121 protein-coding genes, 1 tRNA gene and 1 pseudogene (2 of these 123 cut by a window edge) are annotated in these 110547 nt (G+C 69.6%); 38 read left to right on the top strand and 85 right to left on the bottom strand.

Annotated elements, in window-relative coordinates; genetic code table 11:
- The 3 genes from AC3IYI_RS17300 to AC3IYI_RS17290 all read right to left on the bottom strand — a co-directional run.
- Positions 1–232: the 5' portion of a helix-turn-helix domain-containing protein gene (locus AC3IYI_RS17300; RefSeq protein ID WP_489411023.1), read on the bottom strand. 242 nt of this gene lie to the left of the window's left edge; only the first 232 of its 474 coding nucleotides appear in the window; its start codon is at positions 230–232; its stop codon lies beyond the left edge, outside the window.
- Complete coding sequence (locus AC3IYI_RS17295; RefSeq protein ID WP_489411022.1) at positions 229–450, bottom strand: DUF5999 family protein; 222 nt, start codon at positions 448–450, stop codon at positions 229–231. Before AC3IYI_RS17295 ends, AC3IYI_RS17300 begins: the two co-directional genes overlap by 4 nt.
- 535 nt (positions 451–985) lie before the next feature.
- Entirely contained in the window at positions 986–1480 is a 495-nt protein-coding gene (locus AC3IYI_RS17290; protein ID WP_489411021.1) for an ATP-binding protein, read from the bottom strand.
- 318 nt (positions 1481–1798) lie between these two features.
- On the opposite strand from AC3IYI_RS17290, the gene AC3IYI_RS17285 reads away from it, so the two are divergent.
- From AC3IYI_RS17285 to AC3IYI_RS17275, 3 genes are all read left to right on the top strand, one after another.
- Positions 1799–2716 carry a helix-turn-helix domain-containing protein gene (locus AC3IYI_RS17285; protein WP_489402114.1) on the top strand — a complete coding sequence of 306 codons (918 nt, stop codon included), beginning with the start codon at positions 1799–1801 and terminating at the stop codon, positions 2714–2716.
- Positions 2716–2919, top strand: coding sequence for a DUF397 domain-containing protein (locus tag AC3IYI_RS17280; protein ID WP_489402113.1), 204 nt, complete (start codon positions 2716–2718; stop codon positions 2917–2919). Before AC3IYI_RS17285 ends, AC3IYI_RS17280 begins: the two co-directional genes overlap by 1 nt.
- A gap of 200 nt (positions 2920–3119) precedes the next feature.
- Complete coding sequence (locus AC3IYI_RS17275; RefSeq protein ID WP_489411020.1) at positions 3120–3848, top strand: glutamate racemase; 729 nt, start codon at positions 3120–3122, stop codon at positions 3846–3848.
- 42 nt (positions 3849–3890) lie between these two features.
- Here AC3IYI_RS17275 and AC3IYI_RS17270 read toward each other — a convergent pair whose 3' ends face one another.
- From AC3IYI_RS17270 to AC3IYI_RS17220, 11 genes are all read right to left on the bottom strand, one after another.
- Positions 3891–4121, bottom strand: coding sequence for a hypothetical protein (locus AC3IYI_RS17270; RefSeq protein WP_489411019.1), 231 nt, complete (start codon positions 4119–4121; stop codon positions 3891–3893).
- Between the two features lie 47 nt (positions 4122–4168).
- Positions 4169–4921 carry an N-acetylmuramoyl-L-alanine amidase gene (locus AC3IYI_RS17265; RefSeq protein WP_489411018.1) on the bottom strand — a complete coding sequence of 251 codons (753 nt, stop codon included), beginning with the start codon at positions 4919–4921 and terminating at the stop codon, positions 4169–4171.
- A 56-nt stretch (positions 4922–4977) separates the two neighbouring features.
- Positions 4978–5337 carry a hypothetical protein gene (locus AC3IYI_RS17260; protein WP_254386827.1) on the bottom strand — a complete coding sequence of 120 codons (360 nt, stop codon included), beginning with the start codon at positions 5335–5337 and terminating at the stop codon, positions 4978–4980.
- A gap of 118 nt (positions 5338–5455) precedes the next feature.
- Complete coding sequence (locus AC3IYI_RS17255; protein ID WP_489411017.1) at positions 5456–9361, bottom strand: hypothetical protein; 3906 nt, start codon at positions 9359–9361, stop codon at positions 5456–5458.
- A 1-nt stretch (position 9362) separates the two neighbouring features.
- A complete protein-coding gene (locus AC3IYI_RS17250; protein WP_489411016.1) occupies positions 9363–10451 on the bottom strand; it encodes a hypothetical protein in 1089 nt (362 codons plus the stop codon).
- A 2-nt stretch (positions 10452–10453) separates the two neighbouring features.
- A complete protein-coding gene (locus AC3IYI_RS17245) occupies positions 10454–11386 on the bottom strand; it encodes a hypothetical protein (RefSeq protein WP_489411015.1) in 933 nt (310 codons plus the stop codon).
- Positions 11387–11411: 25 nt separating this feature from the next.
- Positions 11412–12305 (bottom strand): phage tail family protein, encoded by an 894-nt coding sequence (locus tag AC3IYI_RS17240; RefSeq protein ID WP_489411014.1) that lies wholly within the window; start codon positions 12303–12305, stop codon positions 11412–11414.
- Positions 12302–17251, bottom strand: coding sequence for a phage tail tape measure protein (locus AC3IYI_RS17235; RefSeq protein WP_489411013.1), 4950 nt, complete (start codon positions 17249–17251; stop codon positions 12302–12304). Before AC3IYI_RS17235 ends, AC3IYI_RS17240 begins: the two co-directional genes overlap by 4 nt.
- 93 nt (positions 17252–17344) lie before the next feature.
- Positions 17345–17689: a hypothetical protein gene (locus tag AC3IYI_RS17230; protein ID WP_489411012.1), complete on the bottom strand. Its 345-nt coding sequence runs from the start codon at positions 17687–17689 to the stop codon at positions 17345–17347.
- 32 nt (positions 17690–17721) lie between these two features.
- Entirely contained in the window at positions 17722–18303 is a 582-nt protein-coding gene (locus AC3IYI_RS17225; RefSeq protein WP_489411011.1) for a hypothetical protein, read from the bottom strand.
- A 107-nt stretch (positions 18304–18410) separates the two neighbouring features.
- Positions 18411–18914, bottom strand: coding sequence for a phage tail tube protein (locus AC3IYI_RS17220; RefSeq protein WP_489411010.1), 504 nt, complete (start codon positions 18912–18914; stop codon positions 18411–18413).
- Between the two features lie 905 nt (positions 18915–19819).
- On the opposite strand from AC3IYI_RS17220, the gene AC3IYI_RS17215 reads away from it, so the two are divergent.
- Positions 19820–20212, top strand: a complete 393-nt coding sequence (locus AC3IYI_RS17215; RefSeq protein WP_489411009.1) for a VOC family protein — start codon at positions 19820–19822, stop codon at positions 20210–20212.
- Between the two features lie 225 nt (positions 20213–20437).
- Complete coding sequence (locus tag AC3IYI_RS17210) at positions 20438–21118, top strand: methyltransferase domain-containing protein (RefSeq protein WP_489411008.1); 681 nt, start codon at positions 20438–20440, stop codon at positions 21116–21118.
- Here the strand turns inward: AC3IYI_RS17210 and AC3IYI_RS17205 are convergent.
- From AC3IYI_RS17205 to AC3IYI_RS17195, 3 genes are all read right to left on the bottom strand, one after another.
- Positions 21091–21576 carry a hypothetical protein gene (locus tag AC3IYI_RS17205; RefSeq protein ID WP_489411007.1) on the bottom strand — a complete coding sequence of 162 codons (486 nt, stop codon included), beginning with the start codon at positions 21574–21576 and terminating at the stop codon, positions 21091–21093. The two genes, AC3IYI_RS17210 and AC3IYI_RS17205, sit on opposite strands and share 28 nt — an antisense overlap.
- Complete coding sequence (locus AC3IYI_RS17200) at positions 21573–22775, bottom strand: molybdopterin-dependent oxidoreductase (protein ID WP_489411006.1); 1203 nt, start codon at positions 22773–22775, stop codon at positions 21573–21575. Before AC3IYI_RS17200 ends, AC3IYI_RS17205 begins: the two co-directional genes overlap by 4 nt.
- Positions 22776–23444: 669 nt before the next feature.
- Positions 23445–24890: an NsdA family TPR-like regulatory protein gene (locus AC3IYI_RS17195; RefSeq protein WP_489411005.1), complete on the bottom strand. Its 1446-nt coding sequence runs from the start codon at positions 24888–24890 to the stop codon at positions 23445–23447.
- Positions 24891–25118: 228 nt separating this feature from the next.
- On the opposite strand from AC3IYI_RS17195, the gene AC3IYI_RS17190 reads away from it, so the two are divergent.
- The gene (locus tag AC3IYI_RS17190) at positions 25119–25733 is read left to right on the top strand and encodes a hypothetical protein (RefSeq protein WP_489411004.1); all 615 of its coding nucleotides are present in this window, start codon (positions 25119–25121) and stop codon (positions 25731–25733) included.
- Between the two features lie 110 nt (positions 25734–25843).
- Here AC3IYI_RS17190 and AC3IYI_RS17185 read toward each other — a convergent pair whose 3' ends face one another.
- The 4 genes from AC3IYI_RS17185 to AC3IYI_RS17170 form a co-directional block, all read right to left on the bottom strand.
- A complete protein-coding gene (locus tag AC3IYI_RS17185) occupies positions 25844–26872 on the bottom strand; it encodes an amidinotransferase (RefSeq protein ID WP_489411003.1) in 1029 nt (342 codons plus the stop codon).
- A 147-nt stretch (positions 26873–27019) separates the two neighbouring features.
- A complete protein-coding gene (locus tag AC3IYI_RS17180) occupies positions 27020–27700 on the bottom strand; it encodes a class I SAM-dependent methyltransferase (RefSeq protein ID WP_489411002.1) in 681 nt (226 codons plus the stop codon).
- Complete coding sequence (locus tag AC3IYI_RS17175; RefSeq protein ID WP_489411001.1) at positions 27697–28062, bottom strand: DF family (seleno)protein; 366 nt, start codon at positions 28060–28062, stop codon at positions 27697–27699. The genes AC3IYI_RS17180 and AC3IYI_RS17175 overlap by 4 nt, the downstream gene beginning before the upstream one ends.
- A gap of 276 nt (positions 28063–28338) precedes the next feature.
- Entirely contained in the window at positions 28339–28740 is a 402-nt protein-coding gene (locus AC3IYI_RS17170; RefSeq protein ID WP_489411000.1) for a hypothetical protein, read from the bottom strand.
- A 552-nt stretch (positions 28741–29292) separates the two neighbouring features.
- On the opposite strand from AC3IYI_RS17170, the gene AC3IYI_RS17165 reads away from it, so the two are divergent.
- Entirely contained in the window at positions 29293–31455 is a 2163-nt protein-coding gene (locus AC3IYI_RS17165; protein ID WP_489410999.1) for a SpoIIE family protein phosphatase, read from the top strand.
- 371 nt (positions 31456–31826) lie between these two features.
- On the opposite strand, the gene AC3IYI_RS17160 is transcribed toward AC3IYI_RS17165, so the two are convergent.
- The 5 genes from AC3IYI_RS17160 to hemC form a co-directional block, all read right to left on the bottom strand.
- On the bottom strand, positions 31827–32255 hold the full coding sequence (locus AC3IYI_RS17160; RefSeq protein ID WP_489410998.1) for a hypothetical protein: 429 nt from the start codon (positions 32253–32255) through the stop codon (positions 31827–31829).
- Entirely contained in the window at positions 32252–32491 is a 240-nt protein-coding gene (locus AC3IYI_RS17155; RefSeq protein WP_489410997.1) for a hypothetical protein, read from the bottom strand. The genes AC3IYI_RS17160 and AC3IYI_RS17155 overlap by 4 nt, the downstream gene beginning before the upstream one ends.
- A gap of 400 nt (positions 32492–32891) precedes the next feature.
- The gene (locus tag AC3IYI_RS17150; protein WP_489410996.1) at positions 32892–33302 is read right to left on the bottom strand and encodes a DUF6093 family protein; all 411 of its coding nucleotides are present in this window, start codon (positions 33300–33302) and stop codon (positions 32892–32894) included.
- Positions 33295–33663 carry a hypothetical protein gene (locus AC3IYI_RS17145; RefSeq protein WP_489410995.1) on the bottom strand — a complete coding sequence of 123 codons (369 nt, stop codon included), beginning with the start codon at positions 33661–33663 and terminating at the stop codon, positions 33295–33297. Before AC3IYI_RS17145 ends, AC3IYI_RS17150 begins: the two co-directional genes overlap by 8 nt.
- A gap of 232 nt (positions 33664–33895) precedes the next feature.
- Entirely contained in the window at positions 33896–34849 is a 954-nt protein-coding gene (gene hemC / locus AC3IYI_RS17140) for a hydroxymethylbilane synthase (RefSeq protein ID WP_489410994.1), read from the bottom strand.
- Positions 34850–35045: 196 nt separating this feature from the next.
- Between hemC and AC3IYI_RS17135 the strand changes: the two genes are divergently transcribed.
- Complete coding sequence (locus AC3IYI_RS17135) at positions 35046–35453, top strand: actin-binding ADF family protein (protein ID WP_489410993.1); 408 nt, start codon at positions 35046–35048, stop codon at positions 35451–35453.
- Here the strand turns inward: AC3IYI_RS17135 and AC3IYI_RS17130 are convergent.
- The 5 genes from AC3IYI_RS17130 to AC3IYI_RS17110 all read right to left on the bottom strand — a co-directional run bounded on the left by AC3IYI_RS17130 (position 35450) and on the right by AC3IYI_RS17110 (position 38288).
- Complete coding sequence (locus AC3IYI_RS17130; protein WP_489410992.1) at positions 35450–35770, bottom strand: hypothetical protein; 321 nt, start codon at positions 35768–35770, stop codon at positions 35450–35452. The genes AC3IYI_RS17135 and AC3IYI_RS17130 overlap by 4 nt on opposite strands.
- Positions 35771–35835: 65 nt before the next feature.
- Complete coding sequence (locus AC3IYI_RS17125) at positions 35836–36033, bottom strand: hypothetical protein (protein ID WP_489410991.1); 198 nt, start codon at positions 36031–36033, stop codon at positions 35836–35838.
- On the bottom strand, positions 36030–37079 hold the full coding sequence (locus tag AC3IYI_RS17120) for a major capsid protein (protein WP_254387877.1): 1050 nt from the start codon (positions 37077–37079) through the stop codon (positions 36030–36032). The genes AC3IYI_RS17125 and AC3IYI_RS17120 overlap by 4 nt, the downstream gene beginning before the upstream one ends.
- A complete protein-coding gene (locus AC3IYI_RS17115) occupies positions 37079–37477 on the bottom strand; it encodes a head decoration protein (protein ID WP_254387876.1) in 399 nt (132 codons plus the stop codon). The genes AC3IYI_RS17120 and AC3IYI_RS17115 overlap by 1 nt, the downstream gene beginning before the upstream one ends.
- A gap of 139 nt (positions 37478–37616) precedes the next feature.
- Complete coding sequence (locus tag AC3IYI_RS17110; protein ID WP_489410990.1) at positions 37617–38288, bottom strand: hypothetical protein; 672 nt, start codon at positions 38286–38288, stop codon at positions 37617–37619.
- Between the two features lie 94 nt (positions 38289–38382).
- Here AC3IYI_RS17110 and AC3IYI_RS17105 point away from each other — a divergent pair, with 94 nt between their 5' ends.
- Positions 38383–38937: a hypothetical protein gene (locus tag AC3IYI_RS17105; protein WP_489410989.1), complete on the top strand. Its 555-nt coding sequence runs from the start codon at positions 38383–38385 to the stop codon at positions 38935–38937.
- Here the strand turns inward: AC3IYI_RS17105 and AC3IYI_RS17100 are convergent.
- Complete coding sequence (locus tag AC3IYI_RS17100; protein ID WP_489410988.1) at positions 38915–40690, bottom strand: hypothetical protein; 1776 nt, start codon at positions 40688–40690, stop codon at positions 38915–38917. The two genes, AC3IYI_RS17105 and AC3IYI_RS17100, sit on opposite strands and share 23 nt — an antisense overlap.
- Positions 40691–40974: 284 nt before the next feature.
- Between AC3IYI_RS17100 and AC3IYI_RS17095 the strand changes: the two genes are divergently transcribed.
- The 7 genes from AC3IYI_RS17095 (at position 40975) to AC3IYI_RS17065 (ending at position 45095) form a co-directional block, all read left to right on the top strand.
- Entirely contained in the window at positions 40975–41316 is a 342-nt protein-coding gene (locus tag AC3IYI_RS17095) for an ArsR/SmtB family transcription factor (protein ID WP_489410987.1), read from the top strand.
- A 2-nt stretch (positions 41317–41318) separates the two neighbouring features.
- Entirely contained in the window at positions 41319–43043 is a 1725-nt protein-coding gene (locus AC3IYI_RS17090) for a SulP family inorganic anion transporter (protein ID WP_489410986.1), read from the top strand.
- Positions 43040–43462 (top strand): pyridoxamine 5'-phosphate oxidase family protein, encoded by a 423-nt coding sequence (locus tag AC3IYI_RS17085; protein WP_489410985.1) that lies wholly within the window; start codon positions 43040–43042, stop codon positions 43460–43462. Before AC3IYI_RS17090 ends, AC3IYI_RS17085 begins: the two co-directional genes overlap by 4 nt.
- Positions 43459–43884 carry an ATP-binding protein gene (locus tag AC3IYI_RS17080; protein ID WP_330294811.1) on the top strand — a complete coding sequence of 142 codons (426 nt, stop codon included), beginning with the start codon at positions 43459–43461 and terminating at the stop codon, positions 43882–43884. The genes AC3IYI_RS17085 and AC3IYI_RS17080 overlap by 4 nt, the downstream gene beginning before the upstream one ends.
- Before the next feature lie 22 nt (positions 43885–43906).
- Complete coding sequence (locus tag AC3IYI_RS17075) at positions 43907–44317, top strand: STAS domain-containing protein (protein WP_489410984.1); 411 nt, start codon at positions 43907–43909, stop codon at positions 44315–44317.
- A 44-nt stretch (positions 44318–44361) separates the two neighbouring features.
- Positions 44362–44583, top strand: a complete 222-nt coding sequence (locus AC3IYI_RS17070; protein ID WP_489410983.1) for an alkylphosphonate utilization protein — start codon at positions 44362–44364, stop codon at positions 44581–44583.
- Positions 44584–44759: 176 nt separating this feature from the next.
- Positions 44760–45095 (top strand): ArsR/SmtB family transcription factor, encoded by a 336-nt coding sequence (locus tag AC3IYI_RS17065; protein WP_330294808.1) that lies wholly within the window; start codon positions 44760–44762, stop codon positions 45093–45095.
- 107 nt (positions 45096–45202) lie between these two features.
- Here AC3IYI_RS17065 and AC3IYI_RS17060 read toward each other — a convergent pair whose 3' ends face one another.
- The 3 genes from AC3IYI_RS17060 to AC3IYI_RS17050 are packed head-to-tail and all read right to left on the bottom strand — an operon-like array spanning position 45203 to position 45965.
- The gene (locus AC3IYI_RS17060) at positions 45203–45361 is read right to left on the bottom strand and encodes a DUF6126 family protein (protein WP_489410982.1); all 159 of its coding nucleotides are present in this window, start codon (positions 45359–45361) and stop codon (positions 45203–45205) included.
- Positions 45361–45558 (bottom strand): hypothetical protein, encoded by a 198-nt coding sequence (locus AC3IYI_RS17055; protein ID WP_489410981.1) that lies wholly within the window; start codon positions 45556–45558, stop codon positions 45361–45363. The genes AC3IYI_RS17060 and AC3IYI_RS17055 overlap by 1 nt, the downstream gene beginning before the upstream one ends.
- The gene (locus AC3IYI_RS17050; RefSeq protein WP_489410980.1) at positions 45555–45965 is read right to left on the bottom strand and encodes an ATP-binding protein; all 411 of its coding nucleotides are present in this window, start codon (positions 45963–45965) and stop codon (positions 45555–45557) included. The genes AC3IYI_RS17055 and AC3IYI_RS17050 overlap by 4 nt, the downstream gene beginning before the upstream one ends.
- Here AC3IYI_RS17050 and AC3IYI_RS17045 point away from each other — a divergent pair.
- Positions 45958–46239 carry a hypothetical protein gene (locus AC3IYI_RS17045; protein ID WP_489410979.1) on the top strand — a complete coding sequence of 94 codons (282 nt, stop codon included), beginning with the start codon at positions 45958–45960 and terminating at the stop codon, positions 46237–46239. The genes AC3IYI_RS17050 and AC3IYI_RS17045 overlap by 8 nt on opposite strands.
- An 83-nt stretch (positions 46240–46322) precedes the next feature.
- Here the strand turns inward: AC3IYI_RS17045 and AC3IYI_RS17040 are convergent, their stop codons facing one another.
- The 10 genes from AC3IYI_RS17040 to AC3IYI_RS16995 all read right to left on the bottom strand — a co-directional run bounded on the left by AC3IYI_RS17040 (position 46323) and on the right by AC3IYI_RS16995 (position 56992).
- Entirely contained in the window at positions 46323–47057 is a 735-nt protein-coding gene (locus AC3IYI_RS17040; RefSeq protein WP_489410978.1) for a carbonic anhydrase, read from the bottom strand.
- Between the two features lie 136 nt (positions 47058–47193).
- Positions 47194–48732: a terminase large subunit domain-containing protein gene (locus AC3IYI_RS17035; protein WP_489410977.1), complete on the bottom strand. Its 1539-nt coding sequence runs from the start codon at positions 48730–48732 to the stop codon at positions 47194–47196.
- Positions 48719–49267, bottom strand: coding sequence for a hypothetical protein (locus AC3IYI_RS17030; protein WP_327302969.1), 549 nt, complete (start codon positions 49265–49267; stop codon positions 48719–48721). The genes AC3IYI_RS17035 and AC3IYI_RS17030 overlap by 14 nt, the downstream gene beginning before the upstream one ends.
- Before the next feature lie 125 nt (positions 49268–49392).
- Positions 49393–49608 carry a hypothetical protein gene (locus tag AC3IYI_RS17025; protein WP_489410976.1) on the bottom strand — a complete coding sequence of 72 codons (216 nt, stop codon included), beginning with the start codon at positions 49606–49608 and terminating at the stop codon, positions 49393–49395.
- A gap of 313 nt (positions 49609–49921) precedes the next feature.
- A complete protein-coding gene (locus AC3IYI_RS17020) occupies positions 49922–50449 on the bottom strand; it encodes a hypothetical protein (protein WP_489410975.1) in 528 nt (175 codons plus the stop codon).
- Between the two features lie 3 nt (positions 50450–50452).
- On the bottom strand, positions 50453–51892 hold the full coding sequence (locus tag AC3IYI_RS17015) for a methyltransferase domain-containing protein (RefSeq protein ID WP_489410974.1): 1440 nt from the start codon (positions 51890–51892) through the stop codon (positions 50453–50455).
- Positions 51889–52557, bottom strand: coding sequence for a ParB/RepB/Spo0J family partition protein (locus tag AC3IYI_RS17010; RefSeq protein WP_489410973.1), 669 nt, complete (start codon positions 52555–52557; stop codon positions 51889–51891). The genes AC3IYI_RS17015 and AC3IYI_RS17010 overlap by 4 nt, the downstream gene beginning before the upstream one ends.
- Positions 52558–53386: 829 nt before the next feature.
- Positions 53387–54454: a terpene synthase family protein gene (locus tag AC3IYI_RS17005; protein WP_489410972.1), complete on the bottom strand. Its 1068-nt coding sequence runs from the start codon at positions 54452–54454 to the stop codon at positions 53387–53389.
- A 25-nt stretch (positions 54455–54479) separates the two neighbouring features.
- Positions 54480–55523 (bottom strand): polyprenyl synthetase family protein, encoded by a 1044-nt coding sequence (locus tag AC3IYI_RS17000; RefSeq protein WP_489410971.1) that lies wholly within the window; start codon positions 55521–55523, stop codon positions 54480–54482.
- 173 nt (positions 55524–55696) lie between these two features.
- Entirely contained in the window at positions 55697–56992 is a 1296-nt protein-coding gene (locus AC3IYI_RS16995; RefSeq protein ID WP_489410970.1) for a cytochrome P450, read from the bottom strand.
- Positions 56993–57827: 835 nt separating this feature from the next.
- On the opposite strand from AC3IYI_RS16995, the gene AC3IYI_RS16990 reads away from it, so the two are divergent.
- From AC3IYI_RS16990 to AC3IYI_RS16980, 3 genes are all read left to right on the top strand, one after another.
- Entirely contained in the window at positions 57828–59156 is a 1329-nt protein-coding gene (locus tag AC3IYI_RS16990) for a hypothetical protein (protein WP_489410969.1), read from the top strand.
- 233 nt (positions 59157–59389) lie between these two features.
- Positions 59390–59704 (top strand): hypothetical protein, encoded by a 315-nt coding sequence (locus AC3IYI_RS16985; protein WP_489410968.1) that lies wholly within the window; start codon positions 59390–59392, stop codon positions 59702–59704.
- 546 nt (positions 59705–60250) lie between these two features.
- The gene (locus AC3IYI_RS16980) at positions 60251–61075 is read left to right on the top strand and encodes a hypothetical protein (RefSeq protein WP_489410967.1); all 825 of its coding nucleotides are present in this window, start codon (positions 60251–60253) and stop codon (positions 61073–61075) included.
- 231 nt (positions 61076–61306) lie between these two features.
- Here the strand turns inward: AC3IYI_RS16980 and AC3IYI_RS16975 are convergent, their stop codons facing one another.
- Both AC3IYI_RS16975 and AC3IYI_RS16970 read right to left on the bottom strand, forming a co-directional pair.
- A complete protein-coding gene (locus AC3IYI_RS16975) occupies positions 61307–63169 on the bottom strand; it encodes a TniQ family protein (protein ID WP_489410966.1) in 1863 nt (620 codons plus the stop codon).
- Between the two features lie 3 nt (positions 63170–63172).
- Positions 63173–63472: a hypothetical protein gene (locus tag AC3IYI_RS16970; protein ID WP_489410965.1), complete on the bottom strand. Its 300-nt coding sequence runs from the start codon at positions 63470–63472 to the stop codon at positions 63173–63175.
- A gap of 76 nt (positions 63473–63548) precedes the next feature.
- Here AC3IYI_RS16970 and AC3IYI_RS16965 point away from each other — a divergent pair, with 76 nt between their 5' ends.
- Positions 63549–63857: a transposase gene (locus tag AC3IYI_RS16965; RefSeq protein WP_489410964.1), complete on the top strand. Its 309-nt coding sequence runs from the start codon at positions 63549–63551 to the stop codon at positions 63855–63857.
- Positions 63854–64777: an IS3 family transposase gene (locus AC3IYI_RS16960; protein WP_489410963.1), complete on the top strand. Its 924-nt coding sequence runs from the start codon at positions 63854–63856 to the stop codon at positions 64775–64777. Before AC3IYI_RS16965 ends, AC3IYI_RS16960 begins: the two co-directional genes overlap by 4 nt.
- Here the strand turns inward: AC3IYI_RS16960 and AC3IYI_RS16955 are convergent, their stop codons facing one another.
- The 6 genes from AC3IYI_RS16955 to AC3IYI_RS16930 form a co-directional block, all read right to left on the bottom strand.
- Positions 64778–65776, bottom strand: a complete 999-nt coding sequence (locus AC3IYI_RS16955; RefSeq protein ID WP_489410962.1) for an AAA family ATPase — start codon at positions 65774–65776, stop codon at positions 64778–64780. It abuts the gene before it with no gap.
- The gene (locus tag AC3IYI_RS16950) at positions 65773–67947 is read right to left on the bottom strand and encodes a transposase (protein WP_489411565.1); all 2175 of its coding nucleotides are present in this window, start codon (positions 67945–67947) and stop codon (positions 65773–65775) included. The genes AC3IYI_RS16955 and AC3IYI_RS16950 overlap by 4 nt, the downstream gene beginning before the upstream one ends.
- A 59-nt stretch (positions 67948–68006) precedes the next feature.
- Positions 68007–68855 carry a TnsA-like heteromeric transposase endonuclease subunit gene (locus tag AC3IYI_RS16945; RefSeq protein WP_489410961.1) on the bottom strand — a complete coding sequence of 283 codons (849 nt, stop codon included), beginning with the start codon at positions 68853–68855 and terminating at the stop codon, positions 68007–68009.
- Between the two features lie 110 nt (positions 68856–68965).
- Positions 68966–69835, bottom strand: a complete 870-nt coding sequence (gene istB / locus AC3IYI_RS16940; protein WP_489410960.1) for an IS21-like element helper ATPase IstB — start codon at positions 69833–69835, stop codon at positions 68966–68968.
- On the bottom strand, positions 69835–71115 hold the full coding sequence (gene istA / locus AC3IYI_RS16935; RefSeq protein WP_489410959.1) for an IS21 family transposase: 1281 nt from the start codon (positions 71113–71115) through the stop codon (positions 69835–69837). The genes istB and istA overlap by 1 nt, the downstream gene beginning before the upstream one ends.
- A 174-nt stretch (positions 71116–71289) precedes the next feature.
- Positions 71290–71748, bottom strand: a complete 459-nt coding sequence (locus AC3IYI_RS16930; protein ID WP_489410958.1) for a phage tail protein — start codon at positions 71746–71748, stop codon at positions 71290–71292.
- A 311-nt stretch (positions 71749–72059) separates the two neighbouring features.
- On the opposite strand from AC3IYI_RS16930, the gene AC3IYI_RS16925 reads away from it, so the two are divergent.
- Entirely contained in the window at positions 72060–72464 is a 405-nt protein-coding gene (locus AC3IYI_RS16925; RefSeq protein WP_489410957.1) for an NUDIX domain-containing protein, read from the top strand.
- A 43-nt stretch (positions 72465–72507) separates the two neighbouring features.
- Here the strand turns inward: AC3IYI_RS16925 and AC3IYI_RS16920 are convergent, their stop codons facing one another.
- Both AC3IYI_RS16920 and AC3IYI_RS16915 read right to left on the bottom strand, forming a co-directional pair.
- Positions 72508–73524, bottom strand: coding sequence for an XRE family transcriptional regulator (locus AC3IYI_RS16920; RefSeq protein WP_489411564.1), 1017 nt, complete (start codon positions 73522–73524; stop codon positions 72508–72510).
- 135 nt (positions 73525–73659) lie between these two features.
- A pseudogene (locus AC3IYI_RS16915) lies at positions 73660–73797 on the bottom strand (helix-turn-helix domain-containing protein); the annotation flags it as partial.
- A 216-nt stretch (positions 73798–74013) separates the two neighbouring features.
- Between AC3IYI_RS16915 and AC3IYI_RS16910 the strand changes: the two are divergent.
- Both AC3IYI_RS16910 and AC3IYI_RS16905 read left to right on the top strand, forming a co-directional pair.
- The gene (locus tag AC3IYI_RS16910) at positions 74014–74913 is read left to right on the top strand and encodes an NAD-dependent epimerase/dehydratase family protein (protein WP_489410956.1); all 900 of its coding nucleotides are present in this window, start codon (positions 74014–74016) and stop codon (positions 74911–74913) included.
- Between the two features lie 103 nt (positions 74914–75016).
- Positions 75017–76321, top strand: a complete 1305-nt coding sequence (locus tag AC3IYI_RS16905; protein ID WP_489410955.1) for a UDP-N-acetylglucosamine 1-carboxyvinyltransferase — start codon at positions 75017–75019, stop codon at positions 76319–76321.
- Between the two features lie 240 nt (positions 76322–76561).
- Here AC3IYI_RS16905 and AC3IYI_RS16900 read toward each other — a convergent pair whose 3' ends face one another.
- The 3 genes from AC3IYI_RS16900 to AC3IYI_RS16890 all read right to left on the bottom strand — a co-directional run bounded on the left by AC3IYI_RS16900 (position 76562) and on the right by AC3IYI_RS16890 (position 78231).
- Entirely contained in the window at positions 76562–77290 is a 729-nt protein-coding gene (locus AC3IYI_RS16900) for a hypothetical protein (RefSeq protein WP_489410954.1), read from the bottom strand.
- Between the two features lie 9 nt (positions 77291–77299).
- Positions 77300–77740, bottom strand: coding sequence for a 6-carboxytetrahydropterin synthase (locus AC3IYI_RS16895; RefSeq protein WP_489410953.1), 441 nt, complete (start codon positions 77738–77740; stop codon positions 77300–77302).
- Between the two features lie 251 nt (positions 77741–77991).
- Positions 77992–78231, bottom strand: a complete 240-nt coding sequence (locus AC3IYI_RS16890; RefSeq protein ID WP_489410952.1) for a hypothetical protein — start codon at positions 78229–78231, stop codon at positions 77992–77994.
- 184 nt (positions 78232–78415) lie between these two features.
- Here AC3IYI_RS16890 and AC3IYI_RS16885 point away from each other — a divergent pair, with 184 nt between their 5' ends.
- Positions 78416–78655 carry a DUF6207 family protein gene (locus AC3IYI_RS16885; protein WP_489410951.1) on the top strand — a complete coding sequence of 80 codons (240 nt, stop codon included), beginning with the start codon at positions 78416–78418 and terminating at the stop codon, positions 78653–78655.
- 103 nt (positions 78656–78758) lie between these two features.
- On the opposite strand, the gene AC3IYI_RS16880 is transcribed toward AC3IYI_RS16885, so the two are convergent.
- From AC3IYI_RS16880 to AC3IYI_RS16825, 12 genes are all read right to left on the bottom strand, one after another.
- Complete coding sequence (locus tag AC3IYI_RS16880; protein WP_489410950.1) at positions 78759–79007, bottom strand: hypothetical protein; 249 nt, start codon at positions 79005–79007, stop codon at positions 78759–78761.
- Entirely contained in the window at positions 79007–79210 is a 204-nt protein-coding gene (locus tag AC3IYI_RS16875; protein WP_489410949.1) for a hypothetical protein, read from the bottom strand. Before AC3IYI_RS16875 ends, AC3IYI_RS16880 begins: the two co-directional genes overlap by 1 nt.
- A gap of 133 nt (positions 79211–79343) precedes the next feature.
- Positions 79344–79637: a VRR-NUC domain-containing protein gene (locus AC3IYI_RS16870; protein WP_489410948.1), complete on the bottom strand. Its 294-nt coding sequence runs from the start codon at positions 79635–79637 to the stop codon at positions 79344–79346.
- A 23-nt stretch (positions 79638–79660) separates the two neighbouring features.
- Positions 79661–79912 (bottom strand): hypothetical protein, encoded by a 252-nt coding sequence (locus AC3IYI_RS16865; RefSeq protein WP_489410947.1) that lies wholly within the window; start codon positions 79910–79912, stop codon positions 79661–79663.
- A gap of 203 nt (positions 79913–80115) precedes the next feature.
- Positions 80116–80304, bottom strand: coding sequence for a hypothetical protein (locus tag AC3IYI_RS16860; RefSeq protein ID WP_489402049.1), 189 nt, complete (start codon positions 80302–80304; stop codon positions 80116–80118).
- Positions 80305–80309: 5 nt separating this feature from the next.
- On the bottom strand, positions 80310–80582 hold the full coding sequence (locus tag AC3IYI_RS16855; RefSeq protein WP_489410946.1) for a hypothetical protein: 273 nt from the start codon (positions 80580–80582) through the stop codon (positions 80310–80312).
- 36 nt (positions 80583–80618) lie between these two features.
- The gene (locus AC3IYI_RS16850) at positions 80619–80858 is read right to left on the bottom strand and encodes a hypothetical protein (protein WP_489410945.1); all 240 of its coding nucleotides are present in this window, start codon (positions 80856–80858) and stop codon (positions 80619–80621) included.
- Positions 80859–80956: 98 nt separating this feature from the next.
- Positions 80957–81820 carry a hypothetical protein gene (locus tag AC3IYI_RS16845; RefSeq protein ID WP_489410944.1) on the bottom strand — a complete coding sequence of 288 codons (864 nt, stop codon included), beginning with the start codon at positions 81818–81820 and terminating at the stop codon, positions 80957–80959.
- Positions 81820–82047 (bottom strand): hypothetical protein, encoded by a 228-nt coding sequence (locus tag AC3IYI_RS16840; RefSeq protein WP_489410943.1) that lies wholly within the window; start codon positions 82045–82047, stop codon positions 81820–81822. The genes AC3IYI_RS16845 and AC3IYI_RS16840 overlap by 1 nt, the downstream gene beginning before the upstream one ends.
- Before the next feature lie 52 nt (positions 82048–82099).
- Positions 82100–82396: a hypothetical protein gene (locus AC3IYI_RS16835; RefSeq protein WP_489410942.1), complete on the bottom strand. Its 297-nt coding sequence runs from the start codon at positions 82394–82396 to the stop codon at positions 82100–82102.
- A 95-nt stretch (positions 82397–82491) separates the two neighbouring features.
- Positions 82492–83433, bottom strand: a complete 942-nt coding sequence (locus AC3IYI_RS16830) for a ParB/RepB/Spo0J family partition protein (protein ID WP_489402042.1) — start codon at positions 83431–83433, stop codon at positions 82492–82494.
- Positions 83434–83624: 191 nt separating this feature from the next.
- A complete protein-coding gene (locus AC3IYI_RS16825; protein WP_489410941.1) occupies positions 83625–83948 on the bottom strand; it encodes a hypothetical protein in 324 nt (107 codons plus the stop codon).
- Between the two features lie 563 nt (positions 83949–84511).
- Here AC3IYI_RS16825 and AC3IYI_RS16820 point away from each other — a divergent pair.
- From AC3IYI_RS16820 to AC3IYI_RS16805, 4 genes are all read left to right on the top strand, one after another.
- Positions 84512–85018, top strand: coding sequence for a helix-turn-helix domain-containing protein (locus AC3IYI_RS16820; protein ID WP_489410940.1), 507 nt, complete (start codon positions 84512–84514; stop codon positions 85016–85018).
- A 171-nt stretch (positions 85019–85189) separates the two neighbouring features.
- Positions 85190–85870: a hypothetical protein gene (locus tag AC3IYI_RS16815; RefSeq protein ID WP_489410939.1), complete on the top strand. Its 681-nt coding sequence runs from the start codon at positions 85190–85192 to the stop codon at positions 85868–85870.
- A gap of 13 nt (positions 85871–85883) precedes the next feature.
- Positions 85884–87041, top strand: coding sequence for an MAB_1171c family putative transporter (locus tag AC3IYI_RS16810; RefSeq protein ID WP_489411563.1), 1158 nt, complete (start codon positions 85884–85886; stop codon positions 87039–87041).
- Complete coding sequence (locus tag AC3IYI_RS16805; protein WP_489410938.1) at positions 87038–87634, top strand: hypothetical protein; 597 nt, start codon at positions 87038–87040, stop codon at positions 87632–87634. The genes AC3IYI_RS16810 and AC3IYI_RS16805 overlap by 4 nt, the downstream gene beginning before the upstream one ends.
- 65 nt (positions 87635–87699) lie before the next feature.
- Here AC3IYI_RS16805 and AC3IYI_RS16800 read toward each other — a convergent pair whose 3' ends face one another.
- Together AC3IYI_RS16800 and AC3IYI_RS16795 are read right to left on the bottom strand one after the other, a co-directional pair.
- Positions 87700–88641, bottom strand: a complete 942-nt coding sequence (locus AC3IYI_RS16800) for a recombinase zinc ribbon domain-containing protein (protein WP_489410937.1) — start codon at positions 88639–88641, stop codon at positions 87700–87702.
- A gap of 305 nt (positions 88642–88946) precedes the next feature.
- Complete coding sequence (locus AC3IYI_RS16795; protein ID WP_489410936.1) at positions 88947–89135, bottom strand: DNA-binding protein; 189 nt, start codon at positions 89133–89135, stop codon at positions 88947–88949.
- A gap of 187 nt (positions 89136–89322) precedes the next feature.
- Between AC3IYI_RS16795 and AC3IYI_RS16790 the strand changes: the two genes are divergently transcribed.
- A complete protein-coding gene (locus tag AC3IYI_RS16790; RefSeq protein WP_489410935.1) occupies positions 89323–90975 on the top strand; it encodes a tyrosine-type recombinase/integrase in 1653 nt (550 codons plus the stop codon).
- A 105-nt stretch (positions 90976–91080) separates the two neighbouring features.
- Here the strand turns inward: AC3IYI_RS16790 and AC3IYI_RS16785 are convergent.
- The 3 genes from AC3IYI_RS16785 to AC3IYI_RS16775 all read right to left on the bottom strand — a co-directional run bounded on the left by AC3IYI_RS16785 (position 91081) and on the right by AC3IYI_RS16775 (position 93882).
- Positions 91081–91153: transfer RNA gene (locus AC3IYI_RS16785), tRNA-Arg, on the bottom strand.
- A 132-nt stretch (positions 91154–91285) separates the two neighbouring features.
- Positions 91286–92518 carry an MFS transporter gene (locus AC3IYI_RS16780; protein ID WP_489410934.1) on the bottom strand — a complete coding sequence of 411 codons (1233 nt, stop codon included), beginning with the start codon at positions 92516–92518 and terminating at the stop codon, positions 91286–91288.
- Positions 92519–92523: 5 nt separating this feature from the next.
- On the bottom strand, positions 92524–93882 hold the full coding sequence (locus AC3IYI_RS16775; protein WP_489410933.1) for an NAD(P)-binding domain-containing protein: 1359 nt from the start codon (positions 93880–93882) through the stop codon (positions 92524–92526).
- 115 nt (positions 93883–93997) lie between these two features.
- Here AC3IYI_RS16775 and AC3IYI_RS16770 point away from each other — a divergent pair, with 115 nt between their 5' ends.
- Complete coding sequence (locus tag AC3IYI_RS16770) at positions 93998–94363, top strand: ArsR/SmtB family transcription factor (RefSeq protein WP_489410932.1); 366 nt, start codon at positions 93998–94000, stop codon at positions 94361–94363.
- Complete coding sequence (locus tag AC3IYI_RS16765) at positions 94360–94854, top strand: GNAT family N-acetyltransferase (RefSeq protein ID WP_489410931.1); 495 nt, start codon at positions 94360–94362, stop codon at positions 94852–94854. The genes AC3IYI_RS16770 and AC3IYI_RS16765 overlap by 4 nt, the downstream gene beginning before the upstream one ends.
- A 69-nt stretch (positions 94855–94923) precedes the next feature.
- On the opposite strand, the gene AC3IYI_RS16760 is transcribed toward AC3IYI_RS16765, so the two are convergent.
- Genes AC3IYI_RS16760 through AC3IYI_RS16750 form a run of 3 tightly spaced genes read right to left on the bottom strand, consistent with a single transcriptional unit; the run spans position 94924 to position 97188 of the window.
- Positions 94924–96039, bottom strand: coding sequence for an NAD(P)-binding domain-containing protein (locus tag AC3IYI_RS16760; RefSeq protein ID WP_489410930.1), 1116 nt, complete (start codon positions 96037–96039; stop codon positions 94924–94926).
- Entirely contained in the window at positions 96036–96833 is a 798-nt protein-coding gene (locus tag AC3IYI_RS16755) for an aquaporin (protein ID WP_489410929.1), read from the bottom strand. The genes AC3IYI_RS16760 and AC3IYI_RS16755 overlap by 4 nt, the downstream gene beginning before the upstream one ends.
- Positions 96834–96873: 40 nt before the next feature.
- Positions 96874–97188, bottom strand: a complete 315-nt coding sequence (locus AC3IYI_RS16750) for an ArsR/SmtB family transcription factor (protein WP_489410928.1) — start codon at positions 97186–97188, stop codon at positions 96874–96876.
- Between the two features lie 107 nt (positions 97189–97295).
- Here AC3IYI_RS16750 and AC3IYI_RS16745 point away from each other — a divergent pair, with 107 nt between their 5' ends.
- Positions 97296–97724, top strand: a complete 429-nt coding sequence (locus AC3IYI_RS16745) for an arsenate reductase ArsC (RefSeq protein ID WP_489410927.1) — start codon at positions 97296–97298, stop codon at positions 97722–97724.
- Positions 97725–97794: 70 nt separating this feature from the next.
- On the opposite strand, the gene AC3IYI_RS16740 is transcribed toward AC3IYI_RS16745, so the two are convergent.
- The 5 genes from AC3IYI_RS16740 to AC3IYI_RS16720 all read right to left on the bottom strand — a co-directional run bounded on the left by AC3IYI_RS16740 (position 97795) and on the right by AC3IYI_RS16720 (position 103147).
- Positions 97795–99009, bottom strand: a complete 1215-nt coding sequence (locus tag AC3IYI_RS16740) for an FAD-dependent monooxygenase (protein ID WP_489410926.1) — start codon at positions 99007–99009, stop codon at positions 97795–97797.
- 24 nt (positions 99010–99033) lie between these two features.
- Complete coding sequence (locus AC3IYI_RS16735) at positions 99034–100347, bottom strand: phenylacetate--CoA ligase family protein (RefSeq protein WP_489410925.1); 1314 nt, start codon at positions 100345–100347, stop codon at positions 99034–99036.
- On the bottom strand, positions 100344–101120 hold the full coding sequence (locus AC3IYI_RS16730) for an amidohydrolase family protein (protein WP_489410924.1): 777 nt from the start codon (positions 101118–101120) through the stop codon (positions 100344–100346). The genes AC3IYI_RS16735 and AC3IYI_RS16730 overlap by 4 nt, the downstream gene beginning before the upstream one ends.
- An 8-nt stretch (positions 101121–101128) precedes the next feature.
- Positions 101129–102235, bottom strand: a complete 1107-nt coding sequence (locus tag AC3IYI_RS16725) for a 3-dehydroquinate synthase II family protein (RefSeq protein ID WP_489410923.1) — start codon at positions 102233–102235, stop codon at positions 101129–101131.
- A gap of 63 nt (positions 102236–102298) precedes the next feature.
- Entirely contained in the window at positions 102299–103147 is an 849-nt protein-coding gene (locus AC3IYI_RS16720; protein ID WP_489411562.1) for a 2-amino-3,7-dideoxy-D-threo-hept-6-ulosonate synthase, read from the bottom strand.
- Positions 103148–103575: 428 nt separating this feature from the next.
- Between AC3IYI_RS16720 and AC3IYI_RS16715 the strand changes: the two genes are divergently transcribed.
- Positions 103576–106398 carry an ATP-binding protein gene (locus tag AC3IYI_RS16715; RefSeq protein WP_489410922.1) on the top strand — a complete coding sequence of 941 codons (2823 nt, stop codon included), beginning with the start codon at positions 103576–103578 and terminating at the stop codon, positions 106396–106398.
- 81 nt (positions 106399–106479) lie between these two features.
- Here AC3IYI_RS16715 and AC3IYI_RS16710 read toward each other — a convergent pair whose 3' ends face one another.
- Positions 106480–106956 carry an AtaL-like protein gene (locus tag AC3IYI_RS16710; RefSeq protein ID WP_489410921.1) on the bottom strand — a complete coding sequence of 159 codons (477 nt, stop codon included), beginning with the start codon at positions 106954–106956 and terminating at the stop codon, positions 106480–106482.
- Positions 106957–107270: 314 nt separating this feature from the next.
- Between AC3IYI_RS16710 and AC3IYI_RS16705 the strand changes: the two genes are divergently transcribed.
- Together AC3IYI_RS16705 and AC3IYI_RS16700 are read left to right on the top strand one after the other, a co-directional pair.
- Complete coding sequence (locus tag AC3IYI_RS16705; protein WP_489410920.1) at positions 107271–108845, top strand: FAD-binding oxidoreductase; 1575 nt, start codon at positions 107271–107273, stop codon at positions 108843–108845.
- Positions 108846–108909: 64 nt separating this feature from the next.
- A complete protein-coding gene (locus AC3IYI_RS16700) occupies positions 108910–109644 on the top strand; it encodes an SDR family oxidoreductase (protein WP_489410919.1) in 735 nt (244 codons plus the stop codon).
- 82 nt (positions 109645–109726) lie between these two features.
- Here AC3IYI_RS16700 and AC3IYI_RS16695 read toward each other — a convergent pair whose 3' ends face one another.
- Positions 109727–110209: an SRPBCC family protein gene (locus AC3IYI_RS16695; protein WP_489410918.1), complete on the bottom strand. Its 483-nt coding sequence runs from the start codon at positions 110207–110209 to the stop codon at positions 109727–109729.
- A gap of 309 nt (positions 110210–110518) precedes the next feature.
- Here AC3IYI_RS16695 and AC3IYI_RS16690 point away from each other — a divergent pair, with 309 nt between their 5' ends.
- Positions 110519–110547: the 5' end (the start) of an MFS transporter gene (locus AC3IYI_RS16690; protein ID WP_489410917.1), read on the top strand. It continues 1456 nt past the right edge of the window; the window shows 29 of its 1485 coding nt (coding positions 1–29); it begins with the start codon at positions 110519–110521; its stop codon lies beyond the right edge, outside the window.

The raw sequence follows: 110547 nt of genomic DNA, 5'->3' as shown, positions 1-110547 counted from the left end.
GGTTGGGCCTGGACAGCTGACCCGACGCATAGGCCTGGTGGACCGAGGCTGTGGTCCGCACTGAGCCCGTCTTGAGCCGGGCGAACTTCAGCCGGGACTGAACCGTTCCGGGCCTGACGGACAGGCGACGGGCTATCGCCTGGATCTTCAGTCCCTCGGCCGCCAGACTCACCGTCTGGACTTCGCGTTCGGTCAGCCCGAACTGTGCAGAAGGACGCGCTGTGCCCGTCATGCCGCCCCGTCCAGAACGACACGTTGCGGCGAGGTGATGACCTGTCCGTCGGGCAGAAGCGTCGCGGCGTCGTCGTCGAATTTCACGACGCCGTTGCACAGAAGGTTCCAGCCCTGTTCGGGGTGCGCGGACACGATCTGCGCCTCTCCTCGGTTGCTGTCCTCAGCCCGCGGACACGGGGGAGAGTGAGGACAGGCCGGGGGTGGGAGCTGATCCACAAGAACGCCTTTCTGGCTGAAGGCTGCCCTGGGGCAGCGGGGGATGAGGGTGTCGGCGCAGGTCCGTCGCACCCGTGCTGTCGGTCTCAGGGGGCGAGGGTCAGCAGACGCAGGGCAACCCAGACGACGACGTACCCGGAGTAGAGGGCCATCGCGCACGAGGTGCCCGGTCCGAAGCCCGAGCGGTCCAGAATCCGAAAGGGGTGTCGGACCGCGACCCGGAGCCGGGGGAGCCTCTTCGTTGGTGAGTGCCGGGCTCCCTGAAGAAGGGAAGCGCCGTCAGAAGTTGGGCTGTGGCGTAGGGGCACGTCAGGCGTCCGGCGTCGGGCTGGCTTCCGACCGCGGGCGTCGCTTGTACGTGGACCACGGGCCGGGCTCACTGGCCGGCCGCATCTGTCCTGCCTGGGGTTGCTCATCAGCCTGTGCGAAATGCGGCATGGGCTGGAGATCTTGCGCTCTGGCCCATGCGGTTCGTGGGCTGCGGACCTCTAATCGTCCGGAGTGCGCGGAGGGCCGTAAGTCGTCGTCGTCAACCTCAAACACTCTGTCTCTCCTTGGAGATGGGGAAGGTGCACCAGGTGGTGGTGCCGTCTTGGCTGAACCCGAGCTTGCCGCCGGTGCTGTGGACCGTTTGAAGCACGATCCGCATTCCCCGTCCCCTCTCGGACGAGGGGTCTGCCGTGCGGACACGGGGGAGCTCCGAACTCCCGTCGCCGACGGCCAGCCGGAGGAGATCACTCTCGACACCGAGGCGGAACGTGATGACGGGGCCGCATCCGTAGCGCAGAGCGTTCGTCACCAGCTCGGAGGTCACCAGCTCCAGCGCGTCGACCAGGTCCTCCTGGCTGGCCAGCCGGAGCCACGCCTTGCACAGGAGGCGGGCGCGTCGGGGGAACATCGCGTCCACGTCGTCCACGGCGCCGGAACCCGCCCGTCTGCCACGGACCTTGAACTCAAGGTCAATGGCGCTCGGGAACAGGCGTCCTGTGCTCGTCGCCGGGTTCTCGCCGGGGGTATTGCGAAACGGCATGCCGCACCTCGTCTTGGTCGGTCGCGGTTCCGGGCAGCACGCGGCCCTGAGCTGCTGGAGGGCGCGCCACACACCGAGGTCACGCTGAGTCGATTCACTCGAACCCAACGTGCTCAACGGGGAACAGCATGGCAGCGCAACGGCTACGGTGGAAGCCTCTTCGCAGAATTCTGTGAGACTCCTTCCGTCTTCGAACTTCCGTGCACGCACGGGCAGTTGCACCTAATCGCGGAACATTCCGCGAAATGACGGAAGGCGCGTTGCGCAGCTCGAATGTCCGCCGTCAGACTGTGAGGCGACACGTAGGGGAGGGTGATCGTGAACGACCTCAGCTCGACGGCTGGTACAGGGGCTTCAGAGGGGCCCGTCATCGAGTCCGCTTCGCCCGCGCTCTGCCGAGTGCAGCTGGGCGTGGAACTGCGGGCCGCTCGTACATCCGCTGGGAAGTCCGCATCCGAAGTGGCCCGCCACTTCTCCTGGGCGCCCTCGAAGCTCACACGGCTCGAAACGGCGGACAACGGGATAGTCGAGCCCGCCGACGTCGCCGCCCTGTGCGCGCTGTACGCAGTCCCGCCGGAGAAGGCCGCCGAGCTCGGCGGCTACGCAACGGTGACCAAGACCAAGAAGGACTGGTGGCAGCGCCAGGACGTGCGGGACGTCATCCAGCCCGGATTTAAAGCGTACTTGGGGCTGGAAGCCATCGCCGATCGTCTGATCAGCTACGAGTCCGAATACGTGCCCGGCCTGCTCCAGACCAAGGAGTACGTCCGGGCGATCATGGGACGGGCCAACGAGGGGCAGCCGGCCGATCAGCTTGATCTCAAGATCGCAGTCCGCATCACCCGGCAGGAAGTCCTCCGTCGCCAGGCCTCGCCGCCCGAGTTCACCGCGATCATCAACGAGGCTGTCCTCCGGCGACGGGTCGGTGGCCGGGACGTCATGCGGGCCCAACTTGCGTACATCGCCGAGGTCGCTGAGAGCATGCCTCACGTGAAGGTCCAAGTCATCCCGTTCGAACTCGGGGCTCACCCGGGGATGAACGGCAGCTTCACGTTCATGAAGTTCAGACAGCCGCTCAAGTCGATTGTCTACATGGAGAGTCTGGCCGGCGCCGGGGTATCCCGACGCGACCAGGACGTACGCAAGTACGAAGCCGCAGTCCGTGACCTGCAAGCCATCGCCCCAGGGTATGAGGACTCCCTGGGCATGATCAGAAACGCCTGTAAGGAGTACTGATGTCCATCCGTGCCGACGAGCTGTCCGTCGACTGGTTCTCGTCCAGCTACAGCAACGACCAGGGGGGCAACTGCGTGCAGGGAGGCCGCTGCAACAACGGCGACATGGCCGTCCGGGACTCCAAGGTGCCGAACGGAGACGCCTTCCGCTTCCAGCCCGCGGCCTGGCTGCCCTTCATCGAGCACGTGAAGCGCGCCGGCTAACCCACAGCGTCCACGCCTACGACTGGGCCGCCCTCCTCAAAACAGGTGGGGAGGGCGGCCCCGGTCAACTCTGGACTGCGTTGCAGCCTGCGGCAACCGTTCACGACGTCCCGGCCGTGGTGTCGGGTAGACCGCCGAGGTGACCTTTGAAGATCGCGCTCATCGACTCCGGAATCGGCCTTCTCGCGGCAGCAGCAGCCATGAGGCGCTTACGGCCCGACGCCGACCTGATCCTCTCCTCCGACCCGGACGGCATGCCCTGGGGGCCACGGACCGCTGCCGACCTCCGGCAGAGGGTCCTGGAAGCCGCCCAAGCAGCCGCATCCCACCGCCCAGACGCTCTGATCATCGCCTGCAACACCGCCACGGTGCACGCGCTGCCCGCCGTGAAGGCGGTACTCGAACCGGCGATCCCCGTCATCGGGACGGTACCCGCGGTGAAGACCGCGGTCGCGACTGGTGGACCCGTCGCGATCTGGGCCACACCAGCAACCACCGGCAGCAGCTACCAGACCGCCCTGATCCGCCTGCACGCAGCTGGAGTTCAGGTCACCCAGATCGCCTGCCCTGGACTCGCGGACGCAGTCCAGCACGCCGATTCGTCCGCCATCCGGGAGGCGGTAGCCGATGCCTCCCGGCGAACCCCAGCCGGTGTCACCGACGTAGTCCTCGGCTGCACCCACTACGAGCTCGTCGCCAACCAGATCCGAGCAGCCCTGCGCCGCCCCTCCCTCGTCACCCCGATCCTGCGCGGCTCGGCCGACGCGGTCGCCGCCCAGACCCTGCGCCGCCTGAACGGGCGATCCGGCGCGGCCGCCGCCGGAGAAGGCCGCCTGACCGTGCTGCTCAGCGGCCGCCAGTCGCGACTTCCCAACGCCGCCTTCGCCTACCCCGCCGGCGCCTACGTCTCGACACCGGCCCACGCCTGAGGAAGCGGCGAGGCCCCCGGAATCCCGAGGGCCTCTCCTTGATCAGTCGTCCACGACGGTCAGCTGTCCGCCGCCCGGACTGGTGCTCGTGGGCGGATCACTGCGGTACAGCCAGTTCGGCAGCAGGTTGTGCACGACGGGCAGCGCCGTCACCCGGGTGACGGCACCGGCTACCGCGAGGGCGACAGCGACGCCCGCAGCGGTCTGAGGGATGCCCGCCGCGTCCACGATCAGCGGGAAGCCCGCAGCCAGACCCAGAAGGGTCTGGAACACCGTACGGATCGTTCTCTGGTTCGCATCGGATGCGCTGCGCGACTTGGTCACTTCGGTACCTTCAGCTTCTGGCCGGGGTGGATCACGTAGGGGGAGAGGATGTCGTTCTCGCGCGCCAGGGCGAGCCAGTTCACGCCGAGCTGCTGTCCGATGCCGGACAGGGTGTCACCGCTGCGGACCGTGTAGAGGTCGGAGCCCCCGCCGGGCGACCCCGCGAGGCGTCCGGCGATGCGCTGGCGCAGGCCCGACATGGCGAAGCCCTTCGGGTCGACCTTGCCGGGCTGCCACTCCTTGTGCCCGATCACGCTGGCCGCTCCCCACTTGTGAGCACGGCAGATCGCGGCGGAGACCTTCTCGATGGCCCCCAGCTGCGCCCCCGGCCAGGGATCCGCGCCGTCGCCGAGGTTCTCGCACTCGAAGCCGTAGAAGGCGGTGTTGCCATCGGCGTCCGCTTCGTTCGCCGCCGGCAGTGCCCGTTCCGCGATCACCGCAGCCAGAACGTCGGAGTCGCCGGCCCCGGCATGATTCGCCCGGCCGTTGCCGACCAGGTAGACGGTGCCGTCCTTGGCGATGACACCGTGGCAGAGAGGACCCGGGAGGCCCGAGTAGCCGTTCTCGCAGATGCTGACCGTGTTCGCGGTGCCGGACGTCACCGTGTGGTGGATCATCACGCCGCGGACGGGGCCCCAAGGCCCCTTGTGGTTCCGGTTGTGGGTGCGCCAACCGGGGCGCTCGACGACGCGCACGCCCTCAGCGCGCAGCGCCGCCACGAGTGCATCAGCACTCAGAGGTGTAGCCATGTTCGAATCTCGGATTCTCCCGCGCCCAAGATCAAAAAAGGTAGGCGGAGCCCGCGTCAGCGAGCCGTGCCCTGCGTGACCAGCCACAGCTGGAGCACCATCAGTAGCAGCGGCGCCACGAACGACGAGAGCACCAGGCGGCGAGTTGCCGCCGCCTGCGCCTGGTCCTCCCGGCGCTGCTGTTCTGCCCGCTCGGCAACCTGGTCGTGCTCGCCGCGGAGTCCAGCAAGAGCCGCCTCGACAGCCCCGATGCGCTGCTCTGTCGCCCGCTGGTCAGCCCGGTACACATCCTGGGTAACCACCTGGTCGAGCCGAGCCGCCAGATGAGCAAGGTCTCCACGCAGGTCCTCACGGAGCTGCGAAACCGCGCGGTGCAGCTCCCACAGCGTCGGCTCTGCGCTCGGCGGCACGGACACGGACATCACTCCTGACGGCCCCGCGCGCCTGAAGTCGATCGTACGTGCGCAGGCAGGACGCCCCTGGTGCTGACGCCCGGGGGCGGGCCCGCAGGTAGTCCTGCGGCCCGCCCCGCCGCTACTTCACGTACGTGACCTTCAGCTGCGGCGGGTACCCCTGGCCGACGCCGTGAGCACGTCCGTAGTACGTGCTGTCCGTGCTGTTCGGGTCCAGCGCGATCCCTCTCCACTTCGTCTCGTCGAAGATGGCCGTGATGTCGATCCACTGGCCTTCGTTGCGGCGAAACGAGACGCTCATCGACTGGCCGTCGCTGCTGAAGCTACCCGGCCGCGCGCCGTGGCTGTGCGCCTTGATGACCGCCGTACCGCCGTCCGCGTAGTACCAGTGCTCGAAGTACACGTACAGCTGGACCTTCTCGATCTTGGCGCCGCTCAGGTCGGTGCTCAGCGATGCCGGGAAACCGACGAGCGAGGCGGTCAGACCGTTGGTGCTCGAGTAGTAACCCTGGAGCATCTGGTTCCCGTGGTAGCTGCTGTACCCGCCTCGGTTGGTGTAAGTGCCCGACCATGCCGCGCTGTACGTCTTCTCGTACCGCTGGGTCGCGGGCTTCGTCGGCTCCGTTCCGCCACCGGCACCACCGCGGTTGAATTCGCCGGTGTTCGCGATGGCCCGGCCGACGTCCTCGACGTACATCGTCGCCGGGAACCCGCCGCCCCCGAAGAGGGCGACGGTCCCGCCCGCCGCTCCCCACCGCCACATGAAGGTACTGAGGAGACGGTGAACACCGGCACCCAGGGCGGCACCGGAGGTGATCAGCTCAAGGCGTAGCCGCTGCCATCCGCCACCTGCCGGGACCACGTTGCTCTGGAGTTGTTTAGAGGTGACGGTCGGGGCTGCCGTCCCGCCGTCGCGGAGGAGCAGCAACAGCTCGCCTCCGCCAGCGGAAGGATCCGCGTAGGCGTCGACGACGATGCGGTACTGCCGGTCCGCTTGGAGGCGGACAGGTAGCTCGATGTAGCCGGTCTCCGTATCCATGGCAGCCTGCACCCCGGCGGTCGTCGTGTGCACGGCGATGATGCCGCGCGCCAAGTCGGAGAGCTGTGTCTCCAGCTTCTCGCCGTTGACGGAGAGCACGCCGGCAACGGACAAGTCGTTGAACGCACCGTGCCCGTCCTGGTTGATCGTGGCCACGGGGACGCCGTCGTTGGCGATCGTCAGGTACTGCGGCCTCCCAGTGACCAGCGAGATCGATTCCTCACCGTCCTGGTCGTACAGCCGCAGCCCTTCGGGGCTGATCTCGGCACGGGCACCGGAGCTCGTGGACGACATCACCAGCCGGATCACTACGTTGTCGAACGTGACCGTGCCGACGGTCGCGTCGTTGACCGCGACGCGCATGCGGCCCGTGACGGTCTGAGCTGGGGCAACCAAGTTGGCGTTGCCGGACATGAACAGCCAGCCCTTGCCCGCCGCACCGCTCGCGCTGCCCACCGTGCTGTAGCCCAGCGTCGCGCCGGCCGCATCCTCCCAACGGACGTACACCGTCGCGTTCCTGCCCACCCAGTCCGCGCTGATCTGGTAGTCGGCGGCCGCCCAGATCCGCATGCCCGGCGTCGCGGAGAACAGTCCGAGCGTGAGCGTCCGGTCCGTAGCCGTCGCCGCCGTGCAGTCGGCACGCAACGCCTTCGGGGTGTCGCGGCCTGGAGTGACGATGCTCCACCCGCCGCTCACAGCAGCCCGCTTCAACGAGACGTCACCCTCGAAGCTGCCGTCGGCCACCAAGTTGCCGTCGACCCCGAGTGCGATCTTGTCGGCGGTGATCGTGCCCGCCTTGATGTGGATGGCCTCAACGGCGCCCGCCGCGATCGCCGAAGCCGTCACCGAGTTCACGGCCAGCTTCTCCGCCGTAATGGCCAGCGCGGCCACCTTGTCCGCAGTGATGGAGGAGGCGGCGATCTTCTCCGCCGTCACCGTCAACGCCGCGAGCTTGTCCGTGGTGATCGAACCCGCGAACACCTTCGGGGAGGTGATCGCCCCGTCCGCGATCTGCACACCGGCCACGATCGGCCGGACGCAGGCGTTGTCCCACCACAACGTTCCCGCCGTGCTGGCGCCGGACTCGACCCGCGCACGGGCACGGACCGCGCCGTCTGGTGCCGTGACGGTGGCTGACAAGCGTGCCCACTGCCCGCGCACCGGGCTTGTCGTGCGGGCCTTGCTGTAGCTGAGGATCTTCCCGTCTGCGGCCTCCCACCGCATGTGGAAGCTGACCTCCGCTCCCGCCCAGTCCTCGGAGGCGAAGTAGTCGCTGGCCAGGTAGAGCTGATCTCCGGGAGTGGCCGGGAGCAGAGTGAGGTCCACCGCGCGGTACACGGCTGTCGCGGACACGGCGTCGATGCGCAGCGACGCAGGGGACCCGTTCCCGCGGGTCTTGTCCTGGGTCGCGTAGGGGATGGCCGCCGTCAGGGCCACGGTCGGGGCGCCTTCGAAGGATGGGTCCGCGAGGATGTTCGCGGTGCCGACCACGGTCAGCTTGTCCGTGGTGATCGCGCCAGCGACGACGTGCCCGGCAGATACCGTGGCGGCCTGGAGTTCCCGGCCGCTGATCGTGTCCGCGGCGACCTTGCCCGCCGTCACCGAATCCGTCGCGAGGGCGCCCGTCGTCACCGATCCGGCAACGAGGTTGCTGCTGTCGACGATGCCCGTCTTGAGGGTCTCGACAGTGACCGCGTCCACCTGCATGATCCCGGTCGAGCTGTTCGCGCCCGTCGGGGTGGATTCGTAGTTGAGGAAGAGGAACGGCACCAGGAAGCGCACTTGGTCGTGGAGCTTGCCCGGGGCCCGAGGGTCCGGGCAGACCCCTGCCGTTCCGGTTACCCCGGCCGGCGCACGGCCGCGCAGATAGCCGGTGAACACCTGCCAGCCCGAACCGGCGTCCAAGGGTGTCCGGGATGCCGCGCAGTAGTAGTGGGTGCCCGTCGAGTTGGCTCCGGTCCGGTTCACCATCGTGGTGCCGTCCGCTGCGAACCCCATCACGCCCACGTACAGGTCGTCGGTCCCGGACGCGGATGGACTGGTCGTCCGTACGCGCGCTGACACCCGGTAGAGGGTGTCGGGGTCGTACGGGATCGGAGTGGTCCCGCGCACCACGGCGTAGCCGCTGGCCTGCCCGACAGTCCGCCCGGTCGGGGCATCCGGGACACCCGTCAAGAACTCCCACTTGGCCCCGGCCCCCACCGCGACCTGAGCCCACGCTGACGGGTCACCGAGTGCGTCCACGTAGTGCTGGGTGATGCCGTCGGCCAAGGTGCCACCGAGCGCGTTCAGGGTGACGGCGCCCGAGCCGATCTTGTCGCCGGTCACCGACGCCTTCGCGAGCTTCGCCGCGAGCACAGCACCGTCCGCGAGCGCGGCCGTCTTCACCGCACCGACTGCGATCTTCGTGTCGGTAACGGCCTTCTCGGCGAGCTTGACCTCCGACACGATCCCGTCGAGGAGGTCCTGCCCCACGGCCTGGCGTGCCGCCGCGATCCGTGCAGCGGAGACCGGGCCGGGAATGCCGGCGGTCGTGAGCGCCACGAGCCGGACATGGCGGGGGACGTAGTCGCTGACCGCGACCGTCACCGTCGCCCCCGACGCACCTTCGATCGTCGCCGCCGGATTCCGGACGTCTACCTGCTCGTCGGCCGACAGCAGGAGATGTACCTGTACCCGGCCCAAGTTCAGCGGCGGGGCCGTCGCATCGGTGAACCCGCCATCCCAGCCGATCCGGAGGCCACCCAGCACGGGTACGACCTGCGGGACGGTGGGAGTCGGCGGAGGAGGGCCGTTGAACGTTGCGACGCCGGTCGTCCCGTCGAACTGCACGCCGACCGTCCCGGTCAGGACACCTTCCTCGTCGTACACCTCGATCGCACCCGCCTCCACCGAGGAGTAGGCCAGGCTCGACGTGCGGGCCTGCCCGGTGAGCCTGCGCTCAACATCCGCGAGCCGGGCGGCGATCTGTGTCAGATGGTTCGCCACATCAGCCCCCGTAGACGAATCGGTCAGCGCGGGCCAGCGACAGCGTGACCCGCTCTCCGTCGTCCCCCTGGGGAGGCCGGATCCGCCAGCCGGTGATCCGGCACCAGCCGACCCAGTTCACCCACTGGTCGTGGATCCGGACCCGTACGTCGTCGCCGACCTGCCACGAGCCGACCGGCGCCGACGGATGGTCGATGACCTGGATCTCGTGGACCTCGCCGAGAGCCTGCCGGGCGATGCGCTCACGGCGGGCCCGCGTAGCGAGACGGTCGTTGCCCTTCTCCGCGGGTATCTCGAGGATGCGTTCCATGCGCAGGCGCCCGTTACGCACGGCGTCGATGGCACGCCTACGTCCCCGGCCTTCGCCGGCACCGAGCGCGATGATCACCTGCGCGTATTCGTCCCCGTCGTACGTCACCGGCGCGACCGCAGAGATGTTCGCCCCGGTCGCGAACATGATGTCGGTACGCCGGGTACCCAGGCGCGGCCACCCAAGACGGATCTGCCCGGCTGGACGGCCCTCCAAATAGAGGGTGTCCTCCGTCCATTCCGGGCCGCCCTCGATCTTCGTCATGTCCTCCACGATGTCGCCGAGGACGGGGGCCTCCCACCAGTCGACCTTGTACGGCTCCGCGGGCGTGCCCACCTTTGTGCGGCTCGGCGACGGGTCGACCAGCACGTTGAGATCGCCGTCCGGCTGGCTCTGCGCGTAGGCCCACACATCGCGGATGACCTGGCAGGCGTCCGCGTGGACGTAGGGGCCGCGCCCGTCGAGCTGCCCGTGCACGTCATGCCGGCGGTGAAGGTAGGAGCCCCAGCCGCCCGCCTCGATGGGGAACTTGTCGCCCTCCGGCTCGGCCCTCCAGATCAGCCCGCCCCACAGCACGGTGTCGTCGCGCTCCACCGTCAGCACAGTGTTCGCGGGGCTGATGGTGGAGCCCACCAGGTTCTGGAAGGGAACGGGGACCTCGCCCGACAGGTCACCGGGCTCCGACAGGCCGGGCCCGAACTCGACACCGGACAGCGGAAGATCATGGACGAGCACAGCGCCGCTCAGGGCATCGTGGACTCGGTAGCGGTAGGCGGGCATGGTCAGATGCCTTCCTCGAACTCCAGGTCAGCGATGACCGTGGTGACGACGTCGGCCTGTAGGGAGCCCGCGTTGTCCTTCGTGAGGAAGACCAGGCCCTGGAGCCGCTGGGTGGTGCCCCGGATGTCGGCGGGGATGTCGATGGTGTCCGCGGCGATGGCGTTGATGCGGACGGATCCGTCCCCGCGGGTACTGCCGTCGTCGATCATGATCGACTGGCCCTGGATACCGCCGAGCCGGAACGCGGTGGAGCCCCAGATGCTCCCCATGACCTGGAGGCCGGAGATCGTCATGACGATGCGGGCACGCCGGGCCCACGTGGGGACGCGTATGTCGAAGCGGGAGGCCGGCGGCCAGTCGGCCCAGGTGCCCGAGTTCCCCTGCCAGTTCTGATCCGCGCCCGGCGAAGCGGTGTGCAGCTGTCGCTCCCGCCTCGGGTTCGCGATGGTCCGCACATCCTTGATCATCGAGTCCGTGACGACCTTGGCGTTCGCCGGGAGGTCGATCCTGGCGAGCGCGACGGCCGTCATCCCGGCTGGCGGCTTCACCGTGTTCGCCGCCACGTTGGAGATCACGTGGAAGTACCCGATGTCGTCTTTCTCCGGGTTCCGCACACCCTCGTACTCGGGGTCTTCGACGCGCAGCACGAGCAGGTCCGAGCGGCCCGAGACCCCGGTCGGCGCGATCGGCACGCTCTGGAAGCCCACGTTGTACTGCGTGTAGCTGCCCTGCCCCCACGCCATGGCGCCGCGGATGACCGCCGAGCCGTCACCGACGCGGACACCGATACCCGGCGTCGCGAGCTGGGTGACGCGCAGGTCGTCCGTCTCTGTGATGCCCTGAGCGCCGTGACTCAGGTCCCTCACCATCATGCGGAAGGCGCGCGCTGCGTGCGTGCCGCCGTGGACGAGAAGAGGGGGGTTGATCAGTGTCATGAGCAGGGAGTCCTTCAGGAGGTGGTTACAGGGATTTGAAGGCGGCCCGCCAGGTCACCGACAGGCGGGAGGCCGAGGAGTAGCCGCGCGCGGTCCACCACAGCTCGGTGGAGCCCACCGGGATCTGGAAGCGGTCCAGCCGGGAGTCCGTCGACATGCCCACGGCGACGTTCTCGGTGCCGTTGCGCAGCGCCCATCGCGTCCCGGGCCGGGTCTCGATGTCGATGTACTCGCCGGTGGTCAGCGACACGGACAGCTGGAGGAGCTGGCTCGTCTTCGGTATGTAGATGCGGGGGTCGATGCACGGGCCGGTGATCCGCAGGGTCGGCCACGCCGGGAGGGTGCCGTCGTTTCGGACCCAGCCGCGCCGCTCGTCCGGCAGGGAGATACCCGTGTTCAGCGGAGCGACCAGCGGCGCCTTCAGCCCGCCGAGGTCCTGCCGGGACAGCGACAGCCTCAGCGCGGACGTCGTGTCCGCGTAGAAGCGGGGGTCGACGGCCACGAACTCGATATCCAGGGGGATCCAGCCGACAGCCGCGTTCTCCCACGACGGATCTACCCGCCGCAGTCGGCCGAACAGGACGCGCGTCTCACGGCCAGGCCATTTGATCCGCAGCGGCATCACCGCACCCGGCGCCGTACGGGCATCGGCGGCGTCCGCGGCTTCTTGCAGGTCGGCGAGGATTTCCACGCCGGCCGCCGGGTCCCCGGGCGTCTTGATGCCGCAGTCGATGCGGATCGTCCGGGCCTCGTACCAGTCGGTGCCCGCCCACGCCCCGTCCGCGCCGGGCCGGGGCACGACATCACCACGCACCGGGGCCCGGCCCAGGCCCTCGATCTCCGCCATGGGCACGCGCGTGCCGTACCCGATGACGACACCACCCAGCTCCACCTGGAAGTCCTTCAGCACGGCGGTCATCGCAGCCCCCCGCGCTGTGCCCGCCGCAGCTGGTACGCCATGGACGCAGCGATGTCGTTCGCGGAGGCCGGGCTGTTCGCCACGTGGATGGTCTGCGTGCCGATCGCGGGTGACTGCTGCACCACGACGATCTGCGCGCGGCCACTCCCGGCATCCACAAGCTTGCGCGGTACCAGCCCATAGCCGAACTTCCCCGCGGTCGCACCGAGTACGGCTGTGGCTCTGCCCCGCTTCGCCGCAGCATGCGGGATGTACGACTCGCCACCGGTCTCGGGCTCCGCGAACTTGATCAGCCCCCTGGACGCCCCGGCGCCGCCGTAGACACCCGGCTCCCAGATACCGCCGTTCGCGTAGGCCAGTCCCCGGTTCGCCTTCACCAGGTCCGAGAGAAACCGCTCACCTCGAGCCCCCATGCTCCGCAGCTGGGACGACGCCCGGTTCGCGACCTCGATCAGCCGATCCTCACCGAGCCCGGTCACGTCCGCGACATCGTGAATGCCACGGCCGGCACCGAGCGCACCGATCAGCTTCACCAGGTCGGTCAGCTGCTCCCCGTCCAGAGACTTGCCCGCAGCCTTCGCCGCCGCGTTCGCCTTCTCCGCCTTGCCCTGGTCGCGCACCGCCTCCTGCGCGAGGGCCTCCGCGCTCGCATCGTTCTGCTGCGCCAGCCGCTCAGCGAGCGCACCGAAGCCATTCGTCGCCAGCTGGGTCAGGGCGCTCTGGAAGGACGCGTTGTCCTTCACCGCGTTCTGGAGCTGCGCCGTGTAGTCGGCCAGGCTCCCGCGGGCCGTCGCCGACAACTGCTTGAGCTGGTCAGCCATGTCCTGCACGTAGCGGGTCGAGCCGGTAGCCATCTTCCGGGTCAGCTCAACGCCATCAGCCCCCATGTCCTCCAACGCCTTGGCCACGTCCGTGCCGGCCCGCTGGGCGACGGTGGTCAGGTTGGAGCGCCAGGCCTGCGCCGTCGACACCGAGCTGCGCAGGTTCGACTCGAACAGGCCGAGGTCGAAGACTTCCTTGTCGCCCTTCTTCTTCTGCGACTTGGACACCACATCGCTGATGGAGAACCCGCCTCCACCGAGAGGCTGGTACGACCAGTCGGACAGCCCGCCGGACGCGTTGTACGTGACCTCACCGCCGAACCGGCGCGCCACCTGGTCGAGGATCGCCTTCGAGCGGGCCCGCTTACCGGACGCGAACGGGATGTACGCCTCGCCCTGGGTCTCGTCCTCCGCCCACACCCGCCACTCACCGCCGCGAGCGATCTGCGCGACGTGGTTCTCCCGGACACCACCGGAGGCGTACGTGAGGATGCCGCCGCTCGCGAACTGGTAGCCGTCCGCGTACGGGCCCGGCTGCCGCGAAGTCCTCCAGATGTCGTTGTGGACGGTGGTGACGGTCACCGTGCGCCCGTAGATGCCGTTGATGGCGCCCTGGATGGTCGCGGCCCCGCTCGTCGCCGACCCGGTCGGCACGGTCACCGACACGTTCTTGCTGCCCGGCACCGCCTCGATGGAGAAGCCGAGGTTCAGCAGCTCCTGGCGTGCGACGTCGGTCGGCGCGCTCACGATGACGGACTTCCCGCCGGGGACACCCGCGATGGCCGTCTTGACGTTCTCCAGGCTCGCGATCGTCTCCGCCGTCGACGACGACACCGCGACATGCTTCGCCCCGGGCGTCTGGCTGATCTTGGAGATCAGCGCGTCCAGGTCGGTGCGCGCCAAGTCGGTCGGCGCGGTCACCTGCACCCGCCGGTCCTTCAGGTCGGTGATGGAGAACCCGAGCTTCTTCAGGTCCTCGCGCGCCTCGTTCGACAGCGTCGCGATGGTCACCGTCTTGTTGTCGGGTGTCGCCTTCAGCGCCTGCTGCACGGCGATCAGCTCCGCCATCGACGCATCCATGCCGGCGGTCTGGAGGAGGATCGACACCTGCTCGGGCACCAGGCCCGCCGCATCGGCCAGCTTCCCCGCCTGCTCGGCCGACAGCCCGAAGCCCTTAGCCGTCGAGATCGCAGAATCACGCGCGGACTGCATCTGCTTCTGCGCCGCCTGGAGGGCTTCCGGGACGCTCTTCCCATTGGCCTCCGCGAACTGGTACGCCGCCAGGGCCGCGTCCGCCGAGTTCGTCGACAGCCCTTGCAGGACATCGAACAGCTTCTGCCCGTTGCGGGTCACCGTGGACAGCGAACCATCCATGTTCAGCAGGACCTTGCCGTACCCCTCGGCGTGGTCGACGCCGCCCTTCAGCGCATCGGACGCGTCCAGGACGCTGCGGTTCAGGCGGGCTTCGGCCGCCGACAGGTTCACCGACCCGCCGGCCAGAATGTTCAAGGCGTCGTGCAGCGCGCGGGCCCGGGTGTCCGCGTCCGCGGTGCTGTCCGAGAGGCGCCGCATCGCGTCGGAGAACTTCCCGAACGGGCCCACGCTGTCGGCGGCGGACTTGGCGCCCGAGCCCGTGGCGTCCGCGAGGTTCTTGGCGTCCTTCACGGCCTGCGACATCTCGCCCTTGACGGACCCCAATGCCTCGGCGGCCTTCGCGTAGGCGACACCCTGCTGCGTGTAGGTGTACTGGCCGCCGCCAGAGGTCACGATCAGCTCGCGGTTGGCGTCGGCGGTGCTCTGCAAGCTCTTCTGGAGGGCGTTGAGTCCGCCGTCCTGCCCGAGGTAGGCGTTGGTGAGCTGACGGGCGTTGACCCCGGCCTTCTCCATCACGTCGACCAGGCGTGCCTTGCCGTCGAAGACCTTCGCGTCCATGACGGCCTGCGCGGCGGCCCCGCGGACGCTGTCGGTGATCGCACCGTTGGACTCCCGCAGTGCCTGGGACAGGCCGCTGATCCGCTGCTGGTGATCGGCGGCAGCCTGCGCGGCCTTCTGCTGGGAGGAGGCCAGCATGGACAAGCCGATACCGGCTGCAGCGATGGCGACACCCCACGGGCCGCCGAGCGCACCCATCAGCCCGCGGGCGGCGCCGCCCAGCCCGACACCGATCGACCTGGCCAGACCGGACGCCGGACCCTCCGCAGCACGGAACGCGGCGCTCATCTGCCCGACGATCGGGATGCGGGTCTGGAGCACGGCGAGAGCCGAGCCGATACGGCCCACGGACTGGCCTTGGGCGGCGGCGAGCGTGGACTGCACACGCATCTGTTCGCCCCACGACCGGTACGCGCCGACCACCGGCCCCGACACCGTTCCAGCGAGGCGGGTCATCGTCGGGGCGACCCGGCTGGCCATCATCATCGCGATGATCGCGGTCTGTACCGGGCCTGGCAGTGCGGAGAACCCGCGCACCAGCCAGGCCACCACCTCACCGATCGGCTTGAGCGCACCGGACACGTACGAGGCCGCGCTGCTCGTCAGGTTCAGGGCGGTGACGATGATGTCCAGGGCGGTCGCACCGGCCCCGCTCTCGCTCGCCACGTCGGACAGTGCGTCCGCGACTGGTTCGAGGCCCTGGCCCAGGTTCCTGAAGATGTCGAGAGCGGCCCGGCCGGCGTTGACCACCACGTTGATAGCCGAAGCGAGCGCGTCGAACGCCAGGTTCTTCACCGGCGCCCCGAGGCTGCCGAGAACATCCCGGACCTCGGCCAGCCCGCTCGCAGCTGCCTTCGACGCCGACGGCCTGGCCAGGGTGTAGAGGTCGTGGAGGTAGTCCAGGGCCCCGGCGACGGCCGGAGTGCCCGAGCCGAGGACCTTCGTCGTCAGGCGGGTCAGTTTCTCCAGCGCGGGCGCGGCCGCCGTGTAGAGGACTTGGCCGCTGTTCTTCGCCTGGCTCTTCAACTGGTTGAGGGCACCGGCGAGGCCCTTGGTCTGGGAGGCGGCGATCTCACCGGCTGCTCCGGTGCGGCCGATGGCCGTCCGCATCTGGTCGAAGCTCTCGACGCCCTGATGGGCGAGGGCCATGGCACCGGCGAGGGCGGGCTTCCCGACGACCTTCGACAAGGCCGCGGTGAAGTCCTTCTGGCTCAGGCTGTGCTGGGCCTTCTCGAACCCTTCGACGACGGTCCGCAGGCCCTTGAAGTTGCCCTGTGCGTCCCATGCCTCGATGCCCAGCTCGGCGAGGCCTTCCTTCATCCGCTTCGTCGGAGCGGCCAGGTTCGTGAAGATCCCTCGCAGGGACGTTCCTGCCTTGGAGCCGAGGATGCCGGAGCGGGCCAGCATCGCCACGGACGCCGCCGTGTCCTCCAGCGAAATGCCGAGCTGGGCGGCGACCGGGCCGGTGTACGACATGGCGTAGTAGATGTCCTGGAGCCCACCGGAGGCCGCGTTCGCGCCGGCCGCAAGGACGTCAGCAGCTCGGCCCGCATTGTTCGAGCTGAGCCCGAATTGGTCCATGACGTCACCGAGATACCGGGCGGCGTCGGCGGCGGACAGGTTGTCGGCTGCGGCGAGTTGCATCGCCGCCCGCGCGTTCGCGATGGACGACGTGGAGGTCTGGCCCGCCTTCGCGAGCTCCAGCATCGCGTCTGCGGCCTTCGAGGCCGACGTGCCGGGGATCTTGAGGTCGGAGCCAAGTTCACGGGCCTTGGCCGCGGCCATGACCATCTCCTGGCCGGAGGCGTTCGTGACCGCGCCCCACTTCTGGATGGCGCGCTGGTACTCGTTGCCCTCCCGGGCGATCTCCGCGAGACCGGCGACGATGCCGCCACCGGCCACCAGACTCCGCAGGTGGTGCGCTTCCTGGCGGGCCCCGATGAGTCCGCGCCGCAGCTGGCGCATCGACGCGTCGCCATCCGAGCCGGCCTGACGAAGAGCACGCCGCGCACCGTCGGCGTCCGTGGAGATTCCGCGCAGCCCGGCGGAGCCGGAGCCGACACGGCCAAGGGTGCGGTGGAGGGAATCGACATCACGGCCGAGGGACCGCAGCGCGCCGGAGGCGCCACGGATGCTGGACAGCAGTTGCGCCGCGTCGGCGCGCATCTGCACGCTGAGCGTGTAGCTCGACACCTGGCCGGTGCCCTTACTCCCCGCGCGCCTACCTCGTGCGCCCCACCGCCCCCAAGCGGTGCGTGCGGGCCGCTAACGGCCCGCACGTCCAACTCAGTCCACCGTAGTGCTCCCGGCCGCACGGTCCCCGGCCTGAGCTTCGGCCGCCGTGCGGGGGATCAGCCCGATCCGTACGCCGTACCCGTCCGGCCCGTCCGGTACCTGCTGCTGCTCCGTGGCGATCAGCTCACAGCCCACGCACCGGACCGTCGTGCTCACGTACGCGTGCCGGTCACCACCCGCATCCTCGTCCCACTCGGCGCCCCGCGTGCCGCACTGCTCGCACACGCTGCGCCGGTACGCCTCATAGGCGAGCGCCTTCGCCCGGTCGCTCTCCGACCAGCGGCCGTCTCCGGCGCCGAGGAAGGAGGAGTGCGAGATCCGGTACCGGTCGCACACCTCTAGCTCGGCCCGGAGCTGACCGTCAGCGATCAGCCTTTTCCCAGCTCCGTGACCGTCGACCGGTTGATCTGCTGCGCCTGCCAGGCCGCCGCGAACAGGGCGTTGGACTCCGCGATCGGCCAGCTGTCCAGGAGGTCCTGGGCGTCCTCCACGGTCAGGCCCTCCACCACCTGGCCGTCCTCATCCCGCTCGATGTGCGCGGCGGCCACCAGCGCCGGCGGGAAGCTCTCGGGGTTCCAGGCGTCACCGGTCTCCGCCTGGTCCTCCGTCGGAGGGTTCTGCCGGATCAGCCCGTCGAGGACCGGACGCGGCAGAGCCCTGAACACGAGCCGATCCGACACCGCGTCGTAAGCGGCCTGCGCCGCGGCCAGCTCGGCCTGCGCCGCCTCAAGGTCGGCCTGCTCACCGCCGGTCTCTGCATCAGCCATCCGCAGACGGGCCAGGTTCAGCTTCGCCTGGTCGAGACGCTTCTGCGCGGCCGCGTCATCGCACAGCTGGAGAACCTGCTCCGGGAGCTGTCGGGCGCGGAGACGGGCGAGCTTGCTGGCCCAGTGGGCATCACGGGCAACAGCAGGCTCGGGCGGGGCGGGGGACGCGGTGGTGCCGGACATCAGGGGTGTCTCCAAGGGTGAAAGGGGGGTGGGGCCCGGCCGGGCCTTCGTCGAGCGCACGCCAACAAGGGATAGGGCGCAAGGACGCGGCAGGCCCGGCCGGGAGTTCAGGAGGAAGCAGGCAGCGTCTTCGGGGCGGCAGGCGGTACGGGCGCGTCCTGGAGCGGCTTCTCCGTGATCGAAAAGCTGACCACGAACTTGGCGGCCTCGTTGTCGACGGAGTACTGCGGGGACCGGGAGCCGATGCGCACTGGGAAGACGTCCATCGACCGGCTAGCCGGGATGTCGCCCTTGCGGAGGATCACCACCCAGCCCGTGGAGTCCTTCGTCAGGAGCTGCTCGATCTCGTCGGCGACCTTGTCCTCATAGAAGCCGAGGGACGAGTCGTCCGCCTGATCAGTGCCGGGAATCTTCGACTCAAACGTCGAGCCCAAATCCGGGGTCTCGATCGCCTGGTTCGACAGCGACCAACCATCGATCGCCGCGATGGCGTTCGTCAGGTCGGTGCCGGCGGCCAGTTCCGCCCGAGTAGGAAGGTTGCCAGCGTCTTTGACGGCCTTAAGCCACAGGATGCGCGTGATGCCGCGCCGCGAATACTTCTGGATCTGCAAGGGTCTACTGTCCGATTCCGGGACGGCAGCCGGACACGAGGGAGGCCCCGTCCCTCGACGTCTGCCGGGGAACCGGCCCGCCCCGAGAAGAGGGTGGGCGTCCGCGCGGGGGCCTCCGCGGTGAGGGAGAGAGCCAGGCTCAGCCAGAGACGGCGAGCCAAGGCCACTGCACGTAGAACAACATACTGTCAGCAAGGAGTCGCGTGCGCCGAGGGCGAGGGCGATTCGCGCGTGTCGGTGAGCAGACAAGCCTTCACTGTGACGTGCGACCGGAAGTCCTACTCCCGATGAGCTGCCGCGGAGGAACCCTCCGCAGCGCCTGGCGCTCTCTGGCAGAACTGCGCACGTGATATCACCTGGGTGGAGCCTTCGAGGTGAGTGCTGCTCACGCGTCGCACGATATCCCCCAATCGTGACACCTCAGCCCTCGCTGGAGCATGGCGGTCGGCGCGGCCTCTCCGTGGCGCGGCTCTGCCCACCGAATGGGGGCCGACGCCACCCCTTTCGGGGGAACCGGCCAGGCATTGCCAAGCCATGCGGGTACGGATACCGAAGCTGGGGTGGGACACCGAATGGTGCGCGCCCTCGTGCATCAGTCACTGGAGGACCCGATACCCCGGATCGCCCCGCTCAGCGGCATGAGCTGGGCGATCCGGTTCAGCCGTGGCCTGGACGGGCTTCTTCACAGGCACCCGTTCCATGCTGTTGGCCACGGCTGGAAAACCCCGGTGTGGTGCCGTGTTGGGGCACGGCACCACACCACCATCCGGGAGTGCGCATCGACCCGCTTCCGCCACGTGCGTTCAGCACCTCTGGTGGTGGGTGTCGTGCGGTGGCGCGTGGCCGATGGTGGGAGTTGGATTGGCCGTAACTGCTAAGGCAGATCCCCGAGTGAGGATGGGCGCATGCGATACGCAGGTACGACGATCATGGTCGACGATGTCGGCGCAGCGGTGAAGTTCTACAAGGAGGCATTCGGGCTGGACGAGGCATTCGCGGATCCCGACGGTACCTTCACCGTGCTGAGCGACGGCACACCGGGCTCGCTAGAGACGCGGGTGATTCTGTGCGTCGAGCACTGGAGCAAGATCGAAGATTTCACTGCCCCCGGGCAGCCCAATGGCTTCCGGATCGGTTTGGAGGTCGACGACGCCGACGCCGCATACCGCAAAGCCATCAACGCGGGTGCCATCAGCGCGAAGGTGCCGACCGTGCGCCCCTGGGGCCAGAGGGTGTCCATCGTCTTCGACCCTCACGGTGTCATCTTCGAGCTCGCCGAACCAGTCGAATACAAGTAGCAGGCGTCCACTCGAGCCTCTGCCCCTTCGGCCCGGCTATGCCCAGAGCCGCTGGGTTGGTGCGGAGGCAGGCGGCCACCCGGGCGGACCGCTCCGATGGCTGTCTGCGGTGGCTGGGGGCGGCTAACGCCAGGATGCTTGCTGCGACGTTCAGCTGTCCGCCCCTGGGCGGGTCGGCGTGCGTTCGCTTGAGCATCGTCCCTCCTGACCAAAGGGCGGTTGCAGGTGGTTGGTACGAAGACGGCAGGCCGTCAGCCGGATGGCTGTGCACGGGCATGGAGCAGCCGGGCCTACGGTGACGCGCTGCGGTTGGGGCAGGGGCGGCTTTCGTTGCGGGATAGGGACGGGTGGCTGCTGCCGTTGGAGGTGTGGCGCTGGTGCGCGCCGGCCGATACCTGTGACCTGGCGGTTCTGCGGCGCTGTGCGGGGCCGGTGCTGGATATCGGCTGCGGTGCTGGAAGGCTGGTTGAGGCGTTGACCCTGCTCGGGCAGCAGGTGCTGGGCATTGACATCTGTCCTACCGCGGTGGAATCGACAGCGTGTCGTGGTGGCGACGCTTTGTGCTGTTCGGTCTTCGAGCCGCTCCCGGATGAGGGCCGCTGGGAGAGCGCGCTGCTGCTCGACGGCAACATCGGTATCGGCGGGGATCCGGCCCGTCTCCTGCAACGGGTCCGCCAGCTCGTACACGGGAAGGGCCTACTCGTGGTGGAGACCGACGCCGAGGACGTCGACGGTCGCCACCTGGTGCGCCTTCACGACGGCCGTCGCATACACGCCGCGCGTTTCGCGTGGGCAACCGTGGGCCAGGCCGCCCTGCACCAGCACGCGAAGTCCTCCGGCTGGTCTGTCGCGGACCGGTGGATCACCGGCGGCGGCCGTCACTTCGCCGCGCTGCGACCCCGCTGACCCCAACCGGCGAGCCACAGTCGGGCCAGCAGACACAGCGCGGACAGTGCGAAGAGTGCTGCCGTGATCAGCAGCCATCTCGGGAAGAAGCCGGTGGCGGAAAGCCCCGTCGAGGCGGTGAAGTGATCGACCTGGCTGAGGACCAGGGGCCACCACGCCAGGAGCAGAAGCCCGGAGAGAAACGCGGGGACCCGTACGTAGTTGACGCACCCCGAGCTTGATCGCCGCGCTGCGTCTGAGCGGTCGGGGAGGAGGAGTTGCAGGGCGCGGTCGGTGAGCGAGTACAGGGGCAGCAGGAGCAGGTCGTGGAGCAGCGCCGCCCCGACGAACCACATGACGACACCCCAGGTGTCGCCCTTGAGTAGGCGCAGCCCTGCGTACAGGGCGAGTGCGAAGGAGCAAGCGACGAGCAGCAGGTGCAGAGGGGGTGCCCCGTAGCGGGCGCGGAAGGTGGTCATGCGGGCTCTCCGAAGGTCAGGCGGGTGACCCATTTGGTGTTGTGGACTCCGGGTGCCGCGGGGACGATGACCCGGGCGGGGTAGCCGTGGTCGGGCGAGAGCGGTGCGCCGTTGACGCCCAGGGCGAGGAGCGAGCGCCGGTCGCGGATCTGGTTGTCGCGCAGGACGGCGGAGCTGAATGATCCGCCGCGTTGCGCCGACTGGACGAGGACCTGGGGCGGGTTGTCCCCGATGCCGACCAGGGCAGCGAGGTCGATGAGCCGGACACCGGTCCACAGCTGGTTTTGTGTGGACCAGCCTTCCACGCAGGCGATCGGCAGCGCCGATTCGTGCTGGGGCATGGCCAGGATCTGTTCACGGGTCAGGAGGACCTGGCGGGTTCCGTTGCGTACGGTCAGCCGCCAGGCCGGGCCGATGTCACCGGCCCGGATACCGACGGAGGCGGCGGTCTTGTTGATCTGGAAGCCGTTCGGCCCGGAGCCGGGTTCCTGTCCGTGCGGTGCGAGCAGCGCGGTCTTGCGCCACCAGCCGCCCAGACTCTGTCCCACCGTCACCACGAGCAGTACGACGGAACCCGCTGCCACCATGCCCACCGCGCCCCGCCGCGAGACCGTCGGTGCAGCGGGCGCGGGCGCCATCAGGCCACTGCTGTCCACCAGCTCGACCGCAACCCCGCCGCCGGCTTGCGGCATTTCCTCCGCCTGCCGGCCGGCCCGTACCGCGCGCAGTGCGCGCCCGAGGCGGAAGGTGGCATGGACGACGAACGCGCCGATGAACACCCAGGCGCCGTAGAAGTGCAGGACGTAGAACGAGCCGGGGAAAATGTAGTGCAGCTGGATGTTCAGGATCCCGGTCACGAACTCGAACCCGGCCCCGCCCACCAGCAGCAGAAGCGAGAATCGCTCGATGCCGTGGCTGACGGAACGCACCGGTGGCCACTCGAACAGCTTGGGGATGACCGACCACAACTTGCCGAGCAGCACCGGGATCAGCACGATCCCCAGCGTGACATGTACCCCCTGGGTCAGGCGGTACAGCCAGTACGGCGACGTCGGCCACGAGAAGAGGTAGAACCCCAGTAGCCCCTTGTCCCGGGTCTGATCATTGACCGGCGCAAGATCCGGGTTGTAGGCGGCGTAGGACACCAGCCCCGTCACGAACACGATGCTCACCCCGAACAGCAGGACCAGGCCGAACACCGCGGTCAGCCACGGACCCCGGATCGGGCTGCGCCAAAACGCAGGCCGGGCCGGGCCCGGCGGCGGCCCCGAAGCAAGCAGCGGCTGTAGACGTCCCAGCAGGCCGACACGTGCCGCCGTCGGCGTTCCGGGTGGCTTACGGACCGGCAGGCGCACGCCGCCCGGGCCCGCAGACTGGCTGCCCGTAGGGCTCCTCGGCGCCGGCCGGGCGGGCTCTGGTGGCATTCGCGGAGGCTGATCGCTGTCTGACGGCGGAGCGTCTGGTGGCCTGACTGCCGCCTGCTCCCTCGCCTCTGGACGCATCGGCGCGGGAGGCTCCGGGTTCTCAGGCAGCCTTCCGGGCTCGGCCTTCGGGTCACCGTCGCTGGCATCCATGCAGCTCCTCAGCGGATTGCTCGGCGCCCACCGGACGCACGTCACCTGAGGAGAACGTGCCGCACATCTTTGGCCCTGCGAGGCAAGCCACACCGTGGGGCACCCGGGCGGGCGAGCATCCCGCCCGACACCGGCGATCTTTCTGCCAGGCGTCACCTCCTCTCATCGCGGACCTCGTCTCAGCGGGCGTGCCCCGGCCGGTGACCACACCTTCTGGCCATAGGGGCGACGGCAACGCTGACTCGTCGTGCCGCTGGGCCTTCGCCGTGAAGCGCCCGGCCATGACGCTGGGGCTCACAGGAGCGTGGCCACCCGGTCGTGGTAGGCGCGGCCCGCTGCCGTGTCGCGGTAGGGCCCCAGGCGGCGTTCGAAGGCGCGGATGTATTCCACGGCTCGTACCGACCGCATCTCGGCCGCCTGGTGCGCCGCCTGCGTGGCCAGGGCGCAGGCGTGGTCCAGTTCTCCCAGGCTGAGGCGGGCGGTGGCGAGGACCATCCGGCACAGGAGGCGGCTTCGTGCGTATCCCGGGGCCCGCAGGTGCAGGGAACGTTCCGCGTGCTGGGCGCAGGCGCGGTACTGGTGAAGATCCCGGTGGCAGTGCGCGAACTCGCCCGCGAGCTGGCCCTCGTCGTAGAAGCGTGCCCAGTGCGGCACCTCGTCCCCTGGCCGCACCATGCTCAGTGCGCGCTCCGCCCGTACGAGCGAAGCCGTGCAGGCCCTGGCTTCGCCGCACGCCGCGTGCCCACGGGCTTCGGCGGAGTGCAGCATGGCCTGGACAACGGGCGGGGCGCCGGCGCCGACGCCCTGCTGGGCCACCCGCGCCAGCTGTACTGCCTCGCGGCCGTGGCCCAGGTAGACGGCCTGACTGCTCATGGTGACCAGGACGTAGCAACCGTATACCCGGTCGCCGGCCGCTTGTGTGAAGCGCAGGGCCTGAACGAAGTACCGCTGGGCGAGGCCGTGGGCGGCCATGTCGTACGCGGTCCAGCCCGCCAGGCGGGTCAGATCGGCCGCGGCGGCGAACAGCCTCCTGCCCGTCGCCTCGCTGTAGGCGCCCCGCAGCATGGGCTCGACCTCATCGGTCAGATAGCTCACGAGCGCCCGCCGTGCGTGCCCACCCCCATAGGTCTGGTCGAGGGCGTGGAAGAGTTCACCGGCCGAGCGCAGCGCCGCGATGTCCCCTCCGGAGACCTGTCGGCCTGCTCCCCGGCCGGTCTGCCTCTGTGGGGGGACGGCAGTGCTGCTCTGAACGGGCAGGTGCCCTCTTGCCAGTGCGGCCGGGTCGGGGCGGCCCACGGGCTCGTTGGCCCGGCCGATCAGCCAGTCCCGGCTGGGCACCACAAGCCCGGCGGGGTTGAAACCGATCTTCCCGAGCGCGGGGTTGCCACCCGAGTCGGCGCGCCACAGGCCGCTCGCGATATCGAGGGCCTGCTCCGGCGTTTCCGCGAACTCCAGGCCCGCATACTCGGGGGCACACACATCGAAGCCCACAGCCCGGGTCGACACGCTCCGGCCCAGGCGCCCGGTGAACACCTCCACGATCAGGGCGGGGGTGGCCCCGCGCGGCTGCTGTCCACGCAGCCACCGGGCGACTGAGGTCTTGTCGTACCTCAGATCCAGACCGTGCTCGCGGCCAAGCTGAGTGACCCGGCGAGCGAGCTCGGCGTTGGAGAATCCCGCCTCCCCGATCAGCCTCGCGAGAAGCCGGTTGACCACACGCTCCGGAGGTCCTTCGGCCATCAGCTCCACAGTCTCCTGCCTTTGGGACTGGCATCCCAGCCAGCCCTGTGAACGCTGCGAATGTAGCGGCCGACTCTCCACCCAGTGCGCCCTTTGCCCGGGGTTCATCCCATCGTGCGAACGAGGGACCGCTCCACGGAGATGGCCGAGCAACCGACAAGGGCCTGGTGTCATCGTGCTCCCCTACGGGTACAACCCACGCGGCGCCGGCGGTGGAGGGGCGGGCTCATGGCTCACATGGTGACGGAAGCCGAGCGGGCTGCCCAGCGCCGCATGGTCGGTGTCGTGCGGATCTCCGGTGTCCTGTCGGGTGGCGGGCTGGCCGTGTGGCGCCAGGACGCCACCGGAGAGTGGAAGGCGTCCGCGGCGGAACTGTCGCAGGACCTGGACCTGCTGGGGGTGCCGCACGAGACCGTGACGGCCTTCAGGCCACCCCGGGCCCGCGAACCGCACCGCCGCAAGGGCTGCGAGGTACGGATTCTGTTCGCCGAGCTTGGCAGACTGGTGCGGTGGGTGCCTTCGCTCCAGCAGCCGATCGACGAACTCCCAGCCGGGACACCGGGCTTCACGTTCACCTGTTTCGAGCCCAGGCGATCGGGGATGGCGACGGTGCTGCTGTCCTGCTTCGCCGCCGAATGGCCGACGTGGACGGTCAGGCAAGCCGGTTCGATGGGTCTGCTCTGTGCCCGCTGTGGCTTCGACCTGCGCACACGCGGGGCAGGACAACGCCTCGCCTACAACATCCCGGAGCGCCCGGAACTTTGCCGTCTGGTGTGCGGGACCTGTTGCCAGGATGGGCTTCCCGAGATGGAGCGGCTCGCCGGTGCGGGGGAGCCCGCGTGAACCGGTCAAATCCCACGGCGCCGCCGCCGGCACCCTGCTGCGCAGCCTGGACATCCTCGGCCAGTCAAGTGGCCAAAGACGTGTACGCCCGTCTGTGCCGCCGCACATCCTCACGCCGTCCATGTTCGGCGGTCCCGACGGATGTCGAGGGTGGCGCAGTGGAAGGAGCCACCCAGGGCCTGGACGTTACGGAAGGGGGACGGCAGGGGTGTGAAGCCGAGTGAGGTCAGCAGGGTCTGGAGTTTCTCGTCCTCGGCTTCCACGAGGACGTGCCGGTCATCGACGACGAGGAGGTTGATGCTCACCCACGCGCTCGTCATGTACCGTGGCGGGGGTCCGGCGTTCGGTTCGGGCCGTGGCGCGGGCACCAGTTCCCACCCCTCCAGCGGAGTGCCGCGCATCGCCTCCGGGGCGATGCGGTCCGGGTTGTAGAGGGCGAGCCCCTCACGCAGTGGGCACAGCGTTGCGTCGATGTGCATGGCGTGGGGATCGTCAGGTTGCAGCAGGTGCACCCGAATGTCGGGTCCGAGGCGTGCACGCAGGTGGTCGACGCCGGAGCGATTGGTGACGTGGCTGAGCTGGCCCACGACGGTGCGGGGCCCCAGACGGAGGAAGTCGGCGGCGTCCCAGGCGGGTCTGCCTTCACCGATCACCCATCGTGACCCGGGTTCGCGCCCTCCGGTCTCGATGAGGTCCATGCCGAGGTCGACGTCGGCCGGCAGCCAGCGTGCGCCTGCCTGCCGCCACTGCTGGATCAACGTCCAGTAGGCGAGCAGCTCGTGCTGCCGGCTGCGCCAGGCCATGGGCGCTTCGATGACGCGGTCGCCCATCACGAGCAGGCTGTCCCGGGGCATGGTCGCGCAGTACCCGCCCAGTCCCTCCCAGGGCACGCGCTGCGGGCGGTGGACGCGGCAGCCCATCGACTCCAGCAGTTCCGCCAGCGCCTGGAGTTCCTGCTCCGCCGCTTCGGTGATCCATACCGGGAACGGGTGCCCGGGCCGGAACTCGTCCCAGTGCTCGACCGGCATGGTGGCCTCGATCATGCGCCGGTCCTCGTCGGGGAACATCGCCCCGAACGCCGTACCGACCACTACCTCCCGCAGCGCACTCCACTCGTCGCACGCGTCCACCACCGCCACAGGCACTCCTTGTCCGCTCAGCCCCTGCGAAGGACCGTACGCAGGCACCGGATGCGGCAGGTCAGGACACGCCGCGGCAGTGGAGCCTGACCGCGAAGGAGGACGGCATAGCGCCGTCCCCGGATCCGTGGCGACACGGGGGTGTTGTCACAGGAATTGTGCTGACGGGGGCAGGACCTGGGTGACGCGCCACAGGCATCGGGGCAGATCGCCTTCCTCGAAGGGCTCGACCTCCTCCAGCCTCCAGCCGTCGGCGAGCGCGTCGACCAGGTAGCGGGGGAAGAAGTGCACGGCGAACCCGCCGCGCTCGTAGATGTCGTCGCCGTGGGCGATGCCGGTGCCGTAGTGGGCGTCGCCGGTGTGCCGGACGGTGTAGACGAAGATGCCGCCCGGCCGCAGCACCCGGCGCACCTCGTTCACCAGTCTGCGGATCTCCTGAGTGGACAGGGCCATGCACAGCAGCATGTGCGCGAAGACCGCGTCCACACAGTCGTCCGGGAGCGGGAGGGGCTCACGCACATCGTGGACGGCTGTGGTGACCCGCTCGGCGACGCCCTGCTCCTGGGCTGCCTTCTCCAGCTGCTCCAAGCCGGTCGCGCTGAAGTCGGTGGCCAGGACGGTGAACCCCGCACCGGCGAAGTGGAGAGCGTCGCGGCCGTGGCCGGCGCCGAGTTCCAGTACGTCCTTCGCCCCAGCCGCCCGGAAGACCGCCGAGGCATGGAGCGCGGGGGCGGAGGGCCCTCCGCCGTACATGCCGGGATGAGCGGTGTAGGTGCTCTGCCAGTGGCTCCGCTGCGCGTCCGCCAAATCCTGATCGCTGTCCTTCATGGACCGTGTTTCCCTTCGTGTCCCGGGCCGGTTCCGGTGTCACTACAGGTCTGGCCGGGGGTGCCGGTCAGTGCCTGCCGCAGTTGCTCGGGGCTGGGGAGACCGGAGAGGCCGTCGGGTGTCCGGTATACCCGGCACGCAAGCCCCGCCGGACGGCCGGGCTCGGCGAACGGATCGTGCCCGTCGATGAGGAAGGTCGGAGAACCGGTGAAGCCGGTTTTCTCTGCCTGTTCCTGATCGGTGATCACGTGCGTGGTGACCTCGACGCCGTCCAGACCGAGCTCGGCGAGCACCTGGTGCACCCGGGCGGCGGCGGGCCCGGCGTGGGGACAGTGCGGTACGACCAGGAGCTCGACGTTCATGTCTCCAGGATCGCGCACATCGGGCCCGGCGGACGCCGTCTACTGCCGGCCCAGAGCTTCCACCGTCTCGGCAGAGGTGTCTCGCAAGCCCCAGGTGCGCGTCCTCGAGCGTGGTAGGGGACGTGGTCGAGGAGTCCGGCAACGCGGTCGTCGCAGAGGGCACAGGAAGAGGCGCGGACGGCCGGTGCTGGATGGAGCGGGCGCAGCGCACCCGTGCGCGACGCGGAGGCGAGCCGACCACGCCGCCAGGAGGTCTGGCCGGAGCGGCCCTGCCGATCAGATCAGCCCGGAGGGGGTCCGTCGGCCGGTGGTGCGTTCGGGGTCGTGGATGAAGAAGACGCCGACGAGGGGGACGTCACGCATCCCGTCGGGGGTGTCGACGCGTACACCGCCGGCACCGTCGAGACGCAGCGTGTGGCCGCTGACGCTGCGCAGGGTTTCGCCGCCCGCCCCGTCCCGGGAGATGACACCGCAGGTGAGGGGCCGGTCGGCTTCGGCATGTTGGCCCAGGGCGCTGCGCACGAGGAGGCGGCCGGAGGCGTCCCAGGTGGCGGGGCTGGTCCAGGTGCAGCGGCTGACGGTGTCAGAGAAGATCTGGCGGCGTCCGCTGCCGTCCTGGGCGTCACCGATCCAGATCAGTCGCATCTGCCCGGGCAGCGTGCTGGTCGTCTCGAACATGCCGCCACCATCCCACGTCCCGCGCGCGGTGGGCCGCTCACGCGCCGGACTCGCCGGGCCTGGGTCCCGCTGCGTCCCCACGGAGCGAGAGCGAGTGGTGTGTGGGACGGCCCGCCTCGGGACTTCGAGAGCCGATCTTGCGTCGCAGTGCCGATGCCGCGTGACGGAAGGCAGAACCCCAAGTCAGAACCCCAAGCCATCCTTGACAGGATCCACTGTTCCGGCTGCCAAAGGTGGACTCCGTTTGCGCCAGCTGCGGGACTCAAAGGCACGAGGAACGCCCGACCTCGGCGACACCCGCTGAGAGACTCCCGAAGAAGGGCAAGGGCGCCGAATCCCGCGGGCTCGTTGGCTCACGCGCAGGGGAAGGTGCGGTCGGCGGCGTCGGCCTCCGCAGGTCGCGGCCGCTGGTTCCTGTCTGCTCGGCTGCCCAAGGCGGAGGCTGCCGCCCGCGCGACGCGGGAGGAGGATGAGATGAGGGCCGAGACGGGCGAACGAGGGCTGGATTGTCGGATCTCAGGCTCCGCCGCAGCGGGTGAAGGAGGTCCGGTCATGGTCGCGTCCGAGGCGTTCCGGGCCGAGCCAGGCCCGGTGGGGGTGGTTCCGTCCGAGCCCGGCGGTCTGCTGGATGTGCTGAGTGTGGCCGCGGTGGTGCTGGACGCCGAGGGGCGGATCGCGTTGTGGAGCCCCCAGGCCCAGAAGCTGTTCGGCTGGTCCGCCAAGGAGGCGCTGGGCAGGTACGCGGCCGAGCTGCTGGTCGCCGAGGAGTACGTCGACCTGGTCCTGGAGCTGTTTGCCAAGGTCATGGCCGGTGGCGGTGCCTGGGCCGGGGTGTTCCCGGTGCGGCACAAGGACGGCTCCACGAGGCTGGTGGAGTTCCGCAACATGCGGCTGCTGGACGAGCGCGGAGGCGTGTACGCCCTGGGGATCGCCTGCGACGAGGCCGTGCTGCGCGGTGTGGAGCGCGACCTGGCGCTGTCGGTGCGGCTGGTGGCGCAGTCCCCGCTCGGGCTCGCCGTACTGGACACTGACCTGCGCTATGTCCTGGTCAACCCGACGCTGGAGCGGATCAACGGCCTGGCCGCGGAGAAGCATCTGGGCCGTACCGTCCGTGAGGCACTTCCGTTCCTGGACACGGACGTGATCGAAGCCTCGATGCGCCAGGTCCTGGACACCGGCGTACCGCTGCTGGACCAGTTTGCCGTCGGACGCACCCCCGCCGACCCGGACCACGACCATGCCTGGTCGGGCTCGTACTACCGGCTGGAGGACCCAGGAGGGCGGGTGATCGGTGTCGCCCTGTCGGTGGTGGACGTCACCGAAAGCCACCGCGCGGCCACCGAGGCTGCTGAGGCCCGTCGGCGTCTGGACCTCATTGCCCAGGCGTCGGTCACTGTCGGCACCACCCTGAACCTGGAGCGAACGGCCCGCGAACTCGCCAGCCTCGTCGTGGCCGACCTGGCCGACATCGCCTCGGTGGACGTCCTCGACTCGGTCCTGGAAGGCGGCGTGACCGCGATGCCCGGCCCCGTCTCCGGCCAAGCCCTCTTCAGGGCCCTGGCGGTAGCGGCGGCCTACGAGACGGACGCCGTCCACGCTGCCGATCCGGTGGGGGAGCGCACCACCTATCCCGTCGAGCGCCTGGTCACACGCTGTGTGAGCACCGGTCGTCCCGTCCTGGTGGCGCACGTCACCCGCCGGGATCTGGCGCACATCGCGTGCGACGAGGCGGCCGCGGATCTCCTGGCCCACGAGGGCGTGCACTCCTACCTGGCCGTGCCCCTGACCGCCCGCGGACAGGTCCTCGGGGTGCTGGGCCTCCTGCGCACCCGCAGCCCGCTCCCCTTCAACCAGGACGACGTCGCCCTGGCCGGCGAGCTGGCAACCCGTGCCGCGATCGCCATCGACAACGCCCGCTGGTACCAGCACGCCGCGGACACCGCCCTCACCCTCCAGCGCCACCTCCTGCCGCACCCCCCACCCCAGGCCACCGGCCTCCAGATCGCCTACCGCTACCAGCCCGCAGCCGTGGCCAGCGGGATCGGCGGCGACTGGTTCGACGCCGTCCCCCAGGCCCGTGACAAGACCGCCCTCGTCGTCGGCGACGTCATGGGTCACGGTGTGCACGCCGCCGCCACGATGGGACAGCTGCGCACGGCCACCCGCACCCTCGCCGAGCTCGGCCTCGACCCGGCGCGGGTCCTGCGCCACCTCGACCACATCACCGCTGGACTGGACCAGACCATCGCGACCTGCGTATATGCCGCCTGGGACCCGCACCGCTCCCACTGCCGCCTCGCCCTCGCAGGCCACCCGCCACCCGTCTTCGTACGGTCAGGACAGGCCCCCGAACTGCTCGATCTGCCCGCCGGTGTGCCGCTCGGCGCAGGCGGGCTCGGCGGCTCCCCCTTCCGGACCACGGTCCTGGACCTGGTCCCCGGAGACCAGCTGGTCCTGTACACCGATGGCCTTGTCGAAACCCGCGACGAGGCCCTTGACGACCGCCTCGACCTCCTCCTCAGCCTCCTCACCGATCCCTGCCTCCCCCTGGAGGCGACCTGCGACCGGCTCCTGGCTGCACTGCGCCGTCCCGATGCCGCCGACGACGTCGCCCTCGTCATCGCCCAGGTGCGAGCCCACCCGCCCGCAGACGAGGCGCGCGCAATTACGGGTTCAACGCGACGAGCCGTCCCCGGCAATGCCGGGTTGGGTTGATCAGGTGTGGAGGCGGCTGTTGGGGCCGTCCTGGTCGCCCGCGCTCTCGTCGTTGAACCAGTAGTCGCCGGCGGCCAGGTGCCGGAAGGAGTGCGTAGTCTCGCTCGGCAGTTCGACAGTGACCGCCCGCTTCCCGTCCTTGCGCGGGCGCAGGGTGTGAGTGCCGGGTGCCAGTCGTTGAAGTCGCCCACCACGCTCACCGGGCCGGGGGGCCTATCCGTGGGAAGAACGAACGTGACCTCGGTGCGGTCCTTACGAAGCTTGCGCTCCAACATTCGAAGGATCCTGCCGGTTGGAGAAGGGGTGTGCGGCCAATCGTCCCGCCGCATGGCGCACCTGGAGTTCGTTCAGCGTTCGAGGACTGGTTGCGTTCAGGCTTGCGACATGCTTAGGCGATGCTGTTGTACGTACGTCACGACGTCGCTTGTGACGGAGGAGCCCGAGCCTTCGTCCACGACGAGCTCGCGCCCCCACAGGCTGAGGCCGGGCACACTGAGGGGCTGTTCCCACCCGCCGGCTGGGGTGCGTCCCAGGAAGGCGCGGCGTACCCGGTCGGCCAGCCATTCGGCTTGGTCGGTGCGGGCGGCGACGATCGTCACCTGGTAGGTGAGGTGGGCGTCCTCGGAGGCGTCGGAGAACGGCGCGCCGTCGACGGGGCCGCCCAGCGGGTAGAGGACGCTGTACGGGAGCGGCGCCGGTTTGCCGTCCACCAGCGGAAGCCCCCCGACTCCGCAGGGCCGACCGGTCGCCGCGGCCAGCATGGTGCGCACGGCGGGCGTCAGGGGGGCGCGGTCGATCACTCGGCGTACCGGGTGAAGTAGGCGGCGGCCGGTCCCTCGATGCTGAGGACGCCGTACCGGCACAGCCCGAGCGCGTCCCACTCGCTGAGGCCCGGTGTGGTGATGACCGACAGGGAGCGTTCGCCGTCCACGTCCAGGACCTCGGCAACGACGATGGCACGGGACAGGATGCCCCGCTCGTGCCCGCCCAGGACTTCGGTCAGCACCGTCTCTACGTCGGCGGCCAGATCGTTCACAGGGCACGCTCCACCGCAGCACCCAGGATTCGAGCTACGACCGGACCGGATGCTTCGACAGCGGGCCCGACGTGAGGGAACGGGGGCTGCGCGTACCGGCGGCCGAGGCTGTCCGTACCGACGAACCCATACTCCAGCCTCCGCGCCTGCGGAGCACCTGAGCCGATCTGCGCGACGAACACGGCGCCGGCCGCAGTCACCTCGGACTGCCACGAAGCCCTGTACCGGCCGGTGATCACCCTCGGGCCCGGACGGCCGGACGCGCGCTGCCGGATCGACGCCACCAGCAGAGCCGCACTCACGCGGGCCGCAGCCTCCGACTCCGACCGCAGAGCCAGCCCCTTCTCATCGAAGAGGGCCGCGAGCGCCGCCGGATGGTTGAACGAACCCTTCCCCCGGCTCACTGGGCGCCCCGGTTGCGCTGCTCCAGCCACACGGTCCGCAGCACCGGGAACGACGACACCTCGCCCAGCGTGGTCACCTCGTACGTACGGCCCTCGGCCTGCTGGTCACGAGCCTCGACCACCAGCACCACGTCGTGGTCCTCCAGCTCCGGCGCCGACAGAGGCAGCAGCAGCTTGTACCCGGCCCGGATCTCCTCGACCCACGCCCCGTCCCGGCCCCGGCTGCGGATCTTCTCCTGCTGCGGATACAACCCGGCGTTCCCGTCGTGGACCACCAGCGGCGGCCCGTCGATCAGCTGCCCGGTCTCCGGGTCGAGGACCTGCTGACCGACATCACGCGTCACCTTCACCGTGTCCGGCATCAGGTACCGCTCCGCGAAGCGGGCGATCCCAGCCTGATCAAGCACGATGCGCCCACTCCCGCAGCTGCGCCAGGACTCCGCGGGTCAGCTCACCAGGCCGGCCATCGAGGTCATCGCGGTTCAGCACAGCCTCGTCGAGCTTCTGGGAGTCCACGGCGTCGAGGAAGCCGATCACGACGTGCCTCAGGTCGGACGGCTCGGCCATCACCTCGGCCAGCCCGTCGAAGCCGAAGCCCTCCCAGCCCGGAGCCAGATACAGCGTGATCTCGGGACCCTCGTCCACGGTCTGCGTGATCCGGTAGGCCTCCACAGCCCCCGCCACGTCCTGCCCATCGACCTCGATGACGGCCGACTCATCAGGACGGGCAGCTATTCGGACACGGCGGGGCTCATCGAAAACGCTCATGATTTGGAGCGTAGGTGTGCGAACGGGGCGCCCGCGGTCCCCTCTCCGGGCGGTCTCGCTGACCTCGTGGACCGTCCCGCTGGCTGCCGTAGCGTGAGGCACGTCCATTAACCAAAGCTGGCTGCTGTGCTTATCGGACCCGAGCGTCCCGCCCCTCTTCTGGGGGGGGGCGGGACGCCGCCGTTTCACCCCGGAGGGGCGTGGAGGCCCTGCCCGTTTCCTCTTCTGCCCGTTATGCCGTCGCGCCGGACCGGGCGGCGTCCAGGATGCGGTGGGCCCCCGCATCGGCGAGCTCCGCTGCAAGGGCTTTGCCCAGGGCTTCGGGATCGTCTGCGGGGCCTGTCCGACGACAGGCCAGCTGCTGCTTTCCATCCAGGGACGTGACTTGCCCCAGCAGAGTGAGAGATCCGTCGGGCAGAACTTCGGAGGCGGCGCCGATCGGCACGGTGCACCCTCCGTGGAGTTCCGAGAGCATCGCGCGTTCCGCCCGCACCTGCGCGTCGACGCCGAGATCACCAACAGCCCCCAGCAGTTCCCGGAGTGTCCCGTCGGTCTCGCGGACCTGGATGCCGAGGGCGCCCTGGCCGGGGCTCGGCGGGCAAGTCTCCAACGGGAGGAGCTCCGTGATCTCGTGGCCTAGCCCCAGCCGGTGCAGACCAGCAGCCGCCAGCACCACCGCGTCGAGCTTCATCGAGTCACGCAGCCGCAGCCGCGGGGGAACGTTGCCCCGGATGGGGATGACGGCCACGTCCGGGCGCAGAGCCTGGAGTTGCCCTCTACGTCGCACGGACCCGGTACCGACGCGGGCGCCGGCCGGGAGTCCAGCGAGCGTCGCGCCGCACAGCGCATCCCGGACGTCCTCGCGTGGTGGAGGCGGGAGGAGGACGGTGCCAGTTGCGAGGGTGGTGGGGACGTCTTTCAAGGAGTGGACGACGAAGTCCACGTCGCCGAGGACAAGGGCCCGCTCCTGGCTGGAGCTGAAGGCGGAGCCGCCTGACCGTTCGGACACCTGGTGCAGCGGCGAGGTCCTGTCGCGGTCGCCGTCTTCTCGGATCTCACGCCGGATGAAGCTGGCATCCGGAAAGCGGTCACGCAGAAGGGCGAGGTAGCCGCTCACCTGGGCTCTCGCTAGGGCGCTTGCGCGCGACCCCACCACGTATGTCGCCACGTCCACCAACTCCTTCATTCGGATTGGAGGCTCACAGGCTATGAGGGGCGGAGTTGTGCCTATGCAGACAGACGGTCGGGAAGGCCTGGCTACGGCGTTTCCTGACAGTCAGCGGTTCGTTGATCCGAGAGCGTGTGAACGGCACGCATTTCCCCATCAGCCCGTCGGCGGAGCGCAGTGCTGGCGCCGAGACATCCATGGATGGAGTTGCATCGTGAGCACCGGCGTCAGCATCGACGAGCAGGTACTGAACGACTACAAGAAGCTCACTACGAGGAAGATCAACTACCAGCTGTGTCGAATCTCGGACGACTACACGCAGATCATCGTTGACAAGAGCGGTAGGACGGACAGCTACGCGGAGTTCGTCGCGATGCTGCCCGAGAGCGACCCCAGGTATGCGATCCACGACTACGAGTTCACCACCAGCGACGGTAGGAAGGCCAGCAAGATCGTGCTGTTCAGCTGGCTGCCCGATAGCGCCCCGATCAAGTCCAAGATGATCTTCGCCTCCAGTAAGAGCACCCTCAGGGCAACCCTGGACACCATCGCGGTCGAGATCCAGGCAACCGACCACAGCGACCTGGAAGTCGAAGAGGTGAACGCCCGCGTCGTCCGTTAGCGTCGGGGACGGCTGAGCAAAGGCACCGTCAATAGGGTCTCGGCCGTCCCTGAAGCTGGATCGTCCGGTGCCGTCTGGGTGCTGAGTTGGGCGAGGCGCCGTTCGATAGCGGTCACGTTCGCTGAGTGGTCGATCGTCGCTACCCCGTTCACGGTCACCCGCAGAGGCTCGGCGAGCAGCGCGGCGATCCGTGCGTGAAGCACCTCGTCGGCAACAGCCCGCGCCGAGCCGAGGCGTTCGTACCGTTGGGCCAGGTCGACCGGATCGGTGTCGGGGCCGAGCTGCGCTGTCAGCCAGTGAAGGACATCGGTGTGCACGAAGCTCCTGTTCGTACGGAGGAGGCGGGGAGGAGCGGTGTGCTCCTCCCCGCCGGTGGTCAGGCTTAGGCTGCGCCCTTACGGGCGGGCTTCGCCTTCGGTGGCTCGCCGTTCTCCCAGCAGCTCGGGTTGGTGATCTGCTCGGCGATGTCCGGGTCCGTGACCTCGGTGCCAGCGGTCAGCACGAGCGGTACGCGCTCCACCGGGTCCAGGACGTGCACGGTCGCGGTCAGGACGCCAAGGGCGTGGACGGCCGCGCTCACAGGACGGTCGCCGTGATGTGGCAGTCCGGTGCGGCCAGCACCGGCATAGCGACGGCGGCGCCCTTCGTCCAAATCTGTACGGGGTCGTCCTGCGCACCGCGGGTGATGATGATGCCCGGGGCCTCCTCCCGTTCGATCTGCGCGCCGGTGCCCCGGGACAGGGCCAGGGACTCGGCGGTCGTGCCGTACTGGGTCTGTCCCCACTTGGCCCGATCCGGCGGAAGCAGAATCCACTTGTCCTCGGGCAGCACACGCTTGGACACGTCGTCCTGCCAGACCTGCGCCTTGTAGAGGGTGATCGGCGGAAGCCCGTACGTGCCACGGACGCTGTTGACCTGCTCGGGGGTCAGGACCGACGTCGGGGTCTGCGCGCCGGACGGGGTGCCGTGGTACGCGGCCCGGTAGGAGCCGTTCCCCGCGAGGTGCGACCACGCCCTGCGGGAAGTGAGGACCATCTCCGGGGCCGGGGCGCCGATCGAGTCGAGATAGTCGATCCAGCGCAGCTCGTCAGCGAGCGGGTCGGACGTCGGATCGCTCCAGGGCTTGGGCGCGGTCGGCATGTTCGCCGCCGGGACTCCGTAGTCGACTTCGACGGTCAGCCCGTTCTCGCCGGCGAGGGAGAACTTGCCGTCGAGGAGCACGTCACCGGCGGCCAGCTCCAGGCGGGAGCGAATCGCTTCGACATGCCGTTCGACATCGTCGTAGAGCAGCTCGACAAGCCGGTCTTCGTCGGCGCCGCGCGCCGCGTCCAGGAGGAGCTGTTCCATCTCGCCGACCAGGAGCTTCTGGCCGAGCGCGGGCAGGGTGCCCTCGGTCTGCGTGGCTTCGGCCTGGCGCTTCGCGAACGGGACGCTGGTGTCGTACGCCCGGTAGGAGGCGGTGTTGACGCGGCGCTTGGAGTTTCGGATACGCCACTTCACGTCCTGGACCTGCGTCTCCGCGAACACGGTCTGCGTCAGGAGGAAGTCGCCCGGGTTGGGGATCGAGCGCGCGTACACGGTGAGGTCCGCGACGGACACGCCCTTGAGGAGGTCGCTGATGCTCATCAGCTCACCGCCAGGAAGCGGAGCTGCGCGCCCGCCGGGTTCGCGGCGATCTTCGACGGATCAATGCCGCCGGGGATCTTCGCCGTCTTCACCGTGCCGTGCCAGAGCAGGGCGGCCGGGACCTTCACGGTGCCCGGGGTGAACGCGGCCTCCGCGTAGACGAGGCCGGCGAGAACCTGGCGGCCGTCGGTGGCCGCCGGGTCGTAGGCGCCGTACAGGCCGGATGCGGTGATCCGGCCGACGGGCACCCCGGACCGCACGAAGCCGTGCGGGGCCGTGGCGGTCGGCTCGGAGTAGTGGGTGCTCTTGGTGAGCTTGGCCAGGTCGAGGGTGATCGTCTCGGTGGAGTCGGTGCCGTGGCGGGAGGCGAGCCAGTCCCGGTCAGCGGTCACGGTCACAGAGGTCGTGTACGGCTGTATCAAGCCGCTGTCTCCTGTAGTGCTGGAGGCGACACGCACACACCGGAGTTGGTGGAGCGGTCCACGAGGAGAGAGCGGGGCGTGGTCCCCGCGGCGGGCAGCTGTCGCTGCGCGCGGGCTACGAAGCCGGGGGCAGGATGCCGCGGCGCCGTGCCATCGCGAGACCGGCAGAGCCGGGCTTGCTGGTCTGGCCACCCGGGCGGGGCGGAGGCACGGAGGCGGGAGATCCGCCCGGCGCCGGCGGGATCGCGTCGGGGTTCTTGGGACTGGTGGTGAACAGCTCGGGGCGCCGGTTGCGGAGGTCGCTCGCGGCCTGGGCCACAGCGGTGTCGTCCGCGTCGTCCGGGACGCGCAGCAGGGCCACGGCGTCGTTGAGGTCTTCGCCCGTCGCACCGAGTCCGGCCAGGGTGGCCCGGCGTGAGGCGTCCCGCTCGCGGGTGCTCGCTGCTGCCTCGCGCTGGATGGCGGCCGCTTCGCGGGCATCGAGGTCCTGCTCGCGGCGCTGGGCTTCGGTGAGCTGCGCCTGTTCGGCTTCGCGCTGCTGGGTGATGAACTGCTCCAGCTCGCTGGCCGAGGTGAAGCCCAGCTTCTCGACGAGTGCGCGGGCGCCGGATCGCTGCCCCTGGTCCTTCTCGCGGGCCATCAGCTGCTGAAGCTGCTGCTGGTCGAAGGACACCTTCACCGCGGCGTTGGACGGGTCTTCGGAGGAGGCACCGAGGATCGGGAAGACGGGGCGGCCGTCGCGGCGGTAGCCGAGGACGGCACCGGGATTGGGCATGGTGCGGGACATCAGGACGTGCAGCTCCTCGACGTCCCCGCGCCATCAGCGAGTCTACGGATGCCAGCGTGACGCCCTGCGGCTTCCTCGATACCCCTCACCTGGGATGATCAACACGACTATCCAGGTGGGGGGCATCGTGGAAGAGATCGACGGCGTATCGATCGAGAAGTCGACGGCGGTCGACCGGCGGCCGAAGAAGGCGTGGTTGGCCGCCGGGGCCGTAGCGGTCCTGGTGGTGGGTGGGGGCCTGTGGCTGTGGCAGCCGTGGGCGGACCGCACACCGTTCACCGCGTATACGGCCGCCCTGCAAGAGGCCGAGTACACCGTCCCCGGGTCCTCACCCGGGTCCTGCGTACGGACGGCTGCATCCGAGGAAGAACACGTCATCTTCGACGAAGACGGTAAGCAGCTCGCGGCCGGGCGGGACCCGAGGGAAGGCCGAGTGCTGGGGCCGGAGTTCGGTGAGTTCGCAGGCGACTGCCTGTTCGTCTCCCGCATCGACAACGTTCCCGGCGGGAAGGGGACCTACGTGACGCAGTGGGGCGGAGGCACCAAGCAGGAGGTCTCCGAAGAGGATATGCGCGAGTCGGCGGAGGCCCAGACGGAGCGGTTCAAGACGAAGCGGAAGTCGGACTTCAAGACCCCTCCGGAGAGCTAGAGTCCTCCTCGTCGTCCCCCGGCTGGGCCGATTGGGATCCGGCTGGTGCCGTCTTCTCCCGCCGTACGGTGATCCGATCCACCTCCTCGCGGGCGTCCTCGATCGGGTAGCCGGCGTCCTGCAACATCCGTACGCCGGTCTCCAGGCTCAGCACACTGGCTCCGACACCGCGCACCACCTCGTCCAGGACGGCACTGCGGTCCGTAGGCGTGTGCGGGCCGAAGGCCAGGCGCACCGGCAGGTTTTCACCGGCGGGCCAGCCCTCCGCCTGTCCGGCCTGGTGGAGCCTCTGCACCATCTTGAACAGCAGCCCGTACTTGTGCGCGCGGGCCAGGCGCATCGCGTCGACCAAGGAGTCCAGCGGGCCCAGGGACAGCTGGAGGGCGTACCCGCTGGGGACGTCGGAAGGGTCGACCGTGCCCAGGCTGACGGCGGGGAGACGCGCGTTGACGGCCGCCCTCTCCCGGATCTCTTCCACGCGGGCCCGGAGCTCCGCCAGCTGCCCGGAGGTGTCCAGGACGTCCATGCGCCCGCCGTCGGCCAACTGGAAGATGGTGCCCGGCTCCACCGACAACGGGCGGGGCCTGCCCGTGACCCGGTCCACCTCGGCGCGCGCGCCGGCCAGACCGATGATCGGGGCGCCGGTCGTCGCCGAAGCGCGCGCCGAGTCGGTGTCGGTCTCTGCAAGTTCGTCCAGCACCTGCATTACGGGGGCGAGCGACGACTGCCCGAAGTGCTCGCCGTCGGCCACGGTGTTGCTGATGTGGATGATCGGCAGGAAGTCCAAGCGCAGGTCGAGACGGTGCAGGACCTCTCCGTCCGAGCGGGTCCGGAACCGGGCCTTGTCCAAGGGCAGGTCATCGAGGCTCTGTCCGTGGCGCAGGTCATCGAGGTTCCACTCCGCGTCGGTGAGGAAGCAGGTGGTGCTGGAGGGCCGGTCCGCCCACGGGTAGGTCCGCTCGATGATCCCGCTGTCCGCACGGAACACGTCACCGGTCTCCAGCAGCCACCCGCCCGCCCCATCGGCGACCAGGTCACGGCCGGTCCGCCCGGCGTCCGGTGGCGTGCTGCGCGTCGCCGCCGTGATCGGCCCCAGCTCGTAGGTGATGCGCCGGATCCGCGCCTTCACCCCGTGCTCGGCGTCCTCGGGTATCTCCCAGGCCAGATGGACCCGCCGCGGGTAGTCGCCCGGATCCGCGTCCTCATCCAGCACAGGGAAGTAGAACCCGGGGTCGAAGGTCCGCAGCCGCACCCTCCCCTTGTCCGGGTCCCAGGCCAGCAGGTACACCGCGTCCCCGAGCAGCACCGCCTTGCGCTCAGCGGCCTGCATCCGCAGCGGCAGCAGCTCCTTCTCCGCCCAGCCACGCAACAGCAGCTGCACGGCGGCCGCGGCCTGCGCCTGCGGGTCGGGCTCATCGGTCCCGGCGTGCTCGGCGCCCGCGACCACGATCTGCTGCGACTTGCCGAGGAGGTGCGCGAGCGCGGTATCGACGAAGACAGCGGCGTCTCCGAACTCGCGGCGCTCGGCGCCAGCCTCGTTGCCGGTGAGGACGGCCAGCTCCCCAGCCTGATTCGCGTCGTATGCCGCGAGGATCTTGTACGCGGCCAGTCGGCGCAGAGCATCCCGGGGAACCCATGTCGCCTGCACCTGAGGTGCGAGGGACCGATGAGGGTGGCCGCCGCTGGCGGCCGTCATCATCGGCTTGTAGTTCAGCCACGACCAGGCGTCGGACACGAACGTGCGCAGGCCCACAGGAGAAGTCCCCCAACGGCCCCGCGCCGACTCACAGCCTATGCGAGGCAACCGTGCGCCAGCGGGCAGAGCGTTCGTGGCTGTTGCGGGGGCCTCGCCGACGGGGGTGGCGGCGAGGCCCACGCAGAACGGTACTGCTCGCGCTCGCCAGCGGGACGCAGAATCGTTGAATTGCAGAAGTCTGCAATTTCATAGATGCTGTGGGTGCTGTGTTCGTAGGTAGCCGCGTGCACAGCGCCAGGCGTTCGCCCCGCTGCTCGGGGTGGTGAGAAGGGTGCGAGACCGTGCCGGTTCCGCTGTATCAGGCCAAGGCCGAGTTCTTCCGGATGCTCGGGCACCCGGTGCGGATAAGGGTTCTGGAGCTGCTGCAGGACGGGCCGATGCCGGTACGGGACCTGCTGGCCGCGATCGAGGTCGAGCCCTCCGCTCTCTCGCAGCAGCTCGCGGTCCTGCGCCGCTCGGGGATCGTCACCTCGACCCGTGACGGCTCGACCGTTGTGTATGAGCTGGCGGGCGGGGACGTCGCGCAGCTGATGCGGGCGGCGCGGCGGATCCTGACCGAGGTCCTGGCGGGTCAGCGGGAGCTGTTGGAGGAGCTGCGCGAGTCCGAGGTCCCGGCCTCGTGACCATGACCACCGCACTGACCTCCGTGCTCGGCCGGGTCCGTTCCGTGCTGCCCGCGCGGGCCGACTTCGCGGTCATGGCCCGTAGCCCTCGCCGGGATCTGCTGGCCGGTCTCACGGTGGCGATCGTCGCTCTGCCGCTCGCGCTCGGCTTCGGTGTCTCCTCCGGGCTGGGCGCCGAGGCGGGGCTGGCCACCGCCGTGGTGGCCGGCGCGCTCGCCGCCCTGTTCGGCGGGTCCAACCTCCAGGTGTCCGGGCCGACGGGTGCGATGACCGTGGTTCTGGTGCCGATCGTCGCCCAGTACGGGCCCGGCGGCGTCCTGACTGTCGGGCTGATGGCCGGTGTCCTGCTGATCGGCCTCGCGCTGCTGCGGGCCGGGCAGTACATGCGCTACGTACCGGCGCCGGTGGTGGAGGGGTTCACGCTCGGGATCGCGTGCGTGATCGGCCTCCAGCAGATACCCAACGCACTCGGGGTCGACAAGCCACAGGGCGAGAAGGTCCTGCTGGTGGCCTGGCGGGCTCTCGTGCAGTTCGCGGCTTTCCCGAACTGGACCGCGATCGGCCTCTCCGTAGGTGTGGCCGCGGTCATGCTGGCCGGTGCCCGGTGGAAGCCGACGATCCCCTTCTCCATCGTCGCCGTGATTGCAGCGACCGTGATCGCACAGGTCTTCCACCTGAGCGCGGCGGCCCCGATCGGGAACCTGCCCTCCGGGCTCCCCGCCCCCTCCCTCGCCTTCCTCGACCTTTCCGCCCTCGGCTCGCTGCTTGCCCCCGCGGTCGCCGTGGCCGCCTTGGCCGCGCTCGAGTCTCTGCTGTCGGCGACGGTCGCGGACGGTATGACGGTCGGGCAGCGGCACGACCCGGACAAGGAGTTGTTCGGGCAGGGCATCGCGAACCTGGCTGCCCCGCTCTTCGGTGGCGTGCCGGCAACCGCCGCGATTGCCCGTACCGCCGTCAACGTCCGCACCGGTGCCAGCTCCCGCCTCGCCGCGCTCACTCACGCCGCGGTGCTCGCGCTGATCGTGTTCGCCGCAGCCCCTCTCGTCTCCAAGATCCCGCTCGCCGCCCTGGCCGGTGTGCTGCTGGCGACGGCGATCCGCATGGTCGAGGTCGGATCCCTGCGGGCGATGGCGAAAGCGACCCGCTCGGACGCAGTCGTCCTCGTTCTCACCGCAGCCGCCACCCTGGTTCTCGACCTCGTCTACGCGGTGATCATCGGTCTCGTCGTCGCCGGAGCCCTCGCGCTGAAGGCGGTGGCGAGTCAGGCACGGATGGAGCAGGTCGACTTCCGCCCGGACTTGCCCGGCGAGCACAGCGACGAGGAGCACGCCCTGCTCGCGGAGCACATCGTCGCCTACCGCATCGACGGCCCCCTCTTCTTCGCCGGCGCCCACCGCTTCCTCCTGGAACTCTCCGAGGTCGCCGATGTGAAGGTGGTCATCCTGCGTATGGCGAGGGTGACCACCCTGGATGCCACCGGCGCCCTCGTCCTCAAAGACGCGGTGGAAAAGTTGAACCGGCGCGGCATCGCCGTCCTCACCTCCGGCATCCGGCCTGGCCAACGCCAGGCCCTGAACGCCGTCGGCGCCCTGGACCTGCTGCGTCTGGAGGGCCGCGAGTACGCCACCACCCCGGAGGCGATTGCGGGGGCCCGCAAGTACCTGGAGCAGGCGGGCCTGCTGCCGCTCAAGCACCGACCGCACCGCATCCGGAAGGCTGCCCGATGACCGTCCCCGCCGACCGCCGCATGATCGAGGTCTCCGGCACCGAGGCCCTGTGGCTCCTCGAAGGCTCCGCCCAGGGCCGACTCGTCTACATTCAGCGGGAGCTGGCTGTCGTCCGCCCCGCCGCACACGTGATGGAGTACGGGCGCCTCGTCGTCCGCTCGCCCGTCCAGGCGGCCGCCATCCCCGGGCGCGCGCTGCTGGCCTACCAGGTTGACGAGATCCGCACCCCGGCCGGAACCGGCTGGACGGTGAGCGCGCACGGCCCGGCCGATGTCATCGCCGACCCGGACGAGGCTGCCCACTACCGGCGCACCCTGCCCGGCTGGGCGCACGGCCCCCACGACACCCTGTTGCGGCTTCACCCGCAGCAGGTGTCCGGGTTCCGCCTGGCCCGCACGGTTTCGGAGGCGGGCCGATGAGTGTCCGGGTCGAGACGATGCCCTACCGGCACGTGCTGGACGTACCCGCCATGGGCTCGGCCGTGCGCATCGCCCGCGAGACCACTGAACTCGTCCTGGTGGAGTGCGGAGTAGGGCTTCGCCATCCGAGTGTGGGTCCGGCGCTGCTGATCCTGGCCGAGCTGGTCACCAACGCCGTCCGCCACGCAGCCGTCCTGTCCCCGACCATCACGGTCACCTACGCGCACGGGCCGGGTGCGTTCGCGTTCGCCGTCCACGACCGCCACCCCTACCAGCCCCCACTGTTCGGGGCGCTCGGCACAGCCCCGGGCAGCGGCCTGGCCATGGTGGTCGCGATGACGATGGAGCTGGGTGGCACGGCCCTTGTAAGGCCGGACGCGGACGGGCGCGGCAAGGCCATCTGGATCACCCTTCCCCTGTGATGAGCGAGCCGAGGAGCTGACGATGACGATCGAATGGCGCTACACCACCCGCCAGGACCTGGGTGTGCTGTCCCTGGCCGGGTATCTCGGCGCGGACGCGACCGACCGGTTCGCCGGCGCGATCGGCTGGGCGCTGGCCCGGGGCGCCGGTCCGGTCATCCTGGATTTGACGGGGCTGCTGGGCTGGTCGGCCGGCGGGCAGATCGCCGTCGCCCAGGCCGCTCGCCGCCTCGCCGAAAGCGGGCGCCGACTCGAGCTCGCGGCGATACCCGCGGACGGCTCGCTGGTCCCCGACGCCACGTGCCCGCCCGTCGCCGTCCACTGCGACCTCGCCGCCGCGCTGGCCGCCCACGGAGCCCACGGGACGGTCAAGCAGTGGGCCACCGATGACTGGCCCACCCAACAGTCCCCCGAGGAACCCGCCCTTACCTGAGACCAGCACCACCATCCACGAGAACGACGAAGGACACCTGCACCATGAGCGACATCATCGTCAAGGACTCCAACGGCACCCCGCTGGAGGACGGCGACTCGGTCACCCTGATCAAGGACCTGAAGGTCAAGGGCACCTCCGAGACCCTCAAGCGCGGAACCCTGGTCAAGAACATCCGCCTCACCTCCCGGCCCGGCGAGGTCGAGTGCAACACGAAGCAGGTCAAGGGCCTGGTCCTGAAGACCGAGTTCCTCAAGAAGGCCTGACCGGCAAAGGACCCGCTCTCGGGGTCCGAACGTCACGAAGGTGACCCGCCGGGTCCCAGGAGTTGCAGGGATCTGCAATTGTGGAGGTCACAAGGTGTGGAGAGGGGCGAACGGATGCCCCTGTGAAGGAACGGTTCCGGGTGGATGAGATGGGCAGTCGAAGCAGGGGTACCCAGGTGAGCACGCCGCTGTACCAGCTGAAGGCGGAGTTCTTCAAAACGCTGGGGCACCCGGTCCGCATCCGAGTCCTGGAACTCCTGTCCGTACGCGAACACGCGGTCGCCGAGATGCTGCCCGAGGTCGGGGTCGAGGCCGCGAGCCTCTCACAGCAGCTCGCCGTCCTGCGCAAGGCCAACCTGGTGATCACCCGCCGCGAAGGCTCCAACGTGTACTACAGCCTCACCCACCCCCAGATCGCCGAACTCCTGAAGGTCGCCCGCGGCATCCTCTCCGGCGTCCTTCAAGGACAGGCCGAACTCCTCGCCGACCTCCAGGCCACCAGCCACACCTAGGCCACGCCGACGGTGCCGCCCCCGCCAGGGCTGCGCCTCACATACGGCGGCCGTCTTCCGTTAGTGCGGGTTCACCTGCGCTTCTGACACCGGAAGACGGCCGCTCTTCATTTCTGGGCGTGCTGGCCGAGGTAGAACAGCAGCCAGATGAACCCGGCGAACACGTGCGTGCCGAAGATGTAGAAGAAGGCGCGCAGGGCGACGCCCTTCTCCTTCCACTTCTCCTGGTCCGCCGCCGTGTCCTTCGCGGGTGGGTTGTCCGTCATCACGCTTCCTTCTCGGTGTCCGGGTCCTGGAGTGGGTGGGTGCATGGGCGGATGCGTAGCTGTATGCCGTGCTTGCCGGCGTGCTGGATGACGGCGGCGACTTCCCCGGCCTCGACCGTACGGACATCCTGGTCGGGGCCGGTGGGGAGGTAGGTGATCTCGTACAGCTGGACGGCCCCTTGGCTGCTGCTGGTCACGGTGTGCCTTCCGGCAGGATGAAGCGGACGACGACCGTCTTGCCGCGTCCGCCGGGGGCGGGCTCGATGCGGACGTCGCCGCCGAAGGTTCGTGCCAGGTCGGCCACCGTGCGCAGCCCCTGTCCGGAGGCCCGGGCGGCGTCGCCCAGCGTTATCGGGCGCGGGTCCAGATCCGCGACGGCGACCGCGAGCATGTGGTCGCTCATGTGGATGGTGATCTCGGCGTCCGGGGAGTGCTGGGCGTGGCGGACTGCGTTGGTGACGAGCTCGCTGACCACGAGCAGCACCGTCCCGAACAGGGCTGAGGTGCTCTCCAGGCCGAAGAGGACCAGGGAGCGTTCGGCGCGCTCGCGAGATGCCCGTACCGAGCTGGGCACCAGCGGCACCGTCCAGGCGTGCTTGCGCACCTGCGTCGCCGCCGGCTGCCCGCTGGGGTGGCGGGCCATCACCGACGCCTCGGACGGGCCGGTGACACGGTCCGGCTCACCGGCCGTCTCCGGCGTCGGTGGCCACGCCGTGATCGTGGGCCACGCGCAGCGCGTCCTCCAGCTCCTCCGCGGCCTGTGCCTCCTCGAAGGCATCGTCAGCCTCCCGCGCAGCCGCGAGACGAGCCCGCGCCACCCGGACCCGTTCCAGCGCCGCTTCCTCGAACCCGGCCACACCGCAACCCCCGTCCACTGAATACAGAACTAGTAAATTGCATAACTCTGCAAGTCTAGCCGGTGCGGGCCTGTCTAGAGGTTCATGTGGGTGGGGGTTACCGGTCAGGGGGCCTGGTGGACGCGCTGGCTGGTCAGTTCGTACCGGGCCCCGACCACGGCCAGCCCGCCCGCCGTGACCTTTGCCGCCAAGGTGGGTTCGACGGCGAGGCGGGAGCGCACCAGTCGCACGTTCGCCGTGACGGCCGCGTCCACGCGCTCTATAGCCGGAAGGGTGCGGTCGATCGCCGGACGGATCTGATCCGCCAGGTATTGCATGTGGCCAGGCAACAGCTCCCCCGACTGGGCGGCGTGGACGGCGGCGGTGACGGCGCCGCACGACTGATGCCCCAGGACGACGATGAGCGGGATGCCTAACTCGAGGACCCCGTAGGTGATGCTGGCGAGGACCGCCTCGTCGAGGACGGAGCCTGCCGAGCGGACCGTCAGCAGGTCACCCAAGCCCTGGTCGAAGACCAGCTCCGGAGGGACCCGCGAATCCACGCAGCCCAGCACCACGGCGAAGGGATGCTGCCCGGCCACCAGCGTCTGCCGAACAGCCCGAGTCCGGTCCGGATTCCGCTCATGGAACGACCGCCAGCGGGCATTACCCGCCACGAGCTCTCGTAGGGCCGCCTCGGGACTCCTGGGCCGCGAGCCCTTCCCGTCGGCGCGGGTCGCAGTCGAGGTGGCAGCGGGACCGGAAGCGAGCCCGGCGGCCACCGCCACAGCTCCCGTCAGCCCCGCCCGGACGAACCGGCGCCGCCCCAAAGGGGCAAAACCTTCAGCACTACCTGTCATGCAGGGACAAAGTAGGCGCATCCCGGCGGGTGCGCGGGCTGCCACCTCCGGCTTGGTCGGGCCTTGAGGAAGTCTTGGACAAAGGCACCGGCCGAGGTCGACATGGACTGTCGCCCCGGTACCGGCTGCCTTCGCGTCATCTTCGCCCGGACAGCCGCCCATCCTGATAGCCCGACGAGCCGAGCCCACTGCGCTGCGGGTCGGCCAGCTCAGTCAGACCGTGCACGGCTGCGTCCATGCGGTCGGGGGAGTCCATGCCCGCGACCCAGGTCACCATCTGCTGCTCCAGCTGAGGCCACTGACCGACATGGTGCACCCGGCCCTGCTCGTACAGCTGGGCGATCGGTTCGGCTCGGAGCCGCTTGCCGTGCTTCGCTGTGACCGGGAGCACCGCGGGCATCAACATGCTCTCCGTGCGCTGCTCGCGCTGGAGTTCCTGCCACGCCTGATGGAGGATCTGGCGGCTCATATCGCCGCCGTAGTTGGCCTCGACCACGATGGCGTCCGCACGCAGCTCGATCGCGAGTAGGCACGCCTCTCGACCCCAGGCATCCGCGCCACGGTTGCCCGAGCGGTCGTCCAGGACGTACAGGTGTCCCTCGGCGTCGCGGGCCACAGCGACGATGCCGGTCTCGTCGCCCACCGCGGACTCGCCGCCGGCGGGGTCCACGGCGACCACGATTCTGTTGAGGTCGATGCCACGCAGCTGCGCGGCGCTGATCCGGCTGTTGGTGATCCATGCCCAGTCCCAGACTCCGCCGTCCTGCGGCCGGGGCTGCTGCTGGTAGAGGCTCCACCAGACGCGTTCGCCCACCGATCGGCGGATCTCTGCGAGTGCGGCTTCGTCATACCGCTCCGGCCAGAGCGGGCCGCCGACCAGTCGCCCGAGGGCGTCGTCGTCGGACAGGGCGAGCGCGGGCAGGTCGATGACGGTCCAGCGGCTGCCTTCGTCGGCGAGGACTCGTCCGGCGAGGTCGTCCTCGTCCCAGCGGGTCTGGATGAGGATGACGGAGCCGCCCGGCTCGATACGGGTCAGGAGGACGGCCTGCCACCACTCCCACAACCGGCGGCGCATCGTCGGGCTCGACGCCTCCGCAGCGTCCTTGATCGGGTCGTCCACCACCGCCAGGTGGGCGCCCTTGCCGGTCAGGCCACCGCCCACGCCGGCCATGACGGCGCCGCCTTCGGTCCCCAGCAGGTCGAAGCGGTTCGCCGCCGAGGAGCCCGGCCGCAGAGAGATGCCGATCTGCGGCCCGTAGGTGAGGATCGCGTCGCGGATCCACCGGCCGTGGTCGTCGGCCAAGTCGGAGGAGTAGGAGGCGATCATCACCCGGTGCTCCGGGCGCCGCCGCAGGTACCACAGCGGCGCCCACCGGGCGGCCCTTCGGCTCTTGCCGTGCCGGGGAGGCATGGTGAGCAGCAGCTTCGTCGGGACGCCGGCCGCGACCCGTTCGAAGGCAGCGTCGATCAGCCCCAGGTGCGGGGCCTGCATCTCCCGCCCCTCGGTGAGGACGGAGGCCATCGCCCCCGGAGAGCGATCCATCGCCATGTCCCGCTCGATACGGGCGAGCTGGGCACGGAGCTGTGGTGTGGAGGCGGCGGCTATCTCACGGCGGCGCGGCGCGGGAAGCGACCGGTACAGCTGGAGGACCGCAGCCTCATCAGCCCTGGCCACCCTCGCCCGGGTCGCCTGCCAGGGCAATCAGCCGCTGCAGCTCTTCCAGCCCCGCGGTCTCCACCTGCACGGCGCCGCCGTCCGGGCCCGATACCTCAGTGCGTACTGGCCGGTTGAGGCCCAGGAGGTGGCTGCTGCGCTCGATGATCCGCACGGCGCGGTCGACGGCCTGGAGGTCACCGTTACGGATCGCGGACCGGTAGACGCCGAAGAAGAGCCGCTCCAGGCGCTCCACCATCAGCTTGCGCAGCTCGTCCGCGCTGTCGTCCAGCGCGGTGCTGCGTTCGGCCAGTGCCTTGGACACGTCCTTGCAGGCGAGCTCGATCAGTCGGGAGTCGGTAGGGGGCTCGTCGCCCCGCTTGTACGTGTCGATGCCGTACCCCTGCGGGTAGGCGACACCATCGCTGTTGATCGACGGATCGGCTGCGAGCTTCCGCCCGATGGTCAGCCAGTCGACGCCGGCCAGTTTCAGATCAATTGCGTCGGCTCGGCGTTGGGTGATTGCAGCACGCACGGCCCGGGTGGGGCGGCCCATGAACACAACTCCAGGCCCCGCGCCACCCTCCCATGATCCTGTAGCGAAGGGTGCCGCCCGGCGACTTGGCGCGGCCCGCCCCGCGTCCAGGTGCTCTTGGGGACGCGGGGCCGGGCGGGGAAGGGCTAGCCCTGGGCCAGGGTCCACTTCGTGAGGCGGTCCACGATGTCGAGAAGGGAGCGGCGCGGTCCGTCCGCGATGAAGGCGAACATGACGAAGGACGGGATGAGGGCGATCACGACGAACAGGGCCGGGATGATGCGCACGACGATCGTCAGGAAGTCGACGACGGCGCGGAGCGTCTTGGCCTGGGCGAGTACGTCAACAAGGCGGTCGAACAAGGTGTCTCCTCAGTTGCGAGTCGGGGCGAGCAACCTGGCTTCCGTCCTGAGGGCATACTTCTCCCTCAGTTCGGGGTCTGCCGTCTCCGGCAGAACGTCCAAGTCCCTAACCGCCCCGCTGACCCGAACTGCGTGAGTCAGCGGCGAGTTAGAACTCGCCCGCGTGGAGGCACCTGTGCCACCCTTCCCGACCGCCATGGCCCTGAGGCCTGTTCCATCGCCAGACATGCGTCTGGCGGCCCGGGAACGTTAGCGGGCCGCCAGACTGCTACACAAGAGGTCGATCAAGCCACTGGCTGAACAGGGGCTCTTGTCACTGGAAGGTGAGCTGCTCGGAGCCGTCCCCCGGCTCCGGCCGGGGCGGCTTCTCGGGAGCGTCGGGGACCTCCCTGTGCTGCCGAAGCCACCAGCCAAATTGCCAATTCCGGCACGTCCTATACAGCCGCGCCTGCCGCATCGGTGCGGTGGCAGGAATGGATTGCTCGCCCCACCCGGTGATGGGCCTGGCGTTGGTCAGTCGCACGCCGAGTCCAGGAACTAGTGCGTCCCCCTCCCACGATGCGCCGGGCGCGTACTCGAAGGCCAGGTGGGCGTTGCGGCTCCAGTCCCATGGGAGGGGCAGCGCACACAGGTACCAGGCGACCGGTGGTGACTCCGCCGGCAGCAGCAGGGTCTGCTGCTCCAGCCGGCGGTCCACCTTCGGCCTGTCGCACTCGGCGAACGTCTTCAGGCAGTGCTGCGTCAGGTCGAGCTGACGTATACCCGCCAGCCACATGATGCCGTACTTGTCGCGTGATTCTATTTCTATGCGAACCCTCTTGAGGTCCGCCCCCGATTCCATTTACTACCCCTCCATTTGGCTATTCCTATCCTTGATCAATTCTATCAGAATTTCCACGATCCCCTTATGTTTATCGTGCCGGAAATCATTGGGGTAGGGCATGTTGAATTCATTCTGAAAGGCCTCCTCGTATTCCTCGATGGGGAAGGGGCGCGGCTTGCGGCAGACGGCCTTGACCGTGGCCCGCGTGGTGTCGCTCAGCTCCACCTCCTCGAAGTAGCGGGACAGGAGGCCGCGCAGCGACTCCGGGGTGTGGTACCGGATCCGCTGCCACTTCCCGCGCACGAACCGCATGTCAACGCTGTGCTCGTCCAGGAACGCGAGACGTGTGGAATCCCGGCTGATGGAGTGCTCGGAGTTCTCGTACGCCTTCTCGCGTTCCAGGTTCCGGGTGCCGATGCACACCTGCCCGTCGGCCGCGCAGAGCGCGTTCACGGTGAGCAGCACCCAGTGCTGGTATTCGAGGCTGGTGGTCGCGTTGATCACCGAGTCCAGAACGACGACCTCGTACAACCCGCCCTCGCGAAGCTCCCGTTCGATCCCGCGGATCATGGACACGATCCCGCGGACGTCCAGGCTGTACTTGCCCTTGAGTGTCCGGTACGGCTCGTAGTCCTGGACCCGGTAGCCCTGTGCGCGCAGGTGCTTCGCGTAGTCACCGTGCCCGGCCCCGAAGTCCACGACGCGGTGCGAGGTCGTGAGCCACGGCAGGACCAGCCTCTCCCACACCTCCGACTTGTAGCGGACTTTGTCCGCCTTAGCCTTTGAGGAGTGCTCGCGGAGCCGGTTCGGCTGGACGATGTGCTGATTCCAGACGGGGGCCTGCTCCTCCAGCCCCGTCCAGTCGTAGACGCCGTACTCGCCCGTCAGGTCCTCGACCAGCTGGCCGGCATCGAAGGAGGCCACGGTCCACGCGAGGATGTCGAACCGCTGTGCCTTCGCGACCGCCGCATACTCCGCGTTCAGCACGACACGGCCCTGGTCATCGATGACGACAGATCCCCACGGGCCGTGAGCTGCGGTCATGAAGCCGATGGCCTGCTGGAATGGGAGGTTGCGGGAGGCGATGACCTCGATGCTCTGCCACGGAATCCAGCACCACTGGCCGATCGGTCCGGCCTCCGCGTAGACGACGCTGCTCTCGGTCTCGACACGGTTGTGCAGGAGGTTGAACTTGATCTCGTCCTGGAGGCGGACCTTCTGCGGAAGGATCATCGCGGGCACGGTGGTCTGCCCGATCGCCTTCAGCCCCTTGGTTCTCTGGTGGCCGGCGACCAGTGTCCCGTCGGCGTTGAGGATGACCGGCTTGACCACGCCGTGGCGGCGCAGTGACCCCTGGAGCCGGACGAACGAACTCTCCGAGAGGCGACGCGGGTTGTAGTCGGCCGGGCGGAGCTTATCCAGCGAGTAGGCGGGATCGAACCGTACGTCGAGGGGATTCACGCGGCGTTCTCCTCGCTGGCGTGGTGCTCCTCGTTGAGGACGTGCCAGCCGAACCCGAGGTCGGAGTCCTTCTCGTCCACGTACCGCTTGTAGATCGCGTTGAGGAACTCCACCTCGTTCTGCGTGATCCGCACACGGGTGGATGACCACTGGAGGTACCCCCACTGGAGGTAGTCGACGGCTGCGGCGGCCCCCGTGCCGGCGCCGTCGCTCGGCAGCTCGATCGGCGCGGGCAGCGAGGTGTCGTCCAAGAGGTCGTCCAGCTGCTCCTGGTCGTAGCCGGTCCCCTCCAGGTCCGGGAGGTCGGTGAGGATGTCCGCGAGGAGGGCGGTGTCGTACCCGGCCAGGTCGCTGGTCCGGTTGTCGACGATGACGATCTTCGCGGCCGTGGCCTCGTCGACGTCCAGCCAGGTGGCCGCGATGTCGTCCCAGCCGAGCTTCCGGGCGGCCTTCGCCGTGTGGTTGCCCGCGAGGATCTCGTTCGGACGCCCGGTGTGCGTACCGCGGTTGACCACGATCGGCTTGTACTGGCCGTGCGTGGACAGGGACTCCCCGATCGCGTCCAGATCGCCGTTGCGCGGGTTGCGGTGATAGGGGGCCAGGTCTGCGAGCGGGAAGGCCAGCGTCGCGAGCGAGTCGGGGATGCGGGGTGCAGCGGTGTACACGAGGGCTCCAGCCCCCGCGCCCACCATCGACGATAGGTGATCGGGCGCGGGGCCCGGCACGATGACAGCCCGGGTCTCACGCAGTCAGTTCGTCACGTCGTCGTCCGATGCCGCAGGCCGCCACCGAAGCGGTCGGTCGCGAGGGAGTTCTTCATCGCGGGACTTGCGCGCGGGGAGGGAGGCGCACGGCTCCGTCGAGCCGGTCGGCCCGCCGGACAGGCTGACCCACCCTTCGTCGCCTACCCCCTCAGGACCCGACATGAGGTACCACCTCCCGCCCAACTCACCGGTCAGGGCCATGCCCAGCAAGGCTGTCGGCATGGCCGCTGCTCCGCCCTGCACGTCCCATTACCACCCCGGGGCTCAGGAGTAGGCAATAGCAGTACGGGGGCGCACGGATCGAACGGAAGCGCACCAACGATCTGTATCCACCAAAGGGGCAAATGCTGTTCTTTTCGCGCCCCCGGAACGTTCCGTGCCAGAGGGCGATAGAGAACGTCCCGGGTGTCCCAGCATGCGATCTTGACCGGCTTTGGTCCGCCTGCCCCGTCCCCGTGCCTGCCATCACCAGCCCTGCGGTCAGCGCAAGCCTTGTTCGCGGGCAGTCGCAACCGCGCCGGCGGCGCTCACCCCGCTTCGTCTCGTGGCCCGTCCACCAGATCACGGGACTCGGCCGACGTCACGCCCCGCGTCACCACACGCTCATCTTCACTCTCCAGGGCTGCTTCACCGGAGCAGGCCGACGACTGGGCCAAGTTGCCCGCTTGGCACGCGGATCGCCGCGCACCCCCAAATCAGTCGACGCGGCGGGCAGCCGGCGCCGTTTGCTTCATTCGGTGAGGCGGTTCCAGCGTGCGATGTCCTTCGGGAGGGTCAGCGGGCGGTGCCGGGCGGTGTCGGTGTCGGACAGTCGGGGTTCGCCGGTCGGAGAGTTGGCGCTGGTGTAGCGGGGGGAGGTGGCGCTCCACATGGTGACGCCGGCGATGAGGTGGCCGAGGGCTTCGAGGTAGGTGCGCAGTTGGGGGCTGGCGTTGGGGTGGAGGGTGTCGCGGAGTTTGAGGAAGGTGTCCAGGGTGCGGTTGCGCAGGGCGTTGGCTGTGTCGACGGCTTCTTGGAGGGTGAGGTGGGGGGCCTCGTTTTGCAGGACGAGGATGAGGCTGCAGTCGTATTCGCCGCGTTCCGTCTCCTTGTGGCGGGAGAGGAGTTCGTTGTCGAGCAGGGCGATGGTCAGGGCGGTCTGGGTGGCGGCGCGTGCGGCGGCCGAGTCGATTTCGGGGGCGGGGATGTCGACGCCGGTGGAGATTTCGACCATGGCGGCCACGGCGTCGCCTGCGCCGTGGGCGTAGCGGAAGGTGAGGTAGTCGTCGAGGGAGGGCAGGGTGGCGGTCCGTTGGAGGGAGGCTTCGTGGACCATGCCCAGTGCGTAGCCGCGGAATCCGTCGATGGCCCGGCGCAGGGCTGAGGGTTGGGCGATGGTGTGCAGGTCCTGGGCGATGTCGGCCCAGGCGCGGACCCAGATGTCGTCGTCGGGTGTGAGGGCGTCGGGTGTCTCCATGATCTGGACGAGGCGGGCTGCGCGGCGGATGAGCTGGTGGAGGTTGTCCTCGGAGGTGCCGGCGCGGTCGCCTTCGTCGTCCAGGGCGAAGCCCCAGGCCATGTAGCGGGCCATGGTACGGGCGCTGAGGCCGGTGGCGGAGGGGATGGTGGCGGCGGTGCCGTAGGCGCCGACGGTGCCCATCAGGGCGGCGTGCTCGGCGTCGGGGCACACCCCGGTCCGCTGAAGCCAGAGGCCGATGTCCCCGGCCATGGCCTGGGTGTCGGCGTTGGCGAGGGGGGTGATCGGAGCCCAGAAAGTGGGCAGCTCGAATGCCGTGGCGGCGGGGGCGGGGGCGGTCATGGACATGCTCCTTGGGATACGGGTTTCAGCGGGTCCGGTCGGCGGCGAGACGGGCCAGGCAGGTGAGGTCGGCTTCGGCCGCCGGCTCGGGATCGGCTGCGCGCAGGTGTTCCAGCGCCTGACCGAGGTGGTGGCCGCTCTGACCGACGGCCCAGTCGCGTCCACCGGCGGCCTCGACGAGATGGGCGGCCCGTTCGAGCTCGTCGGGGCCCAGCGGGCGGGAAGTGGCGTACAGGGCGCCGAGTTCGCGGGCGGGTTCGTTGTCCGCGGACAGTGCGGCCGTAACCGGCAGGCTCTTCTTGCGGGCCTGCAGGTCGGCCAGGCGTGGCTTGCCCGTCACCTCCGGGTCGCCCCAGATGCCGAGGATGTCGTCCGCGAGCTGGAAGCACTGGCCCAGGTGGCTGCCGAACTCACGCAGATGGGCGGTGCGCTGCGCGTCGGCTCCCCCTGCCAAGGCCCCCAGGGCGCAGGAGACGGCGATCAGCGAGCCGGTCTTCGCCGCGGCCATCGCGGCGGCCTCGCTCGGGCTGACTGGATCGGGGCGCTGTTCGAGGGTGGTGTCGGCGTACTCGCCGTCGATGAGCTCCTGCACGGCTGCTGTCAGCCACTGCAGGCCGGTGCCGCACAGTGGCGTGGGCGCCTGGGCCATGGTCTGCACGGCGAGGAAGAACAACGCGTCGCCGGCCAGAATGGCCGCCGGTGTGCCGAACAGGGCCTGGATGGTGGGTCGGTGACGCCGCAGTTGGTCGTTGTCGATGACGTCGTCGTGCAGCAGGGAGGCGTTGTGGACCAGTTCGGCCGCGACCGCAGCGGGCAGCGCCTGGGCCGCCCGGCCGCCGACGGCCCGGCATGCCAGGAGGACCAGCGCCGGGCGCAGCGCCTTGCCCGGCACGGCGGCCGGGCGCCCCTCGGCGTCGGTCCAGCCGAGGTGATAGTCCGTCAGGCGGCGTATCGGTGGCGCTAAGTGGCGGGTGGCCCGGCGCAGGGCCGGGTCGACCGCACGGGCGGCATCGGCCAGGATCTGGCCTGCGGATCCGGCCCGGGGCGGGGCTGTCGGTTGCGGTGTCATGCCGGCTCCTCATCTGGGGCGATGGTGGTGGGTTGCGACGGCGCGCGCACGGGGCGGTCCGGCCCGGCGGTGCGAGGCTGGGCAGTTCCAGACGTGGTTCGCTGCGCGGTTGGGCGCGCCGCGACCGCCGCTGTCGGATGAGCGGATGCGGGAGAGGTGTGCGCGCGGGCCTGTTACGGCCGGTCGGGCCCCGGGCCGCGGTCGTCGTGGTCCGGGGACGGGCGAGGGTGGGCGACGACGATGACGCGGTCGGGCGTCAGCACGGCCTTGGCAACCGGCCGGGGCTCGGGTCCGGGCCCCGGAGTCAGGCGCCATCGGGTACTGATCGCCACGAGGGCGATCATCTCCTCAGTGAGGCTGAAGACGTCACCGATGCACTTGCGTGCGCCGCCGCCGAACTGGAACAGGCCACGCTGACCGGCGTTGTCGCCACGCGGGGAACACCAGCGGTCGGGGTCGAAACGCTCGGGATCGGGGAACAGGCGCGCGTCATGGTGGAGCATGTAGGGGCTGAACACCACGGCGCTCCCCGCGGGGACGCGCCACTCGCCCAGGCCGGCGTCGGCGGTCGCGGCCCGGGTGAGCAGCCAGACCGGCGGGTACAGGCGCATCGCCTCGGTCAGTACGCCGCGGGTGTACTCCAGGCGGGAGAGGTCCTTAACGGTGGGCACCTGCCCTCCGAGGACGCTGCTGATCTCGGCGTGCAGGCGTTCCTGGACTTCGGGGTGCCGGGCGAGGAGGTGCAGGGTCCAGGACATGGCGGTCGCGGTGGTCTCGACTCCGGCCATCATGAAAGTGAAGATCTGCTCGTGGACCTCCGCCTTACTCAGCCGGTCCTCGCCCTCACGGGCTTCCAACAACGCCGACAGCATGTCCTCACCGTCGGGACGGTCGCCCTTGATGCCCTCGTGCTCTTCGATGACCTGGTCGATGACTGCGTGCAGGTCCGCCGCCGCCCGGTGGTACTTCCGGTTGGCGGCGGTGGGCAGCTTCTCCCACACCCGTAGCGGTGCGGTCATCTGCCGGTAGACGCCCTCGGCGACGATGGGGATGGCTTGCTGGACGGTCGCGATGCAAGCACGGTCCAGGTCGGAGCCGAACAGGGTGCGTGCGGTGATCCGCGCGAACAACGTCACCATCTGTTCCACCATGTCGACGGGCCGTTCGGCTTGCCACGTCTCGATCAGTGCGTCGGTCTCCTGGGCCATGACCGGTGTGTACGCCTCCAGCCGGGCGCGCGTGAAGGCGGGTTGTACCAGGGGGCGCTGGCGCTGGTGTTCGGTCCATGCACTGGTCGCCAGCCCGTTCGCCACGATCTGGCGGGCTTTGTCGAAGAGCATCCCGCCCTTGTCGAACACCGCCGGCTCGCGGAGCATCTGCTGCACCAACCCCGGCTCACAGACCACGTACGCCCGCACAGGACCCAGTCGGATCCGGACCAGGCCACCGTGGCCCGATAACGACTTCATGAACTCCAACGGCCCGCGCCGCAATTGCGGAAGGTGCCCGAGGAGAGGCCACGCCCCCGGCGCGTCCGCCACCCGACCTGACAACCGCTCCGCCACAGCCGGCACCCGACCCCCTCCATCGACGTCCACGCGGCAAACCTTAGAACGCTGGGGCGCGGCCGGTCAGGCAAATGATCACATCGTCACGACAGGCAGCCCTGGAAGGCTGCCCAGCCTGTGCCGCCACCGTCCAGAGGCCTCGCCGACCACAGGCGACGTGCCCCACCCCCGAGCAGCGAGACCGGGGAGGGCGGACGCCCCCGGTCTCGACCGGCTGAGATCTCCACGATCACGCCGGAGAACAACGCCGCATAGATCGGGACCGGGATCACCATTACTACGGGCGAACGATCATGTAGGCCCGCATTTGGCATGCCCCATTCCGGCATGCCGACCTGGACTCCTACGCGATGTCTCATTCAGAGGCCACCGCATTCCGTCTCGTGGCCTTGTCCCCGCGGCTCTTCGGCGCTGTCAGACCATCTCCTCCCCCTGGGTGGAGCGTTGTGAGCCGCGCTGGCGCAACCTGGCAGTCGGAGCGTGCATCCGCCGTACCGTTCGACGCCGACGCGGCCGGCCCTTGCGAGGTTGATTGACCGATTTCCAGGGCGGACGGTGGTGTTCGAGTCGTGTTCAGGCCGACCAGTGGGCAGCGGATGACCGATAACCACGTTTTACGGACGGCGGTGGGGTGGTTACCTTCCGTCATGCACGCTGATCAGCGTCGATTCCCGGGCGCTTGAACGCCGACCTCACACGCCCGGGCGTCCTTACCGACGACCCCAGGGGACCCACCATGACCGATACCACGACCACCGCGGGATCCGGAGCGGCAGGCAGGGCCCCGTACGACGGCGCCGATGTCAGCACGTACTTCGACCCCTCCGGGCTGGACGACGGCAACTACCCCGACCCCAACTCCGACACCCACTTCATCGCCGCCGTCGCCCAGACGCACGCCTACTCGATGCCGTGCGGCAAGGGGCCTGATGGCGAGCTGCTCCACTACGTCGCGGACAGCGGCCCGGACCCGGTCACCTCCCGCTGGGACTACCCCGAGGTCGCAGGCTGGTGCGAGACCGTGACCACCGGGGGCAGCGCCGAGGTGTCGGGTGTGCCGCTGGCGGTACGCGGCCTCACGGCCAAGGTTGAGCGGGAGGGCAAGCCGGTGCACTTCGCCCGAGTCGTCTTCACCGACCTCGACGGTGTGCAGCTGGGACGCGGCTACACCGATTCCAACGGCCGGGTCACGTGCGACGGCGATCCGCTGCCGTCCACCCGCGCCGAGCGCGAACAGCGCCTGGCCGAGCTCAAGCGGGGCTACGTCGCCACCTTCCCCGGAGGCGGCGGCAGCGACCCGGAACAGGGCTGGCAGCCCTCCTCCGGCCAGGGCGTCATCGACACGGTGGACGCCGCCTCGGTGGAACTGACCGCCGCCGAGATCGCCGAACTGCCCGACGGGTACATGGAACGGGCACTCAGGACGCTCCCCGCCGACAAGCAGAAGCTCCTGCTCTCCAAGGCGACCACGGAAGAGCTGACCACCGCCGCCCGCACCCTGTGGGGCGACAGCCTGCGCGCCGACCTTGCCGACGACGTGATCCGGTCTGTGACCGAAGGCATCATCCGGGTCGCGGAGAACGCTCCGACGCTCCTGGTCCTCCTGCCCGCCGAACGGCTGGCCGTGCTCATCGACAACCTGGACGACACGACCACGGCCGCCTTGGAGGAGACCTTCGCCAAGCTCAAGGAGGAGGCCGTCCTCGAACAGGGCCGCAAGGACGCGCAGGCGGCGCGGGAGAAGGCCCGTCAGGACCTCATCAATGCCGACCTCCCCGACAACACGGTCAAGGCCCGCACCCCGAACAGGCGGGTCTCGGCGTACAGCTGGGAGAAATGGGCACGCGGCGGCCGGATGATTCTCGTGGACACTATCCGCCCGAACTACGAGCTCGCGGACATCTCCAACGTCGACGTGGACCACTACGTCCGCCGGGGCAACAGCTTCGAGGTGGCCGCGGCGGGCACCGTCACCGCGGACTTCACCTACGCCTACCGCATGAGCTTCACCAGGGACCCGCGCACCGGCTGGTACATCAGGACCGAAGACCTCATCAAGGTGTGACCCTGCGGCCGGACGAAGGCCGTGCGTTCGCCCTTCGTCCGGCCGTGCAGAAAAGTGCCTGGTCACGGGCGTTTTCACGCCGTCCGGCCCTGGGCTGTGGCCTGGAATCACGTATCCAGTCAGCCCGCGCACTCGGCATTGTCTAGTGCGCGCACGCGCACGCTGAGTCGTGTCTGCCTGTGTGCCGCCCATCTGGCCACGGCAGGCCGCCCGCCCCGAGTCTTAGGAGCAGAGTGACCTTCACCGACGAACAAGCCGCCCCGGCAGCCCCTGGGGAAGCCCTCCAGTTCATCCCGGCGCCTGCCAGCCCCGTGGATCCGCCCGCCGCCATCGCCCGGGACTCCCTCCTGCGGGCCATTGCCGAAGTGGCCCAGCGCGTCACCGACGGTGTCCCAGACGAGGCGTCGAAGGTCCTGGCCGAGCTGGCCCGTGCCTACGTCCTGGTCCTGTCCGGCGAGGGCGACCGGGTTTCCGGGGACCAGCCGTTGGCTGCTCAGCTTCGGGCGGGCGGACACCAAGTGGGCCTGAGCCTGGAGCTCGAACCGTAACCACGACCAGCACCGCGGTGCCCGCTTCGGATCCGTGGCGCCGCGCAACGGCGCGCCGGCCGGCTGGTGAGGGCGAATGCCAGGTGCACTACGAGTAAACGATCAGACGGGAGTTCGTCTCACTGTCCTGTCCTTTGGGCCAGAAGAAGGCCGCCGTCAATGAGAAAGGACCATCGGAAACGCGAACCTACACCGCGTACGAGCTCGAAGAGGTCGGGATGGCGTTCGAGATCAACGGTGACGTAAGCGTGGAGGAGGGACGGAGCGGTTCCGGTCTCCCAGACACCCTGGCCCCGCTGGAAAACGAATGGCTTCATGGCGGGCCAACGTACTCATCGGCCCGCCGGCCGCGGGCGGAATCGGGGAAGAGGCCCGTGCCGCCGGACGTGCGGATGCTGTGGATCTGGCACGCTCTCCGGGACCGGCTGGCAGACTGCGGATCACGCCCGCTGTGACGAAAGGCATGCCCGTGACCAGCTTCCCGCCGACAAGCTCGCTGAAGCTGGCCGTGGGCCTGCTCCGTCCGTCCACGGCCCATCTCCATGGGTGTCCGCCGTACACGAGGCGGCCACGATCCTCGCTCCCTCATGGACCGCCCCCGCAGGGGACTTGGAACTGAGGGCACTCGCCCTGCTGTTCTACGCGCGCACGTGGGATGGCCGCCACGCCCCGGCAGACGTGACGATGGACGAACTCCGGGCAGCTGTCGATGAGACCGGTACGCCGATGACCTATGGGGTCAGGTCGCAGGAGCCGAAGGTTGCCGCCGAGATCAAGGCGGCGGTGCGCGAAGCCAGGCACGAGCCGACGTTCTCCGGGACCGACGCCACTCCGGCCCGCGACATCAGCCAGATTTGGCTGCTGTCCAGGGATCTGTGCAACCAGTACTCAGGGATCGATGCCCTCGATGACGAGTGCGGCCCCGGTCCGTCCGCCTTGCGCCACTGCGTACCGACCCTGGCCGAGGCCCTCGCCGGCATCACGGAGGAAGAACGCCGAGGCCTCGACCCGATGGAAGCCACCACGGGAGTACTGCACGTCTCGACGCCCCGGGTCATGGTCACCCGCCCGAATGCCTGGGTCCCCGCAGACTGCACAGTTTGGGATTGCCGGACCACCGATACCGAGGAGCTCGGCAAGCTGACCGTGGACGGACTCATGGTCATGTGGACCTGCACCAACGGTCACGAAACACCGATGCACGGCCGCGCCAATGGCCTCTCGGCATCCCGGGTGCGCTTGGGACTGTGGTACCTCGGCTACGACCAGCTCACCGACGGCGAACTGGTCATCACCCCCCACCTGGAAGTCGCCAGCAGGGAGCTCCCCGAGCACACCAAGCCGGGGATGTCGACAGCAGTCCCCTGGTAGCCGACCAGAGGCCGGCCGGGCCAGGCAGGCTGATCGGGTTGGGCGTCCTCCTCGGCGGCCCCGACCAGCCAGCAGCAGACGGGCGGGAGCATGCCCCGAATGCCCGCCAGCGGTGTGACTATCAGCGGTAAATGGCGACAGATATCGACATCAGCCCAGGTCGGCTGGCTGTTTGTCGGCTATAGCTGGCGAGAGTGGTCAGTGATAGTTGGCGAAGACTCCTCGCGGTGATCACAGACAGTAGTTGCTTGGTGCGTCCGCGAGGACTTTCAGGTTCTGTGCGTGCGCGGTCAGGTGTGTGCGGAGTGCGGTGCAGTAGCGATCTCGACGCGTGTGGATGAGGTTCAGGAACCGGTGATGGGCGGTGGCTTTGTCGATCTTGAGTCCGGTCGGGGACAGGGTAGTGCGGAAGACCGGTGCGTACCTCCACTCCCCGTTCGTGGCCAGGGCCCAGACGTAGGCGGAGGCGCACTGCCGGTGCACTTCAGGACCGTAGCGCAGGTGCAGTTGGTGGGGAGGGGGCAGCTGCTCGGTGACGTTCTCCCAGTCGTCCTGGGAGAAGTGCCAGAAGGCGAGGGTCTGGCGTCGTTCGTAGTAGTTGACGGACGGGGACTGGTTGGCGATGTGCTGCGCGAGGGCTTCGAATGCTTCGGGCAGTCGCTCTGTGATGTGGGCTTGTCTCCAGGGGTGGTCGGGCGGGGCGGTGAGGTTCAGCGTGGAGGGCTTGCGCTGGCTGAGGGGGAAGCCCAGGAACCGTGCGGCGTCGGTCGCGGTGCTGTTGTTTGCGGCTTGAACGAGCTGGATCGCCGCGATCCGGCGGAAGAGGGTGAGGACACCTCGGATCTTGGGCGAGGCCCCATTGGCCAGCAGGATCTCGAGCCACTCGCGGGGAAGCCGCTGGGGGATGTGTTCGGGAAGGTAGCCGCGTCGGCGGACGGGGATGACCAGGTTGGTGTTGACCTGCTGGCCGGCTGGGGAGAAGCGGCGCCCGACAGCCTGTTCGACCTCGTGCCGGAACAAGGAGGAGCCGTCACGGCGAAGGAGTGCCCAAGTGCGGCCCCATCCCGGATCGTGGCTGGGAGGAGCTTTCGCCATAAGGTCGCTGATCCCTTGGCGGAGCTGAGGAGTGGGGCGTGTGGTGAGGTCATGCGCGAGTCGGAGAACACATGCGGTGGCCGGGCTGGTGAGTGGTGCACGACCCCACCGGCCTCCGGACCGCATCGCCCGAGCGGCAGGAGAGGGCCCTTGGGCGGTGAGGTCGCCCTCGTATTCAAGGAGCTTTGCGGTGGCTGCGTCCTGCGGCCAGGTGGCAATGATCATCGCGGTGGCGGCTTGCAGATCGGTGAAGATCTCGGACGCCCGGACAGGATCATGCTCCGGAGCCAGTCGTAGCAACAGATCGCGCTGAAGGGCTGTCTGTTCGGAATTGAGGGGTGCCGTCACGTTGTCGGTGGCGTCCAGCCTCGCCTTGCAGACCGGGCCCCGTGCCGCGGTGCGGTTTCGGCACTGCGCGGGGTGCAGGACCTCTCTGCCCGTGCCGCCGATGAAAGCAGGGGAGCCGCTCAGCGCAGGGAGGCGGCAGGAGGGGCAGATGTCGGCGAGGAGGCGGTTGTGCTCCAGGCAGGCGAAGACGATGGCCAGACGCCATTCGAGCTTCCAGGGACCGCCATGCTGGCTCTGGACATCGCTGGCGTCGCCCGCCAGGCACTGCGGGCAGTACCGGCTTGAGGCTGGCAGCACCCACTCGCGGACCAGCCCGTGGCGCCCGGCGCTCGGACCCGGTCGCCTCACCACTTCGGCGATCGGAGGGTAGTGACTGGCCCAGCGACGGAGCGTGAGCAGGTCGGCCTCTTCCTCGCTCAGCCGGGCCCGTCGGGCGAACTGGCGGCGAACGTCCGGATCGAGCATGAGCAGATGTCGGGCCGGCGCCTTGGCGAACCCCTTTGAGTTGGCCGCGGCCAGGCCGGTGAGCTCGATGACCCGGCTCGGCAGGAGGCCGAGCCGGTGGGAGAGCCTCATGACGAAGCCGGGCAGGCTCTCACCAGGCAACGGTTCCAGGCTCCTGGGCAGCGGGTCGAAGGGTCTTTCGTTCATCGCTCAGGTTCCTGCCTGTGCGGCGCTGGGCCCGCGGTCATCGAAGACGGTGTTGCGTCTGCGGTGTCCGGAGCCTGCAGGCGCGGGTTTCCCGGCTCCCGCCGTGGCGGGAGCCGGGACCTGGGGGACCTCGCCGGCGTCTGGGTCGCGGCCTGGGTCGTCGAGGCTCAGGACGACCTGATCGAGCAGTTCCTCGTCGATCAGCTCTCTGCCTGTGTCCATCGCTTCCTGCGCGTCGGCCTCGGCCAGGCGGTTGAGGAGTCCGACGACTCCGTCGGTGCGGCGCATGAGGTATTCGGGCATGGACCCTTGAAGTTCCCCCGGGGTGCGGGAGTGGCTGGTGGAGTGTCAGATGGGGATCGTGAGAGGAGATGTCACGATGTCCGCACCGATGAAGTACCCGCTGGAGTTGCGTGAGCGGGCGGTGGCCATGTATCGGGCCGCTGATCCGAAGCCGGCGATCCGTCACATGGCGAGGGATCTGGGTGTGCACCACGAGGCCCTGCGCAACTGGATCCGCCAGGACGAAGCCGACCGCAGTGAGCGCGGGGACCGGCTGACGTCCGGGGAGAAGGACGAGCTGGCGGCCCTGCGCAAGGAGGTCCGGGACCTGCGCCGGGCGAACGAGGTCCTGCGGACCGCCTCCGCGTTTTTCGCGGCCCAGCTCGACCCGACCCGGCCCAGGTGACCGCGCTCATCGACGAGCACCCGCACCTGGGAGTCGAGCTGGTACTCCGGGAAACACACACACCGCCCTCCACCTACTACCGCCGGCGGTGCCGGCAGAAGGACCCCTGCCGCCGGGAACGCGAGGACGCGGCCCTCCTCGAGACGATCAAGGAGATCCACACCCAGTCGCACGGCGTCTACGGCTCGCCCCGTATCCACGCGGCACTCGCTCGGCGCGGGATCCGGGTCGGCCGCAAGCGAGTCGAGCGGCTGATGCGCCAGGCCGGCCTCGCCGGGATCAGCCCCCGCACACGCCGCTGGAAGACCACCACCACCGACCCCAAGGCCTCCTTCGCCCCGGACCTGGTCAAACGCGACTTCACCGCCCCGGAACCCAACCGGCTGTGGGTCACCGACCTGACCGTGATCGACACCGCCGAAGGCCCCCTGTGGCTCTCCGCGATCCGCGACGCGTTCTCCCGGCGCGTCGTGGCCTGGGAGACCTCCGCCCACGCGGATGCCGACCTGGTCCTCGCCACCCTGGAGTACGCTCTCGCTTCCCGGCACCCCTCACCCGGACAGCTGACCCACCACGCCGACCACGGCTGTCAGTACACGAGCATCAAGCTCACAACACGCCTGCTCAGAGCCGGGATCGCGGCGTCGATGGGATCGGTGGGCGACTCGTACGACAACGCCCTCGCGGAGAACCTGTGGACCCTCGTCAAGAGCGAGGGCATCCGCGGCCGCGTCTTCGCCACCCGGGCCGAGGCGAACCTCGCGCTCTTCGAGTACATCGACGGTTTCTACAACACCACCCGCATCCAAAAACGCCTCGGCTACCTCAGCCCCATCGAGTACGAAGAGAACCACTACGCCAACCAGGCAGCCACCGAACGAGCGAACCTGAACACCCACCAACCCATCACGACCAGCTGATCAGTACCTCCCACTCACCGGGGGAGCCTCACCTTCGGTCAGCATGCCCGGTCTGGCCTTGAACAGCCGCAGGCCGGCTTCCAGGCCCCTCAGGTGGTCGTGGAACGCCTGGATCTGGGCGGGGGTGGTGTAGTGGAAGCGGTCCAGCTCTACGAAGTCGAAGCGCCGCTCGGTCTGGGTGACCTCCAAGCCGTGGATCCTGTTGCCCGCCGTGGCCGGCATCACCCACTGCTGACCGCGTTTGTCCCAGCGAGCCCGTCGCAGGAGGCCGGATCCGACGATGTCGACGCCGACCAGGACCAGGGTGACGTTCATGCTCATGAACGCCCGTACCAGGTCGAGGGTGTCCTGGTCGTCGGCGCGGTGCAATCGCAGCCGGGTGATGTCGTCCAGGATCAGGACCAGGACACCGTGGTCGTCCAATGCTCCGGCGACCTGACGAACCAGCTGGGGCAGGGTCAGACCTTTGGTGGTCGCCCCGAAGAAGCTGAGGATCGCCTCGCAGGTGCTCTTCGGCGTCGCGGTCACGGGGGTCTGGACGTAGGCGACTGGGGCGTGCAGGGCCCGGGTGCCCCGCGGGAGGTGAGGGTTGACGAAGTTGTTCATCTCGAGCCAGGTGTCCTCGAAGTCCGCGACGACCTCGCAGACCGTCTCCGTCTTGCCCTGGTAGCCCCATCCTCCGACGATCACCCCCGGCCAGGTGGCCGCGGTCCGCTGCAGGGCGTTTCCGAAGACCCGCCGGGAGAGGAGCCGGGATACCTTCAACGCCATCGGGGTCTCCTGCAAGGGCAGGTTGACGTGCGTAGCCGTCCGGTGAAGATCGTGCAGAGCGCGCCCGCGGGGACTCAGGGCCCGCCACTGGTCCATCGTCAGCGCCGGCGCGGGAACGAACGCCCGGCGGTTGGCCCGGTAGTGCTGCCAGCCGTCGAAGGTGTCGCGCCGGGGCGGCTTGCCACTGAGGATCGCGCTGAGGGGATGCGGCTGCCCGAGGTCGGTCATGAGCTCTCCCTGGCCTCACTGCCGTCGTCCGGCAGGGCGAACAGGTTCCGCCGTCGCAGGCTGTCACCCAGCCGCGGAGGCGGTGAAGGGGCGGGGGCGATGTTCTCCTCCCGGCGTCGACGGCGCTCCGCGTCGACGGCGCGTTCGACTGCCGACGCCTCGGCGGGCCAGGGCATCACGCGGGCCGCCGGAAGACCCTCCGGATCTCCAGGCTCAGGTGCGGGCCGGTCGGCCGCCGCCGCTGCCGCCTGAGCGGTGCGGCGTGAGCGGCCGGCCTTCTCACGCTTGGTCATCTGGGAGGGCCACTGGGCGACCGGGATCGCCGAGCCGAGGATCTTCAGCAGGGTGGGCAGCAAGTCGGCGTCGGAACGCGGCGCCAGGCCCAGAGCACGGACCTCGGCCAGCAGCGTCTGGGCGGTCGAGTCGGAGAACGCCGGGACCTCGCCTTGGGGCGGCAGCCCGGTCCAGCGCAGGACGTGCCAGTGGCCCGGCTCATCAGGATCCTCGAAGAACACGGCCCGGCGGTCGCGCCGGTCGGAACGGACCAGCCACAGGCCCTTCTTCCGGCCGCCGCGTGACGACGGCCCCCGGAAGCGGTCCTCGTCCAGCAGCGGGTCGTGATACCAGAGTCCGAGAATCTTCACCCCGCGGCCCTGGTGGATCTTGACGTGATGGCCGCGCAGGAGCTGGTAGTAGAGCTCGGGAGCGGGGATCTCAAGATCGAGTCCGCCCTGCAGTGCCGCCGCCGCGAACAGCGAGTTCGGACTGTGCTCCTCGCCCGGACCCCAGGCCGGCGCGTACTCGCCCAGGACTCGGTTTTGCCAGACCCGGACGATCCACGTTGCGATCACGTGCTCCATCTGCGACATCGTCAGCAACGCGTCCGCCTCCGGATCGGCGCCGCGGTCGGCGACGTCGGCGCCGGTGAAGCCCAGCAGGTGCTCCAGCAGCAGGGTCTTGACCGAGGAGAACGCTCGCTCGACGGCGAACTTGTCCGTGGCCCGCAGAACGCGGGCCGGCAGGATGTTGCAGCCCAGGACCTCCTGGGCGTCGACGAGGTGGTGGCTCTTGTAGGGACCGCCGTGGTCGGTGGTCACCGTCTCCGGCGCGAAGAACGGAAGCGCGGCGACCCGGTGGCCGGCGAACTCGGTGACGACCGAGGCCGGGACACCCGGATAGGGCCACTCCATCTCCTCGCCCCAACCCTCGCGCATGGGCAACGGCAGCATGACATCCCGCAGCAGCATCGCGATGTCCACCGAGGTGTCCGATACCAGCGTCAGGCGGAACGCGACCAGCGAGTGCGTGTAGAGATCCAGCGCGAGCGACAGCATCACCGAGACCGGCTCGCCGAACACCGACTCGCGGACCTTCACCGGCAACGGCGTACTGTCCAGCGCGACCACCTGGCCCGGCCGGTGGACCACCACCCGGTGCCCGGTTTCCGCAGTCTCCGCCGTACGGACGTAACGCTGACGCACGCCGTCCGAACCGAACCACTCTCGCCAGACCGCGATCAGCGTGTTCCGGGACGGCACGTCCTTGAGAGCAAAGTCGGGAAACACCTCGTTGACGTACTGGTTCACCAGCCGGATCCGGGCGGCCATGCTCATCCGCGACCGCCGAAGCGACTCCTGCCGGACCGCGAAAATCGCCTCCCGGACCTCCTCCGTGATGCTCGGATGCCCGCCGCCGGCCCGGGTCCACCGGCCGTCCGCGCAGGCCAGCACCAGGTCCCGGCCGCTCTTCCCCGCCAGCCGCTCCAGCGTGCGCTTACTCAAGAACCGCAGGCCCAAGGCGACGGCTTCGACGGGAGGAAGAGCCTTCACCTCGGCCGCCTTCGCCCGGCGCCGCTCGGCCAGCGTCGTCGTCCGCGGGTCGTATGCCGGCCGCGGCTCGCCGGGCAGAGCCCGTGACGGGTGCCCGGCGCGGAAGCCGGTCTCGGCTTCCAGGACGTGCTCGGCCCGGATCCGGGCCCGCAGAAGCTGCTCCTCGGTCAGATCGCCCAGGACCACCCCCTGCCGACTGCCCCGGACCGACAGCGCCTTGGAGGTCCTCAGCGGCCGGACGTTCGGGTGGTTCACCAGCCACCGCAGCGAACGGCGCTCGCGTTCGCCCGCGGCCGTGGCCAGCACGACGCGGCCCACCTGCGGCTCCACCGCCTCGACCATCCACTCCACCCCGTCGAGCTCGAGGGGCACCCCGGGCGCCAAGGCCAGAACACCACGGCTCACAACCGGCTCCCTGAAGCCGCCGGACCACTTCCGCCGGCCCAGACCACGGAGCGGTCACCCAGGGGACCGGCCAGGTCGACACCCAGACGGCGATGCCAGAGCAAATGAACGGCCTCCGCCCGAGCCACGAGCGGCCATGGTGTCGAAGCGACCAGATCGCCGAACGACAGCGGCCCCCGCTCGGCCAGCTCCAGCAGCTGCGGCTGCAGGCCCAGCCGGTCAGACCTCGGTCTCCGCCGTGCCGAAAGCTCGTCCACCACGCTCAGAACGTGGGGCCGCCAGCCCGTCACCACGCTGTAGCGCCATCCGGCGCTCGCAGCGGCTTCCCGAGTCGCGGCAAACTTCACCAGGTCCTCGTCCCGGATCAGGCTGGCGGGCCGGACATCCAGAACCCACCTCCCGCCGTCGGGCATCACCGCCAGGAAGTCCGGAATGTGTGCCGAGCGGCCACCAACGTGCTCGAAATCCAACCGGAACGGCTGAGGCAGAACCTCCACTACCCCGACGAAGTCCAGCACCAGCAGCAGGGCGCGCTCCTCCAGCGACTCGAACCCATGCAGCCGGCCGGTGGAGACCATGGCCTCCAGTCCCGGTCGGTGCCGCTGCCTCGCCCGCCAGGTGAACCGGCGAACGGGCTGTGAGTCCAGCACCGGCACCGACCCCAGGTCCCTCACCGGCCAGACGACCTGGCTGCCATTGACCAGCCAGGTCGTCGTCCACCGCCGCGGCCAGGACTCATCGAGCACCAGGCCGCGGCGGCAGGCTGCATCGCCGGTGAACGGCGTGAACAGCTCCGCGAGGTCGCACTCATCCGAACGGATTCCAGGCCCGGTCCGCGTACTCACGAACCAACGACAGCACCTGACCGTGTGGCTTCGAGGCGGTGTCGGCGGCGGCTGAACCGTGACCCACTTTGGGCGGGTCAAAAGTGACTCAGGTGTCTTCTGTTGAGTGTTCAGTCGTTGTCGTGCGGGTCGGTGGGGATGCGGCCGAGTTCGCGTCCTCGCATGCGATACGAGTCGCCTTTGAGGGAGTGGACCTCGGCATGGTGGACCAGGCGGTCGATCATCGCGGCGGCGACGGTCTCGTCGCCGAAGACCTCTCCCCACCGTCCGAAGGGTTTGTTGCTGGTGACGATCACGGACGCGCGTTCGTATCTGTTCGAGACCAGCTGGAAGAACAGGTTCGCGGTCTCGGCCTCGAAGGGGATGTAGCCGACCTCGTCCACCACGATCAGCGGGTAGCGGCCCAGCCTGGTGAGCTCGTCGGCGAGGCGTCCGGCCTGGTGGGCGGCGCCGAGGCGGTCGACCCACTCGGCGGCGGTCGCGAACGCGACGCGGTGGCCGGCCTGGCAGGCCCTGACCGCGAGGCCGATGGCCAGGTGTGTCTTTCCCGTGCCCGGCGGGCCCAGAAAAATGGCGTTCTCTTTCCCCGCGATGAAGTCCAACGTTCCCAGATGCGCGAGCTGTTGGCGTGTCAGACCGCGCAAATGGGTGACATCGAGTTCCTCGATCGTTTTGACCGCGGGGAAGCGGGCGGCGCGTACTCGCGCCTCGCCGCCGTGCGATTCGCGGGCGGAGACCTCGCGCTGGAGGCAGGCGACGAGGTACTCAGCGTGTGTCCAGGACTCCTTGCGGGCCCGCTCCGCGAGCCGGCCCGCCGCGTCGAGGAGGGCCGGGGCCTTCATCGCCCGGGCGAGGAAGGCCAGGTCGGAAGCGGTCTGCTGGCCGGTCCGGCGGCCCGCCGCGGCACTCTTGCCGCTCGCTGCGACGGACTCATCGGTCGGGTCGATGTCATCGCCGGCGGCTATGACGGTGCGGGGCATCAGCTGGCCTCCCTGTCGTTGGCGCCGCCGTCGATGACGGTGAACAACCGGTCGTAGGTGCCCAGCTCGCGCTGTTCGACCTCGACGAGCGGACCGGCGCGGCCGTCGGACTGCGTGGCCGAAGCGGCGGCCTGGCCCTGGCGGGCGGTCTGCTGACGGTGGACTTCGCGCCGCATCACGATGCCGGTGGCGGCGTGGTCGGGGTCGGTGAGGGTCTGGTGGCGGGCCCAGCACCTGGGGTGCTGGGCGACGATCTCCCCGCCCGCGGCCAGGACGAGGACCTGGTCGTTGTCGGTCAGCACGGTCACCATCCGGCCGATCGCCGCCGGGTCGACGGAGTAGTCGCAGGTATCCACGCGGACGTAGTGGTCGCGGCCGAGCCGGATCTGGAACCGCCACCAGGACGGCGGGTCGACCGGCGGCAGCGCGAGCATCCCGGCCCTGTCCGCTTCCCAACGGTCGGTGGGCCGGGCCTGCAGAGTGCGGTGCTGGCGCCGGTTGGCGACCTTCAGCCACTCACCGAGCTGGGTGTTGAAGTCGTCGGGCCCGGCGAAGTGCCGGCCGGGCAGGAAACTCGTCTCCAGGTAACCATTAGCCCTCTCCACCAGGCCTTTCGCTTCTGGATCGCGGGGACGGCACAAATGGATCTTGGTGGAGAGTAGGCCCGCGAACGCCGCGAACTCGCCCGTCACCCGGCCCCGGCCCACCCCGGCCTCGTTGTCCCAGACGAGCATTTTGGGGACCGCGTTCCACTCGGCCAGCAGCCGCCAGTGCCCGTCGATCAGATCGCCGGTCCGTTTCGACGGCAACATTCGGGCGGCGATCACCCGCGAGTAGCCCGAGACCATCACCAAAACCGGCGGGTGACCGCTCTGCCCATACCCGAGCGGGATGTCCGCCTCCGGGAACCACAAGTCGCACTGGGCCAGCTCACCCGGCCGATAGACCGTCCGCGAGACCGGGTCGACCGGGGCATAGGCCGGCCGCAGCTCGCGCACCCTCTCCTTCAGGATCGTCATCCCGCGGTCCCAGCCGATCCGCTCGGCGATCACCGTCGCCGGCATCGACGGCGTCTGCCGCAACAGCTCGCGGATCTGCCCTTCCACCGCGTCGACCGCCGAGCCCTTCAGCGGTCTCTCGTACTTCGGCGGCCGGTCATGCGCCAGCGCCCGCTTCACCGTGTTCTTCGAGATGCCCAGCTGCCGGGCGATCGCCCGGATCGGCATCTGCTCAGCCCGGTGCAACCGACGGATCTCTGCCCAGTCCTCCACAAGGATCACCTCTTCCTCCTGACCTTGATCAACAAAGCCAGGATCAGACGAAGATCACCACATGAGTCAGTTTTGATACGCCGTCAGAGGGTCCGCGTTAGACCGTCGTCGAGAGGCGGAATCCCCGAACGAGACCCCCGCCGAGGCGACAATCACCCGTCAGAGGGGCCAGCTTGGCCAGACCTAGTTGCAGGTGACCGCGATCCGGTCGGCGTTCAGCGTGATCTGCTTGATTGCGACCTCGTTGCTCGAAGCGTCCAGGCTCGGACCTGTGATGCCCGTGGGGTAGGCGTTCGCCAGCGTCCAGGTGATGTAGAGGACCTCCCCGGACTCGTCGGTGAGGCTGATCGTGATGTCCTTCTTGTCGGCGGTGTTGCCGGTGTAGTTGTAGAGCCACTCGTAGAGGCTGGTCTTCCCTGGAAGGACGCACTCCGACAAGGTCACCGACGGCAGCTGGGCCCTGGTCATGAAGCGGAACAGGCCCCCCATGCCGTCCCGGTACTCGCCCGCTTCGAACTGCTGGTCCAGCCCACCCACACTCTTGGCGCGGATATCGGTCTCGCCGTCACCGTCAATGTCGATGGCGAACCGGAACGTAGGGACCGGGTAGTTCGACGCGATGAAGTCAGCCTCGTCAGCCATGCCGTGCTCCTGTCAGATGATCTCTGGTGGACAGGAGCATGATCGCGATTTTCCCTCCGCCTGGCAGGCAAATCACGGAAGAGCACAACCCGGATGGCCAATCTGCTAGTCGCCAGGCCGACCTGGCTGACTACTTCTCGTAGCCGGATAGCTGGCGTCGCCAACCAACGCTGACATTCGCCAGTTATCGCTGACGGTCACAAGCGGCGCTCTTCTCGCCCTAGTCTGGAGGCATGATTCCTGATTTTGTGGCAGATCTCCGGAATGTAGTCGGCCCCGACTGGCCGTTGTGGCTGCCAGGGGTGGTCGGAGTGGTCGTCGACGAGCAGCAGAGGGTGCTCCTGCAACAGCGGACTGCCGCGGGGCTGTGGACACCGTTGAGCGGGATCCTGGAGCCCGGCGAAGCACCGGCCGCTGCGGTAGTGCGGGAGGCAGCGGAGGAGACCGGTGTGCGGGTGGTGGTGGAGCGCCTGGTGGCGGTGACATCGTCCCCGCAGGTGCGGCACAGCAACGGTGACGTCGCGCAATACTTCGAGGTCGTGTTCGCCTGCCGCCCGGCAGAGGCGGGTCAGTCGCCCAGGGTTGGTGATGACGAGTCCTACAAGGTCGCCTGGTGGCGGCTGGACGCACTGCCGCCGATGACCGATCGGATGCGGGAGCTCATCGAACTGGTCGGCAAGAACGAGCCTCAGGCATGGTTCGCTCCGGCACCGTGACCACGCACCGAGGCTCCACGACGGAGGGAAGGGGCCGGGCTGGTCAGGCAGGGACGGCTCCTGTACGGATGGCGAACTCGCGCAGGCCCTGCACACGTGCCGGGCTGTAGAGCAGGCTCGATGTCAGTGCCCGCAGCGCCGGACGGCACACCTCCTGGGCCGCCTCCTCCTCGACGCGGCGCAGAGCAGCGAATGCCTCCTCGCCGTTGCCGAGCGCGTGCCACATGCGGGCCGTGTCCGTCCAGGCGCGGGCGCGGCGTTCGGGGGTCGGCATGAGGTCGATGTTCAGGCCTCGCGCGATCCCCACACCCTCGTCCGGGGTGCCGAGGGTGGTGTGAACGCCGATGCGGTAGACGGCGACCTGGGCCTTGGTGGCATCGACGGTGAAGAGACCGCTGGGAGCCGCCTGCGGGCGGCGCTCGACGGTCTCGTCGGCCTCGTCGAGCAGAGCGAGCGCGGTTGCCCGGTCGCCGCCAGCGGCTGCCGAGTACGCCGCAGTCAGCAGCAGAGTGGTCCGTACGGCTCCGGTGCGCCCTTCGGCAGGGTCGAGCACGGCTGCTTCGGCGGTGAGGAAGCGGACCGCGGAGGAGCAGCTGCCGGAGCGGCGCATGGTGATGGCCAGGACGCGGGCGGCTTCCCCGACGGGGACGGGCATCCCGCTAGCCCGGGCGGCGGCCAGAGCGCGATCAGCAGCGACCCACGCGGCGTCGGAATGCTGCTTCGCGGCGAGTTCGGAGGCCAGGACGTAGGCGCGGGCGAGGATGGCGTTGGCCTGTTGGCGGGCCCGTCCGGCGGACGCGTCCCTAGTCGCCTCCGCGGCGGAGAGCAGGCCGGGCAGCGAGTTGCCAAGGTCGTTGTAGCGGGCGGCGGTGAACGCCTCCCGCGCGGAGGCCGTCTGGTCGGCCAACACCCGCAGCGGGGCGGGGCCAGCGGGCGGGAGCCGGAACAGCACGTCGTCGAGGTCCGGGACCATGGTGGGCGAGGCAGCCGCCGTGCCCGTGCCGACGACGACGGCCGACGCTCCGGCAGCCAGCGCCCCCAGCATGTTCCTGCGACGCATCGCGTCCTCCTCGTCCGACATCGGTAGGGTCCCCACGGTAGCGATCAGCGGGTCCGCGAGGGCATGGAACCCGCTGACCTGCTCAGGTGGGATATGGAGTACCCGGGCCAAGAGCAGGCGGGTGTCGAGGTCCACGCGCATCCGGTTGCCTTCGATCCGCGAGATCGCCGACGCCGAGTAGCCGACAGCCTTGCCGACCTCAGCCTGTGTCAGATCCAGGGAGTGACGCGCATCGCGGAAGATCTTGCCTAAGTCACTCGTACTCGGGCCCATGGGTACCTCCAGTGCACCGACGGGGACGCACGACAGTACTGCCCGTCGTCGCGTGGCGACAGGGCGTGCGGATGCACACGGTATGCCGGTCCCGCACACCGTGTGCGGGACCGGCCAAATCCGATCCCGAACTGGCGCGGCACACACGACGGTTGCGGCAGCAGACGGACGGCACTCGGACTGCTTCGCTGCTCGACTCCTCAGCGGAGGCACCCTTTGAAGGTCTTGATCACCGGCGGCGCCGGCTTCATCGGCTCGGCCCTCACCCAGGCCCTGGCCGGGGCCGGACACACGGTCACCCCGCTGGACAACCTCTCGGTCACCACCCGGCGCCCGCGCCCGAAGGAGCTGATGGTCCGCGACGTCCAGTCGCTGACCGCCCGGGACCTGGACGGCGTGGACACGATCGTGCACCTGGCCGCCCTCAAGTCCGTCCCCGAGAGCTTCGAGATCGGCGGGTTCGAGCACAACGTCGCCGTCGACCGCCACATCTTGCACACCTTCGCCGCCTCGACCGCACGGCGGCTGCTCCTTGCCTCCTCGTGTGAGGTGTACGGCCAGCAGTCCGGCCCGCTCGCCGAGACCGCGCCGTACGCTCCCCGTTCCCCGTACGCGGCGGGCAAGGTCGCCACCGAGCAGCTGGTCGGCGTCTACCGGTCGCTCCTGGACGACGACCGCCAGATCGGCGTCGTCCGATTCTTCAACACCTTCGGGGCCTACGAGGACCCCGACGCCGTCGTACCCGCCTTCCTCTCTGCCGTCGCCGACGGCAGGCCGTTGACGATCGACGGCGACGGTACGCAGGCCCGGGACCTGACGTACATCGACGACTCCGTCACCATGCTCACCCGCATCCTGGACGCTCCCGCGCTGCTGCCCGTCGTCAACTGCGGCTCCGGCACGGCGATCTCCGTCCTCGACCTGGCCCGCGCCGTCATCCGCGCCGCTGGCTCCGGCACCATCACCCACACCGCCCCGCGGATCAACGAGATCGACTCGTTCACCGCCGACCTGAGCCTGTTCACGCGCATGTACGGGGCCGTCGACCGCATGCCCCTGGACGAGGCTCTGGCCGTGAGTCTCCGGAACGGCGCGCGCACCCTGACCCCGGCCTGACTCGGCCGATGAACGCCGCGAACTAGTCCCCGTGCTGCTCGCGGTCCCGCGCTCCGGCCGGGGCCGCGAGCAGCACTCCGTCACACCACCGGGGAAGGTACCCGTGAACGCTCAGATTCTGCTGTCGCCCCTCACCGACACCCGCGCCATCCGCGTCACCGGCGGCCACCGCCTGGAGGGCACCGTCGCAGTACAGGGCAGCAAGAACGTGGCCCTGCACCTGTACGCGGCCGCCGTGCTCGCCGACGAACCGCTGATCCTGACCGGGATCCCGCCCATCCTGGACACCCAGGTCTGCGCGGAGATCCTCACCAGCACGGGCACCACGGCCACGATCAGCGGCGACCGCTTCGAGGTCACGCCGGCCACCGCCTGGCAGCCGGTCATCCCGGACGAGCTCGGCAGGCGCATCCGCACGACCGCCGTCATGGCGGCCGGGCTCCTCGCCCGCGCGGGGCGAGTCCGGTTCCCCCTGCCGGGCGGCGATGCCTTCTGCCATCGCCGGATCGACCGGCACCTGGCTGCCATGGAAGCCGCCGGCGCCATCGTGGACGTCACCGACACCCATGTGGATGCCCGTTTCACCAGCGGGGGCCCGGCGCCGTTCACCACCGATGTGATGACGAAGGGCTGGGGGCCGAGCCTGGGGGCCACGGTCACCGCGATGCTGCTTGCGGCCCGCGCCCGCGGCACGTCCACCATCGTCAACCCCAACTCGGAGCCCGAAGTCCGGGCTACCGCTGCCCTGCTCGAAGCGGGCGGGGTCGGCATCGACTGGGAGGGCGCCACTGCCCTTCACGTCACCGGCACCGACTGCATCTCCGGCGGCACGGTCGAGGTCCCGCCGGACAGGCTGGAGGCCGCAACACTGGCCCTGGCCGCCGCCGTCACCGGAGGAACCGTCCTCCTCGACAACATTCCCGTCGCCGCGTTTCCCGCTGCTCTGGTGTCCATGCTTGCTGCAGCCGGAATCGCGCTGGCCCCGTCGCACGGCGGCACCCTCGCCCGTTGCCCCGCCGGCCCCCAACCAGTGCAGACGGTCACCGCCTCCGCGACTTGCACCGACGTCCAGCCCCAGCTGACCGCATTCCTCACCCAGGCCCCGGGCGTCTCCCGCATCGAGGAGCGGATCTATACCTCACGGGCCACCCACGTCAGCCCGCTGCGCGAGTTCGGCGCCGCCGTCACCGCCGACGGCCCGACCATCACCGTGCACGGCCCGTCCCCTCTCACCGCAGCCCGCGTGGTCGGCCAGGACATCCGGGCCGCCGCCGCCCTCGTGATCGCCGCCCTCGCGGCCAAGGGCACCTCGACCCTCGGCGGCATTTACCACCTGGACCGCGGTTACGGCGACCTGTTGCCAAAGCTCGTGGTGCTCGGTGCCGCGTTGGAGGTCGTACTCGAGTAGGCGGCCGAGACAGCCGAAATCGCCGCGCACTCCAGCGCCTTCAGGCTGCGGACCAATACCCGACCCGGGCATGAGCGTGCCCCGCCGACGGGGGAGGCGGCGGGGCACAGACCGATCGTATCGGGCGAGTCCGACTCTTCCCGTTTCTCTTCTGAATACGGGCTATCTGAGGCCCCGGGCTCCGTGGGCTGACGGTCCCAGTGGTTATCGCCAGCTCGGCTGGCCGTCGCCACACAGAGATCACGGTCCGGACGCGGTCCCTTGCCGTGGTTCCTCAGGAGGCGGTGCCGCTCCCGGGCCGCCGGGTGCCGGGTTCAAGCGGAGCCACGCCGCTAGCGCGGCCTGGAGGTCCATGACCTCTCGATGGGTGAGAACCTCGCCGCTGGGGCCGACATGAAGGCGTACGCCCTGAGCGGTGATCCTCCACCCGACGGTGCGTCGCGCCGGCGAGCTGATGGCAGAGCCGCGGGCAAGGACTCGCAGCGCCTCACTGGCTCGGGGCGGGAGAGGTGGCAACGCCTGTCCACCAGGAACCGGGCGCAGGGGCCGTGAAGGAATGCCGATGGCCTCATAGAAGGAGCGGATCGCGTCATCGAGGGAGTTCGGGATGGAAGGGGCCAGGCCGACGAAATCCTGGATCAGCTCCGGATGCGCGGCTGGCGCGTTCGCCCCGTACGGATAGGAGTGCAGGGGGTATTCGTTGGTCTCCAACTGCACGCAGGCGGGCGGGACGAGTACACGGCTGTAGCCCTGACTGACCAGGGTTCTGTGGATCTTCCGGAGCTTCTTGGCCTGCGAGGGCACCGGATGAGGGTCCACGTAGGGAGGCACGTCGGGCCTGGTGGGCTTGGGTGCCAAGCCCATCGGCCCGTTGCAGCGATGCAGGACGCCGGCCTCGGTCAGCACGACGGTTGCCTGCCGACCTCGCTTGTCGCAGCCGAGGCGGAATCCGACCACGGTCGTCGCCATGAGCTCTCCCTAGAGGCGTTCCCGGTCGACGCCGTCCGTTGTTCTTGCTCCGGCAGCTAGGGGACCGCGGTGAACGGCGGCACCGCGTTCGACTGCAGGTGCTTGAGCCCGCACAAGCAGGTAGTCCCCGAGACCGTCGGGGAGCTGATCGGAAGTCCAGTGGTGCACCCATGCTGCGAGTGCGGCGGAATCGGAACGCAGCTCGTCCATGCCGTCGAGGGAGCCGAGTTCTTGCATGTGGAGAGGACCGTGCTCGCTCGCCAGTGTGTAGGTGGCGACCTGGAGAGCGCCGGTGACCCCGTCCGTCACGACTCCTCTCGGCGCAGTCAACTCGATGCCGAGGTCGTAGTCGTGGCCGTGCGGTTTGTGGCAGGGATGCCAGCTCGGCAGAAGCGGGAGCTGGTGGTACGCAGCCACGGTCAGGCGATGTCCGCTGGTGAGAGTGCCCACCGATCCCCCTCGAACTTGATGACGCTCACTGCTGGTTCCGAGTCTGCCAGCCGAAAGCCGTGCACATCAGGCGTTCCGCTGACCCAGAGCACGGGGCGTGGCGGCGCGAGGCAGCGCGCCGGAGCGGTTCGGTGCGGGTCAGGGGGGAGCCTGCCCCGATCTCCCTCGTCGGCGGGGCTTCATTCCAGTGGGATACGTACTGGCGGAGCATGGTGAGGACCAGGAGCCAGCGCGCAGGCCCGGCCGCTCGCTCACGCTGCGACCGCCCAGGCCTGGGCGCGAGCTTCCCTCCGCAACTCCACGAGAGCGGCGTAGGAGTGGCCGGGCTCGGTCCAGTAGGGGTGGGAGTACAGGTCGCGCAGTGCCTGGATGAGCTCGTGCCGTAGAGCGGTGGTTCCGCGGATCGGAGGCTGCTGGGCCAGGGCCGCGTAGGTCCGGATCACGTGGATCTGGGCTGCCAGAAGATCATCGGGAAAGGTGGTTCGCGCCATGCCGAAATTAGGCCACCTGTTCGATTTCGCGCGCAAGTCGATCTCAGGCTTCACGGCCTGGAGCATTTGTTCGGGTGGATGCCCATGCGGGGTGTCGGCCGTGGCGCGACGCCGGGGAGGGTCCGAGTTGCCCGGCCGTCACAGCTTAGGCGCGACGCGGCCGGTGCGGCGTCGTTGTTCCGCTGTGAACATCGACTCGAATCAGGCGGGTCTCATCCGCATTGAGATCACGGCGGCGGACTTCGACGCCGTCCAGGCGGCAGCGGAGCGGATCTCCACGCTCTGGCTCTCTAGCTCGACTCCGCCCCGGAGGGTTCCGGGCGAGGAGGGGGTCCATGTGACCGTCCACGCGGACATGGGCCGCAGCGCGGCGGAGGGCGGCTACCTTGAGCCACCCCCCGACGGGGACTACGTCATGGGTTGAGTGCCCACCCCGGGGATCGAACCCGGAACTCTGCGGCCGATATCCCTGGGGCCGGTACCGCGCACCTCTGCCAGTTGGGTCAGGTGGGCTTGAACGGATGGGTCTAGGTTGCCGTCTGGGGGCCGACGTATCGCGCCCAGACGTCCGTGCCCTGGGATCGTGCTTCGTAGGCGCCCGCCGGGCGGAACGAGGAGTGCAGGCCGGCGCGGATGCGGTAGGCGAGGTTCGCCGCCCGGCTGGTCGAGTCGCGTGCGTCCACGTGTGCCCACTCGCCGTGGCGGTCTCGCAGCGACTGCGCGGCGGTGTCGGCGTCCGAGTTCCGGGAGGGCATGGGCTCGAAGCGGGCGTGCATCAGCGGGTGGCTCCGTTCACGTAGGGCGCCTCGGCGAGCTGGCGAATGCGGGCGGCCGTGGCCCACTGGCTGTCGGAGAGGTCCTCGCACAGCCGGTTGGCGAGTGCCGCGATCTCCGAGAGGGCCTGCTCCATGGTGGGGGCAAGGGCGGGGACCGGCCGGGTGTGGATGGAGCCTCGGGAGGCCGCGGGGGTGTAGGGCATCAGGCGGTCCATCAGCGGTTGTTGCAGCGGCAGGTGTTGGTGATGACGTTGAACCAGCTGTCGCAGGAGTTGCACCAGGTCGAGCCGGGGGCCGGGGCGGAATCGGGGTCGTGGTCCATGGTGCTCTTCCTGGTCAGAACGTGTCGGGGAGGGTGGCGCGTGGGCCGTTGGGCGCCAGGGTGGCGACGATGAGCGCGAGGTCGCGTGGTCGCCACAGGGCGGCTTCGAATCCGCAGGCCGCCAGGTGTGTCAGCCACTCGCGTTGGGCCGGGCGAACCTTGCCGGTGTCGGTCTTCAGCTCGACGAACAGAGTGCGTCGGGTCAGTGGGTGCCCGTAAACCTCGTCCGGCCAACCGGCGTCACTTCGCCGCGAGTTGTGCGTGTGGTAGGCGAGGGCCCAGCCGCGGAGCTGAGCCAGCTCCCTCACGCGGCGACGGAACTGTTCTTCGGTCACAGCGTGCTCGGGGTGGGCCGGTAGGTCCAGTTCGATATCGCTGCCTCGAGGACGGCGCAGTGCTCGGCAGCCTTCGGGTCCGGCTGCGGCGTGTAGACGAGTGCCGGCCGGGGGTTGGTCCGGCGGTGCCGGTCCTTGAGGACCGCTTCGACGGTGTACCGCTCGCTGACGAGTTCTGCGAGGGGGTGACCGTACTGCTCCATGGCCTGTGCCTCTTCGAGGTCGTCGTAGGTCGTGGTCGTAGGCATCTGCTTCTCCGTGGGTGTGGCCGGGACCCGCAGTGGGGGCGGGTCCCGGCCGGAGGGGGTGGCTCGTATCTGACGAGCCGGTCCGGGCGGGCTGGGCGCGGGGTGTCGCTGCCCGTCCGGAGGTGGGTGGGTATCGGGCCGTGCCTGTGGCCTGATGCGCAGGACCGTAACACGATTTTGTGTAGTGGCCTATTTGTTGCGCGTCAGTCCACTTCGATCACGTCGCCCGGGTCGTAGAACTGCGGCTTGCTCAGACCGCTCCAGGTGACGGCCACGAGGCGCTCGCCGGTGAAGGGATCCGTGGCGTGACCGGAAACCTCGCCGAGCAGGTGGGAGAGGCCGTTGGGTCCGGTGCGGGCCGGGGTGACGACGGTTCCGACTTCGTATTCCACGTGCTTCAGCCCTTCTGTTCACGGGTGTTGGCGATGAGGTCCAGGCCGCGGCCACATTCGGCGGTGACGGGCTCCTGGAAGGAGAAGCCGCCGCCCTGCCCTTCGAGGTCGGTGGCGGTCCAGTCGCCGGGGCCGCCGGCGCCGGGCCGTTCGAAGTGCTGGACGTCGCCCGAGCCGAGCGTGATGGCCAGGCGCAGGCCGCCGGATCCGGTCGGTGTGACGCCGAACCGACTGCCGGTCGTGAGGGCTTCCTGCGTGAGGGTGTCGCCTAGGTTCACGGAAATCTCCTGAATAAGTAGTGGCCTATTTTGTGGTCAGTAGAGGGCGCTGAAGCCGTCGCAGAGGCTGCACGTGTCGTCGGTGGCTGGGTTCACGCCGTCGTCGCATGCCGGGCAGTCGAGGCGGCGTCCGATGCCGTGGCACTCGGCGCACTCGCGGTCGACCTCGTGGGGTCCGTGCAGGTAGGTCTCCGTGCCGGACCCTTCGCAGCTGTCGCACTCGGGTGCGTCCCTGTCGTAGACGTCGGCGCAGCGGATCGGGGTGTACGTGGGCACGGAGGGCTCCTCTCTGTGTGAGGCGCTCACCGCCTCCCTGATACCTCTATTCTACTATCTATCTAGGGGGTGTCCAGCTCCTCCACTGCCCAAGCTGCTTACCGGCGCACGTGCTTCAGCAGTGCCGAGCCCACGCCGTCGACCCGCTCGCTAGTCCACTGCGATCCGGACAGGCTCAGCCGAACCACCTGCCTGTCCGCCTCCAGTAGCCGTACCGCAGCTGAGCCTGCCGCCGAGTAGATCAACCTCCAAGCCCCCTCTGCGGCGGGACGCTGCAGCCGGTCACCGTCCACCTGGGCGGGCTGCTTGTCCACCTGTCCCGGTATCTGGTGACTGATCGCGTTGAGTAGCTGTGCATCGTGACGGCATCCTCCGGAGCAGACCATCAGGCACGCCCGGGTGCTGTCGGCGAGCATCGCGTGCCGGACATCGGTCCCCACGGCCCGGCTGCGGATCTCCACGTGAGGGGCGGGAACGTGGCTGCTGCGCTCCATCCAGAACCCCTCTCCCACTTCGTCGCGGTGTCGGCGTCCGAGCTCCCAGCCCTCCAGGCGCGACAGCTCCGGCCACGTCCACAGCTGGCCGCCGTTCTGGAAGTCGGCGGAGTGGGGCCGGTCGGTCATCCACAGCTGTGTACGTGGACCGACCCGCAAGGCTGCACCGTCGCTGTACGAGGTCTCGATGCGCACGAGGACTCGGTGCGCATCGAAGTTGACTGACCGCCTCGGGGGATGGGTGAGGACCGGGCAGTCGCCGCACAGTCCGTCAGGGCGTGAGCAGGTTCCGAAGCCTCCCCAGCGTGCCCGCCTGGTGTCCAGGCTCTCGAACAGGGTGGCGTACGACCGGGGGCGCAGCGCGCACTGGGCTTCGGCCGGCCACATGTGCGCGTTGAGGCTCAGCCGGTTGAAGCCCTTGCCGTCTGCGGGCCGCACCGGCAGGGGCGCGGGCAGAAAGATAGGCATCAGAACAGTTCCTCCTGTCCTTCGGTCTCCCCCGGATTCGACCGGGTCGGGCGTGCTGCTCTCGTCGGGGGCTCCTCACCGAACAGGGCCTGTGTCCCGTGCCGGTCCGGCGCGGCGTAGATCCGTTCGGGCCCGGTGCCGACCGGCAAGGTGATCGGGGCTCCGGCGTCGAAGTCGCCATGGTTCATGGTCGTCCAGTCCTGGCCTGCGGCCGGCTGCGTGGTCAAGGTGGTCTCCTTCGCTTCCCTGGCGGCGCATGCCGCTGAAGAGGGCGGTGGGCTACGAGGTCTTCGGGCGGTGGGTGAAGGGCTGGAGGCCCGAAGCGACGGTGAGCACGGCGCACACGTACTCCTCGCGCCGATGGAACAGGGCGGCGATCGGTGCGGGCGACCAGCCCTCTGCGGCGAGGCTGAGGATCATCCCGGAGGCGGCGCGCGACGACATGCCCGGAGGTCGGAGGCAGGTGTCCGTGTCGACCTGTGCGAGGCGGTTGACCAGCTGCGGGCTCCAGCCCTGCCGGGTCAGGCGCTCCAGCATGGCGGCGGCTCCGGCCGGCTGCGGGTGAGGAGGGAACATCGTCTTGTCTCCCAAGGGGTCGGTGGTTCGAGGTGCGGGTGCTGATCGGCTGGGGGAGGCGGGGCGGGGCCCGCAGGCCCCGCCCCTGCTCGCCATCAGGCGGCGGCCGTCTCCGGCTCGCCGGTCTCCGTGGCCTCGGGGTTGACCGCGATCAGCTCGGCGGCCTCGGCGTGCGCCTTGGCCTGCTTGAGCTGCCAGCGGGCCTTCGTCAGGGAATCCGCCACCCGGTCGAGCTGGTCCAGGCGGGCGCCGACCTGACCCTCAAGGGCCTGCGCCAGCTTGATCGGGTCGGTCTTGGCGATCTCGTCGAGCATCGCGCGGACCTGCTCGATCTTGTCGAGCGTGCCCTTGGTCTTCTTCTGGGTAGCGGCGCGCTGCTCGCGCTGCTCGTCGGTCAGGTCCTCCGTGATCATCAGGACGGCCTGGTCCTGCTGCTGCTTCATGGCGAAGGCGAAGTGCACGATCTCGTTGTCTGCCTTGAACTCCCCGCGAGTGAACTTGCCGAGGAGTGCCCCCTGGTTGGCGAGGCTGAGCGCGGCGATCTGTACGGCGGCCGCCGTGCCGATCGCGCCGTCCTGTACAAGCTTCTGGAACTCGATGCGCAGGTCCAGCAGCGCGAGGCGGAGCTTGACGTAGGCGGTGGTCTTGCCGAAGTCGGCGGCCACGGTGGCGATGGTGGCGCCGTCCTCCTCGTCCAGGATTCGCTGGTAGCCGTTGGCCTCCTCGAAGGGGGTCATGTCCTCGCGGTTGACGTTCTCCGACATGGACCGCTTGAAGCGGCGCAGCTCGTTCTTCTCCGAGATGATGCTGACCTTGACGGTGGACTTGCCGAGCGAGGTCAGGGCGCGGAAGCGGCGCTCGCCCGAGATGATCTGGTAGCCGCCCTTCTCGTTGTCGGGGGCGACCTCGATCGGGGAGATCTGGCCGTAGGCCTCGATGGAGGTGGCGAGCTCGCGGATGGCCTCCTCGTTGAAGTACTCGCGGGGCTGGTTCGGGTTCGGGCGGACCTGGGTCATCTTCACGGTGCGGTAGGTCATTTCAGGCTCCAAGAGGTGTTTGGCTTTGGGCTTCCCTGCCCTTGCTTATACCTGAATTCTACTATGGCTGAGGGGAGTGTCCAGCCCCCGAGGGTGAGGGTGGAATGACCTAGGTCACATCGGAGCGGGGCCGTGAGCTGGGAAAACGCCGAGGGGCGCCGGATCTCTCCGGCGCCCCTCGGCCCCCCTCCTCATGCCGCGAGCGCGCGACCCCCGTCCACGCGCTCACGCCACTGCCGCACCTCAGGCGGCGCACCCGCCATCAGCGCGGAGGCGCACTGAACGTGCAGCGGGCAGGCGGAGCACAGGGCCTTCGCGGCCCGGCCGGCTCCCGCCCTGCGCCCCGCGTCACGGCAGGCGCCTTCACTCCAGGCGATCGGCATCGCCAGGAGGTCGTCCTCGTAGTCGAGATGGCCCAGCAGGCGCAGCGCGTCCGAGGCGTTGCCCAGTGGGCCGTCGGCCCCGCCTGGTCGCGGCTGCTGCGACAGCGCGATGATGCGCTGTACGTCGATCACGAGTCCCCCAAAGTCGTTCGAGGCGCGCGAGGTTTCGCCTCGGCCGCCCCGTGCCCCAGCGCGCCATGTCCCCGGCGTGCCGTTGATCGTGTGCTGCCCGAAGCCCGGCGGGATCTGCCGCCGGCCAGCAGGCGAATGCGCGTTCCGGCCCGCCTGTGCGGGCTGCTTGTGGCGGCCGTGGTGCACAGGTGTGGGCAGGGGTCGAAGAAGAAGTTGCGTCGCGAGGCCCCGGAGGCACGGGGCCGCGGATGCCGCCTTTGGCCTCAGTCCCGTAAAGCGGCGTCGGGCGTTGGTTGCTGCACGTTCTCTCCGGGGTCGAGTCCAGGGCTGAGGCCTGGACGAGTGCGGTGTCACCCCTGGTCAGTGGAGCGGCGCACGGTGGAGCGTACGAAGCGGAAGCCCCTGGGCGAGGTCGTCAGAACATACGCAGTCCACTCCCAGGCGTGTCAAATCAACGAGACATGGGCGAGGGGTGGGCTGGTCGGCTGCGTAAAGCGGACGAGATAGGATCTCGGTTTCCGGTAAGCGACAGCCCCGAGGGGCGAGGAGTAGTGATAGAAGCCATGGGCGACCGCGCTCACATTGGCGAAGGCTTCATGGCCCGGAGGCTCGCTCACCTGATCGCGGAGCTGCACCCAGCCGGGCGGGGCCCGTATACGCCCCGGGAGATCGAGGACCTCATCAAGAGGTCGGCCGGGCCGGGCGATCCGACGGTGACGCACGCCACCATCGCGAACATCCGAACCGGCAAGGTCACCAACCCAAGCCTCGACTCGATGAGGGCGCTCGCGAAGTTCTTCGGCGTCTCGACCAGCTACTTCGTGGACGAAGAGGTGGCGGAGGCCACCGACCGCCGGATGCGCGAGATCAAGGAAGGCGTCGAGCTCGCGAAGGCCAGCGACGACCTCGCCGAGGTTCTGGAGGACGGCCACGTCCGGGCCATCGCATTCCGCCTGCGAGGCCTATCAGCCAAGACCCTCAAGGGAATTCAGGGGATGGTCGAGGGCGCCCGCGATCTTGAAGGACTCCCCGTTGTCGACGAGAAGCCCGGCCGCAGGCGCAAAAAGTGATCTTGCCCGAAGGGCCCGCCGTCTCACCGTCTATTTCACCCAGTGAAATACGTTCAGTGGTCCAGTCCAATGGCGATACCCTTGCGCACGACGCCGAGGAAATTCCCGGCTCTGTCAGCAGGCGCCCGGGGAGGTCCGGCCAGTGCAGGCCGGAAAGCGGGGGCGCGAACCATGTGGTGGAAGCGGCTGGAGAGCACGACGGGTGACCCGCTCAAGAAGCTCGTCGCCCGCCTGAGCATCCCCACCCCCTTCGACCTCGAAGCGTTCTGCGAGGCCGTCGCCGAAGACCGCGGTCGGCCCCTGTTCCTCCAGCAGCTCGACGACTCGAACCCGGACCTGCCATGCGGCCTGTGGATGAGCCTTGATGCCTTCGACCTGGTCTTCTACCAGCCTGCGGCCAGCGCCATCCTGCGCCGGCAGATCGTCCTCCACGAGATTTCGCACATGCTGCTCGGCCACGTCGGCCCGCACTTCGACACCCTGAGCGGCCCAGAGGGCGACGGCGAGCTGCCCGCCGGATTCCCCGCGAACCCGTTCGCCGCGCACACCGAGAAGTTCGGACGCAGCGAACCCGACCTGCCGGTCTCCGAGTTCATGCGCGCCCACGCTGCCCGGGTACGCGCCCAGCTCGCCAAGACGACCGCAGAGGACGAGGAATTGGGGATTTCCCCCAGCGCAATGGCCGCCCTCCTCGGCCGAACGAAATACTCCGGGCCGCAGGAATCAGATGCGGAGACCTTGGCCACTCTCATTCACGAGAAGGCCAGCCGCACCGAGGCGCGGTCACGGACGGCCGAAGGCGCAGACGTTCTCGAACGACTCAGCGACGCCTTCGGACACCCCACCCAGTAAGAAAGTCTGACCCATCAAAACCGCAGTTGTCCTAGCCCTTTGGCTTGTTGCCGCCTGGCGCCTGCCCGCCGCCATCCGAGTCCAGCGACAGCGGCCCCTGTGGGCCGCGTTCACGTCCGTCGCCGTCGCCTGCACCATCGCCCGCCCCGCGGTGAAGCGGATCGTCATCGAGCCCCTCGGGATCACCAACCTGGCCACGCTGCTGCAACACGCAGTCGGCATAGCCGGGTCGACGTTCGTCCTGATCTTCGTCATCGCGATGGCCAGACCGGCCGCCCTGGCCCGAGGCCGGTGGCCCCTGTACGGGATCGCCGCCGCGAGCATCGTGCTGCTCGCCACCCTCTTCACCCTCACCCCGAGGCCTGACGAGGTCCACAACTTCTTCGAGGCGAACCTCGGACAACCCACCGGAACCGCCTACTGCATGGTCTTCCTCGGCTATCTGGCCGTCGCGATGTCCATCTCCAGCTGGCTCTTCTGGTCTTACAGCCGCCACGCAGCCGGCGCACCCCTGCGCACGGGCCTGCGCCTCCTGGGCGCCGGTACCGCCTTCGGAGCCCTCTACACGCTGTGGCGCATCGCGCACATGGCCACCCGGCTGGCCGGCACCGAGTTCGTCACCGACGACGACACCACCCAGACGATCGCGGACCTCGTCGAGTACCTCGCGATCCTGCTGATCGTCCTCGGCAATTCCGTCCCCGCTGCCGGAGTGCTGTGGAGGACCGTCACCTACCGCCGGGCACTGCGCCAGGTCGAGCCGCTGTGGACAGCCCTGACCGAGGTCGTCCCCGACGTCGTCCTCAACGACCCCGTCGGCCGAAGCCCTCGCCTGCGCCTTCACCGCCGACTCATCGAAATCTGGGACGTGGTCCTGGTCCTGCGCGCCTACGTGCCAGCACAGACCCTCGACGCCGCACAGACAGCGACGGCCGACGTCCCCGCCCCGAAGCGGGACGCCTACGCCGATGGCCTGTGGGTGCGAGCAGCGTGGGAGGCGAAGCTCCGCGGCGCCAGCCCCGTCTGCGAGTCGGTCCCCAAGGTGAACCACATGGACGACGAAGACACCGACTTCGACGCCGAGGTCCGCTCGATGCTCGTCATGGCCGCCGTGTACCGCAGCCCCGCAGCTGCGGAGTTCGCCCGCAACCACCAGGAGATCCCTGCATGACCACCACCACCGCACCCGGCGCGGAGGCATCGTTCGCGAAGCAGGTCACCGACGTCCTGGAACCGCGCACCTGGATTCTGGCCGTCACCCTCCTGATGGGCTGGTACGCCGACCGGCTCGCCGGAATCGGCTGGGGCCTTGTCGCGGGCTTCTTCTGCGGCGTTGTCCCCATCCTGTGGATCAAGTGGGGTGAGCGGCGCGGCCACTGGGGCGACCGGCATGTCCGGCGCCGGCAGGACCGCCTCGTCGTCATCCCCGGAATCATCGTCTCGGTGATCGTCTGCATCTCCGGGATGCTCGCCCTGGACGCCCCGGAGGAGATGACCGCCCTCATCTTCGCGATGCTCGCCACGCTCGTGGCCATCCTCGCCATCACGACCGTGTGGAAGATCAGCGTGCACACGGCCGTATCCAGCGGGGCCGTCGTCATGCTGGCACTGGCCTACGGTCCGTGGACGCTGTCCGCGTTCGCCCTGGTGGTCCTCGTCGGCTGGTCGCGCGTCCGCCTCCGCGATCACACCCCCGCCCAAGTGCTCGCCGGCGCGGCCCTGGGCGCCGCTGTCGCCGGGCCGGTCTTCGCGGCTATGAGCTGACGCAACGCGTGCAGAGGGGCCCCGACCAACCCAGGTCGGGGCCCCTCTGCACGTAGCGGCCGCAGTCAGCTGGTGGACGTCCGCCAGTCGATCCGGATGCGGCTGTGCGGGTCGTGGTTGCGGCCGCCACCGGAAGCCAGCACGTGCACCTTCGTCACCGACAGCATCACCAGACCGCGCTGCGAAGCGCGCGGCGCCGAATTCCACCAGGACACGATGTCGTTCACGTCGGAGAGGGGAACCTTGGCGAGCTGCCCAAGGAACCGAACGCGAACGAGGCAGGCCTTGAGGTCGTCCTTCGTAGCCTGCTCCGCTGCCTTGTACGCCTGGGGGACCATGGACTTCCGCATGGACTTGAGAGCCGCAAAACGATCCTCGGCTCCGTCGATGTGCTCACGGAGGCGGGCCAGTTCTTCTCTGGCGTCCTTCTGGAGGCGCAGGAGCTTCGCGTGGACTCCTGGCCGCAGGAGGTCCGCGAGGACCTGCTCAGCCACGGCGGGCTCGAGACGGTCCGCGTTCATACGGACCTTGCCGCACGAGGCACGGTTCCCGGTGGGGGGCAGGCAGCGATATCCCGGTCCCGCGTCGGCGTTGACCCGGGCCCCCGACATGTCGTAGCCGCATTCGCCGCAGTCCGAGAGCCCATGGGTGAGCAGGTAATCGTATGCGTCCCGGCGCGGTGCCGGCTGGGCCTGCCGCTCCTTGAAGCGCGCCATGAGGCGGTGGTACTCGCCCGGGGCCAGGACCGTTTCCCCGAAGCCCTCGATGGGATTACCGTCCGCGTCCAGCCCTGCCATCCTCGGGTGGGACAGCGTGCGGACTAGGGTCTCGCCGCGCCAGAGCCCACCGGTAGAGGTGCGCCCGCCATGGTCGTTGACCCAGAGGGCGATGGAGTTCTGCGACATCTGCGGGTCGGTCGGGAAGAACCGGGAAGCCGCCTGCCGCAGGTACGCCGCTTCGTCGGAGTCGAGCCCCCCGCCGCTGGCGTAGCCGGACAGCCGTCCCATATGTCTCAATCCCTCGCGTGATGATCGCGTGCAGATGAGTAGCCGCTCACCTGTCTAATAGGCCAATGTACGTGTTGCGCGACGTTCGAACAGTCCGCTGTCGGGTCTGTTCATGGGCGGTACACGAAAGCCACAGGTAGAAGGGTCGAAAGGTTGCCCTGTTGTGGCGCACCTCACAATGTTTCATCAGTGTGAACGTACATCAGGCGAATTATTCGAACGCGCAGGTCAGTGCGCAGGCGACACGAAGCCCGCCACCTCGACGCGAGGGGCGGGCTTCGGAGAAATAGGTCAACGCACAGAGGTCAGTGGCGAACGCCAAGCAGTTCCCACAGCGAGGCGGTCGCCACCTTCGAGGTCGACCCCAGCGCGATGACCTGAACAGGGAACTCCCCGGACTTGATCAGCTTGTACGCCGTGTCCTTGCCGATCGACAAGGCGCGGGCCGCAGTGGTCACGTTCACCATCGGCGGCAGCTCCAGCAGCTCCGCCATGGTCATCGCCCCGCGCCGCTCCCGGCCCCCCGGAAGTTCCTGCGCGACAGATGCAGATGAGGACATAGGTGGTCACATCCCTCTTCCCCGCGCCACCTGACCGGAAGCATACGGTGCCCAAGGAGGCGTCCCCTTCGGTACAGAAAGATCAGGACACGTAAGGACAGCCCAGCTCAGAGGGGGACACGTGTTCAAGGGGAGCACCTACAAGCGGTGCAAGTGCACCGAGCCCAAGCTCGACGCCGCCGGCGAGCCGATGTTCAAGGCGAACGGCGAACCCGCCACGCGCGAGATGGGATCCGACTGCCCCGACCTCAAGAAGAAGGACCACGGCTCCTGGTACTACTACGTCAACCTCTCCGAGTTCCCCGGCACGGGTAACCGCCGGCCGCGCAAGGGCGGCTACCTCACGAGTAAGGCCGCCGCGAAGGATGCCCAGAAGCTGTGGGATGAGGCCAGCGACGGCATAGACATCGAGTCCAAGGAGACCGCGCAGCAGTTCCTGCTCCGCTGGCACGAGACCCGGGTCGACCTCAAGGAGAGCACCCGGGAGGACCACCACGACTTCATCCACCGCCTCTACATCCCCGCCTTCGGTGACGTGCCCATGCGCGACCTGCGCACCAGACACATCCAGGCGATGTTCAAGGGCATCTGGGACTTCAACGAGGTCAAGGCAGCCAACCGCGTGGCCGCCATCCTCGCGAAGTCCGAGGTCGACGAAGCGCACCAGGCCTGGAAACAGGCCCCCAAGCCTCGACCGCCCCACCTGCGTGAGCGGTGGGATGCCGCCCGTACTGCCCTCAAGGAGGCGTACGCGAAGCCCCGTCAGGACACCGGGCCCGGCCGGCAGGAGAAGTTCCTCCAGTGCCTCTCCGGTGCGATGGCGTCCGCCGTCCGCGAGAAGCTGATCACGGAGAACTGGTGTGACGCGGTCATCATCCCCACGTACGAGAAGCCCGACCCGCTCGTGTGGACACCCGAGCGGGTCGCCCGCTGGCGGGAGACCGGGGAGGTTCCCGGCCCCGTCATGGTCTGGACGCCGGAGCTGACCGGGGAGTTCCTCGACCTGGCCGTCGACCACTCCATGTACGTCATGTGGCACTGGATGACGTTCCGGGGCCCCCGCCGAGGCGAAGCCACCGGCCTGCCCTGGACGGAGGTGGACCTTGACCAGGGATACGCCAACCTGGTCGAAACGCTGGCCGTCCGTTCCTCGTACGAGACCTACGCCGAGACCCCCAAGAGCCGAGCCAGCCGCCGTACGGTCACCTTCGACTCCATCACCCTGACGCTCCTCGCTGCCTGGCGGGAAGTGCAGAAGGGCCAGCGCGAGCGATGGGAGCTCAAGCGCGCGCAGTGGAAGGCCGACAACCCCGACAAGCCTCAGAAGTACGGCCCGTTCTTCGACTCAGGGAAGGTCTTCACCATGGAGGACGGCCGGCCCTGGAACCCCAAGCACGTGAGCCAGACCTTCGAGCGGTTCCTTGAGCGCCACGACCTGCCGCCCATCCGACTGCACGACCTCCGGCACTGCGCCGCGTCCCTCTCCCTGATCGCAGGCCTGAGCATGAAGGCGATACAGCTGCTCCTGGGGCACGCCAGCTTCAGCCTCACCGCGGACACGTACACCTCGCTCATGCCGCAGTTCGACAAGGCGAACGCCGATGCCACGGTGGCCGTTGTCCCGCGTGCCCAGGCTTCAACTGCGGAGAGCCCCGGCGGGGGACAGTCCCAGCCCGAAGCTCCGCCCGAGGAAGAGCCGACCACCGACCAGGCACCCCACCTGGTGCTCATCAGCAGCTCATCGGACGCAGAGGGCCGGGAGATCGCCGCCTAGCGCGCTGTCCCCCATCTGTCCCCCGGGAAGGCCGAAAGGGCCCTTGGATTCAAGATCCAAGGGCCCTTCTCGGCACTCAAACGCCTGTGACCAGGCGTTTCTCTGTGCCCTCGGCAGGATTCGAACCTGCGACACCCGCTTTAGGAGAGCGGTGCTCTATCCCCTGAGCTACGAAGGCGGGCCTTGCGTGCAGCGTGGCCGAATGCTCTGCGTGAGAGTGCGGCTCGCCTCGGCGAGGTCCTGGGCTGCCGCAAGGGCAGCCCAGGGACAGGGTAGCGGATCAGTGGGGGGCTCTGCGGCTCAGTTGTTGCTAGGGGGAAGCCGAGGACGCCTGGTTGTGGGCCTTCCCCGAAGTGGCCAGTGCGAGGCAGGCGGCCACGGCCGAGAGTGAGGCCAGGGCCGCGAACAGGTGGGGGTAGCCGCCGAGCGGGCCCGCGAGGGCTGCGCCGGCCCAGGGGGCCAATGCTCCCGCGATGTGGGCCGGGGCGCCGAGGAGGCCGGAAAGGCGGCCGTAGTGCGTGGTGCCCCATCGGTCGGTGACTGCTGTGGCCTGGAGCAGGGTCAGGTTGCCGCGTACGACTCCGGCTAGGACCGCGAGCGCGATCAGCAGGGGCATCGGACCCGGCACCAGGGCGAGGGCCGCTGTCGTCGCACCGCCCAGGGCGAGCAGGGTGACGGTGCGGGTGGTGGTCGAGGTGCGGGTGGAGAGGCCGGCGTAGAGGGTACGGCCGAGGGTCTGGCCAGCGCCGCCGAGTCCGAGGGCCCAGGCGGCGGTTGTCGCGTCGGCGCCGCGTTCGGTGAGGAGCGGGATGAGGCTCATGACGACGGCGTACATGGCGAAGCCGGAGAGGGTGAAGGCGACGGCCAGGAGGAGGAAGGGGCGGCTGCGGGTGACCGGTGTGCGGCCGACGGAGGGCGGGGCGGGCGGGGCCGGGGGCCAGGGGGCGCGCAGGGCGAGCGCGTGTGCGGGGATGGTGATGGCGGCGAGGATGGCGGCGAGGGCGACGTAGGTGGCCCGCCAGCTGAGGTGTTCGGCCAGGGTCGCGGTCAGCGGAGCGAAGAGGGTGGACGCCAGGCCGCCGGCAAGGGTGACGATCGTCAGGGCGCGGATGCGGTCGGGGCCCCACCAGCGGGTGAGGGCGGCGAAGGCGGGCGGGTAGAAGGTGGCGGCCATGGACACGCCCGCGAGGATCCAACCGCAGGTGAAGACAAGCAGGTTGGGGGATGCTGCGATCAGCAGGATGGCCAGGACGCCGATCACGGATCCGGTGGTCATCACCGCGCGCGGGCCCCGACGGTCGAGGATCCGGCCGACCGGGATGCCCGCGACCGCCGAGACGACGAGCGCGAGGGAGAAGGCTGCGGTCGCGGCGTTGAGGGACCAGCCGGTGTCCGCCGTCAGGCGCGGGAGCAGGACGGGGAAGGCGTAGTAGACGATGCCCCAGCTCGTGATCTGAGTGGCACAGAGGGCCGGGAGGACGCCGCGTGGCCGTGATCGGACCCCCGTCCCGGTCGCGGCCACGTCGGCCTGGGTGTGTGACACGGAGGTCAGCAGCCGCCGGAGGAGGCCGGGGCGCCGATGGTGAGGGTGGCCGGGGCCGCGCAGCAGCCTCCGCCGCTGGTCTCTTCGGCTGCCGTGGGCTGCTCGAAGAGGCCGGCTCCGCCGCAGACTCCGGTCTCGGGGAGGGTCAACTCGACGCGTTCGGCGGCCTCGTGGTCGCCCGCGAGGGCGGCGGCGATGGAGCGGACCTGCTCGTAGCCGGTCATGGCGAGGAAGGTGGGGGCGCGGCCGTAGGACTTCATGCCGGCGAGATAGACGCCCTTCTCCGGGTGGGAGAGCTCGGCGGCGCCGTGCGGGTAGACGGTGCCGCAGGAGTGCTGGTTGGGGTCGATCAGGGGGGCGAGGGCCGTGGGGGCCTGGAGGCGTTCGTCCAGGCCGAGGCGCAGCTCGTCGAGGAAGGTGAGGTCGGGTCGGAAGCCGGTCAGGGTGATGACCTCGTCGACCGGGTCCAGGCGGCGGCCGTCCTCGCCGACGAGGACCAGGCGGCCGTCGGTGTCCCGCTCGACGGTTTCGGTGCGGAAGCCGGTGACCGCGTCGGCGTGGCCGCCGTCGACGGCGGCCTTCGCGGCGAGACCGAGGGCGCCGCGGGCGGGCAGCTGGTCGGCTTCGCCGCCTCCGAAGGTGGAGCCGGAGATGCCGCGGCGCAGGATCCAGACCGCGTGGGTGCCCTCCTGCTCCTTCGCGAGGTCGGCCAGGTAGGCGAGCGCGGTGAAGGCGGAGGCTCCGGAGCCGATGACTGCGGTGCGCTTGCCGGCGTAACGGGCGCGGATGGAGGGGTCCTTGAGGTCCGGGACGCGGTACGCGATGCGGTCGGCCGCGCTCTTTTCGCCGAGGGCGGGCAGGCCGCTGCCACCGGCCGGGCCGGGGGTGGACCAGGTGCCGGAGGCGTCGATGACGGCGCGGGCGAAGACGCGGGCCTCGGTGCCGTCGGCCGTGGTGTGGTGGATGACGAAGGGCTGGGCTTCGCGGTCGGCGTCGACGATGCGGTCGCGGCCGGTGCGGGAGACGCCGGTGACGGTCGCGCCGTAGCGGACGCGCTCGCCGAGGACGTCGGCCAGGGGCTGGAGGTAGAGCTCGGCCCACTCCCCGCCGGAGGGGTAGGTGTCGGCGTCGGGCTTGACCCAGCCGGTGGGGGCGAGGAGCTTTTCGGCGGCCGGGTCGACGACCTCGCCCCAGGTGGAGAAGAGCCGTACGTGCGACCAGTCGCGGACCGCGGAGGCGGCGGCGGAGCCCGCCTCCAGGACGAGGGGCTCGATGTCCCGCTCGACGAGCCGGGCCGCGGCCGCGAGGCCGATCGGACCGGCTCCGATGACGACGACGGGCAGGGCTTCGGTGGATGCGTTCACGACGGGCTCCCCTGTTGATTCGACGTTTGTCGATGTCCTGACGCCCCTAGGGTGGCACCGGACATCGACGTTCGTCAACATAGACATCCATCTAATTTCTGGGGATGATGAGGGCATGTCGACCACGAGGGTGTTGCCCCTGCTGGAGCCGGACGCCGCCGAGGCGTGCTGCCCGCCCCTGTCGGAGCGCCCGCTGACGGCCGAGGAGGCCGAGCGGACCGCGGTGATGTTCAAGGCCCTGGGCGACCCGGTGCGCCTGCGGCTGTTCTCGGCCGTCGCCTCGCACGAGGGCGGAGAGGCCTGCGTGTGCGACATCTCGGATGTGGGCGTCTCCCAGCCGACGGTCTCCCACCACCTGAAGAAGCTCAAGGACGCCGGCCTGCTCTCCTCCGAGCGCCGCGGCACCTGGGTCTACTACCGCGTGGAGCCCGCCGTGCTCACCGCCATGGGCGCCATCCTGACCCGGGCCGGCACGGTATGAGCCTGCGCATCGAGCCGCTGACCCGGGCGCACGCGGACGAGGTCCTGGCGATCTACGAAGCCGGGATCGACGAGGGCAACGCCACCTTCGAGACCGAGGCCCCCGCCTGGGAAGCCTTCGACGCGGGGAAACGGCCCGGACACCGCTTCGTCGCGGTCGGCCAGGACGGGAAGCTGCTCGGCTGGGTGGCCGCGTCCAAGGTCTCGGACCGGTGCGCGTACGCGGGCGTGGTCGAGCACTCCGTCTACGTGCACCCCGGCGCCCGGGGCCGCGGCGTCGCCCGCGCCCTGCTCGACGCGCTGATCGCCTCGACCGAGGCGGCGGGCATCTGGACGATCCAGTGCGGGATCTTCCCCGAGAACACCGCGAGCCTGGCCCTGCACCAGAGGGCCGGCTTCCGCGTCATCGGCACGCGCGCGCGCATCGGCCGCCACCACGGCGTATGGCGCGACGTCGTCCTGCTGGAGCGCCGCAGCCCGACGATCAGCTGACCGCGATCCCGCTGTCGAGCGTGAGCCGGACGACCCGGCCCCACCTTGTGCCGCCTCTGCCGTTCCGGCTCAGCGGCGCCCCAGCAGCTCCGCGATCTCGCGGGCCGCGTCCCGGGCCGGGCGGCCTACGCCGATGAGGGTGGCGGAGGCCGGGCCGGTCCAGTCGCCGTGGCCGAGCAGGTGCAGGCGGGGTTCGTCGACGGCGCGAGTGCCTGCGGTGGCGATGTGGCCGCGGCTGCCGCGCAGGCGCAGCGGGGCGAAGGGGGCGAGGGCGGGCCGGAAGCCGGTGCACCAGATGACCGCGTCGGCCTCGGCCCGGGTGCCGTCGGCCCATTCCACGCCGGTGGCGGTGAGGCGGGTGAACATCGGCTTCGCCGTCAGGAGTCCGGCGTCGCGGGCCGCGCGGACCGGGGGCACGGCCACGATGTCACCGAGCGAGGCGACACCGCCGGTGTCGGTGCGGCCCGCGTCCAGGGCCTGGCGGCGGGCGGTGGCCGCGTCGAAGAGGGCCCGGCCGTCGATGTCGTCGGGCAGGTAGCGGGGCGGACGCTGGGTGACCCACGTCAGCTCGGCGACGGACGCGAGGTCGGCGACGGACGCGAGGTCGGCTGCAGACACGAGGTCGGCGGCGGACGCGAGGTCGGCGGCGATCTGGGCCCCGGAATTCCCACCGCCCACCACGATGACGCGCTGCCCGGCGAACTCACCGGGACTGCCGTACTGGACGGTGTGGAGCCGGCGGCCCCGGAACTCGCGCCCTCCGGGGACGGCGGGCAGGAAGGGGCGGGTCCACGTCCCGGTTGCGCCGACGACCGCACGGGCCCGCCAGTCCCCGGAATCCGTCGCCACCCGCAGGAAGTCGCCGTCGCGGTGGACGGCGTCGACCCGCACGCCCCGCCGCACGGGGAGCTCGTACCGCTTCTCGTAGTCCGCGAGGTACGAGACCACGTGCCCGGCGTCCGGGTAGACCTCGCCCTCCTGGACGGGCATGAACCGGCCGGGCAGCGAGGAGTACGCCGCCGGGGAGAAGAGGTGGAGGGAGTCCCAGGTGTGCTGCCAGGCTCCGCCCGCACCCTCCTGGGCGTCGAGGATGACGTGCTCGATGCCCAGGCGGCGCAGGTGGTAGCCGGCGGCGAGCCCGGACTGGCCGCCGCCGATCACCACCACATCCGCGTGCTGCGTCATGCCGCGGGCGACCCGCTGTCCGTCTTGCCGCGCATGAAGATGACCGCGACGAGGGCCAGGCCCACCACGGCCCCCACGAGCTGCACGCCCACGAACGCCGGCACCGAGGCGGGGGCGATGCCCGCGAAGGTGTCGGTGAAGGCGCGGCCGATGGTGACGGCTGGGTTGGCGAAGGAGGTGGAGGAGGTGAACCAGTACGCGGCGCCGATGTACGAGGCCACCGCGACGGGCGCGAAGCGCAGACGGTCCGTCCGCGCCAGGCCGAAGATCAGCAGGATCAGGCCGGCGGTGGCCACGACCTCGCCGAGCAGCAGGTTCCCGGCGGAGCGGTCGTGGGTGGACCACTTCACCAGCGGCTCGCCGAACATCGCGTCGGCGAGGATCGCACCCGCGATGGCGCCGACGATCTGGGAGGGGATGTAGACGGCCAGGTCGCGGGCGGTGACGCCGGCGCCGCCGCTGCGGCGGCCGGTCCACCACTCGGCGAGGCTGACGACCGGGTTGAAGTGGGCGCCGGAGACCGGGCCGAGGAGGGCGATCAGGACGCCGAGGCCGAAGACGGTGGCGGTGGAGTTGGCCAGCAGTTGCAGGGCCACGTCCTGGGTGAGCTTCGTCGCCTGGATGCCGGACCCGACGACGATCGCGACCAGCGCGGCCGTCCCGACGAGTTCGGCGGCGGCCCGGGCCACCAGCGGGATGGCGGGCGGGGTCGCGCCGGGTACGGGCGGGGGCGCGTCGGCGGGTATCGCGGGGACCGCTGCGGGGGCGGCGCCGACGGGCTCGGTGACGGACAAGGCAGGTTCTCCTCGGGCAGGTGAGGGGGAAACAAGCGGGTTATGGGCAGGACCGCTTGATGTTCGCTTCGGACGTGGCACGCGAGGCCTGCGCGAGGCCGGCGAACTGAGCGGCGATGGCCTCGATGACTTCCGGGCGGAGTCTGTAGTAGATGAAGCGGCCGCACGGTTCGGTCTCCACGAACCCGGCCTCTCTGAGCACCTTCAGGTGGTTCGAGAGGTTGGTCTGCTTGGCACCGGTCTCCTCCACGAGGTGCGTGGTGCACAGCGTCTCGCGGGAGAGCAGGGTCACGATCTGAAGCCTGAGGGGGTCTGCCAGGACTCGGATCAGTTCAGTGTCGACTGACGTCATCATGGACTGATACTGTCACATCATCCGGGGCTGATACCAGTCCGGGCTGAGTCATTGTCGCCCGAGCGAGATGGACGGCCCCGTTGACCCTGCCGATGAAGGAAGAACCGATGTCCTCCACCCCGCTCGCGTCCGTGCTGTTCGTCTGCATCCACAACGCGGGCCGCTCCCAGATGGCGGCCGGGTTCCTGCGCCACCTCGCCGGCGACCGCGTCGAGGTCCGCTCCGCCGGCTCCGTGCCCGGCGAGCAGATCAACCCCTCCGCCGTGGCCGCCATGGCCGAGCTGGGCATCGACATCTCCGACCAGAAGCCGAAGGTCCTCACCCCCGAGGCCGCACAGGCGTCGGACTACATCATCACGATGGGCTGCGGCGACGCCTGCCCGTACTTCCCCGGCAAGACCTACCTCGACTGGCAGCTCGAGGACCCGGCAGGCCAGGGCGTCGAGGCCGTCCGCCCCATCCGCGACGAGATCAAGGGCCTCATCGAGGGTCTGATCGCCGAGATCGACGCCAAGAAGCAGGCCGACGCGCGCTGACCGCCACCGCACGACGCGACGACGCCGCGGCCCACAGGCTGCGGCGTCGTCGCGTCGTCCGTCCGGCACGCTACTTCCCGAGGAGTGCGGCCTCGGCGTCGTAGCCGTACAACCAGTCCTGCTCGCGCAGGTTCTGCGTGCCGGCAAGCGCCAGGTCGCGTTCGCGCTGCCCTTCCCCGTCGGAGAGGTGAAAGGTCCGCGAGTTCGCCCGGGACATCTGCTGGAGTTCGTCGGTACGCGGCCGGCGCACCTGCTCGTAACGGGCGAGCGCCGCCGGGATGTCGTCCGGTTGGACACCCTGCAGGCAGGCGGTGAGCACGACGGCGTCCTCGATCGCCTGGTTGGCTCCCTGCGCCTGGAAGGGAAGCATGGGATGTGCCGCGTCCCCGACGACCGCGATCCGGCGAGTGGACCAGTGGGTGAGCGGGTCGCGGTCGTGCAGGGCCCAGCGGCCCACGGAGTCGAGGGCCTTGAGGACGCTGAGCACCTCCTCGTTCCACCCTTGGTAGGTCTCCAGCAGGTCCTCGACGCGGCCTTCGGCCGTCCACGACTCGACCGACCAGTCGCCGGCCGGAGCCGTGGCCCCGACACTGATCCACCGTCCGGCGCTCACCGGGTAGCACACACAGTGCTGTTCCGGTCCGAACCACAGCCGGACCTTCGGATCCTCCAGGAGGAACGGCAGTTGTTCGGCCGGCACCAGCCCCCGGTAGATGGACTGCCCGGAGAACCTGGGCTCGTCCATGGCGAGGGTGTCGCGCACCACCGAGTGGATGCCGTCTGCGCCGATCACGACGTCGGCCTCGTAGGTCGAGCCGTCCTCGAAGCGGAGCAGCGCCCCCTCCGGCAGCTCCTCGACACCCACACACCGACGCCCGATGTGCAGGATGTTGCCATCGATGCTCGACAGCAGCGCCTGGTGCAGATCGGCGCGGTGCACCGTGTAGTACGGCGCCTCGTAGAGCTCTTCGCAGGCGCTGCCGAGCTCGGTGCGGCCGAGCAGCCGGTTGTCGTCCCAGCTGCGCATCTCCACGGCGGAGGGGCGCACCGCCACCGAGTTCAGCCGGTGGGCGAGACCCAGACGGTGCAGGAGGCGGGTGGCGTTGGGTGCGAGCTGCACACCGACCCCCACCTCACGCAGGTTCTTCGCCTGTTCGAAGACCTCGCAGCGGATACCAGCACGACTGAGGGACAGTGCCACGGTGAGGCCGGCGATGCCGGCGCCCACGACCGCTATGCGGACGCCGCCCCGCTTCCCCAGGGAAGGCGTTCGATTCTGGATCATGATCACAACTCTCGACGGGCGGTCTCAGTAGTAGAGGATGGCCTTGTTCCAGTCCTCGTCCGGGCCGAACAGACTTCTGGGTTTGACGACGTCGGGCATACCGGTCAGCACGTCCTGCGGGACCAGGCTGCCCGGGGCGATCCCCTCGACCTTGCAGGCGACGCCCAGCTCCCGCCGCACCGCATCCGCCAGTTCGGCGCACGCCGCCGCCTGATGCTCGGCCGCCACCTCGATCTCGACCCGCAGGTGGTCGGAGGCGGTCTGCGCGCGCCAGAACAGCACTCCGTACTCGAAGGGGAGGCGGTAGACGAGGTCCTCCAGCCGGTGCTGGGTGACCAGGGTGTCACCGATCCGGTGCCCGTAGACGGCCCGTCCGAGGACGGTGACGGTGGGCAGCACCCAGCCGCACGGACACGGGTCGTACGACACCTCGACCGAGTCTTCCAGGTTGTAGCGCAGCAGCGGCATGGCTTCCCGGTGGAGCGGTGTGACGACCAGCTGCCCCACGCCCTCCGGGCCGATCTCCCCGGTGTCCGGGTCGCGGACCTCGAACAGGAAACGGTCGGCCCACAGGTGCAGGCGGCCGTGCGTGCACTCGCCGGCCAGACTTCCGGTCTCGGTGGAGCCGTACTCCTCCACCACCGGCACGCCCCACAGCCTGCTGATCCTGGCTCGCCGGGCCGCGCTCAGCGGCTCGCCGCCGACGAACAGGGCGCGCAGTGCCGGGAAGTCCCGGTCGGGCCGGAGCCCCGCGGCCCCGGCCGCCGCGGCCCACAGCAGACACTCCGTGGGCATCGACCAGGTCAGCGTCACCTCGAGGTCGTGCAGGGCCCTGACCACCCGGGAGTACGGCATGGCGAGCGAGCGGTTGTCGCCGGGAACCACGGTCGCGCCGTTCAGCCGTCCCGCCGCGTGCGCCAGATGCCCGGTGAGCAGCATGGCGTAGGGGGTGCGCACGAGCAGCGTGTCCGACGCGTCCATGCCGACCCACTTGCGGGCGAAGCGTTCGGCGAGATCGACCCAGTCGTCCTCCGTGTAGAAGGAGGGTGTGGGCTGACCGGTGGAGCCACTGGACTCGTGGTACGTCGCCAGCTCGCTTTTGGCCACCGCCAGCATGCCGAACGGATAGTTGTCGCGCAGGTCGGACTTGGTGGTGGTGGGGAGCGCGCCGAAGGCGGCCGGGCCGGCGGATATCGCGTCCGCACCCAGCCGGGCTCGGTAGAAGGGCGACGTGACGGCCCGCGCGAGGACCGCGGGCAGCTGCTTCTGTTGCAGCGCCGCCAGTTCTTCGTAGGTGGACCAGTCGCCGATGCGGGGCAGCTTGCCGGTCTTCGTCATGGCGTTTCCTCCCATCCGAGAAGACGGGACGCGTTGCGCCACGCGATCTTCTGCCAGTCGTCGTCGCCGAGCCCCAGGCGGCGGAGCTTGGTCAGCTCCACCTCGGGGTGCTGCAGCGGGGCCTCGGAGCCGAAGAGCACCCGGTCCGCGCCGAGTTGCTCAACTGCGGCGCGGGCCACGCAGGTGTAGCCGCCCGACGTCTCCAGCAGCACGTTCCGCAGCGGGGCGATCAGCTCGACGGCGTACAGGTCGATGTTCCCGATGCCCGCGTGCCCGAGGACGAAGGTGACCTCGGGATAGCGGGTGGCGAGCGACACGAGGTCGGCGACCCGGCTGCCCGAGCGTTCCAGGCAGACGGTGTACACGCTGTGCCCGACGTCCCGGGCGACCTCGACGAGACCGGCGGTGCGCGGGTCGTTCAGCGCGATTCCGTGCACCGCCGGGGAGATCTCCATGCCGCGGAAGTCCGCCGCCGCGCGGCGGTAGTGCTCCGGGTCCTGGTGCGGGTTGGCGAAGAAGAACGGGATCAGCCGGCCGTCCGACGCCGCGCAGGCCCGCAGCACCGCGTCGTTGTCGGCGTCGGTTTCGATGTGCCCGCCTTCCACCAGGAAGCGGGAGAGCTGCGCGAGCGGCATGGTGCCGCCCGCACAGACCACCGCACGTCCGATGCCGCACTCGTCCATGGTGGCGAGCAGGCGCCCTGGTGCCTGGGGCACCGGGGCGAGCCGCACATGGAAGTCCAGCACCGAACGCCCGGCCTCCACGGCCGGCATGTGCGGACTCACTGCTCGCGGCAGAATTCGTCGATCGGGTAACCGACGTGACGGTCCTCGGTCGGCAGGTAACCGAGCACCTTGTCACCGGGCTTGAGTTCGGTGCTGTTGAGCACGACGCCGCCGGGGCCGAGCACCCGCACGTGCCAGTCGTCCTGCAGGATGAGGTTGACCCGCTGGCCGTTCGGCGCGACCGCGTCGATGGATATGAGCGGACGGGACTCGATCTTCACCCGGCCGACGGTCACCATCCGGGTGCCGCCCTTGATGTCGACGGCCATCACCTTGCTGCCCGACTTGAGCTCGCTGAGGTAGCTGGTGCGCTCGTCCTTGGAGAGCGTGTACGAGTGGATGGCGCCGGCGTTCACCCGGAACGGGCGGGTCGGCATGTAGGGCAGCGGGTGCGTCTCGCTGACGCACAGGATCATGCCCTTGGAGTGCGAGCCGACCATGATGCCTTCGTCCTCGCGGAGGTACGTGCAGGTGTCCACGCACGCCCGCTCGCCCATGCCGATGTGCGAGGTCTCCACGATCTCCAGCTCGGTCAGGTTGAGGTCCGGCACGTCGGACTGCGCCGCGGCCTTCAGCTTGGCCGCTTCGCCGACCGCCTTGGGCGCCATCATCACGCCGTCCGAGCCGTGCTCCAGGACACCGCAGATGATCTCCGCCTCTTCGACGTCCTGGGCGATGGTGACCATGCTGCCGGTCGAGCGGGCGGCCGCGGCGATCACGATCTCCAGCGGGATCTTGGTGGGGTCGCGGAAGAGCAGCAGGCTCCACCGCTCGGTGCGCGCCGACTCGCAGGCGTCCTCCAGGGTCGGCGCGTCGATGATCTCGACGAAACGGCCGAACTCCACCCCGTGGTGCTTGACGGCCAGTTCGGCCGGGGTCACGCCGTGCCGGGCGGGGTCGACGACGACCACGGTCGCGTCCCCGAAGTCCTCCGGCAGGTCCTTGCCCTGCGGGAAGAGGATCTTGGTGATCGTGGGCGGCAGGTCCGCCAGATCGGCCGCCTCGTCCGCGACGATGCCTTCGAGGCGGTAGTGCAGCGCCTCCTGGAGGATCGCCTCCTTGGTCTCGCCGAGACCTCGGATGTCAAGCCAGCTGATCTTCATTTTGGTACTCCCGTATGGATGTGAGTGGTATGGAGCGAAAGGTTGGACGACGGCCGGTGCGGCTCAGCCGACCAGGGTGCGGAGCTGTTCCGTGCTCGGGTCCTGTGTGGCGCGACGGTCGCTGATGCCGTATCCGCGGAGCTGGTGCAGGCGCTGCGCGATCTGTCGTGTCATCGCGCCGGGGTCGGCGGACTCGAAGATGTTGCGACCCATCGCGAAGCCGCTGACGCCGCCGCGCAGCGCCTCGTCCACGTAGGCCAGTACGTCGGGCACCGCGGTCTTGCGCGGGCCTCCGGCGACGATGACCGGGATGGCCGCGTTCTTGACGACGTCCGCCATCTCGTCGGGCGAGCCCACGTACGGCGTCTTGACGATGTCGGCGCCGAGTTCGGTGGCCACGGTGATGGCGTGGGCGACGAGGGCGGGGTCCCGCGGATTGGTGACCTTCGGGCCCCGCGGATAGATCATGGCCAGCAGAGGAACGTTCCAGCGGTCGCAGAGGTCCGACACGTGGCCGAGGTCCGTGATCTGCTGCCGCTCCTCGGCCGAGCCGAGGTTGACGTGCACGCTGACCGCGTCGGCGCCGTGCCGCAGTGCCTCGTCGACGCCGGCCACCAGGTACTTGTCGTCCGGGTCCTGGGCGTGCATGGTGCTCGCGCTCAGATGGACGATCAGCGAGGTCGTGCGGAACCGGTCCGGGTTGACGTGGCGCAGCCCGCCCTTGTGCAGGACCACCGCGTCGGCGCCGTTGTCGGCGATCTGTCCGACGAGGGCGTCCAGTCCACCGTCCCGCATGGGGATCGGCCCGTCGCTGATGGGGTGGTCCAGCGGTACGACAAGCAGCGGGTGGCCGCCGTCGCTGTACAGGCGCCTCAGCCGGATCCTCCGGCCGAATGAAAGATTGGTGACCATCACGTATCCCCTCCTTGCGGGCGTCGGGCGGGAACCCAGCGGTCCTCAGTCCCGGCTCAGTCGGCTTGCCCTGGCCCGTCGACGGCTAGTTTTCGTCGACCGGCCGTGGCGCGCCATCGCCCGTTTACGTGATCCCGTCCATGAGGGACACGGGAGATTCGAGCGGCGGACCGCGCCGGGTCGGGGGGCGTGGGGCCGCCGGTGCGGGCGTACGGAGGGGAATTCCGTCGGCACTCCGCGCATTTGACATATCAGCCTCCGCGCAGGGAATGTTTTCGGCCAATTTCAAGATCATCCACCGTGAATCACCAAGGGCCAACTGGCCTGTAGCGGTTATCGTGATATCGGAAAAACGTGCTGGCAGGAGGCCCGGAGTGGAGAATCAGGTGCTTATCGCCAGCGATCGCCACGGGGGAACGATGCAGATCATGACTGTGGAGAGCACCGGTGCGATTTTCGGCCGGGAAACCGAATTGGCCGGCCTGCAGGAAGCTCTGAGAGCGGCGGCGTCGGGAACCGGCCAGTGCTTCGTGGTGGACGGGCCGCCCGGAATCGGCAAGAGCCGGCTGCTGCAGGAGGCTGCCCGGGAAGCCGGGCTGCTGGGGATGACGGCCGCGCTCGGCCGGGCCACCGCGCTGGACCGGGTGGCGCCGCTCGCGGTGTTGTTGTCCGCGCTGCGGGAGAGCGTGCCCGCCGTCGTCGACTCGGCGGACATGGCGGCGCTCGGCGGCCTGGGGGGCCAGGAGGCCAACCGCTTCTGGCTGGTCAGCCGGCTCGGCGACCTCATCGAGGAGTACGCCCGCACCCGCCCGTTGCTCATCGCCTTGGACAACGCCCAGTCGATGGACGAGCTCACGGCGTTCACCCTGCAGATCCTGGTGCCCAGGCTGCGCGCCTGCTCGGTGATGTGGCTGCTGGCGCGGCGCCCGCCGTCGGCCCAGTCACCGAGGTACGACGTGGTCGGCCGGCTCCTCGAGGACGGAGCACGGCATGTCGCGCTCGAGCCGCTCGGCAGCGACGCCATCGCCCAGTTCTGTTCGCACGCGCTCGGCGCGGCCCCCAGTTCCGAGCTGGCGTCGCTCGCGGCGGGCAGCGGCGGCAACCCCTTCCTGCTCGGGCAGCTGCTCAACACCCTGGAGGACAGCGGCCGGCTGTCCCGCGCCGACGGCACGGTGGGAGTCGTCGGGAACGACGCGCTGCCCGACGACTTCCTGTCCGCGGTCGACTACCAGCTGCGCCACCTGTCCGCGCCGACCCGCCGACTCCTGGAGGCCGGCTCCGTCTTCGGCCGGCCGTTCCTGCTGAGCGAGGCGGCCGGCCTGCTCGGCGAGCGCGGTGTCGCCCTCCTGTCCCAAGTCGAGGAGGCGGTGGAGGCACACGTCCTGGTGGACGACGGCACGGCGCTCGCCTTCCGCCACGACCTCATCAGGGAGGCGGTGTACGACGGGATGACCGGATCGGTACGGCGGGTCCTGCACGAAGAGGCCGCCACCGTCCTGGAGGCCACGGGCAGGCCCCGTGCCGAGACCGCTCTGCACCTGATCCGGGGGGCCTGCAGGAACAGCCCGCACACCATCAGCGTGCTCTGCGAGGCGGCGAATGAGGTGGCCTCCACCTCCCCCAGCACGGCCGCCGACATGATGCTGGAGGCGCTCGACATCCTGCCTTCCGACGACCCCAAGGCGCCTGCCCTCATCGCCAGGGCGGTGAGCCTCCTGGCTTCGTCCGGTCGCATCACCGAGGCCCGTGAGCTGGGCGGGGTGGCGTTGCACCACAACATCAGCCGCGTCCAGGAGGCGGCGGTCTACGTGGGACTGGCCGACGCGCTGAAGCACGCCGGCCAGGACGCGATGGCGGTCGAGTACACCCGTCGGGCCTTGGCCCACCCCGGGATTCCGGACGCGGTACGGGGACAGCTCCTCGCCGTCCAGGCGCACGCCCTACTCACGGGCGACGACCTGAGCGGCGCGGAGGCCGCGGCGACCGAGGCGATGGCGCTCGGGGAGCCGGAGACGGCGGTGTACGCGGGTGCGGCCCGCAGCGCCGCCGCGCGGATCCGGGGCAGGATCGACGAGGCCGTGTCACTCGCCTCCGACGCCGTGCAACTGGCCGACGACGCGGGCCGGGACGCGCGTCACCGCCACCCCCGGCTGTGGCTGGGCCGCGCCCTGGTCGCCGCCGACCGCTTCAGCGAGGCCGATGCCGTCTTCGAGCTCGGGGAGGGCGACGCGCGCACACTGGGCTCCGCCTGGTCACTGCCCCTGTGGCACTACGGCCGGGCCGAGCTGCGGATGATGGCCGGCCAGCTGGACGACGCCCAGGCGGAGGCGCTGGCCGGGAAGGCGGTGGCCGAGCAGCTCAGTGCGCTCGCCATCGTTCCGTCGCTGATCGCCATCCTCGGCCAGGTGGCGATCCACCGGGACGAACTGGTGCGGGCCCGCGGGATGTTCAAGGACGCGCGCCGGATGGCCGACTCCGGAAGCGGCGTCGTGGCGGAGGACATCGCCTGGCTGCAGGCCCAGCTGGCGTACGCCGCGGGGGACTCGAAGGCGGCGGTGACGGCCTTGTCGGCGGTTTACGAGCAGCTCGAGGACCGCCCCCTGCTGCTGACCCAGGTCTCGTGGTCGTCACCGGGGCTGGTGCGGTTCGCGCTCGACGCGGGGGCGCGCCCGGAAGCGGAGGCGGCCGCGGCCGCGGCCCGGCGGCTGGCCGACAACACCCCGAAGAACGTTTCGCTCACGGCCGCCATGCACCACGCCGAGGGCCTCCTGCACGACGACGTGGCGTCCCTGCACGCCGCGGTGGAGACGTACCGGACGAGCCCGCGCCACCTGGCGCGGGGCATCGCCCTGGAGGACACCGCGGCCGCCGAGGCCCGGGCGGGGCGCCGTACTCACGCTGTCGCCCTGTTCGAGGAGGCACTCGGCCGGTTCACGCATTGCGGGGCCACCCGGTCCGTGGCACGGGTCCAGCGGGCGCTGCGCACGCTGGGCGTGCGCCGTAAGAAGTGGCAGTCGGTGCAGCGGGCGCAGACGGGCTGGGACAGCCTGACGGATGCCGAGCTGCGCGTGGTGCGTCTGGTCGCCGAAGGGCTGACCAACCGGGCCACCGCCGAGCGGCTGTTCCTGTCGCCGCACACCGTCGACACGCATCTGCGTCATGCCTTCGCCAAGCTGGGCGTCTCCAGCCGGGTGGAGCTCGCACGGCAGGCGATGGTCCACGAGGCGGGCGAGGAGCCGGCCGTCGCCTGATCCTCCTCCTGGTCTCCTGGTCTCCTGGTCCCCTGGTCCCCTGGTCCCCCGGGGCTGTGACCGCCGGACACCCCCTGGCGGTCAGGCCCGGGGGCTCAGCTCCTTCCGCATGCCGACGATGGTGTCGACGATCGGCTGCACGATCCCGCCGAAGTACTGGGCGGTCGACTCCACGAAGGAGCGGTCCTGCTCGCCCTTCGCCTTCCCCTTCGCCGAGAGCACCACCCTGATCGTGAGCGTCGTGGCCCCCTGCTCGTCGTGCCCGATCTCGTTGCGGATCTCCGCCAGGTAGGGGTCGTCCAGCTGCTGGAAGACCATGAGGCGGCGGTCGTGGAAGACGACCCGCTCCCGGGCCTTGGCCTGGCCCGCCACGGTGATCTCCCGCAGCAGACCGTCGTCATGGCGCTCCAGCACCTGGCAGTCGGTGATGCCGGCGATGAACGGGACCGGGTTCTCCGCCTTGCGCAGCAGCCCCTGCCAGACCTCCTCGGGGTCCAGCAGCTGCTTGACCCCGCCGTCCTCTCCTACGACCGGCACCGTCCAGCTCAGCACGGACATGGGTCTTCGCCTCCTGTGGGCCGGCACCGCGGCGGACTCCGTCGCCCGCGCGTCGCGGCGCTCTCGCCGAAGGACAGCTTCCCCCTCTGCGCCTCACGGGACATCCCCGGTTCGCGTGAGCTTCTCTCCGGCGCCGGACCGCGGCCACGCCGGCCGGACCGGCCGAGGATCACGTAAAGACGCGATGCGAGAAGAGGCGTGGTTGACGAGGCTGGTGATCCCGCAGAGCGGGCTTCGAGCCATCCGTTCGGCGGGCGTATCGGTACTTGATGGGGGAGCAGTACATGGGCGGCATATCACGTCGAAGATTCCTGGTGACCACGGCGGCGGCGGGAACCGTCGTCGGCGGTGCCACGGCTGTCGCGGCCGCAGCGGAAGAGGGGCTGAGCGCGGCGGCCAGCGGTCCCTTCGACGTCACTTCGGCGGATCAGCAGTATGCGGATCTCGTCCGCGGGTTCAACCAGCGCTGGGTGGGCAACCCCGACTACGTCCGGATGGTCGCCTCACCGAGTCAGGCGGTCACCGCCGTGCAGGAGGCCGTCACCGCGGGCAAGCGGATCGCCGTGCGCAGCGGCGGCCACTGCTACGAGCCCTGGGTCAGCGACGGCATCAAGGTCGTCATCGACATGTCCCAGATGAACCGGGTGTCCTTCGACTCCTACCGGCAGGCGTTCGCGGTGGAGGCCGGCACCACGATCGTGGAGATCTACAAGGCCCTGTACAAGAACTGGGGGGTCACCCTCCCCGGCGGTACGTGCCCCACGGTCGGCGCGGGCGGACACGTGGCGGGCGGTGGCTACGGCGCGCTCTCCAGGCGGCACGGCCTCATCGTCGACCACCTGTACGGGGTCGAGGTGGTCGTGGTGGACGCCTCCGGCAAGGCCCGGCTGGTCACGGCGACCCGCGAGGCGTCGGACCCCAACCGGGACCTGTGGTGGGCGCACACCGGCGGTGGCGGCGGCAACTTCGGTGTGGTGACCCGCTACCTGTTCCGCTCGCCCGATGCCGCCGGCACCCCGCAGAGCCTGCTTCCCAAGCCTCCGGCCACGCTGCTGGTCAGCTCCGTCTCCTGGTCGTGGGCCGACCTCACGGAGCAGTCGTTCGGCCGGATCCTGAAGAACTACGGGACGTGGTGCGAGAACAACGCCTCCGCGTCCTCGCCGTACGCGGGCCTGTTCAGCCAGCTGAAGCCCGCGCCCAAGGCTGCGGGTTCGTTCTCCCTGACGACGGAGATCGACGCGACCCTGCCCGGCGCGGACCAGCTGCTCGACACCTTCCTGGCGGCCGTCAACCAGGGGACGGGCGTCTCCTTCCGCGTCGACGAGCGCAGGACCCTGCCGTGGCTGCACGGAGTCGAGTGGCCCGGCTTCACGGGCGGCGGCGACCCCACCAACCGCTTCAAGGGCAAGTCCGCGTACATGCGCAAGACCTTCACGGACGCCCACGTCGCGGCGTTCTACAAGCACCTGACGCGCCCGGACTACCCGTACCCCGGTGCCCTGGTGATGATCAGCTCGTACGGCGGCAGGGTCAACACGGTCTCCCCGACGGCGACCGCCGTGTCCCAGCGCAGCTCCGTCATGAAGCTCATGTTCGTGAACTTCTGGCGGGACCAGTCGCAGGACGCCTGGCACGAGGCCTGGCTCCGCGAGTTCTACCGGGACGTGTACGCCGACACCGGCGGCGTCCCCGTGTCCGGGGACATCACCGACGGCTGCTTCGTCAACTACGCCGACGGCGACCTCTCCAACCCGGCGTGGAACACGTCGGGCGTGCCCTGGCACGACCTGTACTACGGCGCCAACTTCCCACGGCTGCAGCAGGTCAAGGCCAAGTGGGACCCCAAGAACATCTTCCGTCACGCCCAGTCCATACCGCTGCCGGCCTGAACGGGGCGGCACGGCGGAAGACCCGTGAACACATGTCAACGCAGCACCGACTAGGAGTGAACAGATGAGTCTCAACGGCAAGGTAGCCATCGTCACCGGCGCCTCCCGCGGTATCGGCCGCGCGACGGCCGAGCGCCTCGGCCGCGACGGCGCCGCCGTCGTGGTCAACTACCAGACCAACGCGGAGGCGGCGCAGGAGACGGCCAAGGCCGTCATCGCGGGCGGCGGGAAGGCCATCACCGTCCAGGGCGACGTGTCGGTCGCCGCCGACGTCGCCGCTCTGTACGAGGCCGCGATCAAGGAGTTCGGCGGCGTCGACATCGTCGTCAACAACGCCGCGACCGTGGCCGCCGCGCCGGTGGAGTACATCAGCGAGGAGGCCTTCGACCGCCTCGTCGCGACCAACCTCAAGAGCGTCTTCCTCTCCCACCAGCAGGCCAGCAAGCACCTGCGGGACGGCGGCCGTGTGATCAACCTCGCCGCCGGACTGCCGTCGGCGGCCATCGCCTTCCTCGGCGCCTACGGCGCGACCAAGGTGGGGGTCGAGGTCCTCACCCGGTCGCTCGCCCACGCGCTGGGCGAGCGCGGCATCACCGTCAACGCCGTGGCCCCCGGCCCGACCGACACGGACATGCTCGCCCCTGAGGCGCGGGCCAACCTCGACACCCTGATCGCCCAGACCCCGCTGCGCAAGCTCGGGCAGCCGGATGACATCGCGGACGTCGTCGCCTTCCTGGCCGGCGAGGACGGCCGCTGGCTGACCGGCCAGACCATCCACGCCAACGGCGGCTTCGCGTAAGACCCCCGCAGCAGCCGCGAAAATGCCGCGGTCCGGGACCCGTGAGGGGGTCCCGGACCGCGGCATTCGCGTACGTCCACGGTCAGGCCGTGGCGACCGCCCGGCCGGCGGTGAGCCGCACGGTGTTCACCGTCGCGGAGGCCGTGTCGTAGAAGAGCAGGTCGTTCTCCGCGATGAAACCGGCCTCCTGCCGGCTCCGGTCCAGACCCGCGGAGGACAGGGTGGCGGTGAACGTGAAGGTGAGACGGCCCTCCTCGTCCTCACCGATCTCGTTGGTGATCTGGGTCAGCAGCGGGTTGTCCATCTGCGTGAAGACGATGCGCCGCTTCGGCTCCAGGGTGATCCGCTCCCGCAGGAGCATCGAACGGTCGCCCCGCAGCGCGATGCGCCGCACGAAGCCGCCGTCGAACTCCTCCAGCACCTCCGCGAAGCTGATCGACGGCACGTAGGAGACCGGGTTGGCCGCCTTGTGCACCAGGCTCTCCCAGAGCTCGTCGCGCTGGATCTCCGGGTACTCGGGGAGGCTGGGGTCGTTGACGAGCAAGGTGTAGGTGAAGACGACCATGGGTCGAACCTTTCGTGCGCTCCGGTAGCAAACGGCGTTGCCTTTCGCCGCAGCATGGCCTCCGCCCGGGTCCGGGGACATCCCAGTTTCACGCGATCTGCCGAGACCGGTTGCCGCCCGCCCGCCCGCCGCACGCGTCGCGAAGGATGGCGTGAAGACGTGATGCTGCGCATCGGGGCCCGCTTGACGATGGAGCAGCGTCACTGCACCGCTGCTCGCCCCAGCGAGACGCCGCAGCGAGACGCCGCGAGACGCCTTGAGACGCAGCCAGAAGCGCCCCCCGATGAAACGACGAATGGGACACCTCTCATGACCAACGACACCACGCCGAGTCGGAG

The organism is Streptomyces sp. GL_148 (assembly GCF_057834205.1).
The sequence above is the reverse complement of the archived record's forward strand: the minus strand, read 5'-3'. Positions and strand labels throughout refer to the sequence as shown.

Bases quoted from the DNA above. Each gene is read 5' to 3' on its own strand.
- AC3IYI_RS17080 (WP_330294811.1), top strand. From the start codon at position 43,459: ATGAGTGTCCGGGTCGAGACGATGCCCTACCGGCACGTGCTGGACGTA.
- AC3IYI_RS16750 (WP_489410928.1), bottom strand. From the start codon at position 97,188: ATGATGACGTCAGTCGACACTGAACTGATCCGAGTCCTGGCAGACCCC.
- AC3IYI_RS16795 (WP_489410936.1), bottom strand. From the start codon at position 89,135: ATGGCGGAGCTGCTGGAGCTGCCGCCGATGGTGAACGTGACCACTGCG.
- AC3IYI_RS17060 (WP_489410982.1), bottom strand. From the start codon at position 45,361: ATGACGGACAACCCACCCGCGAAGGACACGGCGGCGGACCAGGAGAAG.
- AC3IYI_RS16805 (WP_489410938.1), top strand. From the start codon at position 87,038: ATGACCACCACCACCGCACCCGGCGCGGAGGCATCGTTCGCGAAGCAG.
- AC3IYI_RS17180 (WP_489411002.1), bottom strand. From the start codon at position 27,700: ATGAAGGACAGCGATCAGGATTTGGCGGACGCGCAGCGGAGCCACTGG.
- AC3IYI_RS17170 (WP_489411000.1), bottom strand. From the start codon at position 28,740: ATGTTCGAGACGACCAGCACGCTGCCCGGGCAGATGCGACTGATCTGG.
- AC3IYI_RS17020 (WP_489410975.1), bottom strand. From the start codon at position 50,449: ATGGAATCGGGGGCGGACCTCAAGAGGGTTCGCATAGAAATAGAATCA.
- AC3IYI_RS17075 (WP_489410984.1), top strand. From the start codon at position 43,907: ATGACGATCGAATGGCGCTACACCACCCGCCAGGACCTGGGTGTGCTG.
- AC3IYI_RS17105 (WP_489410989.1), top strand. From the start codon at position 38,383: ATGATCAACACGACTATCCAGGTGGGGGGCATCGTGGAAGAGATCGAC.
- hemC (WP_489410994.1), bottom strand. From the start codon at position 34,849: ATGAAGGAGTTGGTGGACGTGGCGACATACGTGGTGGGGTCGCGCGCA.
- AC3IYI_RS16965 (WP_489410964.1), top strand. From the start codon at position 63,549: ATGTCCGCACCGATGAAGTACCCGCTGGAGTTGCGTGAGCGGGCGGTG.
- AC3IYI_RS17275 (WP_489411020.1), top strand. From the start codon at position 3,120: ATGAGGCGCTTACGGCCCGACGCCGACCTGATCCTCTCCTCCGACCCG.
- AC3IYI_RS16890 (WP_489410952.1), bottom strand. From the start codon at position 78,231: ATGGCGCGAACCACCTTTCCCGATGATCTTCTGGCAGCCCAGATCCAC.
- AC3IYI_RS17040 (WP_489410978.1), bottom strand. From the start codon at position 47,057: ATGACAGGTAGTGCTGAAGGTTTTGCCCCTTTGGGGCGGCGCCGGTTC.
- AC3IYI_RS17190 (WP_489411004.1), top strand. From the start codon at position 25,119: ATGGCTCACATGGTGACGGAAGCCGAGCGGGCTGCCCAGCGCCGCATG.
- istB (WP_489410960.1), bottom strand. From the start codon at position 69,835: ATGCCCCGCACCGTCATAGCCGCCGGCGATGACATCGACCCGACCGAT.
- AC3IYI_RS16745 (WP_489410927.1), top strand. From the start codon at position 97,296: ATGTCCTCCACCCCGCTCGCGTCCGTGCTGTTCGTCTGCATCCACAAC.
- AC3IYI_RS17195 (WP_489411005.1), bottom strand. From the start codon at position 24,890: ATGGCCGAAGGACCTCCGGAGCGTGTGGTCAACCGGCTTCTCGCGAGG.
- AC3IYI_RS16740 (WP_489410926.1), bottom strand. From the start codon at position 99,009: ATGATCCAGAATCGAACGCCTTCCCTGGGGAAGCGGGGCGGCGTCCGC.
- AC3IYI_RS16950 (WP_489411565.1), bottom strand. From the start codon at position 67,947: ATGGTCGAGGCGGTGGAGCCGCAGGTGGGCCGCGTCGTGCTGGCCACG.
- AC3IYI_RS16720 (WP_489411562.1), bottom strand. From the start codon at position 103,147: ATGGTCACCAATCTTTCATTCGGCCGGAGGATCCGGCTGAGGCGCCTG.
- AC3IYI_RS16770 (WP_489410932.1), top strand. From the start codon at position 93,998: ATGTCGACCACGAGGGTGTTGCCCCTGCTGGAGCCGGACGCCGCCGAG.
- AC3IYI_RS17000 (WP_489410971.1), bottom strand. From the start codon at position 55,523: ATGACACCGCAACCGACAGCCCCGCCCCGGGCCGGATCCGCAGGCCAG.
- AC3IYI_RS16975 (WP_489410966.1), bottom strand. From the start codon at position 63,169: ATGAACGAAAGACCCTTCGACCCGCTGCCCAGGAGCCTGGAACCGTTG.
- AC3IYI_RS16820 (WP_489410940.1), top strand. From the start codon at position 84,512: ATGGGCGACCGCGCTCACATTGGCGAAGGCTTCATGGCCCGGAGGCTC.
- AC3IYI_RS16930 (WP_489410958.1), bottom strand. From the start codon at position 71,748: ATGGCTGACGAGGCTGACTTCATCGCGTCGAACTACCCGGTCCCTACG.
- AC3IYI_RS16735 (WP_489410925.1), bottom strand. From the start codon at position 100,347: ATGACGAAGACCGGCAAGCTGCCCCGCATCGGCGACTGGTCCACCTAC.
- AC3IYI_RS16830 (WP_489402042.1), bottom strand. From the start codon at position 83,433: ATGACCTACCGCACCGTGAAGATGACCCAGGTCCGCCCGAACCCGAAC.
- AC3IYI_RS17165 (WP_489410999.1), top strand. From the start codon at position 29,293: ATGGTCGCGTCCGAGGCGTTCCGGGCCGAGCCAGGCCCGGTGGGGGTG.
- AC3IYI_RS17215 (WP_489411009.1), top strand. From the start codon at position 19,820: ATGCGATACGCAGGTACGACGATCATGGTCGACGATGTCGGCGCAGCG.
- AC3IYI_RS17030 (WP_327302969.1), bottom strand. From the start codon at position 49,267: ATGGGCCGCCCCACCCGGGCCGTGCGTGCTGCAATCACCCAACGCCGA.
- AC3IYI_RS16725 (WP_489410923.1), bottom strand. From the start codon at position 102,235: ATGAAGATCAGCTGGCTTGACATCCGAGGTCTCGGCGAGACCAAGGAG.
- AC3IYI_RS16710 (WP_489410921.1), bottom strand. From the start codon at position 106,956: ATGTCCGTGCTGAGCTGGACGGTGCCGGTCGTAGGAGAGGACGGCGGG.
- AC3IYI_RS17290 (WP_489411021.1), bottom strand. From the start codon at position 1,480: ATGCCGTTTCGCAATACCCCCGGCGAGAACCCGGCGACGAGCACAGGA.
- AC3IYI_RS17205 (WP_489411007.1), bottom strand. From the start codon at position 21,576: ATGACCACCTTCCGCGCCCGCTACGGGGCACCCCCTCTGCACCTGCTG.
- AC3IYI_RS16715 (WP_489410922.1), top strand. From the start codon at position 103,576: ATGACTGTGGAGAGCACCGGTGCGATTTTCGGCCGGGAAACCGAATTG.
- AC3IYI_RS17110 (WP_489410990.1), bottom strand. From the start codon at position 38,288: ATGTCCCGCACCATGCCCAATCCCGGTGCCGTCCTCGGCTACCGCCGC.
- AC3IYI_RS16990 (WP_489410969.1), top strand. From the start codon at position 57,828: ATGACCGATACCACGACCACCGCGGGATCCGGAGCGGCAGGCAGGGCC.
- AC3IYI_RS16695 (WP_489410918.1), bottom strand. From the start codon at position 110,209: ATGGTCGTCTTCACCTACACCTTGCTCGTCAACGACCCCAGCCTCCCC.
- AC3IYI_RS16920 (WP_489411564.1), bottom strand. From the start codon at position 73,524: ATGCGTCGCAGGAACATGCTGGGGGCGCTGGCTGCCGGAGCGTCGGCC.
- AC3IYI_RS16700 (WP_489410919.1), top strand. From the start codon at position 108,910: ATGAGTCTCAACGGCAAGGTAGCCATCGTCACCGGCGCCTCCCGCGGT.
- AC3IYI_RS17085 (WP_489410985.1), top strand. From the start codon at position 43,040: ATGACCGTCCCCGCCGACCGCCGCATGATCGAGGTCTCCGGCACCGAG.
- AC3IYI_RS16900 (WP_489410954.1), bottom strand. From the start codon at position 77,290: ATGGCGACGACCGTGGTCGGATTCCGCCTCGGCTGCGACAAGCGAGGT.
- AC3IYI_RS16970 (WP_489410965.1), bottom strand. From the start codon at position 63,472: ATGCCCGAATACCTCATGCGCCGCACCGACGGAGTCGTCGGACTCCTC.
- AC3IYI_RS16880 (WP_489410950.1), bottom strand. From the start codon at position 79,007: ATGCACGCCCGCTTCGAGCCCATGCCCTCCCGGAACTCGGACGCCGAC.
- AC3IYI_RS16800 (WP_489410937.1), bottom strand. From the start codon at position 88,641: ATGGGACGGCTGTCCGGCTACGCCAGCGGCGGGGGGCTCGACTCCGAC.
- AC3IYI_RS17120 (WP_254387877.1), bottom strand. From the start codon at position 37,079: ATGAGCATCAGCGACCTCCTCAAGGGCGTGTCCGTCGCGGACCTCACC.
- AC3IYI_RS16865 (WP_489410947.1), bottom strand. From the start codon at position 79,912: ATGCCTACGACCACGACCTACGACGACCTCGAAGAGGCACAGGCCATG.
- AC3IYI_RS17225 (WP_489411011.1), bottom strand. From the start codon at position 18,303: ATGTCCGGCACCACCGCGTCCCCCGCCCCGCCCGAGCCTGCTGTTGCC.
- AC3IYI_RS16955 (WP_489410962.1), bottom strand. From the start codon at position 65,776: ATGACCGACCTCGGGCAGCCGCATCCCCTCAGCGCGATCCTCAGTGGC.
- AC3IYI_RS16845 (WP_489410944.1), bottom strand. From the start codon at position 81,820: ATGCCTATCTTTCTGCCCGCGCCCCTGCCGGTGCGGCCCGCAGACGGC.
- AC3IYI_RS16730 (WP_489410924.1), bottom strand. From the start codon at position 101,120: ATGCCGGCCGTGGAGGCCGGGCGTTCGGTGCTGGACTTCCATGTGCGG.
- AC3IYI_RS17265 (WP_489411018.1), bottom strand. From the start codon at position 4,921: ATGGCTACACCTCTGAGTGCTGATGCACTCGTGGCGGCGCTGCGCGCT.
- AC3IYI_RS17090 (WP_489410986.1), top strand. From the start codon at position 41,319: ATGACCACCGCACTGACCTCCGTGCTCGGCCGGGTCCGTTCCGTGCTG.
- AC3IYI_RS17145 (WP_489410995.1), bottom strand. From the start codon at position 33,663: ATGAGCGTTTTCGATGAGCCCCGCCGTGTCCGAATAGCTGCCCGTCCT.
- AC3IYI_RS17240 (WP_489411014.1), bottom strand. From the start codon at position 12,305: ATGACCGCCGTGCTGAAGGACTTCCAGGTGGAGCTGGGTGGTGTCGTC.
- AC3IYI_RS16765 (WP_489410931.1), top strand. From the start codon at position 94,360: ATGAGCCTGCGCATCGAGCCGCTGACCCGGGCGCACGCGGACGAGGTC.
- AC3IYI_RS16815 (WP_489410939.1), top strand. From the start codon at position 85,190: ATGTGGTGGAAGCGGCTGGAGAGCACGACGGGTGACCCGCTCAAGAAG.
- AC3IYI_RS17070 (WP_489410983.1), top strand. From the start codon at position 44,362: ATGAGCGACATCATCGTCAAGGACTCCAACGGCACCCCGCTGGAGGAC.
- AC3IYI_RS17250 (WP_489411016.1), bottom strand. From the start codon at position 10,451: ATGCCCGCCTACCGCTACCGAGTCCACGATGCCCTGAGCGGCGCTGTG.
- AC3IYI_RS17175 (WP_489411001.1), bottom strand. From the start codon at position 28,062: ATGAACGTCGAGCTCCTGGTCGTACCGCACTGTCCCCACGCCGGGCCC.
- AC3IYI_RS16760 (WP_489410930.1), bottom strand. From the start codon at position 96,039: ATGACGCAGCACGCGGATGTGGTGGTGATCGGCGGCGGCCAGTCCGGG.
- AC3IYI_RS16995 (WP_489410970.1), bottom strand. From the start codon at position 56,992: ATGAAGTCGTTATCGGGCCACGGTGGCCTGGTCCGGATCCGACTGGGT.
- AC3IYI_RS16875 (WP_489410949.1), bottom strand. From the start codon at position 79,210: ATGCCCTACACCCCCGCGGCCTCCCGAGGCTCCATCCACACCCGGCCG.
- AC3IYI_RS16835 (WP_489410942.1), bottom strand. From the start codon at position 82,396: ATGTTCCCTCCTCACCCGCAGCCGGCCGGAGCCGCCGCCATGCTGGAG.
- AC3IYI_RS17280 (WP_489402113.1), top strand. From the start codon at position 2,716: ATGTCCATCCGTGCCGACGAGCTGTCCGTCGACTGGTTCTCGTCCAGC.
- AC3IYI_RS17005 (WP_489410972.1), bottom strand. From the start codon at position 54,454: ATGACCGCCCCCGCCCCCGCCGCCACGGCATTCGAGCTGCCCACTTTC.
- AC3IYI_RS17245 (WP_489411015.1), bottom strand. From the start codon at position 11,386: ATGACACTGATCAACCCCCCTCTTCTCGTCCACGGCGGCACGCACGCA.